The following is a 112,761-nucleotide window of genomic DNA, read 5'->3' on the forward strand; positions in this document are numbered from 1 at the left end:
GGTCCAGGGCCTTGGCCGCGGTCTTGCCGGGGACGTCCTTGTTCGTGAGGTCGATCAGCAGCAGGTGGTTGTCCGTGCCGCCCGAGACCAGGTCGAAGCCGCGGTCCGCCAGTTCCTCGCCCAGGGTGCGGGCGTTGGTCACCACGTCGTGGGCGTAGGTGCGGAAGTCCGGGGTGGCGGCTTCGTGGAGTGCTACGCCGATCGCCGCCGTGGTCTGGTTGTGCGGGCCGCCCTGGAGGCCCGGGAAGACGGCGCGGTCGAGGGCGCGGGCGTGCTCGGCCCGGCTCAGGAGCATCGCGCCGCGGGGGCCCCGCAGGGTCTTGTGGGTGGTGGTGGAGACCACGTCGGCGTGCGGCGCCGGCGAGGGGTGGGCGCCGCCTGCGATCAGGCCCGCGATGTGGGCGATGTCCGCGACCAGGATCGCGCCGACCTCGCGGGCGATCTCGGCGAAGCCCGCGAAGTCGATCTCGCGGGGAACGGCCGTACCGCCGCAGAAGATCAGCTTGGGGCGTTCGGCGCGGGCCAGGTCGCGCACCTCGTCCAGGTCGACGCGGCCCGTGTCGCGCCGCACCCCGTACTGGACGCCGTTGAACCAGGTGCCGGTGGCCGAGACGCCCCAGCCGTGGGTGAGGTGGCCGCCCATGGGGAGCGACATGCCGAGCACCGTGTCGCCGGGCTTGAGGAAGGCCAGGTAGACGGCGAGGTTGGCCGGCGAGCCGGAGTAGGGCTGGACGTTGGCGTGGTCCATGCCGAAGAGCGCCTTGGCCCGGTCGGCGGTGAGCGTCTCGACCTGGTCGATGATCTGCTGGCCCTCGTAGTACCGCTTGCCGGGGTAACCCTCGGAGTACTTGTTCTGGAGTACGGTGCCGGACGCTTCCAGCACGGCCGCGGAGACGTAGTTCTCGCTGGGGATCAGGCGGAGGGTGTCGGCCTGGAGCTGCTCCTCCGCGGCCACCAGTGCGGCGAGTTCCGGATCGGCTGCCGTCAGGGCGGGGTGGCGGGGGTGCGAGGGGGCGGATGCGGTCACGGGGTCCTCCCGGGTCGGCCGCGTCGCCGCGGCGTGGACCCGGATGCCCAGGCGGACGGCTCTCCGGAGATGACGCCCCGGGCGGGCCCGGGGTGTGCCGCTTCCTCGTGGTCGATTCCACTGAGCACCCCGGCAGGGGCGCGCGCCAGTCGCAGCGATGCGTACCTTACCGGGCGACGGGTGGGGGTGCCCGAACTTCGACTATTCGGTGCGAACTCTCCTGTATGCGAACACCCTTGGCCGATTCTTGGACATTGCATGCCCCTTACATGAGGTGTTCCTCGCCAGAGTGGCGCATTACATGTGCACATCATTCGGCGCATGCTCCACACGCGAGACCCACATCGCAGGGGGTTGTTTTGAGAATCAGCCGAGCCCGACGACGCGCCGCGCTGAGCATGGCGGCGACACTGCCGCTGCTCGCCGGTGCGCTCGCCCTCGGGATACCCGACGCCAGCGCCGACTCGACGCCGGGCGCCCGGGACGCGCTGCAGGGCACCAAGCCGGCCTGGGCCACCGCCACGGCCGACCAGGGCTCCACGGCCGACAGCGGAAAGGTCGCCGTCCGGGTCCACCTCGCCGGACGGGACGCGAAGGGGCTGGCCGCCTACGCGGCCGCGGTGTCCGACCCGCGGTCACCGGCATACGGGAAGTACCTGAGCTCCGCGCAGGCGCAGGCCCGCTTCGGGGCCACCCAGGACCAGATCGACCGGGTCAGCCAGTGGCTGGAGTCCAGCGGGCTGACCGTCACCGGCTCCAACCAGCACTACGTCTCGGCCACCGGCGAGGTGGCGCAGACCGAGAAGGCGTTCGGCACCCAGCTGCGTAACTACCGCAAGACGGGCCGCACTTACCGGGCCCCGGCCTCCACCGCCTCGGTGCCCGCCGCGCTCGGCGATGCCGTACTCGCCGTCTCCGGCCTCGACAACGCACCGCACAAGTCGAGTCACGACGAGGTGCTGCCGCCGCCGGACGCGGTCTTCCGCAACTCCGGGCCGTTCTCCTCGTACTTCGGGTCGAAGACCGCCTCCACCCTGCCGAGCGCGTACGGGGCCAAGGTGCCGTACGCCGTCAAGGGGTACACCGGCAAGCAGCTGCGCGCCGCGTACGGGGCCGGGAGCTACACCGGCAAGGGGGTGACCGTCGCGATCACCGACGCGTACGCCTCCCCCACCATCGCGAAGGACGCCGCCGAGTACGCCAGGCGCAACGGTGACGCACCGTACCGGCGTGGGCAGTTCAGCCAGGTGCTGCCGGACGACTACACGAAGACCGAGGAGTGCGGAGCCTCCGGCTGGTACGGCGAGGAGACCCTCGACGTCGAGGCCGTGCACGCCGTCGCGCCCGCCGCGGACATCGTCTACGTGGGCGGCGCGTCCTGCTACGACAACGACCTGCTGGACTCGCTGAACAAGGTCGTCGACCACCGGCTCGCGGACATCGTCTCCAACTCGTGGGGCGACATCGAGGCCAACCAGACGCCCGACCTGGCGCTCGCCTACGACCAGGTGTTCAAGATGGGCGCGGTCGAGGGCATCGGCTTCTATTTCTCCTCCGGTGACGACGGCGACAACGTCGCCTCCACCGGCACCAAGCAGATCGACGTCCCGTCCAACTCCGCCTGGGTGACCTCCGTCGGCGGTACGTCACTGGCCGTGGGCAAGCACGACACGTACAAGTGGGAGACCGGCTGGGGCACTCTGAACGCCCCCCTGGCGGCGGACGGCAAGAGCTGGACGGACTTCCCCGGCGCCTACACCTCGGGTGCGGGTGGCGGCACCAGCTCCACCGTGAAGCAGCCCTCCTACCAGCGCGGCATCGTGCCGGACTCGCTGGCGAAGGCGAACGGGAAGACCCGGATGCGTACGGCCCCGGACATCGCGGCCGTGGCCGACCCGAACACCGGCTTCCTGGTGGGCCAGACCCAGACGCTGCCGGACGGATCGCTGGGCTACGACGAGTACCGCATCGGCGGTACGTCGCTGGCCGCGCCGGTCATCGCCGGTGTCCAGGCCCTGGCGCAGCAGGCGCGGCACGGGCAGCCGATCGGATTCGCCAACCCGGCGATCTACGCCCGCTACCACTCGAAGGCGTACCACGACGTGACCGACCACCCGCTGGGCACCGGCCGTGATCTGGCGGTCGCCCGGGTGGACTTCGTCAACGGGTACGACGCCGCGGACGGTCTGCGGAGCTCGGTGCGCAGCCTGGGCAAGGACGCCTCGCTGTCGGCGGTGCGGGGATACGACGACGTGACGGGCGTCGGCACTCCGGCCTCCGGCTATGTGAGCTCGTACCGCAGGCGCTGAGCCTGCGGCACGGGACGGGGGGCAAGCAGCCGGCCGTCGCGGGGCATACAGCCCCGTGACGGCCGGCTCGTCACGCGGAGGCGCGTTTGCGCGAGGCGGCCTTGGTGCCGCTCTGCTTCTTGGCCGCCGCCGCCGTCGTCTTCTTCTTGGACGCGGCGCTCTTTGACGCAGCGGACTTGGACGCGGTCTTCTTCGCGCCGGACCGGCCGCCGGCCGCGCTCTTCTTCGCGGCCTGTTTGCCCGTGCCGCTCGCCGTGGACTTCTTCGCTCCCGAGGGCTTGGGCGAGGAGGACTTCCCGCTCCCGCCGCCGGATCCCGACCCGGTCGAGGTACGCGACACCGACTTGCCCGTGGGCGTCCTGCGGGTGGTGGAGCCCGACGACTTGCGGTCCGCGATCGAGGTGACGGACGCCTTCCCCTCATCCGCCCCGCGCCCCTCGCCCTCGTCGTCACCGCGGGCCTCCTTCGCCGCCCGTACGCTGTTCTCCAGGGCGGCGAGCAGGTCGATGACCTTCCCGTCACCGGAGCCGTCGGACTCGGGCGGTGCCAGGGTCTCGCCGGAGGCCTTGGCCGCGATGAGTTCCTCGACCGCCTCGCGGTAGTCGTCGTGCAGCGAGTCCATGTCGACCTCGCCGAGCGTGTTCATCAGGGCGTCCGCGAGGTCGAGTTCGGCGTCGCGGACCGACACGTCACCCTCCGGGGCGACCTCTTCGGGGGCCCGGATCTCGTCCGGCCAGAGCAGTCCGTGCATCGCGATCACGTCGTCGACCACGCGCAGCATCCCCAAGCGCTCCCGTCCGCGCAACGCGTACTTGGCGAGGGCGACCTTCTGGCTGCGCTTCAGTGCCTCGCGCAGCAGGGTGTACGGCTTGGCGGCCGGTACTCCGTTGGCGGAGAGGTAGTACGCCGCGTCCATCTGGAGCGGGTCGATGGTGTCGGCCGGCACGAAGGCGACGATCTCGATCGTCTTGGCGGTGGGCAGCGGAAGTGAGCTGAGGTCCTCGTCGGTGATCGGGATCATCGAGCCGTCCGCGTCCTCGTAGGCCTTGCCGATGTCGGCGGCGTCGACCTCCTCGCCGTCCAGTTCGCACACCTTGCGGTAGCGGATGCGGCCGCCGTCGGGGACGTGGACCTGACGGAAGGAGACCGCGTGGTTCTCGGTGGCGTTGACCAGCTTGATCGGGATGCTGACCAGCCCGAAGGAGATGGCGCCGTTCCAGATGGACCTCACCAGTCACCCCTTGCATCCGTCGTGCCCGTATAGATCCGCATTTCGTGTGATTCTTATCGTATGACGCCGATCACAGTGGTGGAGGGGCGGCGGGTGTCGCTCAGCAACCTGGACAAGGTGCTGTACCCGGCCACCGGCACCACCAAGGGCGAGGTGCTGCACTACTACGCGGCCACGGCGGCCGAGGTGCTGCTGGCGCATCTGCGGGACCGGCCCCTGTCCTTCCTGCGCTATCCGGACGGGCCGGACGGGCAGCTGTTCTTCACCAAGAGCCCCCCGCCCGGTACGCCGTCCTGGGTACACACGGCCCCGGTTCCGCACCACGAGAAGGAGCAGGCGAGGCAGGTCGTCGTCCAGGACCTCCCCTCCCTGATGTGGGCGGCCAATCTGGTGGTGGAGTTCCACACCCCCCAGTGGCGGGCCGAGACGCCGGGGGTGGCCGACCGGATGGTCTTCGACCTGGACCCGGGTGCGCCCGCGACCGCGGTGGAGTGCTGCACGGTGGCCCTGTGGCTGAGGGAGCGGCTGGCCGCGGACGGACTGGAGGCGTACGGGAAGACGTCCGGGTCGAAGGGGCTGCACCTGCTCGTACCGGTGGAGCCCACCGCCTCCGAACGGGTGTCGGCGTACGCGAAGGCGCTCGCCGTCCAGGCGGAGAAGGAACTGCCGGATCTGGTGGTGCACCGGATGAGGCGGGCGCTGCGGCCGGGCAAGGTGTTCGTCGACTTCAGCCAGAACGCGGCGGCGAAGACGACTGCCACGCCCTACACGCTGCGTGCGCGGGCCGAACCGACCGTCTCCGCACCGGTCACCTGGGACGAGATCGAGGCGTGCCGCGGGCCCGGGCAGCTCGTCTTCCTGGCCGGCGACATGGCGGGGCGGCTGGCGCGCCACGGCGATCTGCTCGCGCCGCTCACCGAGCCGGACCACGGGCGGCCGGTTCCGGACACCCCGTAGGGCCCCGTGGCCGGGACATACCGCATCCGCGGCGGTGTTGTCATGTTCAAGGGCAAAAGGCGGGATGGGGCGGGTGGATTGTCCGAGCGGTGGTGCACACTCTGCGCAGACACTGCTTCGTGGGAACCGTGGGGAGGCGATGGCGTGTTCGCGGGGATCGACGAGGTCGACTGGGCCTCGATGGAGCATGCCTACGGGCCTGCCGACGACGTGCCGGAGCTGCTTCGCGGCCTGGCGTCCGCCGACCCGTCGGAGCGCGAGGCCGCGCTGGACGGCATGTACGGGGCGGTCCACCACCAGGGTGACGTCTACGCCTGCACGCTCGCCTGCATCCCCTTCCTCTTCGAGCTGGTCGTCGATCCGGCGGTCCCGGACCGCGGAGGCGTCGTCGAGCTGCTGACCAGCATCGGCGGCATCGACATCGACGAGGAGGACATCGGAGAGGACGAGGACGACGCCGAGGGCGCGGCGAACTACGCGATGGCGGCGGCGGCCGTCAGCGCGGGCGCCGGGGTCTTCTTCGCGCTGATGGCCGACGACGACCCCGGGGTGCGGGTCTCCGCGCCGCTGGCGCTGGCCACGCTGCACGGCAGTCCGGCCCGGGTCCTGACGTTGCTCCGCGAGCGGCTGACGGTCGAACCGGACGACGAGGTGCGGCTCGCCCTGGTCGAGGCCGCGGGGCGGTTGGCGCTGCGCCACGACCCGCTGACCGGCCGGATCGCCGACTGGCTGAGCCGGCTGGCCGCCGAGGCGAATCCGCCGGGGCTGCGGCTGGCTGCCCTGGCCCAGCTGGCGCGGTGCGCGCCCGAGTCGTTGCCGGGCGACGTGGTGCGGGTGGTGGCGGGTCTGCTGCGGCAGCTGCGGTCGGCCCCCGGGGCGTCGAAGGTCCCGGAGGCGGGGTCCCGGGTCCTGGGGGCCCACCTCGATCCCGATCCCGCCTCCGCCGAGGCCGCACCGGTGACCCTGGTGGGGCAGCTGCGGGCGTTGTCGGCCGAGGACCGGGCCGGGCGTGCGGCGCCGTGGACGGCCGATCTGCTGCGCACGCTGCACGTCGGTCTCGACGACCGGGTCGCGGACCGGACGGCGCTGCTGACCGACCAGTTGTGCAGCCCCGACCCGGGGCAGCGCATCGACGCGGTCCGGATGAGCAGTGGGCTGATCCGCGCCTGGCGCGGTTCCTACGGGGAGCTGGTCCGGCTCGTGGGCGAGCAGCTCGTCTCGGACGAACCGAAAACGGCCGAGGCCGCCTCGCACCTCCTGGAGGAGCTCTTCGGTCTGGCCGCGCCCGCGGCGGACGCGCTGGCGGCCCGGGTCTCGGCCGACCCGGGCGGCTGGGTGAAGGAGTGGGCGAGCGGGCCGCCGGGGCTCGGCAGCGCGGTGAAGGCCCTGGCCCGGCTGGGCGACGCCCGCGTGGTGCCCGCGCTGACGGCTGCCCTGGAGCGCCCCGAGGTGCCGCACGACGTGGGGTTCGCCATCGGGCACCTGGGTCCTGCCGCCGCACCGTTGGCCGGGTTGCTGCGCCACCGGCTGAGCGAGGTCGGGCTGGACGAGGAGGCGTACGACCGGGCGAGCCCGCTGCTTGCCGGACTGACCGCCCTCCGGGCGGGCGAGGCGGCGCCGGAGGTGCTGCGGATCCTGCGCGGGGCACCGGAGTACCGGGGCGAGTGGCTGCGTACGGCGGCACTGCGGGCGCTCGGCTCGTTCGGGCCCGCGGCGCACTGCGCCGTGCCGGAGCTGCGCGCGCTGATCCGCCGCCCCGGGACGGCGGGGGCCACGGAGGCGGCCGAGGCGCTCTGGGCCGTCGACGGGGACGCGGGGGCGGTGCTGCCGGTCCTGATCGAGGGGCTCCAGGCGGAGCACGCGCGTGAGCGGAGGGCCGCGGCGAGCGCGCTGGGCCGGCTCGGTCCGCTCGCGGCGGTGACCGCCCCGCGGCTGCGGGCGCTGCTGCGGCACGAGGAGCTGTGGCTGCGGGTGGACGCGGCGATCGCACTGTGGGAGGTTTCCGGACGGGCCGAGGAGTCCGTGCCGGTGCTCCTCGCGGCCTGGGAGCAGAACCGCCATGTCAGGGTTCGGGTGGCCGAATGCCTGGCGCGGACGGGGGCTGCTGGTGCAGGGTCGGACGCGGCACACGTGCTGCACGCCGAACTCGCCTCCGTACGTCGCCACAACGCGATGGACGGCGGATACGGCAGCCACGACACTCACGAGGACGAAAAGCTGCTGGCGCTCTGCCGCCGGGCGCTCCTGGGGAATACGGGGAAAGGACCCACGACATGATCATTTTTGGTACGCGAGGCTATCTCTACCAACTCGCCATCCTGACGCTGGTCTGCGGCTGGTGCGGGAATCCGTCCGCGCACACCCTGCGCAAGCGGGTGACGAAGTTCACGCTGTTCTTCGTGCCGCTGTTCCCCTTCTCGACGAAGTACGCCACCCAGTGCACCTTCTGCGGTGGCGAGCAGAAGATCCCCAAGGAGCAGGCCGATCAACTGCTGGCCCAGCACGTGGCCTCGCAGGACGGGAACCCCTTCGGCCAGTCCCCGCAGCAGCCGGGCTACGCTCCGGGCGCACAGGGCCAGGGGCAGAACCCGTATCAGGGCTGAGGCAGCGGTGCCGCAGCGCCGGTGGCGAAGCACCGGCACCTGAGCGGCAGTACGAAATACGCATAAGAGATCTCCTTCCGAATAAGGTCTACGGAGCCGGGGCCGTGCGCGCGCACGTGCGATCCGGCCCGGCCGGCCCTCGGAAGGGGAGGAAGACATGCGTCCGCAGCACCGGACGGGGCGCCGGGCGGCTGCCGCCGTCGCGGCTCTCACGGGCGCCGTCCTGCTGGCCGGCTGCGGCACCGGCGGCGAGCTGAAGAGCGCCGGACCTGCGCCGGCCGCCATCGGGCCCGCCCGCCTCTGGCCGGAACTGCCGCCCGCCTCGGCCGCCCCGTACGACTACGGCGAGGGCGAGACCGCCCACATCCCCGGGATCACCGTCCCGGGCGGCGATGTGCGCCGGCTGGACCCGGTTGCGGTGGTGCAGGCAGGGCTGAACGCCCGCCCGGACCGGTCCAGCGGCACGGACGCGCTCCCGGCCGGGGCCGTACGGCAGATCAAGGCCTGCCGTACCGCGCCCGCCTCCTGCCCGGTACTGAAGCCCTACTACCGCGATCTGACGGGTGACGGCCGCGACGAGATGGTCCTCGCCGTCCGGCTGCCCGGCCGTCAGCTCTCCGTGCGCGTCTACATGCCGGAACCGAGCGGGCTGACCCGGATCATGTCGACCTCCGACGCCGTGATCAGCGTGGAACTGGCGGGCCGGGACCTGATCATGCGGGCTCCGTCGGCCATCACCGGGTACGAGTACCGCACGGCCTGGTCCTGGGACGACCGGCAGCGCGCCATGCTGCCGACACAGGACGAGATCCTGCGGATGACGCCGCGGGACGGGCCGGGCCGGCGCCGCACGCCGAGCGCCCGGCCCTCAGCCCGGCCTACCGCGGAGGCGACCGTGACGCCCGGCACCGCAGCGCCCTCCCCGGTGCCGTCCGCGGCGCCTTCCGCAGCCGTGACCGCGGAGCGCCGGTGAGATGCGCGCGGACGGGCGCGACCCGGGTCCGGCGCCCCCGGCGACGGCTGCGGCTGCCCGCCTGGACCGCGACGCTCACCTGGAAGTCGGCGGTCTTCATCACCGTGATGTGCTGCGTCCTCGCCGCCCTGCTGGGCGTGCTGGTGCACACCGCGGTCACCCGGCAGACGGTCGGCCACGCCCGGGAGAAGGCGCTGGCCCGGCTGGAGGCCGTCACCGCCGCCTACGAGACGGGCGGGGCGCTTCCGCCGCGCTCCGGTCTCGACCCGCCGGGGCTGCCCGCCTCGCTGCGCGCCCTGGCGGTGAGCGGGAAGCGCGGCACGATGGTCGCCGACCACCTCGGCCGCCCCACGATGTGGGCCGCCGCCCCGGCCGACGGGCGGGCGCTGGCCACGCGGATCGACTACAGCCAGAGCGCCCGCGCGATCAACGGCCTGGACGGGGCGATCGTGGGCTCCTCACTGCTGGCGATCGGCGCCACGCTGCTCATCGGCGCGTTCTCCGTCACCCGGGTGACCCGGCGGCTGCACCAGACCGCGCAGGTGGCCCGCCGGATCGGTGCGGGAGACCTGGACGCCCGCGTCGACGATCCCCGTACGGCCGAACCCTCGCGCCGGCAGGACGAGGTCGCGATCGTCGCCGGAGCACTGGACACCATGGCGTCGGCGCTCCAGCGCAAGCTCGTGGCCGAGCAGCGCTTCACCGCCGATGTGGCGCACGAGCTGCGCACTCCGCTGACCGGTCTGTCGGCCGCCGCCGAACTGCTGCCGCCGGGCCGCCCCTCGGAACTGGTGCAGGACCGCGTCCGGGCGATGCGCGCGCTGACGGAGGACCTGCTGGAGATCTCCCGGCTCGACGCCCGTACCGAACACGTCGACCTCGATGTGCACGAACTGGCGCCGCTCGCCGAGCGGGTGGCACGCGCCGCGGGTTCCGGCACGGAGGTGCGGGTCGGTGCGGACCGGCCGCCGGTGCGGGTCGAGACGGACAAGCGGCGCCTGGAGCGGGTGCTCGGCAATCTCATCGGCAACGCGCACCGGCACGGCCGGCCGCCGGTGGTGCTGACGGTCGACGGGCCGGTGGTGACCGTACGCGACCACGGCGACGGCTTCCCCGGCTATCTGATCGCGGGCGGTCCGCAGCGCTTCCGCACGGAGGGCGGCGCCAAGGGGCACGGCCTCGGCCTCACCATCGCCGTCGGGCAGGCGGAGGTGATGGGCGCCGAGCTGGCCTTCGAGAACGCGCCGGACGGCGGGGCGGTGGCCCGGCTGACGCTGCCGGAGTACGTACGACTGGACGACGGCGACGAGGCGCCGCCGAGCTCCTCCCCCGTCGCCTGACGTCCGGACCCCACACACCTCTCCATCCGGACATAAGGGAAATAAGACCCACCTCTTGCTACGTTGCGTGGCATGACCGCAACGACGGCGGACGCACCCCCGCCCGAGCTGCGCCTGCCCAAGCGGCGCGGCGTAGAACTCTCGCTCCTCATCGGGGCCGTCCTCATCTCCGTCTACGGCTACGCCGCCGTCGGTCTGGCCCACGACGACGCGGTCCCGCCCGACGTCGCCGGATACGGCGGCGGCCTCGGGCTGCTCGCCCTCCTCGCGCACCTCGCCGTCCGCTTCCGTGCCCCGTACGCCGATCCGCTGCTGCTGCCCATCGCCGTCCTGCTCAACGGCGTCGGCCTGGTGCTGATCTACCGGCTCGACCTGGAGACGCCGAGGGACCAGGCGGCGCCCACCCAGCTGATCTGGTCCACGCTCGGCGTCGCGTTCTTCATCGCGGTGGTGGTCTTCCTGCGCGACCACCGGATGCTCCAGCGGTACGCGTACCTCTCCGTCGCCGCCGCCCTCGTCCTGATGATCGTGCCGATCTTCTTCCCGGCGGTGAACGGCGCCAAGATCTGGATCAGGATCGGCGGGTTCTCCTTCCAGCCGGGCGAGTTCGCCAAGATCCTGCTCGCCGTGTTCTTCGCCGCCTACCTCGCGGCGAACCACAACGCCCTCGCGTACACCGGCCGCAGGATCTGGAAGCTCCAGCTCCCCACCGGCCGGGTGCTCGGCCCCATCGTGGCGATCTGGCTGATCAGTGTCGGGGTCCTGGTGCTGGAGCGCGATCTCGGCACCTCGCTGCTGTTCTTCGGCCTGTTCGTGATCCTGCTGTACGTGGCGACCGGCCGGACCGGCTGGATCGCGGTGGGGCTGGTGCTGGCCGCCGTCGGCGCGTTCGTCGTCGGCTCCTTCGAACCGCATGTGCACAGCCGGGTGCAGGACTGGCTCGACCCGTTCGCGTCCATCGACGCGGGCCGGGGCCCGGGCCAGCTCGCCCAGTCCCTGTTCGCCTTCGCCGCCGGCGGGATGCTCGGCACCGGGCTGGGGCTCGGCCACTCCATCCTCATCGGCTTCGCCGCCAAGTCCGACTTCATCCTCGCGACGGCAGGCGAGGAGCTCGGACTGACCGGGCTGACCGCGCTCTTCATGCTGTACGCCCTGCTGGTGGCGCGCGGCTACCGGGCCGGGCTCGCCCTGCGCGACGCGTTCGGGCGGCTGCTGTCGATCGGGCTCGCCTCGATCCTGGCGCTCCAGGTGTTCGTGATCGCGGGCGGGGTGATGGGGCTGATCCCCCTGACCGGCATGGCGATGCCGTTCCTCGCGCAGGGCGGTTCGTCGGTGGTCACCAACTGGATCATCGTGGCGCTCCTGATCCGGGTCAGCGACGTGGCCCGCAGACCTCACCCCGACGAGGTGGAGACCGGCGTCGTCGCACCGGCCCTGGAGGACGAACTGTGAACCCGCACCCGTCGGCCCGCCGGGAGGCCCGGACGTGATCCGCTACATCCGCCGCGCCGCCGCGTTCTGTCTGCTGCTGCTCGTGGCCCTGCTGGTCAACGCCGCCCGCGTCCAGGTCTTCGAGGCCGACGCCCTCGACGACAACCCCGCCAACCGCCGCACCACCATCGACCGTTACGACCAGCCGCGCGGCAACATCCTGGTCGGCGGCCGGCCCGTCACCGGCTCGAAGGACACCGGCGAGCAACTCGCCTACGAACGCACCTACCGCGACGGCCCCCTGTACGCGCCGGTGACGGGGTACGCCTCGCAGACGTACGGCACCACCCTGATCGAGAACGCCGAGGACGGGATCCTCTCCGGCACCGACCCCCTGCTCGCCCCGCTCCCCTTCTGGAACGAGATCACCCGTGCCCGGCAGCCGGGCGGTGACGTCGTCACCACGATCAAGGACTCCATGCAGCGCGCCGCCTACGAGGGGCTCGGCGGCCGCCGGGGCGCGGTCGCGGCCGTCGAGCCGACGACCGGCAAGATCCTGGCCCTGGTCTCGACCCCGTCGTACGACCCCGGGCGGCTCTCGGGCACCGGTTCGTCCGTCACCGACGCCTGGCGCGAACTCAACACGTCCACGAGCCAGCCGATGCTCAACCGGGCGATCCGGCAGACGTACCCGCCCGGCTCCACGTTCAAGATCGTGACGGCCGCGGCGGCGCTGGACGCCGAGGTCGTCACCGATCCGGACGCCGAGACCGACACCCCGTCCCCGTACGTCCTGCCGGGCACCTCGACCACGCTGCCCAACGAGGCCCGGGGCTGCGAGAAGGCGTCGCTGGCCGAGGCGATCCGGGTCTCGTGCAACACCGTGATGGCGCACCTCGGGGTGGAGGTCGGGCTGGAAGGCATGGTGGAGGCGGTCGGGAAGTTCGGCTTCAACGACTCCGGGCTGAAGATCCCTTCCGGGGTGGCGAAGAGCAACTTCGACACGGACATGAGCGACGACCAGCTGGCGCTGTCCTCGATCGGGCAGTTCGACACGACGGCGACCCCGCTCCAGATGGCGATGGTGGCCTCGGCCGTGGCCAACGGCGGCGAACTGATGTATCCGCATCTGGTGGACCGTACGACCACGCACGGCGGGTCCACCGTCCACACCACCGGGTCGCGTTCGTACCACCGGGCGATGAATCCGATGACGGCGATGCGGCTGCGGCAGATGATGATCGACGTGGTGCGGGACGGCACCGGAACCAACGCGGCCATCGACGGGGTGACGGTCGGCGGCAAGACCGGCACCGCCCAGCACGGCATCGACAACTCCGGTACGCCGTATGCCTGGTTCATCTCCTGGGCCCAGGCCGAGGACACCGGGCGGCCCGCCGTCGCCGTCGCCGTGGTCGTGGAGGACGCCTCCGCCGACCGGGCCGACATCAGCGGCGGGGGCAGCGCCGCGCCGATCGCCCGTTCCGTGATGGAGGAGGCGTTGGCGGACTGAGCCGGTGGGTCACGAGAAGCGGCCCTCGGGAGGCAGGTCCGGTGACGGGTCACGGGGAGGGCGCCCTGGGAGACTGGGCCGGTGACGAGTCCCAGGAAGGTCGCCGAGACGCTGGCCGCGATCGGGCGCGAAGACCCCCGGCTGTGCGCGTTCCTCGACGTGTGGCGCGAGGAGGCGCTCGCCCGGCTGCCGGCTGCGGCCCGACTCCCCCTCGCCGGACTGCCGTTCGCGGTGAAGGGATCCACCGGCATCCGTTCGTACGCCGCCCGGCGGCTGATCGCGGCCGGTGGAATCCCGGTGGGCTCGACGTCCGTGCCCGGTCCCGGTACGTACTGGAAGACCTGGGGGCTGGGCGCACACGGACGCACCGTCAATCCATGGCGGGCGGACCGGACGCCGGGCGGCTCTTCGGCGGGTTCGGCGGCGGCGGTCGCGGCGGGTCTCGTGGATCTGGCGACCGGCAGCGACGGGGCGGGTTCGGTACGCGTCCCGGCCGCCTGGTGCGGGGTGTTCGGGCTGAAGACGACCAACGGGCTGCTGCCCTCCCCCGACCGTTCCGGCCTCGCCTCCGCCGGGGTCCTGACCAGGACGGCCGCGCAGGCGGAGACCTATCTGCGCTGTGTTCTGGACGGCTACGAGCCGGCCGCGGCCGAGCTGCCGCTGTCCGCCGCCCACAGCCCGGACCTGGGGTTCGCCGACGTCGACCCGGACGTGGCGACGGTGGTGCGGGGCGCGGTGCGGCGGCTCGTCGCGGCGGGGGTGGTGCGGCTCGTGGACGGCGGCTGCGACCTGCTGGACCCGGGGGCGGCCTGGCAGTCCGTACGGAACGGGGAGGTGGAGCCGCACCTGGGTGAGCTCCGGCGCGAGAACGACCGCAGGCTGGACGCCGTCTTCGCGGGCACGCCCCTGCTGCTCACACCCGTCACCCCCAACCGGCCGCACGGCCATGACGGTCCGGGTGAGCGCTTCTCCACCTCACTGACCTGGGCTTTCAATCTGAGCGGGCATCCGGCGGCGAGTGTGCCCGCCGGATTCACCCCGGACGGCTGCCCGGTCGGGCTCCACCTCGTGGCGCGGCGCGGTGCGGACGCCGAACTGCTGGGTATGGCCCGCGCGGTGGAGCGGGTGCTGTGCCCCGTGCGGCCGTGACGGGCGGCGGCCCCGTCAGCCGGCCTGGGCCCCGGCGATCGGCTTGCGCGACTCGGCCCTGACCTTGGCGGTGTCGAGGGCGGCCTTTTCGAGGTCGACCTCCGCCGGGTCCTGGAGCGCCGTCTCGGCGGTGACGACGGCGACGAACGACGCGGTGTTGTCGTCACCCCAGGCGCACATGGGGAGGGTGCTGCTGACGCCGCCCTCCTCCGACCGGACGACCTGGCAGGACACGGTGATCCCGTAACCCTCGGGGGTGAACTCCCTGGCGGGCACGGCGATGGTCATGCCCTTGTTCTGCGTCGCCCCCTTCAGGATCGCGCCCCGGGTGAACTCGGGCGTCTTGATGCGGCCCCACAGCCCGGAGATGACCAGCGTGCCGCCGCTCTTCGAGGTGTACTGGGTCACGACGGCCTTCGCGTCACGGATGGTGGGGTCGTAGGTCTCCTCGACGTCCTTCCCGTCGGTCGACGAGGAGTCCTTGACCAGGGTGTACTCGCCGTCCAGCAGCTTCTTGGGCACGGTCAGCCGGTATTCGGCCTCCGGGAAGCTACCGACCGACGGGAGCCCGCCCTCGGCCGCCTCGTCCACCAGCCGCGAAACCCCGAACGCGACGCCTCCGGCCACCACCAGGGCGCCGACGACGATGCCGACGATCAGCCCGGTCCGGTTCTTCCTCGGCGGCGGCATTCCGGGGAACCCGGGCGCCCCGGGCCCCGGACCACCCCAGGGCTGGGGCTGGGGCGCCTGCGGATACCCGTAGGGCGGCTGCCCCGGGGCCGGCTGCTGGGCGTACGGATTCTGCTGGGGCTGCGGAGGCCCGTACGGGCCCTGCGGCGCTCCGTACGGGTCCTGCGGAGGCTGGGGCGGGGGCGTGGTCATGGCGCCCAAGTTACGTCATACACGAACATGGTTTCGATCCCGCCGCCTTGGGCGCCCCGCCCCGCGCACCCGGCCTCAGTTCAGGGGCTCGCGGCGTCGCAGCCACTCGGCCGGCACGCCTTCGACGCCGGTGACCGCGCCGACGATCCCGCCGGTGATGGCGCACGTGGTGTCGACGTCGCCGAGCCCCTCGGCGGTGGCCCAGAGCGCGGCCTCCAGGTCGTCGGGGTGCCGGGCCGCGGTCCATACGGCGAACGGCACGGTGTCGTCGGCGCGGATGCGCTGCCCGTTGCCGAGCAGGTCGGCGGCCTTCCACGGCTCGGTGTCGAACGGCACCTCCACGGCCCGGAGGAGACCGTCCCGCACCGCCCCCGAGGGGGTCCGCCCGGCGACCCGGGACAGCGTGAACTCCCCCCGTACCGCCAGCGCCGCCGCCACCGCGACGGCCACCGCACCCGCGATCCCCTCCGGGTGGGCGTGGGTGACCTCCGCCTGCAGCGCGGCCTGTGCGGCCGCGTGGTCCACGTCCCGGTGGAATCGCGCCCCGAGCGGGGCGACCCGCATCGCGGCGCCGTTACCGAGGCTGCCGCCCTCGAACAGCTCGGGGGCCAGCGTCCGCCAGTCGGCCGGCGACGTCAGCAGTTCCGGCAGCAGGATGTGCATGCCGTGGCCGTATCCACGCCCCGCATCTGCCTCGAAGGCGAGCGCGAAGAACAGCGCGAGCCGGTCCTGCTCGACGTGCCCGTGATCGTCGAGCACCCGTGCCAGCGCACGGGCCAGGGCCGTGTCGTCGGTCCAGTGCCAGACGGGCTCGTGCGGGGTGCGGCGCGCCCTGATCTCGCTGAACGCCTGTCGGGGCTTGCGGAAGAGGGGGAACCACCGCTCGCCGAACGCGTCCCCGAGCGCGAGGCCTTCGAGACTGCGGCGGGCGGCGGCGAGGTCCGGGGCGCTGTCGGCGGGAGGCATGACACCATCCTCCCGCCGCCGGTCCGGTCCGTACACCGAATTCCGGCCGTGCCGGGGGCTCGTCGCGACCGCGTGGAATCCTTGGACCATGAATGATGGACGCGGCTTCTCGGTCGTACAGCCTGCGGCGCACACGCTCTCCGCCGTGGACGGGCTGTCGGCCCTGCTCGTCGACTACCACCTGCGGACGGAGTCGGAGAAGGGCCGGCCGGTCGCGGACGCGGCCGCGCTGCCCGACCGGTACCGGCTGGAGACCGAGGATCCGGACCACGCGTTCGCCGATGCCCGCGTGCTCGTCGCGCTGGAGGACGGGGGCACCGCCGCCGGCTGTCTCGTGGTGACCGCCCCCGTGGACGGCCTGGTGGAGATCAAACGTCTCTGGACGGACCCCGCCTCCCGCGGCCGGGGCGTGGCCTCCGCCCTGCTCGACGCCGCGCTCGCCCATGCCGCGCGGAGCGGGGCCCACGCCGTGCGGCTGTCGGTGTGGCGGTGGCGCACAGGCGCCATCTCGCTCTACGAACGGTTCGGCTTCGCCGTCACCGAGTCATGGGACGAGCGTGCGGAACTGGTCTGCATGGAGTGGGCGGTGGCAGGCGGAAGCCGGCCCTCGCGACCGGACCGCCACGTCGGGGAGGGCTCATGACGACCGCACCGGAAGCCGGGAACGAGGCCGGGAGCGAGGCCGGGACGGAAGCCGGGACCACGGCCACCTCGACGCCGCACGCGAACTCCTCGACGGCCGGCGGTGGCTGGTCCTGACCCAGGGCGGCAGGCGAACCAACTGCCCCTAACTTCCTTGTCCGCCCTCCGCTATCGCCTCCGCGACCTCCGCCACCCGCGCCCGCTCCTCGGCCTCGAAGCGCTCCTGGTCCAGCTGCTCGGCGATCTCCTCGTCCTGGGCCATCAGCAGGTCCAGGTTCGAGTCGCCGAGGTCGAAGACGCCCATGTCGACGTACGCCTTCTGGAGGCGCTCGCCCCACAGGCCGATGTCCTTGACGCACGGGACGATGCGGCTGAACAGCAGTTTGCGGAAGAGCTGGAGGAACTCCGAGTGCTCGGAGAGGTCCTTCGCCTCCTGCTTGGCGATGCCGAAGTTCTCCAGCACCTCGACCCCGCTGAGCCGGTCGCGCATCAGGTAGCAGCCCTCGATGACGAACTCCTCGCGTTCACGCAGTTCGGCGTCGCTCAGCTGCTTGTAGTAGTCGCGCAGCGCCATCCGGCCGAAGGCGACGTGGCGTGCCTCGTCCTGCATGACGTACGCGAGTATCTGCTTGGGCAGCGGCTGGGTGGTGGTGTCGCGGATCATGCCGAACGCGGCGAGGGCCAGGCCCTCGATGAGGACCTGCATGCCGAGGTAGGGCATGTCCCAGCGGGAGTCGCGCAGGGTGTCGCCGAGCAGCCCCTGGAGGTTGTCGTTGATCGGGTAGAGCATCCCGACCTTCTCGTGCAGGAACCGGCCGTAGATCTCCGCGTGCCGGGCCTCGTCCATCGTCTGGGTCGCGGAGTAGAACTTGGCGTCCAGGTCGGGGACGGACTCGACGATCCGGGCGGCGCAGACCATGGCGCCCTGCTCGCCGTGGAGGAACTGGCTGAACTGCCAGGACGTGTAGTGCTTGCGCAGCTCGCCCCGGTCCTTCTCGGTCATCTTCGCCCAGTGCGGGGTGCCGTACAGGGTGAGGGCCTCGTCAGGAGTGCCGAGCGGGTCGGCGGGGTCGACCTCGATGCTCCAGTCGATGCGCTTGTTGCCGTCCCACTGCTTGTCCTTGCCCTTCTGGTAGAGGGCGAGGAGCCGCTCGCGGCCGTCGTCGTAGTCCCAGCTGAAGCGGGCGGAACCCGAGGCGGGCACCGTCCACAACGGCTGCTCGGGGGCGGTGGTGTAGAGGTCGTGTGTCGACACGGACGGCTCCTTCGCCTCTCAGGGCCTCGGTAAGTCACCTGACGCCCGGCTCAGTTGGCAGGTTCACACGTTGGTAGACGCCGGGTCAACAAGTCGTGCGCAAGGGATTGACGGCCTTGCTGACAGGCAGTCTCATAGTGGATGACCATCGGTAACCCCTGGGAGAGGTGCGCCAGCCATGACGACCGTGACCGAACGCGATGTGCAGGCACTCCGCGACGCACTCGGCCCGCTCCGCGACCGCGAGCAGATCGCCGAACGGCTCCTGGAGGCCTCCGCCAAGCACTCCTTCGACCCGGACAAGGAGCTCGACTGGGACGCCCCGGTCGAGGACGGCAAGTGGTTCTGGCCGCCGGAGCTGATCTCCCTCTACGACACCCCGATGTGGAAGAAGATGTCGCTGGAGCAGCGGCAGGACCTGGCCCGGCACGAAGCCGCCTCGCTCGCCTCGCTCGGCATCTGGTTCGAGATCATCCTCATGCAGTTGCTGGTCCGCCACATCTACGACAAGCCGGTCGTCAGCAACCACGTCCGCTACGCGCTGACCGAGATAGCCGACGAGTGCCGGCACTCGATGATGTTCGGCCGGATGATCACCTGGGGCGGCACACCCTGCTACCCCGTGCCGCGCAGGTATCACAACCTCGCCCGGGTCCTGAAGACCGTTTCCACCACGCCCGGTTCGTTCGCGGCGACGCTGCTCGGCGAGGAGATCCTCGACTGGATGCAGCGCCTCACCTTCCCCGACGAGCGCGTCCAGACCCTGGTGCGCGGAGTGACCCGCATCCATGTGGTCGAGGAGGCGCGGCACGTCCGGTACGCCCGCGAGGAACTGCGCCGCCAGATGGTGACCGCCCCGCGCTGGGAGCGCGAGCTCACCCGGGTGAGCTGCGGGGAGGCGGCCCGCGTCTTCTCCGTCTGCTTCGTCAACCCGCAGGTGTACGGACGCGTCGGCCTGGACCGCCAGGAGGCCGTCGCCCAGGTGAAGGCCAGCGGTCACCGGGCGGAGGTCATGCAGTCGGGAGCCAAGCGGCTGACGGACTTCTTCGACGACATCGGGGTCCTCAACGGAGTGGGGCGCAGGCTGTGGAAGAGCTCGGGCCTGCTGGCCTGACGGCCCCAGGTGGTTAGGCTGGCCGTCATGACCCCTGCCGCAGCAGCCGCGCCGCCCGGCCGTGCGTACCGAAGGCTCAGCGTCGAGGAACGCCGCGCCCAGCTCCTCGGCGCGGCGCTCACCCTCTTCGCGCACCGGGCCCCCGACGAGGTCTCGCTCGACGAGGTCGCGACGGTGGCGGGGGTGTCGCGCCCGCTGGTCTACCGCTACTTCCCCGGCGGGCGTCAGCAGTTGTACGAGGCGGCGCTCAGGTCCGCCGCGGATCAGCTGAAGCTCTGCTTCGCCGAACCGGCCGTGGGCCCGCCCACGGAACGGGTGACGCGCGTCCTCGACCGCTACCTCGCCTTCGTCGACGAGCACGACGCCGGTTTCAGCGCACTGCTGCGCGGTGGCAGCGTCGCCGAGACGTCCCGTACGGGCACGATCGTCGACGAGGTACGCAGGTCCGCGGCCGAGCAGATCCTCCTGCACCTGGGCCGGACCGAGGACAGCGAACCCGCGCCGCGGCTGCGGATGATGGTGCGCACCTGGATCGCCGCGGTCGAGGCCGCCTCGCTGATCTGGCTGGACGAGGGCAAGCAGCCGGCCGTGGCCGAGCTGCGCGACTGGCTCGTCGACCAGTTCATCGGGCTCCTCGCCGTCACCGCCGCCACGGACCCGCAGACCGCGTCCGCCGTGGCCGAGCTGCTGCCGCTGGAGACCGCCGCGGGCCCGGCCGGCCGGCTGGCGGACCGGCTGGCGCCGCTGATCGGCGCGGCGGCGCATCTGCTGCCGCCGGACTGATCGGTCAGACTGGGACGGTGAGAAGCGACAACGTCCCCTTCACCGGCGGCCCGCTGGACGGGCGCGCCCTGCCCGTCCTCCTCGGCCCGACCGGCCACCCGCCCAAGTGGTACGAGGTCCCGGTCCCGGCCCCCGACGGCGGGCCCGCCACCGTGTACGCGTACCGGAGGGTTCCGTCCGGTTACACCAAGCGGCTGGGGATCCAGCGGGGCTGGGTCTACGAGTACGCCCCGGACGGCCGTGAACGGCACCGCCCCAAGTGGCCCTGGTCGAAACCGGCGTGAGGCGTTCCGGCGGAACGGGGCCCCGGGGACCGCGCCCTCCGGCGGCCCGGCGCGCGAGGGAGTGCGGATCGGCGGGCAGGGCGTCGGGAGCCCGCTCGCCATCGTGCACCAGGTCGTAAGATCGACGTCTGGTCCGAGGGACGGCAACAGGGGGGTGCGCCATGGAGGCGCTGCGTCAGGACGATCCACGCCGCTTCGGCCCGTACACCGTGCTGGTGCGGTTCCGTGAGACGGCCGCCGCGGTCCAGTACCTCGCGCACGGCCCGGCCCCGGAGGACCTCGTCGTGGTCACCGCGGCCCGGCCCGCACTGGCCGTGCTGCCCGCGTTCCGGCGGCGGTTCCAGGCGGAGGCGTGCACCGCCGACCGGCTCGCGGGCGGCTGGGTGGAGGCGCGGCCGGACACCCCTGCCGGCGGGCCCGAGGACGACGACGCGCTGTGGACGGCCGCGCAGTACGTGCCGGCACTGACGCTCGCCGAGGCGGTCGACCTCGCCGGGCCGCTCCCCGAGCGCGCCGTGCGGATACTGGGCGCGGGCATCGCCGAGACGCTCTCCCGCGTCCACGCCACGGGGGCCGTGCTCCAGGGCCTCGCCCCCAGGACCGTGCTGCTGGCCGAGGACGGGCCGCGGCTCACCGCGTTCGGGCCGCTGGGCGCGGCGGCCGACGCCGAGGCGCGGCCGGGCGGCCAGCTCTCCGTACGGCTCGGGTATCTGACCCCGGAGCAGGTCGCGGGCCAGGAGGCCGGCCCCGCGTCCGACCTCTTCGTGCTGGGCCTGCTGCTCGCCTACGCGGCGACGGGAAGCACCCCGCTGGCGGACGGACCGGCCGCCGAGGCCGCCGAACGGATCGCCCACACCGATCCCCTGCTGGACGCCGTGCCGGACGCACTGCGGGAGCTGGTCGCCCGCTGCCTGGCGAAGGACCCGGCCGACCGCCCGACCGCGGGCACGGTAGCGGCGGAGCTGGCGCTGGAGGGTGCGGCCGGGCTCGCCAAGGGCGGCTGGCTGCCGGAGCCGCTGACGGCCGCCCTGGCCGAGCAGAGTGCCGGGGCGAGGAGGGCGGCGGCCGCGCCGCTCACCACCGCCGGCGAAGGCGCGGTGGCCGTGGCGGACTCCGCCGACGAAGACGCGGTGGCCGTGGCGGACTCCGACTCCGCCGACGTGCAGGATGCCGTCCCCGCCGCCTCCGCGGAGATGGCGCAGGGCTCCACGGCCCCGCCCGCCCCGCTCACGCCTCACCGCGACTCCCGGACCGCGCAGTTGGGGGTCATCGACCATCACGCCCCCCGGCCCGACCGGGTGACGACCCAGCTCGCCATGCCGCCCGAACTGCCCGGGCAGCCGGCCGGTATCCCCGCCGCGCCTCCCGCCCCGCGCCCGCTCCCCCAGGCACTGCCCGCGCCCGGCCCCGCGACGCCCCTCCCTTCCGCCGCCGGCCGCCGGACCCTGCTGATCGGGGCCGCCGCGGGAGTCGCCGGCCTCTTGGTCGGTGGCGGCGGCGTGCTCGCGCTCGGTTCCGGTGACGACGCCGAGCCCACGGTCGACGCCAAGCCCGCACCGGGCCCCAGCCGGCCGGTCGTCGCCGGGCTGCCTCCGCAGCCGCGCTGGATCTACACCCACCCGGCGTCCGAACCTGCCCCCCTCACCGCCGCTCTCTGGAACGAACGGCTGCTGGTACTGACCGGCGAGACCCATGCGTCCGCCGTCGATCTGAACACCGGGCGCCGGATCTGGGAGAGCCCGGACGCCGCCAAGGGCCAGGCGGCCCTGGCCGCCGGCAAGGAGTTCTGCTTCGTCGCCGGCCCGTCGGAGTTCCTGTGGCTGTCCGCGAAGGACGGCCGGGTGGCCCACCGGGTGGCGTACGCCGACGGGTTCGAGGGCGCCCCGCACCTCTCTGTGCGCACCCTCGTCGGATCGTCCGGCCCGAACCTCTGGTTCACGGGCTCCCACCAGGTCACCGTGAAGGCCCCGAAGCCCAAGAAGGGCAAGAAGCCCGGCAAGGACCGGCTGGTCGTCAAGTCGTATCTGTTCGGGTACGACATCGAGCAGCGCAAGGAGCTGTGGCGGACACCCGTGCCCACCGGCCGCGGCCCCATCGCACCCGTGTACCGCCTGGTGGCGATCCGCCCGGACGCCGTCGTCGTGCGCCAGGAACGGCTGACACTCACCCCCGCCGACGTGAAGGCGGCCAAGGGCAAGGCCCTCTTCCGCAGCTTCGACCGGGAGACCGGGAAGCAGCAGTGGGCCAAGGTCTTCGGCACGGTCACCCCCGACGCGGCGGCCGTGGGAGGCGCCGACGGTGTGCTGTACGCGGCGGTCGGCACCGGCCTGCGGGCCTTCGAGACCCCCGGCGGCCGGCCGAAGTGGACGCTGGACGGCACGCCGGGGTCGGTCTTCGGGACCTCGGTCGAGGCCGGTGCGCTGCTGCACACCACCAACCGCAACCAGGAAGTGGGCGTGGTCGACCGGGAGACCGGAAAGCTGCGCTGGCGACGGTCCACGGAGTCGGCGGCCAGGGGGTCGGCGCCCGCGGTCACGGTCAGCGGCTCGGGCGGCACCCTGCTCGCGGCGGACCCCGGCCAGGTCACCGCGTTCGCGGCGGACGACGGGCGGCGGCTCTGGAAGTTCCAGGACATCGGTGCCCAGGACCCCAGGGGCGCGACGGTCACCGCCCGGTACGAGGTGCTGGCCTACGGGAAGACCGCGGTGGTCCGGCGCGACCGCGTGGTCTACGCGTTCCCGGTCGCCTGACCACGGGCGGCCTGCCCGCCGCCTTCCGGGGGAATCGGCCCACCGCCGCGCCCGGGGGTTCTTGCATCACCTGACGGTGAGTGAGCGTATGGAGGAATTGCGCTCACTCACGGGGTAGTCGCACGATTCGCCCCGTTTCCGGAGGTGGTGTCGTGTCGGGCAAACTCCTGCGATCCGTCGGCACGGCGGCGCTGGCCGCCGTCGTCGTGACCTTGCCGGCCGCGGCCGTCGCGGCCCCCTCGCCGACTCCCTCATCCGGCACCTCCGAGCCCGCCGCCCCGGCCGCGGGCCCCGAGGCGGCGCCGGGCAGCGTCGCCGGACTGCTGAACGAACTCCAGCGGCTGTACCAGCAGACCGAGGAGGCCACCGAGACCTACAACGGGACGGCGGCCGAGCTGAAGAAGCGGACCGCGGAGGCGAAGAAGCTGGACTCCTCCCTCGCCACCGCCCGGCTCTCGCTGTCCCGCAGCCGCGACGCCGCGGGGCGGCTGGCCCGCGAGCAGTACCAGGGCCGGTCCGACCTCTCCGCGTATCTGCGGCTGCTGCTGATGCGCGATCCCGAGTACGCCCTGGACCAGGGTCAGGTCGTCCAGCGACTGGCCGCCGGCCGGGTGGCGACCATGAAGCGGCTGGGCGGCGCCGAGAAGCGTGCCGCCGACCTGGCGGAGGCGTCCCGCAAGGTCCTGGCCCGGCAACAGGTCCTGGCAGCACGGCAGAAGAAGGAACGCGACACGGTCCGGGCACGGCTGAAACAGGTCGAGGGGCTGCTCGCCACACTCTCCGCGGACCAGCTCGCCAAGCTCTCCCGCCTCGAACAGGACGGTACGGACAAGGCCCAGGACGCCCTCGTCGCCTCGGGCGCCCTGTCCTCGGCCCGGCCGGCGAGCGCCGAGGGCAGCGACGCGGTCCGGTACGCGATCAAGCAGATCGGCAAGCCGTACGTGTGGGGCGCGGAGGGGCCGGGCTCGTTCGACTGCTCCGGACTCACCTCGCAGGCCTGGGCGAGCGCCGGCCGCACCATCCCCCGCACCTCGCAGGAGCAGTGGCGGCAGCTGCGCAAGGTCCCGGTGAACGCCCTGCGTCCGGGCGATCTGGTGGTCTACTTCCCGAAGGCCACCCACGTGGCCCTGTACATCGGCAACGGCCTGGTGGTGCAGGCGCCGCGCCCCGGCTCCCGGGTCAAGGTCTCGCCCCTGGCCTCGAATCCGCTGCTGGGCGCGGTCCGGCCCGACCCGGAGAGCGCGCCGCTGACCACCTACAAGGCGCCGGAGCTTCCTGAAGCGGCCTCCGAGGGCTCCGACGAGGGGTACGGCGACACTTCGGCGCCCGGCGAGTAGCGCTCGCGCCGAACGCAACGGCCGGGCCGGGCCCACCGGAGGAACCGGCGGCGCCCGGCCCGGCCGGTGCGTTCAGGGGGTACGGGTCGCTCAGGCGGCCGGACCCGCGACCGAGGCGAGGTAGGCGTTCGTCTTCTCCGGCTCGTAGAAGAAGTTCTCGAAGTCCGCCGGGTTGTTGAAGCCGTTGGCGAAGCGGTCGGCGACCGGCTGGAGCTGGCCGGCGGCGCCGATCAGGTTGAGCACGTGCTCCGGCGGGACGCCGAGCATCGCGTTCGTCCACTTCGTGACGTGCTGGGCGGTCTCCCAGTAGCGGTCGAACGTGGCCTGCATCCACTCCGCGTCGAAGGCGCGGTCGCCGTGCTCGATGATCGAGTCCAGGTAGGCGTTCGCGCACTTGGACGCCGAGTTGGAGCCCTGGCCGGTGATCGGGTCGTTGGCGACGACCACATCCGCGACGCCGAGCACCAGGCCGCCGCCGGGGAGCCGGCCGATCGGCTTGCGGACGGTCGGGGCATAACGGCCCGCCAGGGTGCCGTTGGCGTCGGTCAGCTCGACCTTGGTGGCGCGCGCGTACTCCCACGGGGTGAACTTCTCCATGAGTTCCAGCGTCTTGGCCAGGTGTTCCGAGGGGTCCTTGATGCCCTGGAAGGCGTCGATCGGTCCGCCCGGGACGCCCTCCCAGAACAGGATGTCGGCGCGGCCCGACGTGGTCAGGGTCGGCATCACGAAGAGCTCGCCGACGCCCGGGACCAGGTTGCAGCGGACCGCGTCGAACTCGGGGTGCTCGGGGCGCGGGCCCATGCCGTGGACGTACGCGACGGCCAGGGCGCGCTGCGGGGCGTCGTAGGGCGAACGGGAGGCGTCCCGGCCGAACATGGAGACGAGTTCGCCCTTGCCGGCCGAGACCATCACCAGGTCGTAGGTGCGGGAGAAGTAGTCCAGGTCGGAGACGGCCGCTCCGTGGATGACGAGCTGTCCGCCGCGCTGGGCGAAGGTGTCCATCCAGCCGGCCATCTTCACGCGCTGGTCCACGGACTGGGCGAAGCCGTCCAGCTTGCCGACCCAGTCGATGGCGCGCGAGGAGTCGGGGGCGGCGACCGAGACGCCGAGGCCCTCGATGCGCGGGGCCTGGGACTCCCAGAAGTTGAGCTGGTAGTCCCGCTCGTGCTGGAGCGCGGTGTGGAACATGCACTGCGTCGACATGACCCGGCCGGAGCGGATCTCGTCGGCCGTGCGGTTGGACATGAGGGTGACTTCGTAGCCTCGGGACTGCAGTCCGAGGGCGAGCTGGAGCCCGGACTGACCGGCTCCGACTATGAGTATCTTCCGCATCGCGGTTCTCCGTTGTGTGTGGCGGTGACTGACGACCTGGTGCGCGACGGCGAGGGGGCCCCCTCGTTGTCGTGCACCGGGCCGTCAGGCCGGGGTGGCGTCGAGAGCGTGGCCGACGAGGGCCAGCAGCGACTCGACGACGGTGATCCTGTTACGCGCGTCCATGATCACCACAGGCACGTGCGGAGGAACGGTCAGGGCCTCCCGGACATCGTCGGTCTCGAAGCCGGGGGTTCCCTCGAAGTGGTTGACGGCCACGATGTACGGCAGTCCGCAGCTCTCGAAGTAGTCGAGGGCGGGGAAGCAGTCGGCGAGCCGACGGGTGTCGGCCATCACGACCGCGCCGATCGCGCCGCGCACGAGGTCGTCCCACATGAACCAGAAGCGCTGCTGGCCCGGTGTGCCGAAGACGTACAGCACGAGGTCGTCGTCGAGCGTGAGACGGCCGAAGTCCATCGCGACGGTCGTGGTGACCTTGTCGGGCGTCGCGCTGAGGTCGTCGGTCTCCTCGCTGGCCTGGGTCATCATCGCTTCGGTCTTCAGCGGGGTGATCTCGGAGACCGAGCCCACGAAGGTGGTCTTGCCGACCCCGAAGCCTCCCGCGACCACGATCTTCGTGGCGATCGGGGCCCGGGTGTGGTCGAGCTGCCAGGCCTGCAGCGATTCCTCGGCCTGGTCCTTCGGCCCCGGCTGGCGCGGGGCGAACAGCGGCGACTCAGAGACGACGGAGTCCATTGAGCACCCTTTCGAGCAGTGCGCGGTCGGGCTGGCCGGTGCCGTGACCGGTCCCGTACACGCGGATCTTTCCCTGGTCGGCCAAGTCGCTGAGCAGCACCCTGACCACACCCAGCGGCATCTTCAGCAGCGCCGAGATCTCCGCGACGGTACGCATCCGGCGGCAGATCTCGACGATGGCCTGGAGCTCCGGCATGACGCGCGAGGCCAGGTTTCCGTTGGTCAGTTCGCGGCGCTCGTCGGGGGCTTCGAGCGCGGCGACGAAGGTCTCGACGAGCAGGACGTGGCCGAAGCGGGTACGCCCGCCGGTGAGCGAGTACGGGCGCACCCGCGCGGGCCGTTTGTCGGCCCCGCGCACGGGGAGCCTCGGGGCGGGTTCGGCAGCGGCGTGGGTCACTGGGCGCTCTCCATCGATTTGCGCAGCTCACTGCGGAGTTCGGGGGTGAGTACGTGTCCGGCGCGGCCGACGAAGAGCGCCATGTGGTAGGCGATGACGCTCATGTCACAGTCGGGTGTGGCGTGCACACCGAGCAGCGAGCCGTCGCTGATCGACATGACGAAGACGCTGCCCTCGTCCATGGCGACCATGGTCTGCTTGACGCCGCCGCCGTCCATCAGCTTCGCGGCGCCGACGGTGAGGCTGCCGATGCCGGAGACGATGGTCGCCAGGTCGGCGCTGGAGCCCCGGGGACCGTCCTGCCTCCCTACGACCTGGGCGTTCTGGTGGCCGGGGTCGGAGGAGAGCAGCATGAGTCCGTCGGACGAGACGACGGTGACCGAGTGGACCCCTGGCACCTCCTCCACCAGATTGCTCAGCAACCAGTGAAGGTTCCGGGCTTCGGTGCTCAGCCCGAACGTGCTGGGCGCAGTCAACTGCGTGCCTCCTCGACTGTGTCCCCCGTCTCTCCGGTTCGGCCATCGGTACGGCCGGCCGGCTCCGTGTGTTCGGTACGTGTCGTGTCCGCGGCCGGGGCGGTGGCCTCGGCGATCTCCGCCTCGACGTCCCGGCGGCCGTTCTTCGCACCCTGGTGGAAGCCGCCGAGCCGGCGGCGCAGGGCCTCCTTGTCCACGCTGCCGGTGCGCTCGGGGGCAGGCGCCGACGCGGGCCTGACGACCTTGGGGGTGCGCTTGGGGAGTCCCTTGTCGGTGATCCGCTCGGGCAACGGCTGCGGCTCGGACTCCGGCTCCGGGTGGCGCGGGCCGGGCAGCGCGCCGGCCACGGCGGCCGGTGCCGGGGCGGGCAGCGGCTGAGCGCCCTCGTCGGCGGTGCGCTCGTGACGGTCGGGACCGATGGCGTACGGGCCGTCGGCGGCCGTGGGTTCCGGGCCGTCCCCGAAGACGGGGGCGTGCGTGAACTCGGGTACGTCCTCGAATTCGGGCACCCGGGGGAGCCGGACCTGCATCGTGGTCTCGGCCTCGGTCTCCGCGGGCCGTACGGGCTCGGGGGCCGGGCCGGGCTGCGTGGAGGCCGCGGGGGGCCGTGGTGAGGCCGGGCCGGGCTGCGTGGAGGCCGCGGGGGGCTCCGCCGGCTGGGCGTTCTCCGGCTCGGGCGCGACCGGAGGGGCGTGGTCGGGTACGACCGGGGTGTGGCCCTCGGCCCCCGCGTCCGGGCCGGGTGCGGGAACGGCTGTCGCACCGGTCTCGGCAGTGGCCGTCGGGCCGGCCCCGGCGATCGCCTGCTCGGCGGCCGCGATCAGCGGGTCACCCGGCAGGGCGAGGCTGCGGCGCGGCAGGGCGTTGGAGTTGGCCTCGGCGACCGATCCGGGCAGGTTCAGCGTGGGTGCGTCGCCGGGGGCCGTGACCGGCGGCGGGGTCGCGGCCGGGGGCGCCTTCGGGAGCAGGGCCTGGGGCAGGACGACGACAGCGGTCACCCCACTGCCCTGCTGCTCCCGCAGCTGGACCCGTACACCGTGGCGTGCGGCCAGCAGCGAGGTCACCTGGAGACCGAGACCCGCCCCGTCCGCGCTCTGCTCCCCCGCCTCGAAGAGCGCCGGGTCGCCGAGACGGGTGTTGAGCTCGCCCATGCGCACGGAGGACATGCCGATGCCCTCGTCCTGCACGGAGAGCATCACCTCACCGGTCTCCAGCAGCCAGCCGGAGAGCTGGACGTGGGAATCGGGCGGGGAGAACGAGGTGGCGTTCTCCAGGAGTTCGGCGACGAGGTGGCTGAGGTCGTCGGCGGCGAACCCGGCGATCTGGGCGTGCGGCGGCAGGGACTGGATGGTGACCCGCTCGTACCGCTCGATCTCGCTGACCGCGGCGCGCAACACGTCGACCAGCGGGATCGGCCCGGCGTGCCCGTGGCCGTGCTCGGCGCCCGCGAGGACCAGCATGTTCTCGCTGTGGCGGCGCATGACGGTGGCCATGTGGTCGAGCTTGAACAGCGTGCCGAGCCGTTCGGGGTCCTGCTCGCGCTCCTCCAGGGACTCGATGACGCCGAGCTGGCGCTCGACGAGGCCGAGGTTGCGCAGGGACAGGTTGACGAAGGTGTGGTGGACGGTGTTCTTCAGCTTCTCCAGCTGCGCCGCCAGCTCCGCGGTGTGGACCTGGAGTTCGGCGCGCTGGAGGGTGAGGGCCTCGCGGCCGGCGATCAGTTCGCCGCGCTCGCCCTCCAGCCTCTCGAACCGTCCGTTGAACTCCTGGAGCAGTCCGTGCAGCCTGCCGTGGAGGGCGTTGATGGAGCGGACGACCTGGGCGAACTCGTCGTTGCGGCCCGTGTAGCGGACCGGGTCGGCCGTCTCGGGCTCCGCGGCGAGGCGGCCGGCGCCGATCCGCAGGACGGCGAGCGGCTGGGTGAGGGTGCGGGCCACGGCGGTGGAGACGCCGACGGCGATGAGCAGACAGCCGCCGAGGAGCGCGATCCGCAGTTCGAGCGCGGTGACGTCGTCGTCGCGCAGCTCCCCGAGCCGCTGCACCTGGGCGGTGCCGAGGGCGGACTCGACGCCCCGCATCCGGTCGATCCGGGCGGAGAGCGCCGTCCGGAGCTTCTTCTCGCTGACCTTCTGGTCGGACTCGGAGAGCTCGGGGCGGTCGGTGAGCGAGGCGAGGTACTTCTCCGCGCTGTTGACCTCGGGCCCGGTCACGGTGGTGGACAGCTTGTCGCGGGCCCTCGTACCGGCGGCCTGGTCGAAGTCGGCGAGGGCGGAGAGCTCGCCGACCCGGGACTGCTGGGCGGCGCCGCTCAGCTCGTCGCGGGTGCGGTCGTCCTTGGTCTCGCCCTCGTCCTCCGTCTGGACGGGCAGGCCGGTGAACGGGTCGATCCGCGGGTCGGCCGGCTCCTCGCGCGGGACGGCGAGCGCGGCGAGCAGCAGTCCGCGGGTGGCGGAGGCCTGTTCGGTGGCCCGGCCGAGCGCGAGCGGGGCGCGGACCGCCTCGGCGGCGCGCGGCGGTGTGCTGTCCGCGAGTTCGTCGGCGAGGTCGTGGAGCTTGTTGATGACCTCGGTGTACGCCTGGTGGGCCGACAGCGCCGTGCCCTTGCCGCTGAGGGCGTCACGGCGCAGGGAGGGGAGGGTGGAGAGGTCGCGGCGCAGGGTGGCGGAGGCCGCGTCCCGGATCTCGTCCACCTGCTGGTCGACCCGGGCGCTGCGGCTTCCCGCCGCGCCGTTCGTCTCCCCGGGCTTGCCCTCCCGGCCGGCGGCGATGAAGGCGGTGACCTCGTCGCGCTCGTCGGCGAGGGAGTGCGCGAGCGCGATGGCCTGCTGGTTCAGCTCCGCGAGGGTGACCAGCCGCTGCGACTCGGTCAGGTCGGAGGAGGCGCTCAGGGCCGCCGGCGCCCCCGCGGCTATGACGGTGATCCCGACGACCGCGACGCCCGCGACGAGCCGGCTGCGGACGCGCACGGTGCGCCCGCTCTCAGCCGGCGCCGAAGGCGCCACCTCGGATCCGCTGTGCTCGCTGCCCTTGCTCCGAGGCCGCTTCTTCTGCACCGGTGCTCGCAATCTCGACTCGTCCGCCCTTGAAGCAGAGGTGACGCCCGGTCACGTGATCGAGCACCCCGACCCCTGGTACGGCTTCCGACCATTCCAGTGCTTTTGAGAGGGGGGCGCGCATCAACCGCTCCGCCACTCGAACGAGTGAACCGCACTCCGGAGTTGGCGAACAAGTCTCCCCATGGGTCCCCGACGGCACACCTGGACGCCCGGCTGGATCTTCGGAGCAGGCTTTGGCAGGATGCCCGCCCGCACACTTCCCGGAGTGATTCGTTCCGCCCCAGGGGCCCGCCTGACCTGCTGGTACGGGCCAACGCCGGTCCGTGCAGGCTCCGTGAAGGCATCGTGCAGACTGGCCGCATGCGCATCGAACTCGCGACCGCCGCCGGCCTTGCCGGGCGCCCGAACGAGGACTGGGCGGCCACCGTCCTGCCTGCCTCCGGCCAGGGTGGAGGGCTCGTCCTGCTCGACGGGGTCACCCCGCCGCGGGGTGACGACGGTTGTGCGCACTCCGTGCCGTGGTTCACGGCGCGCCTGGGCGGCGCCCTGGTCGAACTGTCTGGTTCGCGGCGGGATCTGACCCTGCGGGAGACCCTCGCCGAGTCCATCCGGCGCACCGCGGACGCCCACCGCTCCCTGTGTGACCTTTCTCACGTACGCACACCACAGGCAACGGTCGTCATGGTGCGTTGGGGCGAGGCGGAGATCGAGCACCTGGTGCTGTCCGACTCGGTGCTGCTGTTCGAGTCGCCGGACGGTGCCGTCCGCGCCCTGCTGGACGACCGGCTCGACCGGCTGCCGCCGGGGTCGCTCGCCTCCGAGGCCACCGCCGACGCGCTGCGGAACAAGGAGGGCGGCTTCTTCACCGCCGCCGCCGACCCGGCGGTGGCGGACCGGGCGATCACCGGGCGCACGCCGCGCACCGAGGTGCGGGCGGTGGCCGCGATGACGGACGGGGCGAGCCGCTGGACGGAGATGTTCGGCGAGGGTGACTGGGCGGCCTGCCTAGGAGTGCTCCACAAGGAAGGGCCCCAGTCGTTGATCGACCGGGTGCGGGGCCTGGAGGAAGCGGACGTGGAACGTACGTACCTGCGGCGGAGCAAGCGGCACGACGACGCGACGGCGGTCTACGCGCGGTTGTGACCGCCGGGGTGCGGCGACCCGCCCCGCACGACGGGGCCGCTGGACGTGCGACGACCGGCCCCGACCCCGTCTCAGCTCTCGGCGCGGTCGTTCAAGTGGTGCAGCAGCCGGGCCAGCTCCGCCACCTCGGCGCGGTCCCAGTCGGCGAGTTTGCGCACGTAGCGGTCGCGGCGCGCGTCCCGGACGCTGCGGAAGCGTGCGAGGCCCTCGTCCGTGAGGTGGACGAGGAAGGCCCGCCCGTCGGCGGGGTCGGGTTCACGCGCCACCAGCCCGAGGGCTTCCAGGGCGCGCAGTTGACGGCTCATGGTGGCCTTGCCGACGCCGAAGTACGAGGCGAGGTCGGTGGCCCGCTGGCGGCCGGCCGACTCCAGGCGTACGAAGAGGCCGTAGGCCGCCGCCTCCAGTTCGGGGTGCACCTCGCGCGCCATTTCGCCGGAGTTGGCTCGGGCGCGGCGCAGGAAGACGGCCAACTCCAGTTCCAGGGCGAGGAATTCGTGGTCCACACCATTTCCTCCGGTTGCGCCGGGTTCACTCCCGCTTTCGCTCCCGTGCACGTCAACACCCCTCATGAGCTTTCCCGCCACTGAAACTTTCTTTCACCGCCGCCCATCGCCGCAGCTCCGCCAGTATTTCGCAGGAGTAGACCAACGGCACCGCCCAGGCCCCCTTCCGCCACGCGGGTCTACGTGCGTAGCGTCATGCATGGCATGTTCACACCATGACATGCCGCCCGGGGCACGTCCCTCGCGCCCCGGGTCAGCTGGTCCCCCCACCAAGGCTTCGGAGGCACGTACATGCCCGTGCACAGATCCGGCTCCAAGACAGCCCGTCGCTCGCGCTTCGCCGCAGCGGGAACGCTGCTCGCAGCTCTCTCCCTCCTCGTCGCCCTGCCCGGCGCCGCCGGCGCGGCCTCCACCGCCGGGGACCCCACGAAACCCGCCCGGGGCACGGCCACCATGGGCATGGGCGTCGTCGCCCACGACGGCCAGGGCGGCCTGCCCACCAGCCGCGCGGCCCAGACCGAAGGCGTCGACGTGAGCGGCCACCAGAACGCCGTGGCCTGGTCGACGCTCTGGAACAGCGGTGTGAAGTGGGCCTACGTCAAGGCCTCCGAGGGCACGTACTACACGAACGAGGACTTCGCCCAGCAGTACAACGGCTCGTACAACGTGGGGATGATCCGCGGCTCGTACCACTTCGCCACGCCGGACACGACGAGCGGCGCCACCCAGGCCAACTACTTCGTGGACCACGGGGGCGGCTGGTCCAGGGACGGCAAGACGCTGCCCGGCGTCCTCGACATCGAGTGGAACCCGTACGGCGCGCAGTGCTACGGCAAGACCGCGGCCGGGATGGTCTCCTGGATCCGTGACTTCGTGAACACCTACAAGGCGCGCACCGGACGCGACGCGGTCATCTACACCGCGACCAGCTGGTGGCAGTCCTGCACGGGCAACAGCGCGAGCTTCGGCAGCACCAACCCGCTGTGGGTGGCCCGCTACAACACCACGGTCGGGACCCTGCCGGCCGGCTGGGGCTACTACACGATCTGGCAGTACACCTCGTCCGGCCCGACGGTGGGCGACCACAACCACTTCAACGGCGCCCTCGACCGCGTACAGGCACTGGCCAACGGCTGACCACCCGACCGCCCTGCCCCGACAGAGCCCGGTGACGCACCCCGTCGCCGGGCTCTGCGCCGTTCAGACCGTTCAGGCGTATCCGACCAGGCACGAAGGCACTCCATCGATCCCACGCCGCCCCCTATACACCGCGTGTATACGCCCTATGTATAGTCCTTGCATTCGCACGTAAGTGCGGCGTAAACGATGAGGGAGTGACCCGCCTTGCCCAGTAGGACGAAGTCGATCGGTACGGGGTTGGCCGTCGCTCTTGTGACGGCGCTCACGCTGACGCTGAGCGGGTGCTCGATGGAGACCACGGCGCCCGGATCCGCTCGCGGCGACGCGGGCTCGGACGCCAAGGGATCGTTCGGCCCGGTGGACTGCCGCAAGGCGAAGTGCATCGCCCTCACCTTCGACGCGGGACCGGCCGAGGAGACCCCCCACCTGCTGGACATCCTCAAGAAGGAGAAGGTCCACGCGACCTTCTTCCTGCTGGGCAAGAACCATGTGAAGAAGCACCCCGAGACGGTCCGGCGGATCGAGGCGGAGGGGCACGAGGTGGCCAACCACACCTGGTCGCACGAGATCCTGACGGACAAGAAGCCCGCGGAGATACGCGCCGAGCTGGAGAAGACGCAGGACGCGATCGAGGCGATCACCGGCAAGAAGCCGCGGCTGATGCGCCCCCCGCAGGGCCGCACCGACGACACGGTCTCCGGGATCAGCAAGGACCTCGGCCTCTCGCAGATCCTGTGGAGCGCCACCGCCAAGGACTACTCGACGAACGACTCCGCGCTGATCAAGAAGCGGATACTCGACCAGGCGAGCAAGGACGGCATCATCCTGCTGCACGACATCTACAAGGGCACGGTGCCCGCGGTGCCCGGCATCATCGAGGAGCTGAAGAAGCGCGGCTACACCTTCGTCACCGTCCCGGAGCTGATGGCGCCCGCCGTGCCCGTCCCGGGGACGATCTACCGCCCCTGACCCGGCCGTCACCGCTCACGCGGAACGGCCCGCCTCCCCGCGAGGGGAAGACGGGCCGCCCGTACCGGCCGTGTCCGCGGTGCCACGTCCGTCACGCCGTGACAGCTACGCCGCGGCCGGGATCCTCCGCTCCGCCGGGGCCGAGGCCGGGGCGAGGGCGATCTCCAGGACCTGGCGGACGTCGGTGACCGGGTGGACCTCCAGCTTGTCCAGCACCTCGGCGGGGACGTCGTCGAGGTCCGCCTCGTTGCGCTGGGGGATCACCACGGTGGTGATGCCCGCGCGGTGGGCGGCCAGCAGCTTCTGCTTCAGGCCGCCGATCGGCAGCACCCGTCCGGTCAGCGACACCTCGCCGGTCATCGCCACGTCCGTGCGGACGAGCCGTCCGGAGAGCAGCGAGGCCAGCGCGGTCGTCAGGGTGATGCCCGCGCTCGGACCGTCCTTGGGGACCGCGCCCGCCGGGAAGTGAATGTGCACGCCCCGGTCCTTGAGGTCGGCGACCGGCAGTTCCAGCTCCGCACCGTGCGAGCGCAGGAAGCTGAGCGCGATCTGCGCGGACTCCTTCATCACGTCGCCGAGCTGACCGGTGAGGGTAAGTCCGGACGCCCCGGTCTCCGGATCGGCGAGCGACGCCTCGACGAAGAGCACGTCACCGCCAGCCCCGGTCACCGCGAGTCCGGTGGCCACGCCCGGCACCGCGGTGCGGCGCTCGGCCGGGTCCTGGGCGGACTCGGGGACGTGGTGCGGCCGGCCGACGAGCCCGCGGAGGTCCGCCTCGGTCACCGTGAACGGCAGTTCGCGGTCGCCCAGTTCGTGCTGGGCCGCGACCTTGCGCAGCAGCCTCCCGACGGCCCGCTCCAGATTCCGGACGCCGGCCTCGCGGGTGTACTCGCCGGCCAGCTTCCGCAGCGCCGACTCGTCGAGGGTGACCTCTTCCGCCTCCAGACCTGCCCGCTCCAGCTGACGCGGAAGCAGGTGGTCACGGGCGATGACGACCTTCTCGTCCTCGGTGTAGCCGTCGAGCCTGACCAGTTCCATCCGGTCGAGCAGCGCCTCCGGGATGGCTTCGAGCACGTTGGCCGTGGCCAGGAAGACGACGTCGCTGAGGTCGAGTTCGACCTCCAGGTAGTGGTCGCGGAAGGTGTGGTTCTGGGCCGGGTCGAGCACTTCGAGGAGGGCCGCGGCGGGGTCGCCGCGGAAGTCGGAGCCGACCTTGTCGATCTCGTCGAGCAGGACGACCGGGTTCATCGAACCGGCCTCCTTGATGGCCCGGACGATGCGGCCGGGGAGCGCGCCGACGTACGTACGCCGGTGACCCCGGATCTCCGCCTCGTCCCGGACACCGCCGAGTGCGACGCGGACGAACTTGCGCCCCATGGCGTGCGCCACGGATTCACCGAGCGAGGTCTTGCCGACCCCGGGCGGCCCCACCAGGGCCAGCACGGCACCGCCGCGACGCCCGCCGACCACACCCAGTCCGCGGTCGGCGCGCCGCTTGCGGACCGCGAGGTACTCGGTGATGCGTTCCTTCACGTCCTGCAGGCCCGCGTGTTCGGCGTCGAGGACCTCCTGGGCGCCCTTGATGTCGTACGCGTCCTCGGTCCGCTCGGTCCACGGCAGTTCGAGGACGGTGTCGAGCCAGGTCCTGATCCAGGAGCCCTCGGGGCTCTGGTCCGAGGAGCGCTCCAGCTTGTCGACCTCCTTGAGCGCGGCCTCGCGGACGTGCTCGGGAAGTTCGGCGGCCTCGACGCGCGCCCGGTAGTCGTCGGACTCGTCCTCCGGGTCGCCGTTGAGCTCGGAGAGCTCCTTGCGTACGGCGTCGAGCTGGCGCCGCAGCAGGAATTCGCGCTGCTGCTTGTCGACGCCCTCCTGGACGTCCTTGGCGATGGACTCGGCGACGTCCTGCTCGGCGAGGTGTTCACCCAGCCACTGGACGGCGAGCTTCAGCCGGGCGACCGCGTCGGTCGTCTCCAGCAGCTGGACCTTCTGGGCAGTGGTGAGGAAGGGGGAGTATCCGGAGTTGTCCGCGAGCGCGGAGACGTCCTCGATCTGCTGGACCCGGTCCACGACCTGCCAGGCACCGCGCTTCTTCAGCCAGCTGGTGGCGAGCGCCTTGTACTCCTTGACCAGTTCGGCGACGGCTCCGGGAAGGGGTTCGGGGACGGAGTCGTCGGCCCGGGTTCCTTCCACCCAGAGCGCGGCACCGGGCCCGCTGGTCCCCGCGCCGATCCGCACCCGTCCACGACCGCGGATGAGGGCGCCCGGATCACCGTCCGAGAGCCGCCCGACCTGTTCGACGGTCCCCCTGACACCGATCCCGGTGTAGGTACCGTCGATGCGCGGAACGAGCAGCACCTCGGGCTTGCCGCCGCCCTCGCGGGCTGCGGCCTGTGCGGCCTCCACCGCGGCACGCACATCGCTGTCGGACAGGTCCAGAGGCACCACCATTCCGGGCAGCACGACCTCGTCGTCGAGCGGCAGCACAGGCAGGGTGAGCGGTGTGACCGCATTGGACTCAGTAGCCATGATCTCCCCTTCGGCAGTCAAGTTGAGCTATGTGGACTCAATGCTTGTGAGCCGCCCAGTGTTCCCGAAACCGCGTTCGCTGTGAGCGATCACGTACGACTGCCACGCCGTGCCCTCGGTGCAACGCGGGCGGCGAGCGTCGTAGTCCCCGCGCCCGCGCCCTTCCGCGTGGCCGCGAAATTCTGTGGAGGGCGGGGGCGCCGCCGGACAGGATGGCTCCATGACACGTTCCGCGCTTCCCGCCCAGGCCCTGCTCGTCGTGGACGTCCAGAAGGCAGGGGTGACGGGGGACAGGGCCGTTCCCGGCGCGGCCGGGCTGCTGGAGCGGACGGCGGACCTGCTCACCCGCGCACGCCGGAGCGGTGCGCTGGTCGTGCACCTGCAGAACGACGGCGCGCCCGGCACGGGCGACGAGCCGCACTCCCCCGGCTGGGCGCTCCACCTCCCCGTCGAGGCGGGCCCGACGGAGTGCGTGATCCGCAAGACCCGGGACGACGGCTTCGCGGGCACGCCCCTGGGGGCCCTGCTGGCCGGAGCCGGCGTGGAGTCGGTCGCCGTCTGCGGAGTGATGTCGGAGATGTGCGTCCAGGCGACGGCCCGCACGGCGCTGGCCCTGGGCTACCGGGTGGTCCTCCCCCACGACGCGCACGCGACCCAGGACATCCCGGCCGCCCCCGGGATCAGCGCGGCGGTCCCGGCCGCCGTGGTGTCGCGGGTCGCCGCCTGGGCGATCAGCGGGGATGCCGAAGTCACGGCGCGGGCCTCGGACGTGACGTTCGCGGCGCCGCGGCCCCGGGCGGTGGCGCCGCCACGGGGCAGAGTGTCCTCATGAACGACGACCGAGGACTGGACCGGGACGGCACGATCGCCCGGGAGGGCTCGCTCAGCCGGCTGCGGCCCGGGTTCGCGCCGGTCGTGGCCGCGGCCCGCTCCCGGATCGCCGAGGTCTTCGGTCCCGGCCGCCTGCACAGCGCCTACGTGTACGGCAGCATTCCGCGCGGCACGGCGACGCCCGGGGTCTCCGACCTGGACCTGCTGCTCGCCCTGCGCGAGGCGCCCACCGCGACGGACCGCGCCGACGCCGACGCCGTCGAGGCCGAACTGGACGCGTCGTACGAACAGATCGACGGGGCCGGCATCCTGCTGTTCGGCGCGGACACGCTGCTCGGCGCACTCGAACGCCATGACATGGGCTTCTTCGTCGCCTGCCTGTGCACGCCGCTGCTCGGGGACGACCTCGCCGCCCTGCTGCCGCGCTACCGGCCGACCTCGCTGCTCGCCCGCGAGACCAACGGGGACCTGTGCCTGGCGCTCCCGCGCTGGCGCGAGCGGGCCGCCGGGGCGACCACGGACGCCGAGCGCCGTGTCCTGAGCCGGGGGGTCGCCCGTCGGATCGTGCGTACGGGCTTCACCCTGGTCATGCCGCGGTGGGGCGGCTGGACCAGTGATCTGGCCGAGTCGGCCGAGCTCTTCGCCCGCTACCACCCGCACCTCCCCGAACGGGCCGAGCAGATGCGGCTGGCCGCCCGCACCGGCCGCGCTCCGAGCGCCGACCCGGCCGTCCTGGCCATGCTCGTCGGCGACCTCGCTCCCTGGCTCGCGGCCGAACACGTCGCGGTGCACGGCGAGAAGGCGCCACGCCCCTGACCGCGTCCGGACGCACCGCGCGTGAACCGACCGGCGTCCGGCCTCCGATAGAGGGGGTGTGAGCCACTTGCACCCCTCGGGGGACGACCGGAGCGACGAGGCGCTGCTGCGTGCCGTCGCTCAGGGGGAACCGGCCGCCCTGGCCGCGCTCTACGACCGGCACGCCGGCTGGCTGCTGGCCCGGCTGAACCGGAGGTGCGCGGACGCCGAGACCGTACGGGAAGTGCTGCAGGACACCTTCGTCACGGCCTGGCGTTCCGCCGGTTCGCACCGCGGTGCCGAGGCCGGCGGCTGGCTCTGGGTGATCGCCGCCCGCCGGCTGGTCGACGCGCGGCGGAGCCGGGCCAGGACCGAGCGCGTGGCACGGGCGGAGCACGCGGACGGTGAGCGGTGGACGGCCGCCGTGCCGTCCGCCGAGGACCGGGTCCTGGCCGGTCTGGAGTACGGCGACGTCGGTGCCGCGCTCGACCGGATCTCGCCGGAGCTCCGGGAGGTCCTGCGGGCGACGGTCATCGACGGGCTGACGACCCGGGAAGCCGCCCGGCTGCTCGGCATACCGGAGGGGACGGTCAAGACCCGGGCGTCGCGGGCCCGGCGCGAGCTGCGGGCCGCGCTGGACCGGCTGGTTGTGGAGAACGGTCCGCTGGGAGGCACGGCATGACGGCCTGGCACGTGGGAGACGAACTGGCGGGGCGGTACGCGGCGGGGACCGCCGCCGAGACCGACGCCTGGTCGCTGGAGAAGCACGTCGAGTCGTGCGAACGCTGCGCGGACCGGGTGTCGGCGGCGGTACGCGGCCGGGGGGCCGCGGCACCGCTGCTGGCGGAGATCCGCACCGCGGTGCTCGCCACCGCGGAGGCGGAGCCCGTGCGGGGAGCCCCGCGGCTGCCGGGGGCCGCCTCGCGGCTCGGGCGGGCGCTGTGGGCCGCCGGCCCGGCCCTGCGGGGGGCGTGGGCGGGGGCGCTGCTGCTCGTGGCGCTGGGGGCCGTCGCCCTGGCGTACGTGGGCGGGCTGGGGGGCACGGTCCGCCCCCTGCTCCTCGTCGTCGCGCCGGTCCTCCCGCTCGCCGGGGTCGGCGTCTCGTACGGGCGCTCCGCCGACCCCATGCACGAGATCATCGCCGCGGCTCCGGGCGGTGGGCTGCGGCTGCTGCTGATCAGGACGGCGGCAGTCCTCGGGGCGGTCGTCCCGGTGATCACGCTCGCCGGGGCGGTCCTGCCCCCGTCGGCGGGCCAGCCGGGCGTCCTGGCCTGGCTGCTGCCCGGACTCGCCATGACGCTGGGGGCGCTGGCGCTCGGCTCGTACGTCGGCTGCCGCACGGGCGCCTCGTCCGTGGCCGGGTGCTGGGCCGCCGCCGTGATCCTGCCGGCCTTCGGCGCGTCGCCGACCCGGCTCCTCGACGCGACCGAGCCGGCCGCCATGTACTTCGCGGGGTCCGCCGCACAGGGCGGCTGGGCGGTGGCGGCGGTGCTCTGCGCCGGGCTGCTGGCCCTGCGCCGCCGATCATTCGACCATCTGGAGAAGTCATGAGCGTGATCGATGAGCGCGATCGCACCAACAGCACCGTCATCGTCTCGGGGCTGACGGTCCGGCATCGCCGTACGACCGCCCTGGACGGCGTCGATCTGGACTTCGCCCCCGGCGTGCACGGGCTGCTGGGGCCCAACGGGGCGGGCAAGACGTCCCTGATCAGGGTGGTGTCCACGGCCGCCGCGCCCACTTCCGGGCGGATCGAGCTGCTGGGCAGCGAGGTGGGTGCGGCGGGAGACCACCGCAGCCGCGCGGCGGTCCGGCGCAGGCTGGGCTACCTGCCGCAGGAGTTCGGCTACTACCCGGGCTTCACCGTCCGCGAGTTCGTCGCCTATGTGGCGTGGCTCAAGGAGATGGAGGGTGCCCTGATCCCCGCAGCCGTGGAGAGGGCCGTGGCCCGGGTGGGCCTGAAGGACCGGATCGACGCCCGGATGAAGACCCTGTCCGGCGGCATGGTGCGGCGCGTCGGCATCGCCCAGGCGATCGTCAACGAACCGGACCTGTTGCTGCTCGACGAGCCGACCGCGGGCCTGGACCCGGAACAGCGGGTGGAGTTCCGCACCCTGATGCGGGAGCTCGGCGAGGAGGCCACGGTGATCCTCTCCACGCACCTGGTCGAGGACGTGGCCACGGCCTGCGCCGATGTGACGCTGGTCGAGGCGGGCCGGATCGCGTACCGGGGAACGACGGCCGAACTGGCGGCCCTCGGCAGCGAGGGGGACGCGCTCGACGGAAGCCCCGTCGAGCGCGGCTACACCGCCGCCCTGCACACCCACCGTGCGAAGGCGGGGGTCCGATGACGACGACGTCCGACGACCGCGTCACCCCACTCCGCCCCACCCGCTCGCCGGCCGCTCAGCGTTCGACGCTCCTCGCGCTGCGGACCGAGCTGCGCCGCGGCATCGCGCCGTGGACCGGCGCCTGCACGGCGCTCATGCTCGCCGTCACCATGGCGGCCAAGGCCGATACCTGGCAGGGGAGCTGGGGCGAGACCCAGGGGCTGCTCCATTCCGGCGCGACCCTGCTCGCCGGTCCGCTGGTGGCAGCCGCCTCCTGCTGGCAGGGCGCCCGCGACCACCGGCGATCGACCACCGAACTCTGGAGCTCCACCCCGCGCGCCCGGTCGGCGCGGGTGCTGGTGGCCGCCCTGCCGCTCGCGCTGTGGGCGGTCGCCGGATATCTCGCCGCGCTGGCCGCCGCGCTGCTCGCCACTTGGCCGTACGCGGGGGGCGGGAGTCCGTTCCTGTCGTTCGCCGTGGTGGACAGCGCCTTCCTGATGGCTGTCGGCCTGGTGGGGTTCGTCGTCGGTCAGCGGTGCCGGTGGCGGCTGACCGCGCCCGCGCTCGCCGTGGTGCTGTACGTCGTTCTCGGGGTACCGCTCTACTCCGAACTGCCGGAGCGGTATCTCAACCCCGCCGAGCAGTACATGCTCGACGGAATGCTGCCCGTGTGGTGGTTCGCCCCGGCCATGGTGGTGTGGACCTGCGGTCTCGCCCTGGCCGCAGTGACGGCCCACGCGGCCCGGCGCCGGATCCTCGCCCTCGTACCGCTCGCCGTCGCGGCGGCGGTCGCGCCGCTCATCGTGCACACGGGCCCCGACCTGCTCCGCGCCGATCCGGCCCGTGACCGTGTGGTCTGCTCGGATGACCTACCGCAGGTGTGCCTCAGGGAAGTCGACGAGGCACTACTGCCCCAGGCGAGCGACGCGTTGTCAGGACTGTTCACACGGCTGGACGGGGTGCCGGGAGCGCCGCTGCGTTATGTGGACGACGATGTTCCGAAGGGGTCCGATGAGGGCCGGCTGCCGACGCTCACCCGCGGCTGGAGCTTCGTACGTGACCAGCTCATCCAGCCCGAGGACTATGCCTGGCAGGTGAGCGAGCACCTTTCGCACCGGGACTGCCCGGAGCCCGCGGCCAAGGAGGAACGAGCCGGCTTCGAGCGGCTCGCCTCCACCGACATGGCCGTCACGGACTGGCTCGCGGGCCCCTACGCCGCACCGTTCGCCGACGGCTCCCCGCAACTCCGCCGCCTCGAAGCGATGCCGGCCCCCGAGCGCCGGGCCTGGCTCGGCCGCTTCCTCGCCACACGCACGAGCTGCGTCCCGTCCGAGGTGCCCGGCCTGTGAACCGCGTGACCGTAGCCATTCCCGTCCCTTATCTCCGCACCCGCGCCGTCCCCCGGACCTTCGCCTCGCTGGCCTGCGTCGTTCTGCTCGCCGCCTGGGCCGCCGACCGGCTGGAGGCACACTTCGACCACAGCGCCCGCGTCCCGGTCCTCGTGCTGGCCCCGATGCTGGTGTCCGCCGCCATCGGGACCAGCCTGTACGCGGCCGCCGACGAGCTCGACCGCACGGCCGTGCGCCGCTGGTGGCCGCGGCGGCTGCTGCATCTGCTCGCGCTCACCGTCCCGGCCGCGGCGGCCCTCGCGCTGGCCGTTCCCGGGCATCCCGAGTCGTTCGGCGCATCCGGCATGATCCGCAACGTGCTCGGGGCGACCGGGGTGGCGGCCGCCTCCGCCGCCCTGATCGGTGCCCGGCTGAGCTGGCTGCCGATGACGGTCTACGGCGGGGCGGTGTACCTGGCGGCCCCGCGCACTCCGGGCGGCGCCGCCTCCGTGTGGGCCTGGCTGATGCAGCCGGGGCCACAGAGCGGGGCGTGGGTGGTGGCCTCGGTGGCGTACGTGGCGGGGGCGGCACTGTTCGCCGTACGCGGGCCGCGCCGCGAACGCGGTTGACGGTTCGGGGAAACCGCTGGCCCGGCCACTGCGGCAGGCGACAGGATGGCGGGGACATCGGCCGCCATCCACCGGAGACCAGCGCCATGCCCCATACGTTCGGCCCCGACGTTCTCGCCCCCGTCATCCTGGACCGCCGCGAGGGACCGTACGGGGAGGTCGTCCTGCGCAGGCGGGGCGACGACTTCGAGATCATCGCCAACGGGTGCTTCCTGATGGACACCTCGGACGGGCGCTCCGAGCGGCTGCTGATCGACGCCGCGCTCGACGCACTGCCCGCCGGCCGCCCCGAACCGGCGGTGCTCATCGGCGGGCTCGGCGTCGGATTCTCGCTCGCCCGGGCCGCCGACGGGCCGAGGTGGGGGCGGATCGCCGTGGTCGAGCGGGAGCGGGCCATCGTCGACTGGCACCTGGACGGGCCGCTGGCCGGGATCTCCGGGGCGGCGCTCGCCGATCCGCGGACCGTGGTCCTGACGACGGACCTCGTCGCGCACCTCCGTACGACTACGGACCGTTACGACGCACTGTGTCTGGACATCGACAACGGGCCGGACTGGACCGTGACCGAGGACAACGGGAATCTGTACTCCCCCGCCGGCCTCGCCGACTGCCTCGCCCGGCTCACCCCGGGCGGAGTGCTCGCCGTGTGGTCCGCGCAGCCGTCCGCGGAGTTCGAACAGGCCTTGCGGAATGCCGGATTCCGTGGGGTTAGGACCGAAGAAGTAGGCGTTGTCCGAGGTGTGCCCGACGTGGTCCATCTCGCAATTCGAGCAGCCCGATAACCCCCCGCCGGGTATGCGGGCCCCGGGACGCGCGGGGGCCAAGCCCCACAAGCGCGACACTCCGCCTCCGCTGTTCCCCCGCCTCACCCCCGCAGCCTTGCACCCTGCGTAGCCGGGAGCCCTCCGCTGCCTTTACGCTGCTGACCGATAGCGGGATCACCCACGAAATTCACGAGCGAAAACCGTACGTCCGGGGGAATGACCTCCGTGAGAACGGGCAGGGGCGGGGCGATGGAACAGACACACACCACCCACACAGGTGTCGCGGCCACCCCGGGCGCGCAGCGCCGCGTGCTGGTGGTCGAGGACGACGCCACAATCGTCGATGCCATTGCCGCCCGGCTGCGGGCCGAGGGCTTCCTGGTGCAGACCGCGCTCGACGGCCCCGCGGCCGTGGACGCGGCCGAGGCCTGGCAGCCGGATCTGATGGTGCTCGACATCATGCTTCCGGGCTTCGACGGCCTGGAGGTCTGCCGTCGCGTGCAGGCCCAGCGCCCGGTGCCGGTGCTGATGCTGACCGCCCGCGACGACGAGACCGACATGCTGGTCGGACTCGGGGTCGGCGCGGACGACTACATGACCAAGCCGTTCTCCATGCGTGAGCTGGCGGCCCGGGTCCATGTGCTGCTGCGCCGGGTGGAGCGGGCCGCACTGGCCGCCGTGACGCCCCGCAGCGGGATACTGCGCCTCGGCGAGCTGGAGATCGACCACGCACAGCGCCGGGTGCGGGTCCGTGCGGATGACGTGCACCTGACGCCGACCGAGTTCGACCTGCTGGTCTGCCTGGCCAACACCCCGCGCGCGGTGCTCTCCCGTGAGCAGCTGCTGGCGGAGGTGTGGGACTGGGCGGACGCTTCGGGCACCCGTACCGTCGACAGCCACATCAAGGCGCTGCGCCGGAAGATCGGCGCGGAGCGGATCCGTACCGTGCACGGTGTCGGGTACGCGTTGGAGACCCCCGCGCCATGACCTCGCCCGGGCAGGGGCTCCGGCCGTTCTCCATCAAGGCCAAGCTGGGCACGCTCGTCGTGGTGTCGGTGTTCATCACGACCGGGCTGATCATGGTCGCCATGCGCACGCGCACCGAGCTGCGGTTCATCACGGTGTTCTCCGTGATCGCGCCCCTGCTGATCACCCAGTTCGTGGCGCACGGCCTGACCGCGCCGCTGGACGAGATGAGAGCCGTGGCCCGGTCGATCTCGCACGGCGACTACACCAGACGGGTGAGCGGCGCCGACCGGCGCGACGAGCTCGGCGACCTGGCGCAGACGATCAACCTGATGGCGGACGATCTGGCCGCGGTGGACCGGCACCGCAAGGAGCTGGTGGCGAACGTCTCGCATGAGCTGCGTACTCCCATCGCGGCGCTGAGAGCCGTACTGGAGAACGTGGTGGACGGGGTGTCATCGGCCGATCCGGAGACGATGCGGACGGCCCTGAAACAGACGGAGCGGCTCGGCCGGCTGGTGGAGACGCTCCTGGACCTGTCCCGGCTGGACAACGGCGTGGTCACGCTGAAGGCCGGCCGCTTCGAGGTGTGGCCGTATCTGTCGGGGGTCCTCAAGGAGGCGAACCTCGCCGCCGCGCACCGCCGGCTGTCCTCCGGCTCCGGCAATCACTCCCGCACGGACGTCCATCTGCACCTGGACGTGTCCCCGCCGGAGCTGACCGCGCACGCGGACGCCGAGCGGCTGCACCAGGTGGTGGCCAATCTGATCGACAACGCGGTGAAGCACAGCCCGCCGCACGGCCGGGTCACCGTGCTGGCGCGTCGCGGCCCGCAGCCCGAGTCGCTGCATCTGGAGGTCCTGGACGAGGGCCCCGGCATCCCCGAGTCCGAACGGCACCGGGTCTTCGAGCGTTTCAACCGGGGTGAGGTGGCGTCCCCGCACGGTCCGGGCAGCGACGGCGGTACGGGACTGGGCCTGGCGATCGCCCGCTGGGCGGTGGATCTGCACGGCGGGCGGATCGGTGTGGCCGAATCGGCTCGCGGCTGCCGCATACGTGTCACTCTTCCGGGCACCCGACAGCCGCGAGGTTGACATAGGGTTCGAACCGGAAGGGCACGTTCTACGTGTTCTGTTCAAGGGGTACGGTCGAAGGGGCCGTAACTACGGTCTCGCGTACCCGGAGTGAAGCGGAACCAAGCTTGTTTCCCGCCATTTCCTGCCCCGAAACCCGACTTTCGATGTGACTTGCACGACGAAGACCGGCCCGGCCTGCATGGAACGGCCGGGGAGGCGTAGCCTTGATTTCCGCTGTCCATCACCTTGTGAAGCGGAAGAGGGCGGTTGCCGCCGTGTCGTCTCAGTCCCCCAGTAACTCGAGCATCTCGACCGACCAAGCAAGCCCGGGTACCAACCCGGCTGCTGCTTTTGGCCCCAATGAGTGGCTCGTCGACGAGATCTACCAGCAGTACCTCCAGGATCCCAGCTCGGTCGATCGCGCCTGGTGGGACTTCTTCGCCGACTACAAGCCGGGTACGTCCGGCACGGCGGACAAGCCCGTTCCCGGCGCCGCAGCCGCGGGGGCTGCGGTGCCACAGGCCCCGGCCGCCACCGCACCGGCCCCCACCGCCCCGGCCGCACCCGCGGCCAAGGCTCCGGCCGCACCCGCTGCGCCCGCACCCGCCAAGCCCGCACCCGCCGCCCCGGCGGCCCCGGTGAAGGCCGCACCGGCGAAGGCCGCACCGGCTCCGGCCGCGAAGGCCCCCGCCGCTCCGGCCACCGAGGCCCCGGCCGGCCCCGAGTACGTGACGCTGCGCGGTCCGTCCGCCGCGGTCGCGAAGAACATGAACGCCTCGCTGGAACTGCCGACGGCCACGTCCGTGCGCGCCGTCCCGGTGAAGCTGCTCTTCGACAACCGCATCGTCATCAACAACCACCTCAAGCGGGCCCGGGGCGGGAAGATCTCCTTCACGCACCTCATCGGGTACGCGATGGTGCAGGCCCTCAAGGCCATGCCGGCGATGAACTACTCCTTCGCCCAGAAGGACGGCAAGCCGACCCTGGTGAAGCCGGAGCACGTCAACCTCGGCCTCGCCATCGACCTGGTGAAGCCGAACGGCGACCGCCAGCTGGTCGTCGCGGCCATCAAGAAGGCCGAGACGCTCAACTTCTTCGAGTTCTGGCAGGCCTATGAGGACATCGTCCGCCGGGCCCGCAACGGCAAGCTCGGCATGGACGACTTCACCGGCGTCACCGCCTCGCTGACCAACCCCGGCGGCATCGGCACCGTTCACTCGGTGCCCCGCCTGATGCCCGGACAGGGCCTCATCATGGGCGTCGGCGCGATGGACTACCCGGCCGAGTTCCAGGGCACGTCGCAGGACACCCTGAACAAGCTGGGCATCTCCAAGGTCATGACGCTGACCTCGACGTACGACCACCGGGTCATCCAGGGCGCCGCCTCCGGCGAGTTCCTGCGGATCCTGGCCCAGCTGCTGCTCGGCGAGAACGAGTTCTACGACGAGATCTTCAAGGCGCTGCGCATCCCCTACGAGCCGGTCCGCTGGCTCAAGGACATCGACGCCTCGCACGACGACGACGTCACCAAGGCCGCGCGGGTCTTCGAGCTGATCCACTCCTACCGGGTCCGCGGCCACGTCATGGCCGACACCGACCCGCTGGAGTACCACCAGCGCAAGCACCCCGACCTGGACATCACCGAGCACGGCCTCACCCTGTGGGACCTGGAGCGGGACTTCGCGGTCGGCGGTTTCGCCGGCAAGACGATGATGAAGCTCCGCGACATCCTCGGTGTGCTGCGTGAGTCGTACTGCCGCACCACCGGCATCGAGTTCATGCACATCCAGGACCCGAAGCAGCGCAAGTGGCTCCAGGACCGGGTGGAGCGTCCGCGCCCCAAGCCCGAGCGCGAGGAGCAGCTGCGCATCCTGCGCCGGCTGAACGCCGCCGAGGCGTTCGAGACGTTCCTGCAGACGAAGTACGTCGGCCAGAAGCGATTCTCGCTGGAGGGCGGCGAGTCCGTCATCCCGCTGCTCGACGCGGTCATCGACTCCGCCGCCGAGGCCCGCCTCGACGAGGTCGTCATCGGCATGGCCCACCGCGGCCGGCTGAACGTGCTGGCGAACATCGTCGGCAAGTCGTACGCGCAGATCTTCCGGGAGTTCGAGGGCAACCTCGACCCGAAGTCGATGCACGGCTCCGGCGACGTCAAGTACCACCTGGGCGCCGAGGGCACCTTCACCGGTCTGGACGGCGAGCAGATCAAGGTCTCGCTGGCCGCCAACCCCTCGCACCTGGAGGCGGTCGACCCGGTCCTGGAGGGCATCGCCCGCGCCAAGCAGGACATCATCAACAAGGGCGGCACGGACTTCACCGTCCTGCCCGTCGCGCTCCACGGCGACGCGGCCTTCGCGGGCCAGGGCGTCGTCGCCGAGACGCTGAACATGTCGCAGCTGCGCGGCTACCGCACCGGCGGCACCGTGCACGTGGTGATCAACAACCAGGTCGGCTTCACCGCCGCCCCGGAATCCTCGCGCTCCTCGATGTACGCCACCGACGTGGCGCGCATGATCGAGGCGCCGATCATCCACGTCAACGGTGACGACCCCGAGGCCGTCGTGCGCGTCGCGCGGCTCGCCTTCGAGTTCCGTCAGGCGTTCAACAAGGACGTCGTGATCGACCTCATCTGCTACCGCCGCCGCGGTCACAACGAGGGCGACAACCCGCAGTTCACCAACCCGCAGATGTACACCCTGATCGACAAGAAGCGCTCGGTGCGCAAGCTGTACACCGAGTCCCTCATCGGTCGCGGTGACATCACGCTGGAAGAGGCGGAGCAGGCGCTCCAGGACTTCCAGGGCCAGCTGGAGAAGGTGTTCGCGGAGGTCCGTGAGGCCACCTCGCACCCGGCGCAGCCGCACGTGTCGGACCCCCAGGCCGAGTTCCCGGTGGCCGTGACCACCGCGATCTCCCAGGAGGTCGTGAAGCGGATCGCCGAGTCGCAGGTCAACATCCCGGACCACATCACCGTCCACCCGCGCCTGATGCCGCAGATGCAGCGGCGTGCGGCGTCGGTGGAGGACGGCACGATCGACTGGGGCATGGGCGAGACCCTGGCCATCGGTTCGCTGCTGATGGAGGGCACCCCGGTCCGGCTCGCCGGCCAGGACACCCGCCGCGGCACGTTCGGCCAGCGCCACGCGGTGCTGGTCGACCAGGTGACCGGCGAGGACTACACCCCGCTGCTCTACCTCACCGACGAGCAGGCCCGTTACAACGTCTACGACTCGCTGCTCAGCGAGTACGCGGCGATGGGCTTCGAATACGGCTACTCGCTGGCCCGTCCCGAGTCGCTCGTCATCTGGGAGGCCCAGTTCGGTGACTTCGTCAACGGCGCGCAGACCGTCGTCGACGAGTTCATCTCCTCGGCCGAGCAGAAGTGGGGCCAGACCTCCGGCGTCACGCTGCTGCTGCCGCACGGCTACGAGGGCCAGGGCCCGGACCACTCGTCCGCCCGCCCGGAGCGCTTCCTCCAGATGTGCGCGCAGGACAACATGACGGTCGCGATGCCGACCCTGCCGTCGAACTACTTCCACCTCCTGCGGTGGCAGGTCCACAACCCGCACCACAAGCCGCTGATCGTCTTCACCCCGAAGTCGATGCTCCGCCTCAAGGCGGCGGCGTCGAAGGCGGAGGAGTTCACCACCGGCGGCTTCCGCCCGGTGATCGGCGACGAGTCGGTCGAGCCGAGTGCGGTCCGCAAGGTCGTCTTCTGCACCGGCAAGGTCTACTACGACCTGGACGCCGAGCGTCAGAAGCGTGGCGACACGGAGACCGCGATCATCCGCCTGGAGCGCCTGTACCCGCTGCCGGGTGCGGAGATCCAGGCCGAGATCGCCAAGTACCCGAACGCGGCGAAGTACCTGTGGGCCCAGGAGGAGCCGGCCAACCAGGGTGCCTGGCCGTTCATCGCCCTGAACCTGATCGACCACCTGGACCTGGCCGTCGGCGCCGACGTCCCGCACGGTGAGCGCCTGCGCCGCATCTCGCGGCCGCGCGGCTCGTCCCCGGCGGTCGGCTCGGCCAAGCGCCACCAGGCCGAGCAGGCGCAGCTGGTCGCGGAGGTCTTCGAGGCCTGACCGGTCGTTGTACACGTACGAAAGGGGCCCGGCTCCGCGAGATGATCGCGGGGCCGGGCCCTCGTCGTGGGTGCGGGGGCGTCCTCAGGTGATGAGCGGTTCGAAGGGCCAGAACTCCGGGTCACCGTCCGCGGGCCTGGTGGCGATCGCCGCGTAGCAGGCCACCGACAGTGGATGGCGTGACGTCAATGCGGCGTTGGCGCGCTCGCAGCTGATCCTCCCCAGCTCGCGCGCGGCGCCGAGCTGTCCCGTCCGGGCCCTCATCACCACGGCGTTCACCGCGCAACCGATCGTCCAGGGATGCTCCTCGCCGACCGCGCCCGCCATGGCGCTACGGGTCCGCTCGACCTGCTGGAAACCCAGGTCGCGGTCGCCGCGCGACCAGTGCATCAGCCCCAGGTTGCCCTCGGCGCCGATCGTGTACGGATGCCGGTCGCCCAGCATCCGCCGGTAGCCGGCCACCACCTGTTCGTGCAGTTCCAGGGCCTGCCGGGGTTCACCGGCCTCCCTCTCCGCCGTGGCGACCGCCACGGTGATCAGGAGGGTGAGGGGGTCGTGCTCGCCGAGGAGCCTCAGCGCGCTCTGTCTGGTCGCGACGAGCGCGGGAAGGGCGGATACGGCCCCCTCCAGCGCGTACTGGCAGAGCGTCAGGTGGTATTGGGCGCGCAACGTCTGCGGGTTGTTGCCGCCCATCCCCCGCAGATGACGCGCCACCGTCTCCCGCAGGGCGAGTTCCGCCTCCCGGTGCCGGCCGAGGAGCCGCAGGTCCATGGCGAGGTTGATCTCCGAGTACAGGGTCGGCGGCGCGTTCGGCGCAAGGACGGACCGGCGCAGCCGCAGGGTGCGTTCGTCCTGTTGCCGCGCCTGTTCGTACTGCCCGAGCAGGCGCAGTGATACGGCGAGGTTGTTCTCCGCGTTGAGCGTGCGGGGGTCCTCGGGGCCGAGCAGCCGTCGGTCGCGTTCCAGGATCGAGGCGGAGAGGTCCAGCGCCTCCCGGTAGCGGCCGAGGCCGCGCAGGTCGGCGGCGAGACCGCCGGCCGCCCGAAGGTGGTCCAGGTCCAGCTCACCTCGTTCGGCGGCCAGGAAGTCGGCGGTGACGCGTTCGACGCTCTCACTGCCGCGGTAGTCGCCGAGGGCCCGCAGCAGGTTGGCGTAGTGGTGGCGCAGCGCCAGGACCCGCTCGTCCGCCGGTCCGAGCAGCCCCGCCCAGGAGTCCATCGCCGGGTTGGCGAACCGGACGCCACTGCCGTACTCGCCGGAAAGGTACATGTAGCGCAGGCAGTTGAGGACCAGTCGGTGTACCTGCGGAGCGGCGCTGTCCAGCACCTCCGCCCATCTGAGGTGGGGCGTGAGGCCGGCATAGGCGGGCCAGTGGGCGATGTTCGACGGGTCGCCCGGATCGGCGGCGGCCAGGACGCGGCAGGCGACGTCGGCGCATGCCCGCCGGTCGCTGTCCGGCATGTCCTTGCGGACGATCCGGTGGACCATGCGGTGCAGATAGACCGACTCACCCGAGGACGCGTCGCCGTCGACGGGCTCCGTGTGCTCCATGCGGACCACGGAGTACTGGCGCAACTGGCCGATCGCCCTGTCCCAGAGCAGCGGATCGGTCATCAGGGCCGCGAACGGTCCGGGCAGTTCATCGGGCGGGACCGCCTTGAGCAGCCGTACGGGGAGGGAGCCGGGTGCGAGGTAGCTGCACAGGCGCAGCAGGTCGACGGACTCGGGGACGGTGTCCCGGAGTTTGTTCAGCAGTATCGACCAGGCGGTCTGGAAGGCCAGCGGGAAGTCGGCGGAGACCTTGACGACGTCCTGGTCGATGCCGCCGGCGAGGAGGTCGATGTACTCCTCGACCGACATGTCGGAGTCGTTCAGCCAGCCGGCGGTCTGGTCGAGGAGCAGCGGCAGGTCTTCGAGTGCGTCGGCCAGTTGGCCGGCCTCGGTGTGGGTGAGGCGCGGGGCGCGGCGGCGGATGAAGGCGACCGATTCCTCGCGTGCGTAGACCGGTACCTCGACGAGGTTGCTGTTGTGCTCGCTCCACTCCGGATTGCGGGAGGTGATCAGGACGTGTCCGGGGCCGGTCGGCACCAGGTCCCAGATCTGGTCGGGCTCGTCCGCGCCGTCCAGGATCAGCAGCCAGTGGGCGTACGGGTTGCCGCGGCGCAGTGAGTCGCGGACCGCGCGGAGGCGTTCGCCGTACTCGGCTCCGGTGGACAGGCCGAGCGCGGGGGCGAGTTCGGCGAGCTTCTGGCGGTAGAGCGCGCGCCGGTCGGCGGGCACCCACCACACCACGTCGTACTCCGAACCGAAGCGGTAGACGTACTCGGCGGCCAGTTGTGTCTTCCCGACGCCTGACAGGCCGTGCAGCGTGACCACTCCGGCGCCGGCCCCGGCATGGTGCAGCGTCTCGTACACCGCGGGCAGCAGTTCCTCACGACCGGTGAAGCGGGTGTTGCGGCGCGGGACCCCTCCCCACACCTCCGGGGTGTCGGCCGGGAAACGGGGGCCGGTCCGAGCGGCCCCTTCGGGCATCGCGTCGGCAGGCAGCCCCAGGCGCTCCAGCAGCCGTCGTTCCGCCTCGTCCGCACCGATGTGGGCGAGGGCCGCCGCATCGAGCACCGACGTGACGTCCGGCGGCACCGACGTGGTGAGGGAGACCGCGGCGAACCGGTCCGGATCGGGGGTGACGACCTCCCGCAGGGCCCGGCCCCACTCCTCACGGCTCCACGGACCCAGCTGGAAGTACCAGTCACTGAACAGGATCAGGATCCGGCCCGGAGAGAGCGCGAGATCGCCGATGGCCTCCGCCGGCGGCTGCTCGGCCGGAGGGCCCCAGCGCTGGAGGATCACGGTCACTCCGCGCCGCTCCAGCCGGTCCGCGATCCACGCCGCCCAGGCCCGGTCGTACCCGGCGAAGCTGACGGTGACGCTCGATGCGAGATGGCCTGGAGCCCTGGATCCGCCGGGCGCGGTGTCATGCGCCCTCGGAGCGGGAACGGACGTACGGGGCCGGAGCCCCCCTCCTCCCCCGCTCCCTCCGCCGAGGCCCCCGGGGACGTCACCGGCCCGGCCACCCGGAATGCTGCGGGTGGCGGGCGGTCTCCCTCCCGACTCGGCCGGCTCCGTGATGACGCAGGGCAGTTCGGCCTTGCGGACCGACGCACCCCACTGGTTGAAGATGGTCAGCCGCAACACGGCGTCGCCTGCGGAGGGCCCCGCGGTGACGAGGAACGTCGCCGGTCCGTACGTACCGCCGAAGCGGTGCAGCACGAGTCCCGGGTCGTCGAGCGCCTCGCAGACGAAGTAGGGGGAACCGTCGAGCGAGACGCTGAAGGCCAGTTCCTCCTCGTCGTACGGCCACGCGTCGCCGTCCCCCTCTCCCCGGTCGTCGAGCGGCCCTCGCAGGTCGACGCTGACGCACTGGACGAGGCCGGGTTCCACCTCGGGCAGCCAGCCCACCAAGGGTTCGATCAGCAGCGGGCGCTCGTCGTGGGTCATGGCGCACCCGCCTCCACCCGGTCCTGGCCGCCCTGGTGGCGGCCGGTGAGCCGCACGGTGCTGAGCGGATGCCCGTAGTACTGGAACATCAGGCTGTACAGCAGCCGCAGCACGTTCCGTTGTCTTTCCGCGTCGAACGAACCGTCGTCCCTGACCATCATGGGGACGCCGCCTCCGGCGAGGAACGTCTCGTGGACCCCGGCGCGAAAGGCCCGCAGCGCGCGGGCCACCGGCCGCTCGGGGTCCTCGGTCACGGTGTCGACGATCCGGCCGATCATGACGCGGGCCTCGGTGTCGCCGACCTCACCGGCCGAGACGATGCAGCCACCCGCGCCGTTGCGGAGGAAGATCTGGGTGAAACCCCGCAGGTACTGCCTGCCGTCTCCGTTGTAGTCGAGGAAGCGGCCGGAGTGACAGGCGTTGAGACAGACGAGCGCGGCGTCGCGGTCCAGGAGGCGCATGTCGAGGTCGTGGTAGTCGGCCCACGTCCCGCCCGCGAGCGTGAGTTTGCTGAGGTGGTGGTCGAAGGTGCCGTGGCAGCCCATGTAGACGAGACCGGTCCGCTGCGCGGTGACGTCGTCGAGGCCTTTGAGGAAGGTCTCGATCCCGAGGTGCGGCCGGTGCTCGTAGCGGTGGAAGAACTCCTGGTCACGGGTCATGTCGGAGTGGAAGAAGCCCAGGACCTCACCGTTCGGCGTGACCGCCCTGTCAGGGAAGTCGTCGAGCCAGCGCGCCAGGTCGACGAGCGCGCCGAGCGGCCCGTCGGGAAGCCCTGCCTCGGGCACCGCGGGCAGGAGGAGCGCTTCCCACGGCAGGTCGAAGCCGGTCTGGTCGAGTACGACGATCTGCAGCGCGTCGCCGTGGGCCTGCCGGCACCGGTTGATCCATCCGGTCAGCCGGTGCTGGTACGTCGACCAGCGCCTGATGGAGCGGAACAGTTCGGACGGCGCGGCCCCGCCCCGGCGCGCGTGCCCCAGGCCGATGTCGCCGGGGCGCAGCTGATCACCGCCGGTGGTGTACGGAAGGTCGTCCACGCCGTCGCACCACGCCTCGATCCCGAAGGCCTCCGGGGCGCCGGTCTCCGTGTGGTGGCGCCCGACCCGGACGCGTGCGTACGTCGTGTCCGGTGCCCGGCCGGCGTGCGCGGGGGCGGCGCCCAGCCCCATCGGCTCCGCCGTACGCACCCCTTCCGGCACCGGCGTCCGCTGCCCGGGCAGCGCGTGAGCGGCCGATGTGACCAGGTTCCGGATCAGGCGCAGGCGGTCCTCACCCATGGCTCGCCGCCCGCAGGTCCCGCGCCGTCCGGTCCGTGCGCCCCGCGACGACTCCGCAGCCGAGGGCCTCGGCCAGCGTGGCCGGCAGGTGGGTGTACGGGTGCCGGCCCGGGTCGACGACCACACTGTGCACGCGGCTGCGGCCCAGCGCGCTGATGCCCCGGGCCACGGCCAACGCGTCGTCGACGCCGCCCCTTCGCACCGGGGCCCGCCCGGGCAGGCCGGCGCGGCTCACGGCCAGCGGCACGTTGCCCCGGCCGTCGGTGACCACGACCAGCAACGCTTCGACGAGCCCGGCCCGGTGATGCCGCAACGCGCGCCGCAGGGCGTGTGCGGCCCGGTCGAGCCCGTGCGCGAGCGGGGTGGCGCGGCCGGGCCGCCGGGTCAGCGCCGCGGCGATCCGGGGGTCGCGCGTGGACCGGACGGTGAACGAACCGGCCCGCAGCTCGTTCGCCGCTCCCTCCCCGCCCACCTCGACGACCTGGACGGACGCCCGGGTGACGTAGGCCCAGTGCAGGAACGGTTCGAGCGTCACGGACCAGTCCCAGTCCCCGCGGCAGGAGTGATCGAGTACGAGGGTGAGCATCCGGACCGGTTCGGGCGCCCGGACATAGCCCCGCAGATCCTGCGGGTGGATCGCCAGTGGGCCCTCGCCGCCTCGCACCGCCCGGTACTTCGCCGCTTCCATCGCGGTGCGGACCGGGGCCAGGTCCCACAGGTCGCGGGCCCGCCGCACGCCGACGACGGGGCCTCGCGAGGCGCGGACACCGGCCGTGCGGCGGGCGGGTGTGCGGAGGGTGGCCCCCTCCGGCCCCGGGCCGGCCGTGTCCTCCGGATACGGGGAACCGGCGGTCGGCCTCTCCCCCGCGACCGGGGCGAGGCCGAGCGGAACCGCGGAGTCCGGGTCATGCACCGGGATGCCCGGCCCCGAGCCAGGTTCCGCACTCCGCCGGGGCGCGGGACCGGGCAGGGTCCGGCCGGGATCGGGAAGCACGGGGGCTTCGTGGTCCGGCGCGGGTTCCGACGGGGTTTCCGTGCGGTGGGCGGTACGGAGACGGATCAGCCGGGCCGCCCGGTCGACGTGCCCCGATGTGACCTGGGGCGGGACGCCCCGGGCTGAGCCGTCGGTGTCCGCCGGCCGTTCGGCTTCGTCCAGGCGGGTCAGGGCGCGGGCGATGCGGGCGAGCGCCAGCGCGCGCCGGTGGCCACCGCTCTCCTGGTCCTCCAGGTGCTCGAGCACCGCTGACGCGGCGTCGTCGGTGAGGACGGGGCGGGGGTGCGGGCCAGCCGGGTCGAGGGCCGCCGCCCAGCCGACGGGGAGCACGCCGAGGGGGTCGGGGCCGGGCCTCGGCCGCAGTCCCGGGGTGGCGAGGCGGACGGAGAAGCGGTCCAGCAGGTGCGGCGATATGAGCTCGGCGTCCTCGGCCCGGCAGCAGGCCAGCCACCGGGTGCGCGGCCACCACCGGTTGCGGACGCCGGAGTGTCCGAGCATCGCGGTGTCCGCCCCGAGGAGCTGCACGGCGGCCCGCATGCCCGGGACGCTCAGCCGGGCCAGGTCGGGCACGACGACGAGCCGGGGGCCCGTCCCCGTCTCGGCCAGCGGCCCGGGCCCGAGGGTGAACCCGATGCCTTCCGGGCCGCGGTGCACCCGGGGCCGCACCCACAGGTCCTCGTCGACCGTGGCCGCGTCGAGCACCGTCCTCGGCACCGCGAGGCCCGGGGGATGCCCACCGGCCCGGCCGAGCACCTCGGCGAACACCCCGGCGACGGCGGGCAGCTGCCGGGGCGGGAGGTCGAAGAGCAGGACGCCCGTCAGGGACGGTTCCAGGGCGGAGCAGACGAGCGCGGTCAACAGGCGGCCGCCGACATCGTCCGGCTCCCCCGACTGCTGGACCTCCCCCGGTTCGCGGGTCTCCTCCGGTTCCTGGGTTCCCTCCGGCCGGGCGGACATCCGCGACTCAGCCGAACAGCTCGTCGAGGGCGGCCTCGTCGTCCTGCCCCCAGGTCAGCTCCGAACCGTGCACCGAGTCGGGCCTGCGGTGGCGCAGCGCGAGCGGGAGTACCCGGCGCACGTGCCGGGGCTTCACCCGCCGCGCCCCGTCCCTGGCAGCCAGTGCCCGGGCGGCTTTGGCGACCAGCAGGTCGCCGCGCTGACCGATGGCCCCGGTACGGGCGGCGGCTGCGGCACAGAGCCTGCTGATGTCGGCCTCCAGCCGGACCGTCGTCAGCCGCTCCCTGGCGGCGAGCAGACCGTCGCGCAGCTGCTGGTTCTCCTCCTCGGCCGCCCGCATCCAGGCGGAATCGGGGACGTCCCGCTCCTCCTCGAAGGTGAGAACGGTGGTGATCATCCGGTGGCGTTCCTCGATGTCCAGCTCGGCCGCGGTCACCATCAGTCCGAACCGGTCGAGCAGTTGGGCCCGCAGGCTGCCCTCCTCGGGGTTCATCGTGCCGACGAGCCCGAACGACACATGGGTCTGCGTGTCGATGCCCTCGCGCTGCACGGAGAGGACGCCCGTGGACACCACGTCGAGGATGATGTTGACGATGTGGTCGTCGAGGAGGTTGACCTCGTCGACGTACAGCAGCCCCTTGTCGTGCGCCTCTTCGATCAGTCCGGCCTGCCGCTTCGGCTCACCGCGCATCAGCGCGTCCAGCTCCCAGCCGCCGAGCACGCGGTCGTCCGTCGCGTTGATCGGCAGGGTGACGGGCAGCCGGCCTCCGGTCATCAGCGCGAAGGCGCGCACCACGGTGGACTTCGCCGTGCCGCGCTGCCCCGCGATGAGGACACCACCGATGCCGGGAGCGATGAAGTTCAGCTCCAGGGCCAGCTTCAGCTCCTCCTGCCCGACGACACGGCTGTACGGGAGGATCGGAACCGGCGGCAGCCCGGGAGCCGTACCGCTCACGACGGTGCCACCACCGCGGTCGCCTGCTCCTCGCGTCCCGGCTGCCAGCGGAAGGTGACCTGGATCTGCGCCTCCGCACCGGCCTTCACCACGGCGGCCATGCCCGCCTCGAAGGTGATGCCGACCTGGAGCTCGATCTCGTCGGGCCGCAGCCCGTTCCCGAGGTCGCCCAGTCTGCGCATGGCCTGGGAGGCGCAGCGCCGGGCCAGGTCGAGGCCGTCCCCGTACAGATCGCCCGCCGCCCCCATCGCGCGCCGGGCCGCCCCTGCGCCGTCCCGGGTGTCCACGCTCCCGTACAGCGAGTCCGCGTCGCTGACCGGCGCCTGGGCCGTGGTGTACGCCTCGGCGTCCACCACGACCGGGATCGGGCCGTCCTCCCCGGGTGCCACCGAACCAACAACGACAGCCATACGCCCCCCTGGGTGCACAATTAGCTTGCCGCACAACAGTACTGACACAGCATCAGTGACACCACGCGATCAGATCATCTGGGGCTCGAAGTCCCAGTAGGGCCGCACGCGGGACCGTGCCGACACGGTATGGACGTGTTGTGCACCCAGTGTCTTCGCCAGGTCGTCCATCGCCTCCGACTCGATCTTGTCCGCGTGCTGCTGGTCGCGGAGGCCGCGCAGGTCCGCCGCGTGTGCGATGCGGGCGGACAGCGTGAGCGGGTGGGTCCGGCCGAGCACCTCGATGGCCCGGGTGCTGATCGCGTCCGTCAGCGCGGCAGCGGACTCCGGGTCGCCCACCAGGTTGCGCAGCGCAGAGGCGTTGACCGCGCAGCCCAGCGTCCAGGGATGGTTCTCGCCGACGGCCCGGCCCATGTCGGTAAGGGCCTCCTCCAGCAGGTGGTGAGCGTGGTCCCGCTCCCCGACGTTGCGCAGGATCAGGGCATGGTTGGCACGGGTGCCCACGACGTACGGATGCTCCTCGCCGAGCATGTCGACATAGCCGGCCATGACCTTCTCGCTTATGGCCCGGGCCTGGTCGATGTCGGCGTGCTCCCGGGCGAAGAGGCTCTGGCTGGCCGCGAACATCATGGTGAGCGGGTCGTTCTCTCCCAGGACCCGCTCGCCTCGCTCCAGTACCCGGATGAACAGCTCCGCGGCCTTGCTCCGCTCGCCGGAACGGTACAGACAGAGCGCGAGGTTGTGCTCGGCGCGCAGGGTCTGCGGGTTGTCCTGGCCCATCACGATGCGATGCACCCGGACGCTCTGCGCCTGGAGTGATTCGGCCTCGTTGTACCGGCCCAGCAGACGCAGGTCGGTGGCGTAGTTGATCTCCGAGTAGAGGGTCCAGCTGTGGCGCGGGCGCAGCAGCTGGCGGCGGGAGTCCAGCGTGCGCTGGTTGAGCGCCAGCGCCTCCTTGTACCGGCCGAGGAGACGCAGGGAGGTGCCAAGGTTGTTCTGGGCGTTGAGCGTGCGCGAGTCCTGGTCGCCCAGCAGCTCGCGGTAGGCGCCGAGGATCCACTCGGACATCTCATGGGCCTCTTCGTACCGCCCCAGCCCCCGCAGGTCGGCCGCGAGGCCGCCTGCCGCGCGCAGGTGTTCCAGGTCCTGTGCGCCCCGCTCGGCCCGCAGATGGTCGACGGCGGCCCGTTCGATCGCCTCGGTTCCGGCGTAGTCGCCGACGGCCCGCAGCAGGTTGGCGTAGTTGTAGCTGAGGTCCCAGAGGCGCGGGTGGTTCTCGCCGAGCAGTTCGCCCCAGGCGGTCATGGCGCGGGAGCCCAGCTTGATGCCGGCCCGGTACTCGCCCGACAGGTACATGTAGCGCAGGCAGTTGAGCACCAGGCTCTGCACCGCGGGGTCCGTGCTGCGCAGGACGTCGGCCCACTTCAGGTGCGGAGTGATCTCCGCGTACACGGGCCACGACCGGGTGTCCGTGGGGCGGCCGGGGTCGGCGGCGGCCAGGGCCCGGCGTACGACGTCGATGAATTCCCGGCGGTCCTGGTCGGGCATGTCCTTGCGGACGATCTGGTGGACCATGCGGTGCAGGTAGATCGACTCGCCGGAGGACGCGTCGTCGATGATCGAGTCATGGGACTCCAGGCGGACCACGGAGTACTGGCGGAGCTGACCGATCGCCTTGTTCCACAGCAGCGGGTCGTTCATCAGGCCCGAGAGCTGTTCGGGCAGTTCCCCGGACGGCATTTCCTTCAGCAGCCGTACGGGGATGGAGCCGGGTGCGAAGAAGCTGCACAGGCGCAGCAGGTCGACGGACTCGGGGACGGTGTCCCGGAGCTTGTTCAGCAGTATCGACCAGGCGGTCTGGAAGGCCAGCGGGAAGTCGGCGGAGACCTTGACGACGTCCTGGTCGATGCCGCCGGCGAGGAGGTCGATGTACTCCTCGACCGACATGTCGGAGTCGTTCAGCCAGCCGGCGGTCTGGTCGAGGAGCAGCGGCAGGTCCTCCAGCGCCTCGGCGAGCCGGCCGGCCTCGGTGTGGGTGAGGCGCGGGGCGCGGCGGCGGATGAAGGCGACCGACTCGTCCCGGTCGTAGACCGGCACCTCGACGAGGTTGCTGTTGTGCTCGCTCCACTCCGGATTGCGGGAGGTGATGAGCACGTGCCCGGGGCCGGTCGGCACCAGGTCCCAGATCTGGTCGGGCTCGTCCGCGCCGTCCAGGATCAGCAGCCAGTGGGCGTGCGGATCGCCCCGGCGCAGTGAGTCGCGGACCGCGCGGAGGCGTTCGCCGTACTCGGCTCCGGTGGACAGGCCGAGCGCGGGGGCGAGTTCGGCGAGCTTCTGGCGGTAGAGCGCACGCCGGTCGGCGGGCACCCACCACACCACGTCGTACTCCGAACCGAAGCGGTAGACGTACTCGGCGGCCAGTTGTGTCTTGCCGACGCCGGACATGCCGTGCAGCGTGACCACGCCGGCGCCGGCCCCGGCGTCCTGGAGCGCCTGGTAGGCCTTGCTGAGCAGTTCCTCCCGGCCGGTGAACCGGGTGTTGCGGCGCGGGACCCCGCCCCACACCTCCGGGGTGTCGAACGGGAAGCGGGGGCCGGAGCGGGTGTCGGTGCCCTCGGGCGGCGGGCTCGTGGGCAGGCCCAGGCGTACGAGGAGCCGGCGCTCCGCCTCGTCCGCGCCGACGTTGGTGAGGTCGGCGGCGCCGAACACCGAGGTGGCACCGGGCAGCGCCGAGGTCGTGATGGAGACCGCGGCGAACCGGTCCGGATCGGGGGCGACGACCTCGCGCAGGGCCCGGTTCCACTCCTCGTGGCTCCGCGGGCCCAGCTGGAAGTACCAGTCACTGAGCAGGACCAGGACCCGTCCGCGGGAGAGCGTCAGATCACGCAGGGCGTTCTCCAGCGGGACCTCCACCTGAGGGTCCCACCGCTGCTGGACGACCGTCACTCCACGCCGCTCCAGGCGGTCCGCGATCCACGCCGCCCAGGCCCGGTTGAACCCGGCGAAACTGAGGGTGACGGTCTGCGCCCCGATTGCTCCAACTTGCTTACGCGTAGCGGGCATTCAACCGTCTCCCTGACATCGTTGCGAGCCTTTTCACGATACACCGGGGCGTGGTCGCTCCGGCCTGAATCACCTGGCTGCTCATGCCCTGGGCGATCCGTTCCTCTGCTGCCATATCACCCTGGTGGTGTTCACGTACGCGTCCGCGCGCGCCAGGTGACCCGTGGGTGGCGGTGAATCCTCCAGACGGTGGTAGAGCGTGATCATCTCGTTGACGAGGACGCGCCCCTCCACGGTCAGCAGGGCCGATCCGGCCAGAACGGGCAGTACGGCACCCACCTGTTGACGGCAGCGGGCGTGCTCGGCCCAGGCCAGGTCGCGAGGGGTGACGCGCCGCGAGCCGAGCGCGAAGCGCTGCCAGTAGTCGGCGAGCGCGAGGTGCGAGTAGGCGCCCTGGAGGAGTCCGTCGAAGGGCCTGGGGTCGGTGCGCCAGGGGGCGAAGTGGCGGGGTGTGGCGTCCTCGTGGTGCAGCGGCACGAGTGCGCCGAGCGCGGCGAGCTTGGTGTGCTGGAGCTCGTGGACGAGTGTGGAGGCGAAGTAGGCGGGGGTGGCGGGTTTACTGCTGAGGACCGCGCCGAACGCCTCGCGACGGGTGCCGCTGCAGTGGGCCGCGGCCTCGCCGGTGGGGCCCGAGCCGGGCGGCGGGCCGAGCGGGACGAGACAGCGCAGCAGCACGGCCGCTTCGGTGAGCCGGTGCTCGCCGCCGATGCGGAGCAAGGGCTCGACTCCGGCCCACGACGCGATCCACGCCTTGCGTTCCTGGTCGTCGATGTGGGTGGCCGCGCTCAGCCCGTGCCGCTCCAGGCCGGTGCCGCGGGTGCGGTACGGGTCGACGTCGTCCAGGGGCACGGGGCCGGTGCCGGGCAGGACGGGCGGCAGCGTGAGCACGGGGAGCCAGCGGGGGTCGGCCGAGGTCATGGTGCCGTCCGGCTGGGTCCGTACGGTCAGGGGAGGCCCGTCGGCCGGCCGCACCGTCATCTCTCCGTCGGCGAAGGCGAGTTCGGCAGGTCCGTCCTCGGCGCGTACCGCCCCCAGCGTGGGAAGGGAGAGCTGTCCGTCCCGGGCGGCGAGCCGGGCGGTCATGGGCAGCCCGGCCCGGATCGTGGCCGCCGCCGCGAGTGCGGTCACATGGGCGAGGTCGGCGAGGAGGCCCGGACCGGGCGTGACCGTCGTGGTGAGGCCGGCCAGGAGCCGCTGCGCCCAGGGGCCCGTCATGGGGTGGAACAGCACGGCGCGCACCGCGGCCCGGTCGGTGCGCTCGGCGACTTCCAGCAGCGCCCAGTCGGCGCGCAGCCGGTCGAGCAGTGGGGGCGGGCACACGGTCGCGGGCGCGGCGGCAGCCGCGTCGAGCAGGGCCCGCAGGAGGACGAGACGGCGGGTGTCCTGGTCGCGTACGAGCAGGCCCAGCGTGGCGGCGGTGCCTTCGGTGCGGCCGAGTTCGCGCAGGGCGCGATCGGGGACGGCGGAACTCATGGGGGGTCTCCTGCGGTTGCGTCGGCGAGCCGGTCCGCCACGTGACGGACCAGCCGGTCGAGGTCGGCGCAGTAGACGGACGGATTGATGAAGCCGTTCTCTGCGCGATACCGGTGGGCGTAGTGGCCGCCGCCGCAGACGGTCAGCAGCGGGCAGGCACGGCAGAGGGCGGCGAGTGCGCCGGCTCCTGCCTGTCGGGCGACGACGCCGGGGTGGCGCAGGGCGTCGTCGAAGGTGTGGTGGAAGATGTCGAGTCCGGTGGCGGCGGCGGTGTCGTAGGCGGACTTGAGGGAGTCGACCTGTTCGATCGATCCGTCCGTCTCGATCACGACCGCGTTGATCGGGTCGAGCCCGAGGGACTCGGTGGCGGCGGGCAGCCCGAGGAGCAGCGCGACGCACTCCTCGAAGAGCCTGATCCGCGTCTCCCGCCGGGCGGCCGGCCACCAGCGGTCGAAGACGGTGCACAGCCAGTCGCCGTACGGGGTGGGGCGGCCCGGTCCCGGGCCCGTGGGGACTCCGGCCGGGTCCGGCAGGCCGGGCGGTGGCCTGGTCCAGTTGCCGTGCGGCAGGAGCAGGTCCAGGGCCGGGGGGCGCAGGGCGAGCAGCGACTCGTACATCTCCAGGGGGTCCGTGCGCGGGTCGACGACGGTGAGGATGCCCGCGTACGCCTCGGGGTGGCGGTCGGCGAGCAGCCGGGCGCCGCGCGAGGCGGCGGGCCAGGAGGGGCGGCCCGCGTGGTCGGTGCGCAGGGTGTTGTGTGCGGCCAGGCCGCCGTCCAGGCTGATGCCGATGCGGATGCCGTGCCGGGCGAGGGTGGTGACGCGGGCGTCGGTGAGCAGGGTGGCGTTGGTCTGCACGGTGGCGTGGACGGTGCAGTCGGCGGGGACCCGCTCGCGGAGCCGGTCGGCGAGGGCGGCCAGCCGTGCCGGGCCCGCGAGGAGGGGTTCGCCTCCGTGCAGGACCAGGGCGACGTGGCGGAGCCGGTGGGTGGCCGCGTGTTCGGCGATCCGGTCCGCGGTGCGGTCGAGGACGGCGGGCGAGGCGGCGGCGGGGCGGGCCCGCCAGGTCGTGTCGGGGCCCTCGTACAGGTAGCAGTAACGGCACGCCAGATTGCAGCGGCCGTGCACCTTCACGATGAACTGCCCGAAGGGCACGGGGGCCACCGCCGGGAAGTACGGCACCGCGTCCGGACGTGCCCGCCCCTCCGCGCGCCGCGGCGTCGTCCGTCGGGCCACTGGGGCACCCCCGTGCTGTACGTCTGCCGGGACGGAGCCCGGAACCGGACGCCCGGACCGGAGGGCCCCGGCGCCGTACGGCGAGGGCCCGGCGGCCCCGGGCGATGATGTCGTGGTCGTGGGCGCCCCGGTACCGCGCCGGGCGGCCCCGGACCGTGCGGGTGCGAACCCCGCGGGTGCGAACCGGGCAGCCCCGGGCCGTGCGGGTGCGGACCGGGCGGGTGCGGGGCCCACCGCCTCAGAAGGCCCCACCGCCTCAGAAGGCGTTGTTGAAGCCCCAGAGCATCTCCCGCGGCTGCTCGACGCGGCCGCGCAGATCCGCCACGACCTCGGCCAGCACGGGGTGGTCCATGGTCCGCAGGGACTCCAGATCGAGGCCCAGCAGATCCGGCAGCTCACCGGCGGCACCGGACGCACCGGTCGCCCCCGCCCCGTCCTCACGTGTCGACTCGCTCATCACGCCTCCCCGTAGTACAGCACCGGGACCGCCGCGCCGCGCTCGCCGTCGAGCGCCCGCCGGTCCCGTCTCCCTGACCTGCTTCGAGCCTTGCGTCCGGATCGCGCCGGCCGCCACCTGTCGCGGCGCCCCGTGCTCGTCGTTGAGCACTCAGCGCTCCAGCTCGGCCAGCCGCTCGGCGGTCGACTCCCCCGCCGCGCCGCCGCCGTCCGGCAGTTTGCGCCACTCCTGACGGGCCGCCCGGTACGCGTCCCGCGCGGCCCGGGGGCGCCCCGCACTCTCATAGGTCATACCCCGCCAGTGGTTGGCTGTAGCACCCAACTCCACAGCCTCTTGGAGCTGTTGTGGATTCTCCAGCTCCGCTTCAGCCTCGGCGGCGGACTCGGCGGCCGACCGGAAGGCCTCCGCGGCGTCGTCGCGCCGGGCCGGCCTGGCCAGTACGTCGGCGGCCTCCAGACAGGCCCGGCCCAGCTCCAGCCAGCACCGGGCCGCCGTCAGCGGGGCCGCAGCCTCCTGCGCCGCGAGCCTGAGGAGGTGTTCGGCCTCCCGCAGATCGACCCGGTCGGCGGCGGCCCGGTGCCGCAGCATCAGGGCCCGCCCGAGCATCAGCAGCCGTTCCGACTGGTGCGCGCCGCCCGCGGGCGTCTCGGACCGGCAGTCGCGGAGCACCCGCACGGCCGCGCCGACGTACGCGCCGCCGTCCGGGAGTTCGGCGCGGCGCAGCAGCGTGGCGCCCCACTCCGCGAGCAGGTCGGTGTGGGCCCGGGAGTCGCGCGGCGTTCCGCGGGCGGCGCGGGCGAACCACTCGGCGGCGGTCACGAGTTCGGCCGGGTCGCCGGTGTGCTCGTAACGGGCCGCCCGGATGCGTCCGGCCCTGGTCTGCAACTGGGCGCGCCGGCGCCCTTCGCGTACGGTCTCCAGCGCCTGGCCGGTCAGAACCGCGGCCTCGTCCGGCTCCTCGCCCGAGGCGAGCAGGGCGTCCACCAGGTCCAGCACGATGCGGTTCTCGGTGCCCGTCGTGTGCCCGCCGCCCTGGGCGAACGCGGTGCGCAGTGACCGCGCCGACTGCCGGGCGTACTCCCGGGACTGCTCCGTGTCCTCGGTGGCACCGGCCAGTTTCAGCAGCGTCCTGCCGTGCTGCAGCGGCAGCGCGGCCGGGCGGTTCTCCTGGTCGGGCCAGGAGTCGGCGAAGGCCTCCAGCATCCCGCAGGCGCTCTGCAGCAGGGAGGTGTCGCCGTCGAGCCGCCACTGCGCCTCCAAGGCCCGCACCCGCTCCAGGGTCAGGCGGAGAGCCTCTGCCGGTTCCATGCCGGGCGCCGCGCAGGCGAGGATGTACTCGCGTTCGGCGCGCCGCAGGAGGTCCAGGGCGCCGCGCCGGTCCCCGCGCCGCCGCGCGTGGTCGGCCGCCGCGTGCAGCACCTGGGCCAGCACCGCCCGTTCGCGTACGGCGCCGGGGTACGCCGCGGCCCGTTCGGCGGCGGTCCTGGCCTCGCCGAGCAGATCGTCGCCGCCGCCCCGTACCTCCCAGAGCCTCAGCGCACACCGCGCGTACTCGGCCCAGAGTCCGGGGCCGACGGCGGACGGCGGACTGTTCTCGGCGGCGCCCCTCAGCAGTTGTACGGCGTCGATCAGGCGCTGCACCATCGTGTCGGCCTCGAACTGCCGCACGAGAGCGCGCGCCTGTTCCACGGCGGGGCTGGTGCCGGAACCCGGGCGATCCGCACCTTCGAAGGACGCCGGGGGCACGAAACCGGGGGGCACGGGCATGAAGCGCTCCAGCACGCGGGCGGCGACCTCGGCGAAGGCGTGGGGGACGCCCCGGCCGTCGCCCGGCATCTGCCCCGCTGCCTCGATCCCGTCCTTCTCGTCCCCGTCCCCGTTCTCCTCACTCGCCCAGGCATCCTCCGCGTCATCACCCGGCCGGGCACGGGTGCCGGGCCACACTTCGGCTTCGGCGCGCCGTGCGTCGCTCATCGTCCCGTCCCCCAGCTGGGCGAAGGCCAGGGCGGGGAAATTGGGCCCGCCCTTGCCGAACCGCTGCTCGATGTACTGCGAACAGTGCTTGAGCACGAGCAGGGCCTCGTCACGGCCGAGCGGGCCGAGCAGCGCGTCCTGGACGCCGGGTTCGAAGGCGTACCACTGCCCGCGGCCGCCCCCGCCGTCAGCGCGGGTGAGGAGCCCGCTGAGCAGCACCTCGGCCAGTTCCGAGGGGCCCGAGTGGGGCAGCATCGTGCGCTGCACGAGTTGCATCACCGGGAGGTAGAGAGGGGCGGCCGCCAGGTGGACCGCCAGTTGCCCGGCATCGGGTGAGGCCACCGACCGGAAGCGGCTGACGAGTTGCAGCGAGGAGAGCGCTCCGCCGGACCGCTGGGCGGCGGCCGCCGGCTGGTCGGCCCGCACCCAGCCGACCGCTCCGGCGATCCGGGCCGCGCCGGTGCCGGAGAGCAGTCTGGCCCAGGCCCCGAGCGCGTCCGCCGTGGGCGGGAGGACCGGGACCGCGAGGGCTCCGGGGTGCACGGCGGGGCCGGTCCCGGCGTCCTCCGCGACCTTGAGCAGCGCCGCTCCGCCGGGTCCGTCGCCCCGCGAGAGGGAGCCGAAGGTGACGGGCAGCCTGGTCCGGTTCCACATGCGCTGCGGCAGCGGTTGCAGGACGGCGACCGGGGACTGGCCGGCCAGCTGGTACAGCAGCCGGTGGGCGCGTCCGCTGTGCCAGAGCGGGCCGGCGCAGTCGCTGATCACGACGGTGACCCGGCGCCCGGTCGGATCGCTGAGGCGGTCCGCGGAGTGCAGGGGGCCCGCCTCGGCGTCGGGGCTGCGGCTGACCGCGCATCCGCCGTCCGGCCCCTGGTGCAGATAGCGCACCTGGACATCGCGAAAGGCGCCCAACTGGGCGAATATGCGCTGGAGTTCATGGAACATCCGGTCCCACACCAGCATGGAGGAGGAGGCGTCCATGACGCACTGGAGAATGGCGTCACCCCTGCGGATGCCGCGGAACACCGGCATGATCATGCCGCCGGCGCGGGCGCTGAGTTCAGCGGTCGCCGTCTCGTCGAGGGCGCGCCGCAGGGGCGCGGAGGCCGGGTGGTAGCGCTGCAACGGGCGTAACGCGCGGCTGAGTTCGAGTGGGTCGGGGAGCACGGGGGCGGCAGGCACGCCGAAGGTGAGCGCGGCGCCGGGGGCGTCCACGGAGGGCCGCAGACCGGAGCCGGAGTCGCCGTCGCGGGGCGCACGCGCCTGGCCCGGGAGGGGGTAGAGGGAGATCTTTCCGTCCCCTCCCGGCCCGCGCGCCGCCTCGGGCGGGGCGTCCTCTCCAGTGGGCGGGGCGTCCCTCTCCGGTGCGGCCTCCGCTTCGGTACGGGCGGGTGGCTCCGTCTCCTCGGCCGGCGGTACGGGCGCGAGCGCGCCGCCACGGCCGTCCTCGGCCCGGGGCGTCGCGGATCCGTCGTCGCCGCGGGTCCACCGGGCCAGCCAGAGCGCGTCGCACAACTGCTCCACGTCGGGGTCGAGCCCCGCTCCGCGCAGCCGGGCGACGAGCGTCGCCAACTGCCCCGGGCCGGGTGCTCCCTCACGCGCATCCGCACGGGGCAGCGGGTCCGGCGCCCCGCCCGGCTCCGGGCCCTCCGGGGCTCCTGGCGTTCCGTCCGCCCCACGCATCAGCCCGTCACCTCGGCCGGTCGAGTCGCTGGATGAGCAGGTCGGCAAGCCGGTCACGGCCGGTGGGCGCCGCTGCCTGGGTGAGGTAGATCGCGTTCAACAACTGGTCGGTGGCGAGGAGTTCGCTGCGTGAGCGCTCCAGGAAGAGGGTGATGAGATCCTCGCTGGAACGGGCGGCCTCCTCACCCAGGTGCGCCTTGACGAACGCCGCCAGTCGCTTGTGGTCGGGCCGCCCCAGCTCCAGATGGATGCACCGGCGCATCAGCGGGGCGGGGAAGTCCCGCTCCCCGTTGCTGGTGAGCACCACGAAGGGGAAGGCCCGGCACTGCACCCGGCCGCCCTTGATCCGCACCTTGTTGCCGTCGTGGTCGAGCACGTCCGCCTCGCCGTCGGGCAGCCGGTCCGCGATCCGCTCCAGCTCGGGGATCGCGAACTCGCCCTCCTCCAGCACGTTGAGCAAGTCGTTCGGCAGGTCGATGTCGCTCTTGTCGAGCTCGTCGATGAGCAGCACCCGCGGCCGGTCCGAGGGCAGCAGGGCGGTGCCCAGCGGCCCGAGCCGGATGTAACTGCCGACGCTCTGGGCCGAGTCGGCCGCGGCTCCCCCGCCCACCGACGCGTGCGAGGCGATCTGCACGTCCTGCAGCCGCGCGATCGCGTCGTAGTGGTAGAGGCCGTCGAGCAGCGTGGTGCGGCTGACCACGGGCCAGCGCAACACCTTGCCGAACTCCAGCTCCCGGGCGACGGAGTGGGCCAGCGTGCTCTTGCCGGCGCCCGGGTCCCCGGTGACCAGCAGCGGGCGCCGGAGGTACAGCGCGGCGTTGATCATTTCGAGTTCTTCGGCACCGGGGCGGTGCTCCTCGGCGACGCGCCCCGGAATGCCGAGCCGACGGTCGGCCGACTCCCCGCCGTCCGCCCCTCCGGACGCGGCGGCGAAATCGCGCCAGGGCGGAGGGGGCGGCAGCTGCGCCACCTCGTCGTGCGGTTCGCCGATACCTCGGTAGATGAGCCACTCGCTGGGTTCACTCATAGCGTGTTCCTCGTCGTCACTCGCCTGCGGGCGGCCGCCCTCGCACGTGCCTTACGGTATCGATCCGGAGTAACCCCCGTAAGGGGAAGGCTCGTTCGGCCCCCCGGCCCCGTGGGGAAACCACACGTCACGGCGCCTCCAGGAACTGGCCGGAATCCGGCAGCGCACGGTCCGGATCCGCGTAGTAGAGGGCGATCGAGTCGGACCAGAACATTTCCGTACGCCCCTCCCCCACACCCCTCCTCAGCTCATGGATCTTCCACGGCAGCCGGTCCGGGGTGCGGGCGTCCGACACGGCCTCGGTCACGCGGCGGTGGAATTCCCGGCAGACCGTGTCCGCCTCCGCGGGCCGCCGCTGCAGCAGGGCGGCCTCGAAGCCGGCGTCGATCAGTCGCACCACCCCGGCCGCGGTGTCGGAGTCCGGCCGGCCGCCGTAGCGGCAGAGGACCGGCACGGTGTCGTGCACCAGGGTGCGCAACCGCGTCACATCCGGTACACGTACCCGCAAATCGTCCTCGCAGTCGACGACTTCGGCGTGGAGCCCCGCCCTCGGCCCTCCCCCGGCGTCCCGGCGCACCGGCTGCTCGTCGGCCGGCTCCCGGTAGGAGCTGCGCAGGACCACCGGGCGTACGGCCCCGAGCCGCAGCCCGTTCGAGGGGAGCACCCATTCGTCCACCGGCAGCCCGAACAGCTTGGGCGCCACGACCACGTGGAGCATCGCGGGGCTGCCCGGCTCGTCGCACCGCCGGAAGGCCTCGGCGAGCGCGGCGGCGAGCCGGTCGGGAACGGTGCCGAGCGGGGCGCCGCGGCCGTCCATGTCGATGGGTTCCGCCCCGGAGGCCTGCCGGTCGACGGTGACCCGCCAGTCGTACTGCTCCGGGGCCCATCCCTGGAGTTCCACGTGCAGCACGACGCTGTCGCGATCCCCGTGCAGGACGGGCTCGCTCACGGGCGTGCGGTCGGCCTGCTGACGGTTCTGCTCGAGGCGCAGGCGAATGCCCGCCCACTCCATGTCGAGCTGCCGGCGCAGGCCCCGGGGCAGCTCGACGTCGGCGATCTGCTTCACCCATCCCCACAGCTCCTTGGCGTTCGTGACGGAGAGCTGACCGCAGGGCCGGTCCGCGGTGAGGACGCCCATGCAGTAGCGCACGATCACTTCGAACCGGGCCTGCCGGTCGCGGACGCCGGTCTCGTACAGCACCCCCAGGCCGTCACGCCAGCCGCGCGGGGCCGAACGGTGGTACCGGGAGTAGACACCGGGCAGGCCGTCGAGGAGGGCGAGCAGGCTGCGGGTGCTGGCCGGCGGCGGGAGCTCGGCGAGCCGCCCGAGCAGGGCCGCGCGCAGTCTGGGGCCGAGGACGCCGCCGGGGGGTACCGGCCGTTCGCTCTGTACGTCGGTCCAGGTCCGCTCGGTGCCGACCGCGCTGTTGTGCCGGTCCGCGTGGTAGCGGTCATGGGCGTGGAACACGGACTGGTAGATGTCGTCGGTCTCGGTCTCGATGGGCGTGGAGGGCACCTCCAGGGTGCGCAGCCGCTCGATCCCCACGGCCGTACCGCCCTGCTGCCCGTCCAGGCGCGACTTGACGACGCCGACGACCTCGCCCCGGGCGAAGTCGATCACGGGCCCGCCGGACATGCCCGGCTGCACCCAGCCGTTGTCGAGGAGGACGACCTGGTCCACGTCGTCCGCGGCGCCGTAGGAGCCGTTCGCCCCGTAGGTGCCGTTGAACAGTTTCAGGCCGCCGCCGGGCGATTCGACCCATCCCACGCAGCGGATGTCGGTGCGGTTGAGCAGGGCCCCGGAGCGCTCGGCGACGTACACACAGGCGTGCTCGGCGGGCCGGCGGAGCTGGATGAGCGCGAGGTCGGGGGCGGGCCAGCCGGACGTCCCCGGCGGCCTGGTGCCGGGCAACGCGACGACGACCTTGCCGGGGACCTCGGTGAGCGCGTCGCTGTACCGGTCACCTCTGAACATCACGTTCACCACGCCCCCCTCCCCCCGCATGGCCACATGGGCGCACGTCAGGATCCAGCTCGGAGCGATGAAGAACCCGCTCCCCAGGAACTCGCCCGGCTCCCCTGCCGGGGCCTTCCCGCCCGGTTCGTCAGGGGCATACCCGGGCGCCGGTCGATGGATGCGTACGGTGGCGTCCTCCACGAGGCCCAGGAGAGCGGCGTCCGACCCTCCGTGTCCGCCCTCTGCGCCCCCGTCGCCGTCCGAGGTCATACCCCGCCACCACCGGCGCCGTCCGCGCCGTCCGGATGTGACGGTGCGCCGGGGGCTGCCCCGGCGGGCGGAGACGGGGGTGCGGGCGCCGGTGGCGCCGGGGGCGCGTACGGAAACGGAACCGGAGGTACGGGGAGCCCGGGCGCAGGCGCCTGAGCGGGTACGGGCACCGGTGCCGGCGGGGGCGGATCGACCGGCGGTCCGCCGCCGCTCCAGGTGAGCGTGACCTTGATCGCGCCCTTGGCCTCGCCGTCCGCCAGCAGTCCGACGACCTTGCCCGACTTGGCAGTGAGCTCGATTCCGAACTCGACGCTGACCTCGTCCGGCCGCACGGCACGCAGCGGGACGGCGAGCGAGCGCGCGACACTGGTCACGACCGAGTGCAGGCTCTCGACCCGGGCCTGCACCTGGTCGGTGAGGTTTCCGAAACCGGTGTCCGTGAACGTCAGACCACCGGGCTCCGGCCGGTCCAGTTCCTCGGCTCCGGAGATCCGTGCCCAGACCGGTGTGCCGTCCGGCATCTCGATCCGCGTGATACGGGCCCCACTGTCGTCCATAACGCCCCCCGTTTCCCCAACTGCCCGCAGGTTAACGGCCGTAGACGGCCGATGCGAGGTACGTGGACCATGACGCGGGGCGGTGGCTGCCCGGTTCTCGGCGCGTACGCCCGTAAATGCCGGACCCTCTAAACTTGTGCCATGTACTTCACCGACCGCGGTATCGAGGAGCTGGCGAAGCGGCGAGGCGAGGAAGAGGTCACTTTCGAGTGGCTCGCCGAGCAGCTGCGCACCTTCGTCGATCTCCATCCCGACTTCGAGGTGCCGGTCGAGCGCCTCGCCACCTGGCTGGCCCGGCTGGACGACGAGGACGACGAGGACTGAGTTCAGGGACCGCCGGGCCCCTCGCCCGGCTCCTCGTCCCTGATCCGGTCGTACGCGAGACCGAGGGCACCGTGCACCATCAGCAGCGCCCCGGCGAAGACCCATCCGCCCCGGCGCCGGCCCGCGCCCCACAGGGTGATCGGGAGCCCCGCCGCCAGTTGCGCGCCCGCCAGGGCGCGGGCCCTGGGGCCGCGCATCCAGGGCCCCAGAGGGCTGCTCTCGACCGCCTCCAGTTCGACCTTGACCGCGTCGCGCCAGCCGGTCCACGCGATGCGCTCGGCCTCCGGCCACCGGCCGGCCCCCGCGGTCAGCCGGGAGGAGGGTTCGCCGGGGTCCACGCCGGGCGGGAGCTCCAGCCCGACGCGGGTGAGCACGGCGAGCAGCCCGCGGAGCCGGGCCCGGGCGTCCGTCTCCGGATCGGGGCGGGTCAGGGCTTCGAGGGCCTGGACGTCCAGCACCGGATCGAGGCCGAGCCGCTCGGCGAACGTGCGCATCGCCTCGTCCTCACCGGCCGGGGTTCCGTCGGCGAGCCAGACGTAGCCGACCGGGCGGCGGAAGCCCGCGGCGAGGGTGTATCCGGCCCGGTCGCCGTCCCACCACAGCGCCAGGACCGGCCAGGTGGAGCCGACCGCGAGCGCGGTGGCCCAGCCGCCGGCGACCCGGTCGACGGGCTCGGCCACCTCACCCGCCGCCAGCTGCCCGGCCGGCGCGCCCTGCCAGGGCGTGCCCTCAGGTACGAGGACGCTCCAGCTCTCCCCGCAGGGCGCGAGCAGCATCCGCTCACGCAGCAGATGGGCGACCGGCCGCACCGTGTCCGGTTCGGTCCGGCACAGCAGCAGCGCTCCCACGGGTGATGTCGCGTTCATGCCCCACACGGTAGGTCAGATCACCCGGTTTTGATGCGATTTGCCCCACCAGTCAGCCCACCCCTCCTCCCTGACGCGCCTTGACTTCCGCGATCCGCGATATATCGTGTTCTGCAAGAGACGCGATATGTTGCGTCATCCGCGCTCCCCAGGAGGTCAGATCCATGCCTGTGTCGACGTGGGCCATCGCCGAGCCTCGCAAGCTGACCTTCGACGAACCCGTGACGGCGCTCAGCGTCCGCATCGTCAACGGGACGGTCAACGTCGTCGGCACCGACGAGCCGACCGCCAGGCTGGAGGTCTCCGACATCGAGGGACCACCCCTGATCGTCACGCAGCACGACGGCGTCCTCACCGTCGCGTACGAGGACCTGGCCTGGCAGAACCTGCTCAAGTGGCTGGACAGCAAGGGCTGGCAGCGCCGCGCGGTGGTCTCCCTCGCGGTCCCGGCCGGGTCGGCGGTGGAGGTCGGCGTGGTCGGCGCCGGCGCCTTCGTCTCCGGGGTCCGCGGTCGCACGGAGGTACGCGGCGTCACCGGTGACACCACGCTCGTCGGGCTCGCCGGACCGGTCGGCGCGGAGACGGTGTCCGGCAACGTGGAGGCGCAGGCCGTCACCGGTGAGCTGCGCTTCCACTCGGTCTCCGGCGACCTGACCGTCGTCGAGGGCGCCGGCGCCCGGGTGACGGCGGAGTCGGTCAGCGGCAACATGGTGCTCGACCTGGACCCGACCGCCAAGCCCACCGACGTCCGGCTGGCCACGATCTCCGGCGAGCTCGCCATCCGCCTGCCACACCCGGCCGACGCCAGGGTCGAGGCGAACACCGCGAGCGGCTCCGTCTCCAACGGCTTCGAGGACCTCCGGGTCAGCGGCCAGTGGGGCGCGAAGAAGATCACCGGCACGCTGGGTTCCGGAACCGGGAAACTGAGGGCGACGACGGTCTCGGGATCGATCGCCCTGCTCCGCCGCCCACCGGCCGAGGACGATCAACACGACGCCGAGCCGACCGGAAAGGTGCTCTGACATGCCCCCCGTTTTCGCCCATGGCCGCCTGCGCCTCTACCTGCTCAAGCTGCTCGACGAGGCCCCCCGCCACGGCTACGAGGTGATCAGGCTCCTCGAGGAGCGTTTCCAGGGTCTGTACGCCCCTTCCGCCGGCACCGTCTACCCGCGCCTGGCCAAGCTGGAGGCGGAGGGCCTGGTCACGCACGCCACCGAGGGCGGTCGCAAGGTCTACTCGATCACCGACGCCGGCCGCGCCGAACTGGCGGGCCGCACCGGCGAACTCGCCGATCTGGAGCTGGAGATCAGGGAGTCGGTCTCCGAACTGGCCGCCGAGATGCGCGACGACGTCCGGGGCGCGGCGGGCAAGCTGCGCAGCGAGATGCGCGCCGCGGCCGACGAGTCGCGGCACGCGGGCTCCCCCCGGCCGGAAGGCAGGGCGGGCAAGTCCTCCCCCTTCGGCGGCTTCGGCGATCTGGGCAACTTCGGGGACTTCGGCGACCTCGGTGACAAGGAGGCCTGGCGCACCGCGAAGGAGGAGCTGCGCAAGGCGAAGCAGGAGTGGAAGGAGCAGGCGCGCCGGGCGAAGGACGAGTCCCGTCGCGCCCGCGAGGAGGCGCAGCAGGCCCGCCGCCAGGCCAAGGAGGCCCAGGACCGGGCGCGCGAGCAGATGCAGAACGCCGCCCGCCAGGTCCAGGACCACTTCGCCCGGGGTGACTGGCCGGCGGGCGTACGGGAGGGGCTGGCCGAGATCACCGGGCAGCTGGGCGCCTTCGCCCGTACCGGCAACTGGCCGCCGGACGTGAAGCCGGACGTGAAGCCGGATGCCGCCGCCGCAGACCCCGGGGCGGACCCGGACTGGGGCAAGGACACGGGCGGCACCGGCGACCCCGCGCGCGACCTGGACCGGCTGCTCGACCGGTTCCGCGACGACATCCGGGACACGGCCAGGGACCGGGGGGTGACGGAGGACCAGCTCGGCCAGGCCCGCCGCCATCTGTCGACGGCGGCCGCCCACATCGGCGCGCTGCTGCGGAAGGACACCGGCGGCACCCACGGCACCGGCAGCGCCGACGGCTCCGCGAAGTAGGAAGCAGGACCCGAGAGGGACGGGGTGCGGCGGCCCGGGGCGGGGCAACAGCCCCCGGTCCGCCGCCCCGCGTTCAGCCCGCCCTGCGGCCCTGGCCCGCCCCGCCGTCCCCGTACAGCGCCCGGTTGACCGTCTCGTACGTCGCACCGTGCTCGGCGAGCACGTCGGCGACGACTCCGGGGGACGCGGTGAGGGCCAGCAGGAGGTGCTCCTCGCCGATGAAGCGGTCACCGCGGCCAAGTGCGACCCGCAGCGACTTCTCCAGGATCTTCTTGGCCTCCTTGCTGAACGCACGGCTGCCCGACCACCAGCGCCGGTCCGTGCGGTCACCCCTCAGGGCCCCCTCGCCGTGCGCCTCCTCGATGCGGGAGACGATCGCCGTGAGGTCGATACCGATGTCCGCGAGGGCGTCGGCGTCGGCCCTGGTCATGCCGCCGCGCCTGCGCGCGTCGGCGAGCGCGGCCTCCACCGAGGCCCTGCGGTCGGTGAGTCCCAGCGCGGCGACGGCGAACGCCGCCCGGCTGCCCTCCTGGTCCAGCAGGGCGAGCAGCAGATGTTCCTCGGTGACGGAACCGGCATCGGCCCGTTCGGCGTGGGTCACGGCGCCGGTCACCGTGGCGCGGGCGCCCTTGGTGAATCGCTCGAACATCAATGCCTCCCGTACTTCTTGTGGACGGCCTGCCGGCTGACGCCCAGTTCGGCCGCGATCTCCTGCCACGACCAGCCCTGGACCCGGGCGCTTCTGACTTGTACGGCTTCGAGCTGCTCCAGCAGCCGCCGCAGTGCGGCGACCGACCGCAGGCCCACCCGGGGGTCGCGGTCGCCGGCGCGTTCGGCGAGATCCGTTGCTTCGGTCATGGTGTCAACTTACGTTGACATCAGGACCGATGTCAACCCTAGTTGACAGTCAGCACGATCTTTCCGAACTGGTCACCCGAGGCGAGGCGCTCGAATCCCTCGCGCGCACGGTCCAGCGGCAGCACCTCGTCGATGACGGGACGCACCCCCGTGGTCGCGCAGAAGGCGAGGAGGTCCTCCAACTCGTCCTTGGACCCCATGGTCGAACCGACGACCTTCAGCTCCAGGAAGAAGATGCGGGTCAGTTCGGCGTGGGAGGGGCGGTCGCCGCTGGTGGCCCCGGAGATGACCAGCGTGCCGCCGGGGCGCAGGGACTTGACGGAGTGGGACCAGGTCGCGGCACCGACGGTCTCGATGACGGCGTCCACCCGATGGGGCAGCCGCGCGCCGGGCTCGTACGCCTCGATCGCGCCGAGTTCGACGGCCCGCTGACGCTTGGCCTCGTCACGGCTGGTGGCGTAGATCCGCAGCCCGGCGGCCCGGCCGAGGACGATCGCGGCGGTCGCGACACCGCCGCCGGCTCCCTGGACGAGGACGGAGTCACCGGGCCGCACCCCGGCGTTGGTGAAGAGCATGCGGTACGCGGTCAGCCAGGCGGTGGGCAGGCAGGCGGCCTGCTCGAAGGTCAGCTCCTTCGGCTTGGGCAGCACGTTCCAGCTGGGGACGGTCACCTGCTCGGCGAACGTGCCCTGGTAGCGCTCGGTGAGGATGGAGCGGGGCTCGTCGGGGCCGACCCCGTGCCCGGTCTGGCCGATGACGGAGTGCAGGACGACCTCGTTGCCGTCCTGGTCGGTACCGGCGGCGTCGCAGCCGAGGATCATCGGCAGCTTGTCCTCGGCGAGGCCGACGCCGCGCAGGGACCAGAGGTCGTGGTGGTTGAGGGAGGCGGCCCGGACGTTGACGGTGGTCCACCCGGGACGCGCCTCGGGAGCCGGGCGTTCGCCCAGCTCAAGGCCGTTGAGGGGGTGGTCGCGGTCGAGGCGGGATGCGTAGGCGGCGAACATGGGCCCGACGATAGGCGGGGCCGTGTTCGGGCGTAACCGGCTGCGGGTGTGACACGCGCCGCGCGATTCCGAGCCCCACCGGCGATCGAGGAGCGGGGGCCCGGGGACGGCGCCCGCGAAAAGGCACCACCCCCGAACCCCCGCCCACTCACCTCAACGCCGGGCGACACCCTCCGCCCGAGCCGCGGCGGCCACCGCGGCCGTGACCGCCGGGGCGACCCGCTCGTCGAACGGCGACGGGATCACGTAGTCGGCGGCCAGCTCGTCGCCCACCACGTCCGCCAGCGCGTTCGCCGCGGCGATCTTCATGCCCTCGGTGATCCGGGACGCCCGCACCTGGAGCGCGCCCGCGAAGATGCCGGGGAACGCCAGCACGTTGTTGATCTGGTTCGGGTAGTCCGAACGCCCGGTCGCCACGACCGCCGCGTACTTGTGCGCGACGTCGGGGTGCACCTCGGGGTTCGGGTTCGCCATGGCGAAGACGAAGGCGCCGGGCGCCATCGAGGCGACGGCCGGCTCCGGGACCGTACCGCCCGAGACGCCGATGAAGAGGTCCGCGCCCGCGAGCGCGTCCGCCAGGGACCCCGCGATCCCCGCCTTGTTGGTGAGCTCGGCCAGCTCCCGCTTGACGTCGGTCAGGTCCTCGCGGTCCCTGCTGACGATGCCCTTGCGGTCGGCAACGGCGACATCGCCCAGACCCGCGGCCAGCAGGAACTTGGCGATGGCCACCCCGGCCGCACCCGCGCCCGAGATGACGCCGCGCAGCTCGCCCAGGCCGCGCCCCGACAGCTTCGCCGCGTTGCGCAGGGCCGCGAGGGTGACGACGGCCGTGCCGTGCTGGTCGTCGTGGAAGACGGGGATGTCGAGCCGTTCCTGGAGCTTGCGCTCGATCTCGAAACAGCGCGGCGCCGAGATGTCCTCCAGGTTCACGCCGCCGAAGGACGGGGCGAGCCGGACGACGGTCTCCACGATCTCGTCCGCGTCGGTGGTCGCGAGCGCGATCGGCACCGCGTCGACGCCGCCGAACTGCTTGAACAGGATCGCCTTGCCCTCCATCACGGGGAGGGAGGCCTCGGGGCCGATGTCGCCGAGACCGAGCACGGCGGTGCCGTCCGTCACGACGGCGACGACCTGCGACTTCCAGGTGTAGTCGTGAACGAGTTCGGGATTCTCCGCGATCGCGCTGCACACCTTCGCCACACCGGGCGTGTACGCGAGGGACAGGTCATCCTTGTCCCGGATCGGAACGGTGGCCTGCACGGCCATCTTCCCGCCCCGGTGGAGTGCGAAGGCCGGATCGAACGGCTCGTCGGTGATGCCGCTTGTCGTGCTGTCCGTGTTGCTGTCGCTGCGAGGATTGACGATCTCCGCTGCCATGGTGTTGACCCCTTAAGTCTTCATCGTTTGAGGGTGGCCACTCCTGGTTGAGGAGGGGTGGGTGGGCACCGCGTACGTTCCCCGCGCTGGGCGATTGGTCCGCCTCGGCAGGGAGGGATTCATACGCGCGGGCGCGCCGCACACGCGCCCTGAGCCCCGGATGAGGGGTGTAAACGTCCTTCTTACCGGACAGGCCGCACCGCAGACGAGTCCGTATCCCCACGGTGACGTGTCTCATAGTGGGACATACACACAAGTCGGCCAGTCGACATGAAAACCGCCCAGAGCAGGTCCGGGGCGGGGGATCTTCCGGCAGGAAGAAGCGATTCCAGGGAAAGGTCCGGCCTTGATGTGCCGGCCCGCTGGGTTCGGGGGTGTCCCGTTACCCGATTTTGACATGCGCTGCCCCCTGATTGGGCTAGTCCGAATGGCAAGATGCCGTAATCACACAAGGCGGCGACACTCGACGCCGTGTGCCATACCGCCTGGCTACACCCCCTTCACCTGCCGGAGGAACCCCTCATGACCGCACGTACTACTCGTCGTACGACCGCGAAGTCCCGGATTGCCGCGGTCGGCGCCATCGCGGTCGCCGGCACCATGCTGCTGACCGCCTGTGGCGACCAGACGAAGAACAACTCCGGGGACTCCGCCTCGGCCAAGGCCAGCGACGGCGCGTCCTCCGCCTCCTCCCCCGCCGACCTGCTCCCCGCGGACATCAAGTCCAAGGGCGTCATCAAGGTCGGTTCGGACATCGCGTACCCGCCGGTCGAGTTCAAGGACGGGTCCGGCAAGACGGTCGGCATCGACCCCGACATCGGCGCCGCGCTGGGCAAGGTCCTGGGCGTGGAGTTCCAGTTCGAGAACGGCACCTTCGACACCCTGGTCACCGGTCTGCGCGCCAAGCGCTACGACCTGGCGATGTCGGCGATGACCGACACCAAGGACCGCCAGAACGGCGTCGACCCCGAGACGAAGAAGAAGGTCGGCGAAGGGGTCGACTTCATCGACTACTTCACCGCCGGTGTCTCGATCTACACCAAGAAGGGTGACGACCAGGGCATCAAGACCTGGGCCGACCTCTGCGGCAAGAAGATCGCCGTCCAGCGCAACACCGTCTCCAACGACCTGGCCAAGGCCGAGTCCAAGAAGTGCACCGGTGGCAAGAAGATCGCCATCGAGTCGTACGACAACGACCTTCAGGCCCAGACCCGGCTGCGTTCCGGTGGCGCCGACGCCGGCTCCTCCGACTTCCCGGTGGCCGCGTACGCGGTGAAGACCTCCGGCGGCGGCAAGGACTTCCAGATCGTCGGCGATCAGGTCGAGGCGGCCCCGTACGGCATCGCCGTCGCCAAGGGCAACGACCAGCTCACCAAGGCCATCCAGGCGGCGCTGGACACGATCATCAAGAACGGCGAGTACGAGAAGATCATCGCCAAGTGGGGCGTCCAGGCCGGCGCGGTCACCGAGGCCAAGCTGAACGGCGGATCCTGACCGGATCCGGCCCTGAAAGGCATCTGCCGTGACTGACATCGAGAAGACGGACCCGGCCCACGCGCCGTCCGCACCCCCCACACCGCCGGCCGGACCGGAAGCGATCAAGGCCATCCCGGTCCGGCACTACGGCCGGTACGTCTCGGCGGTCGTCGCCATCGCCGCGCTCGTCGCGATCATCTACGCCTTCAGCCAGGGGAAGATCAACTGGGGCGCCGTCCCGGACTACTTCTTCGATCACCGGATCCTGAAGGGCGTCGGCCAGACGCTACTGCTGACCAGCCTGTCCATGGTGATCGGCGTGGTCGGCGGCATCCTGCTGGCCGTCATGCGCCTGTCGAAGAACCCGGTGACCTCGTCGATCGCGTGGTCCTACATCTGGTTCTTCCGCGGCACACCGGTCCTGGTCCAGCTGTTCGTCTGGTTCAACCTGGGTCTGGTCTTCGAGTACATCAACCTCGGGCCGATCTACAAGGACTACTGGTCGAGCTTCATGACGCCGCTGCTGACGGCGCTGCTCGGCCTCGGCCTCAACGAGGCCGCGTACATGGCGGAGATCTGCCGGGCCGGTCTGCTGTCGGTCGACGAGGGCCAGACGGAGGCCTCGCACGCGCTCGGCATGAGCCACGGCAAGACCTTGCGCCGGGTCGTGATCCCGCAGGCCATGCGGGTGATCGTGCCCCCCACGGGCAACGAGGTCATCAACATGCTGAAGACCACGTCGCTGGTGGCCGCCGTGCAGTTCTACGAACTCTTCAAATACGCCCAGGACATCGGGCAGGCGTCCGGGGCCCCGGTGGAGATGTACTTCCTCGCCGCGGCCTGGTACCTGATCATGACCTCGGTGCTGAGCGTCGGCCAGTACTACCTGGAGCGGTACTACGCCCGCGGCTCCAGCCGTAGCCTGCCACCCACCCCGATGCAGAAGATCAAGACCAACCTGCTGTCACTGGGCCGCCCGAAGGGAGGCATGGCATGACCGCCATGGTGAAGGCCGAGGGCGTCCACAAGTCCTTCGGCGCCGCACACATCCTCAAGGGCATCGACCTGGAGGTCGCCCCGCGCGAGGTCTTCTGTCTGATCGGCCCGTCCGGTTCCGGCAAGTCGACGTTCCTGCGGTGCATCAACCACCTGGAGCAGATCAGCGCCGGCCGGCTGTCCGTCGACGGCGAGCTGGTGGGCTACCGCCAGAAGGGCGACAAGCTCTACGAGCTCAAGGACAGCGAAGTCGCGCTGAAGCGCCGGGACATCGGCATGGTCTTCCAGCGCTTCAACCTGTTCCCCCACATGACGGCGATCGAGAACGTCATGGAGGCCCCCGTCCAGGTCAAGGGCGAGTCCAGGGCGGTCGCCCGGGCCCGCGCCGAACGCCTCCTGGACCGCGTCGGCCTGTCCGACAAGGCGAAGAACTACCCCTCGCAGCTCTCCGGCGGTCAGCAGCAGCGGGTGGCCATCGCCCGGGCGCTGGCCATGGAGCCGAAGCTGATGCTCTTCGACGAGCCCACGTCGGCGCTCGACCCGGAGCTGGTGGGCGACGTGCTCGACGTCATGCGCGGCCTCGCCGAGGACGGCATGACGATGATCGTGGTCACCCACGAGATGGGCTTCGCCCGCGAGGTCGGCGACGCGCTGGTCTTCATGGACGACGGCGTGGTGGTCGAGTCGGGCCACCCGCGCGACGTCCTGACCAACCCGCAGCACGACCGGACGAAGTCGTTCCTGTCGAAGGTGCTGTAGCCGCGAGCCCACGCGCGGGGGCGGTCCGGACCGACGGGTCCGCACCGCCCCCGCGCGCGTCTACTTCACCGGCAGCAACTCCTGCCTGAGCATCAGCGCCCGAAACTGCGCCCGCGTGAGGGGCGGGGTCTTCAGCAGCGGCCCCGGCACGGCGTCGCCCTCGAACCCGGTGCTGTTCCGCACGACCAGTTGCCCACCGTCCTTGAACGTGAGCCGGGCCGTCAGTTCCGGGCCCGGCTGCCTGCTGGTGTTGTGGATGAGGGTCATCGGGTCGTACCAGATGGTGAGCACCCGCCCGCCGGGCAACTCCTCCCGGACGCAGTCCGTACGCTCCAGCGCTCCCGCCCCTGCGCACCCGTTCGTGACTCCGGGGGCACCCGCGGGAACCATCGCCCCTATTTCGAGGTAGCCGACGCCGCCGCCCCGGCGGACCGCGTAGAGCCCGCCGAGCGGCCCGCCCGGAGTCTCCACGATGTGCTCAGGCTCCGCGTCCCCCTGGGAGATGTCCTCCGGGAACACCTGCTCGACCGATCCGACGCCCGGAGGCAGCAGCTTGATCAGTTTCCGTGCCCGCTCGGTGTTGCCTGCGTGCTTGCCGTGGGCCGCGACCGAGGACGCCCGCGGCGCCTGTTCCCGCCCTGCCGAGAGCCCAGGCACCACGAACGCACCCGCCACCACCGCGCACACCGCCGCGGCCGACACCGCGACCCGGCGGCGCCTGCGCACCCGGGCGGCCCTCGCGTAGACCACCTCGGCGCTGACGGCCGGCTGGCCCGCCTCCTCGGCTGCCCGCTCCAGCAGCTCGCGCACGTCGTTCATACCAATTCCCCCTTCATCTCCGCGCGCAGTGCCGCCAGCCCCCGAGCGGCATGGCTCTTGACCGTGTTCTCCCGCATCCCGAGCAGCCCGGCCGTGGCCTCGACGCTCATGTCCTCCCAGTAGCGCAGCACCAGCACGGCGCGTTGCCTGGGCGTGAGCAGGGCGAGTGCCGCCCGTAGCGCGAGGCCGGTGTCCGTGTCGGGTGCGTGGGCCGCCCGTTCGGGCAGTTCGCCGTACGACTGCTCGCGCCGCCAGAAGCGGCGGCGGGCCGCGATAAAGGTGTTGACCAGGGTCTTGCGCGCGTACGCCTCGATGTTGTCGAGCCGCCCGTGCCGCCGTCCGCCGAGCACCACCTTGACCAACGTCGCCTGGACCAGGTCCTCGGCCTCGTGCCGGTCGCCGCAGAGCAGATACGCGCTGCGGAACAGCGCGGTACGTCTGTTCTCGACGAAGGCGTGCAGCGCGGCGTCGTCATCGCTCCGCATCGTCACCGTCCCTCCCCCGGTCCGCGGGCGCGGACCGTCTCACCCTTCCCGTGCGCCGGGGCGCGGGGCGGGTTGCGGCAGTGGGCCACAAAAAGTTGGCGGGGCGGCCCGGACCGTCGTCCGTACCGCCCCGCCCCGCATGGTGCCGCTACTTGACCGCGAGCACCAGACTGTCCGAGGGCGAGGACCAGACGGGCCGGGCCTCGGCGAACCCGGCGGCGCGCAGGGTGTTGGCGTGCCAGGCGGCGGAGGGCACGTCGCCGTCGGCGTGCTCGCCGTAGATCGCGAACCGCTCGGCGGTCGGCCCGGCGAGTACGGGGTCCTTCGCGGCCAGCGCCCACCACTGCGCCCAGTCCAGGACACCGTCGGCCCTGGCCCGGTCCATGCCGGCGTGCCGGTGGGCACGTTCGGCGGCGTTGATCCGGGGGGTGTCCGCCTCGATCATGCGGTCGGCGTTCATGAACACACCGCCGTCCCGGACGAGACCCCCGATCTGCCCGTAGAGGGTGGTGAGCGGCCCGCTGTGCAGCCAGTGCAGGGCGGTGGCGGTGAGGACGGCGTCGTACGAGTCGTGGGGCAGCCGCTCCGTCCACCGCGGGTCCTTGAGGTCGGCGGTCACGAAGGTGACCCGCTCGTCGCCGGCGAAGGTGCCGCGGGCGATGGCGAGCAGCGCGGGGTCGAGGTCGACGCCGGTGCTGGTGGCGTTCGGGAACCGCCGCAGCAGCCTGTCCGTAATACTTCCCGTACCGCACGCGAGGTCGAGTACCCGCGGTTCCGGGCCCGTGAAGGCCTCGACCATGTCGAGCATGACCCGGAAGCGTTCCTCGCGGTCGGGCAGGTACCACTCCTGCTGCCGGTCCCAGCTGCTCTGCCAAGCCTGCCAGTCGGTGCCCGTAGCTGTCTCCGTCATCCGAAACTCTCCCATGTAATACCCTGGAACCATGTAAGACCATTACTTCATCGCCGCATCGACCTTAGACCGACGCCGTAAGGACTACAAGTGGAACTGGCCTATTACTCGGACTACGCCGTGCGCCTGGTCAACACCGAGGAGCCGGCCCGCAACAAGGACGCCCTCACCTCGGTCGACGCGGTGCGCGAACTCTTCGGCGCCAACGGCCAGGCGGCACGGCGGGCGACCGACTCGGACGTGACCCGGTTCCGGTCCGTTCGGGCCCGGCTGCGCGCGGTCTTCGAGGCGGCCGACGGCGGCGACGAGACGCTCGCGGTCGACCTGCTCAACTCACTGCTGCTGGAGTTCCCGGTCAGCCCGCAGATCTCCGGGCACGACTTCCGGGACGCGGACGGCAAGCCGGACTGGCACATGCACCTGGCCGACCACCCGTCCAACGCCACGGCGGGCTACACGGCGATCGCGGCGATGGGCCTCGCCTTCCACCTCACCTCGTACGGCGTGGACCGGCTCGGCCTGTGCGAGGCGGCGCCGTGCCGCAACGCCTACCTCGACACCTCGACCAACCGTTCCCGCCGCTACTGTTCGGACCGCTGCGCGACCCGCGCCAACGTGGCCGCCTACCGGGCCCGGAAGCGCCTGGAGACGGAACGGGCGGCGGAGACCGGCCGCAGCGCGGAGACGGCCCAGCCCACCACACCACTCACCGAACGCTGATCCTTCGTCAGCGGCCGGTATCGGGCCCGCACCCTGGCCAGTACGAGCTCCTCGGGCACGGTCCCGTAGTCCGTGCTGTCGCCGCCCGCGAAGCTGTTGTCACCCAGCACCCACCAGCCACCGGCCCGCCGCTCCACGGCCCGCTTGACCACCAGCAGGTCCTGCTGGAAGGGGTGCCGCAGAATCACCACGTCACCGGGGCGCACCTGCGCCCCGTACTGCACGAGCAGCCAGTCCCCATGGTGGAGGGTGGGCACCATCGAGGGCCCCGTCACCTCCACCACCTGGAACGGGACTCTCGCCGCCAGCCCCCTCCGGGGCTGGTCATCGGTCAGTTCCGGCACCTCCGGCACCTCCCGCATCTCTCCGGCACCTCCCCTGTCCGTCCGGTACACCGTCCCCCACAGGGTTCCGTACATTCGGCCACTGGTCCCATCCTGACCCTGGACTTTTGGACTAAGCCCATGGGGGCACCCGCAAAAACAGGCTTCTCACGGAGTAATGTCCCACCTGAGAAGACGATCACGAGGAAGGACAGCCCCATGCTTTCCCGCCTGTTTGCCCCCAAGGTGAAGGTCAGCGCCCACTGCGACCTCCCCTGCGGCGTGTACGACCCGGCCCAGGCCCGCATCGAGGCGGAGTCCGTCAAGGCCGTCCAGGAGAAGTACCAGGCCAACGAGGACCCGCACTTCCGGGCCCGCGCGGTGGTCATCAAGGAGCAGCGCGCCGAGCTCGCCAAGCACCACGTCTCGGTGCTGTGGAGCGACTACTTCAAGCCGCCGCACTTCGAGAAGTACCCGGAGCTGCACCAGCTGGTCAACGACGCCCTGAAGGCGCTGTCGGCCGCGAAGGGCTCCACGGACCCGGCCACGGGCCAGAAGGCGCTCGACCTGATCGCCGAGATCGACAAGATCTTCTGGGAGACCAAGAAGGCTTGATCGACCCTACGTCCGGCCCGGAGCTGGACGGCAGGTGAGTGCAGGTACGAGAGAGGCCCGGCCGCTTCGAGCGGTCGGGCCTCTCCGTCGTTCGTGGACCACGCGGGAGGCGTTCGGGAGGCGGTACCGTGCGGCCGCCCACGAGCGGAATCCGGCCTCCATGCCGGTCCCACAGGCCCTGAGGCGTCGCCGGTCCGAGGGTTCCGCGCCGCTCGATCGCCGGACGGCGCCGGCAGGTCAGCGGCCCCTCCCTCCCGGCCGGTTTCCCGGAACAGTTCTTGATGGGTTCTTCAACGGTTCTTCAAAGGAAGAAGCCAGGCTCCCGCCTCATGAAGACAAGAGCACGCATGGGGTTCGGCGCGGCTTCGCTGGTGCTGGCCCTGACCGGTTGTGGCGGGGGCGGGGGCGCGGACGGCGGCGAGGTCGCGTCCGTCGGGAAGGGCAGGGAGGGCGGCAACTCGTCGGCCGCTCCGGGGGCGTCGAGCGAGATGGCCGAGTACGTCGAGGCCAAGCGGAAGTGGGTGGTCTGCCTGCGGGAGAACGGGCTCGACGCGCCCGACCCGGACGCCAAGGGGAACGTCGACTTCGGTGACGCCCGCAAAGCGAAGCAGGATCCGAAGTTCTCCGAGGCACAGGAGAAGTGTCGGGACCTCGTGGTGACGGTTCCGGACAGTCTGGAGCGCGCGATGCAGCCGGAGCTCTCCGCGGAGGAGATCGACCGGAAGAAGCGCTATGCGACGTGCATGCAGGAGAACGGCGCCCCTGATTTCCCGGACACGGACGACAAGGGCTTTTCCGAGGAGGTCGCCTGGGACTCCACCTCTGCCGGGGCGAAGCGGGCCCAGCGCGCCTGCGGTGAGATCGTCGGCATTCCGGACGACGGCTCCAAGGCCAAGGGCTGAGGCTCGGCATGGACGACGGACGGACCACTCCCGTGACGCGGCGTCGGCCGCGCGGGCGCACCCCCCTCTGGGTCGGGGCCGCCATCGTGCTGGTCGCAGGGGCCGGCACGGCCGGCGCTCTGGGGCTCGGTGGCGACGGCGGGACCGGATCGGATGCGAAGGTTCCCCGCACGGACCGGACGGTCCAGGTGGCGCGGGGCACCCTGACGGAGCAGAAGGAGATCGACGGCACACTCGGCCACGGCCCCGAAGTGCCCTTCCACGTACGGGCCGAGGGGACCGTCACCTGGCTGCCGGAGACCGGGGCGCGGGTCACGCGCGGCAAAGCGGTGCTACGGGTCGACGACCGGCCGGTCACCCTGCTCTACGGGAGCCTGCCGATGTACCGCGACCTGGCGGTGCGGCAGCGGGCCGCCGAGCCACAGACGGACGCGGACGGCGGGGCGAAGGCCACGGATGACCCGGCGCCCACCCCCGCACCGCAACCGTCGTCGAGCGTGGTCCCGTTGCGCGGCATGGACGTCAAGCAGTTCGAAAGCAACCTCAGCGCCCTGGGGTACACGGGTTTCACCGTGGACGAGGAGTACACCGGCCTGACGGCCACCGCGGTCAAGCGCTGGCAGCGCGACCTCGGCCTCCCGCAGACCGGAAGGGTCGCCATCGGTGACATCGTCTACGCCCCCGGAGCGGTCCGGGTCGCCCGTGCGGACGCGCAGGTGGGCGCCGAGGCCACCGGAAACCCGGTGACCTACAGCAGTACGTCGCGGATGGTCAGCCTGGAGGCACCGGCCGCCGACCTGGGCTGGGCACAGCGCGGCACCGAGGTCACGGTGGAGCTCCCCGACGGCCGCCCCGCCAAGGCCGAGGTCGCCCGGGTGGGCAAGGACGCCGCCGCTGTGAGCGGCGTCGGCGGAGGAGGGGCCGAGGGCGGGAACACCGACGGGTCCACGGGCGGAGAGGCCACTGTCCCGGTGGTCGTGGCCTTCGACGACCAGAAGGCCGTCGGCCGGCTGGAGAGCGGTCCCGTCACCGTCCGCTATGTGGTGAAGGAGGACAGGAACGTCCTCAAGGTGCCTGTAGCGGCGCTGGTCGCGCTGGCCGAGGGCGGGTACGCCCTCGAGCCCGCAGGAACGGCCGGCACCTTCGTCCCGGTCAGGACCGGTCTGTTCGCGGACGGGATGGTCGCGGTGAGCGGCCCCGGAGTCCGCGGGGGCCTGAAGGTGAGGATCCCCGAATGACGTCCGCCTCCCCCGCTCCGGTCGTGCTGTTCGAAGGTGTGACGAAGAGCTACCCCGGCGGTGTCACCGCTGTCGACGGGGTCGACCTGTCCATCGGCTACGGCGAACTGACCTGCGTGGTCGGCCAGTCCGGCTCCGGAAAGTCGACCGTGCTCCATCTCATGGGCACCCTGGACCGGCCGTCCGCCGGCCGGGTCTCCGTCGACGGGTACCCGGTGGCCGGACTCTCCGACCGGGAGCTGTCCGCCCTCCGGGCCCAGCGCATCGGCTTCATCTTCCAGCAGTTCCATCTCGCCGTGGGAGTCCCCGTGCTGGACACCGTCGCCGACGGCCTCCTCTATGCGGGCGTCCCGCTGCGCGAGCGCCGACGCCGGGCGGCCACCGCCCTCGAACGAGTCGGTCTCGGGCACCGTACCGACCACCTTCCGCACCAGCTCTCCGGTGGCGAACGCCAGCGCGCGGCGGTCGCCCGCGCGGTGATCGGCGAACCGGCCCTGCTGCTGGCCGACGAACCCACCGGCAACCTCGACTCGGCTTCCGGCGCCGCGGTCCTCGCCCTCCTGCGCGAACTGCACTCCGTCGGCACCACGGTCGTGGTGATCACCCATGACCGGGAGATGGCCGAGGTCTTCGACCGCAGGGTCGAGATGCGGGACGGACGGATCATCGCGGATGCCGCCCGGGCGGGGGCGCCGCGATGAGCGGAACGCCCCCGAGTCCGTCGTCCGGGCCTCTCCGGCCTGCCCGACTGCGCCCCGCCGACCTGGTCCGGCTCGGTTCCACCGGGCTGCGCACCCGCCCGCTGCGGGTGTTCCTGTCCGCCCTCGGCATCGCGATCGGGGTGGCCGCCATGGTGTCCGTCGTCGGGATCTCCAGCTCCAGCCGGGCCGAGGTGGACCGCCGGCTCGACAGCCTGGGCACCAACCTGCTGCGGGTCGCCCCCGGCAAGGACACCGAGGGGCAGCGGGTGCGGCTGCCCGAGAAGGCCGTGCCCATGATCGGGCGGATCGGCCCGGTGGCGGACGTGGCCTCCACCGGCACGGTTCCCGACGCCGCGGTCTACCGCAACGCGCACATCCCCGTGGGCCGCACGGGCAGTGTGGAGGTCGCCGCCGCGGACAGCGGACTGCTGCCCGCGGTCGGCGGGACAGTACGCAGCGGCCGCTGGCTGTCGGCGGCCACCGAGGAATACCCCGCGGTGGTGCTGGGCGCGAAGGCCGCCCAGCGACTCGACGTGTACAAGCCCGGCACCCGGCTGTGGCTGGGCGGCGCCTGGTTCTCGCTGGTCGGCGTCCTCGACCCGGTGCCGCTGGCGCCCGAACTCGACAGCTCCGCGCTGGTCGGCCACCGGGCGGCCCGCCAATACCTCCACTACGACGGGCGTCCGACGACGGTCTACGTCCGGGCGAGGGAGGACCGGGTCTCCGCCGTCCGCGACGTCCTCGCGGCCACGGCCAATCCGCGACAGCCCAGCGGCGTACTGGTCTCCCGGCCGTCGGACGCGCTGGCCGCCCGGGAGGCGACGCAGTCCGCGCTGACCGGGCTCCTGCTCGGCCTGGGCGGGGTGGCCCTCCTGGTGGGCGGGGTCGGCGTCGGCAACACCATGGTCATCTCGGTCCTGGAACGGCGTCCCGAGATCGGGCTGAGGCGCTCACTCGGAGCCACCAGCGGGCAGATCCGCGGTCAGTTCGTCGCCGAGTCACTGCTGCTCTCTGCGCTCGGAGGGCTGGCGGGCACCGTCCTCGGCACCGCGATCACCGCCGCCTACGCCGCCGTCCGGCACTGGCCCACTGAAGTGCCGGTCTGGGCGACGGCCGCCGGGATCGCCACCACGCTGGTGATCGGAGCGCTGGCAGGCCTGTACCCAGCGGTCCGGGCCGGCCGGCTCGCTCCGACGGAGGCACTGGCCGGGACTTGAACCCGGGGCGGCCGGGTGCGAGCGGACAGGTGGCGCGCATCCGGCCGGCCGCGAGCGGACGACTACCGCACATCCGCCCGGGTACGAGCAGTCGAGTACCGCACATCCGCCCGGGCGCGAACGGACCACCGCCGTGCATCCGGCCCACCCGCACGGGACACCGCATGGCGGCCCGCTCAGTCCCCCGGCGCGAGCGGCAGCCGCACGGTGAACACCGTACCGACGCCCACCGCGCTCTCCACCTCCACCGAACCGCCGTGATCGGTGACGATCTGCCGCACGATGGCCAGGCCGAGCCCGCTTCCACCGGTCTGCCGGCCGCGGGCCGCGTCCGCCCGCCAGAACCGGTCGAAGACGTACGGCAGTTCCTCGGCGGCGATGCCCGAACCGCTGTCCCGCACCTCGATCACCGCGGCGTGCTCCCGGCGTTCCGTGCGGATCCGCACCGTTCCCCCGCTCCCGGTCGCCCGCACGGCGTTGGAGACCAGGTTGCCCACCACCTGGCGCAGCCGGTGCGCGTCGCCCTCCACCGGTACCCGGTCCTCGACGTGAGCCGTCAGCCGCACCCCTGCCTCCTCCGCACGGGCGTGATGGGCCGTGCGGCAGGCACGGAGCACGTCTCCGAGTTCGATCCGGGTCCGGTGGTAGGTGAGGGCCCCGGCCTCGGCCAACGCCAGGTCCTGCAGGTCGTCCACGATGCGCTGCTGCAGCATGGCCTCCTCGTGGAGGGAGGCGAGGAGTTCCGGCGTGGCTTCGACGAGCCCGTCCTGCAGCGCCTCCAGGTATCCGCGGAGGTTGGCCAAGGGGGTGCGCAGTTCGTGCGCGATGTCGCCGGTGAGACGGCGCTGCCGCTTCTCCGCGTCCTGGAGGGAGCCTGCCATGCGGTTGAAGCTCCGGCCCAGCTCAGCGATCTCGTCGCGCCCGGCCACGGGCACGCGGTGCGCCAGGTCCCCTCCGCCGAGGCCACGGGCGGCCGAGGTCAGAGCCCTGATCGGTCGCAGCACGGTTCTGCCCAGCAGCAGTGCACCGGCTACGACGACCAGCACCACGCCGCCGCCCACGAGAGCCACCGGCATGACGTCGAACGTGGGCGGCTCCTCGTCCCCGGTGCCCAGCCGCACCTGCAGTTCGTCGGGCGCCACCGCGGCCGTCCGGGTGGCGAACGCCCGCCGCAGGCAGGACTCCAGCCGCTGCCGGCCCTTTTCCTCTTCCAGGCACCGCACGGCCGCGTCCTGATCGGGGGCCGGGAGCGTGTCCGGGTTGCCGGCCGGCTCGTCGCACCGCCGGACCTTACGGTCCGCGACCACCCGGGGAAGCCCCATGCCGTCGCTCGTCGCCGTCACCGTCGCTCCCACTCCTGTCAGGCACGCGGCCCGGGCCGCCGCGATCCGGTAACGCCCCATCGCCGTCACGGTCTGTTTCACCAGGGCGAGGTCCGGCGCGTCCCTTACCGAAAAGCGCAGTGCGGGCTGCGCGCTGACGAGGACGGGGGGCTGATCGCTCACAGCGCCCGGCTTCCGCCCGGCCAGCACGTCCGAGTCGACGAGCAGCACGCCGTTCCCGGTGACGGCCTGAATGCGCTGGCCCGTTCCCTCCGCCAGGCGGCGCACCACGTCCTGAACACCGGCCCATGTCCCGTGGGAGAAGCCGTAGTCGTGCAACTCGTCGGTGATCCTGGCCGTCTCGATACGGCTCGCGGACGCCGACTCCCGCACCTGTCCGGTCGCCAGCCGGAGCGTCAACCATGCCGTCGCCACCGTCGCCACCACCGCGACGAGCAACAGCAGCCCCAGAGCCCTGAGCCGGAACGTCATTCTGCGGCTCCCCGCCGGCCCGCGGCGCGGTCGGAGATCCGGTAGCCCCTGCCGTAGACGGTCTCGACGTACTGCGTCCCGGCCCCCTCCCGGGCCTGCTCCAGTTTCCGCCGCAGATTCATCACGTGCGCGTCGACGGTCCGCTCCAGCACGTTCCGGTCGAACCCGAAGACGCGGTCGATGATCTGTGCGCGCGTGAACACCCTCCCCGGCTCCCCCACGAGCATCCGCAGCACCTCGAACTCCTTCCCGGTGAGTGCCACCGGCTCCCCCGCCACCCGCACCTCGAACCGGGCGGTGTCCATCACCAGGTCCCCCACCGACAGCGCCTCGCCCTCAGCGGTCCGCCTCTGTGCGCCCGACCGCCGCAGCAACGCCCGTACGCGGGCGGCGAGCTCTCTGGGGCTGTAAGGCTTCGTCAGGTAGTCGTCCGCCCCGAGGTCGAGGCCGAGCAGCAGGTCCTCCTCCGTGCTGCGCGCCGTGAGCAACAGGATGGGCACCTGGGACTCGGACCGCAGGATCCGGCACACGTCGAGCCCGTCGACCCCCGGCATCATCACATCGAGCACCACGAGATCCGGCCGCCCGCTCCGCGCCCGGTCGAGGGCCGCCCGTCCGTCCCCGACCACCTGGACCTCGTTGCCCTCGCGTTCCAGATACAGCCGCACCAGCCAGGCCTGTTTGGCGTCGTCCTCCGCCACCAGAATGCGCGCCCCCACGGCGTCCCCCCTCTTCTCCCCTGCGACCGATCCAGCGCCAAGGTACGCGGCCGTTGCCGCCTCCGACGACGCCGGTGAAGGTGATCATGGCGGCGTCGGACGGCCCGGCTCGGTGTGCGCGGCACGCGCCCGTGCACGGAACCGCCGGCGCTCAGGAGGAACGCCGGACGGAACGCCACCGCGGGGCCTCGTCATCGGGAACGTCCGGGGAGGCGAAGTGGAACGGCACCCCGAGGTGGTGGGCCAGGGCTCGTCCCGCCTCGGCGGCGGCGGTGGCCGGCGGGGGCGCGTCACGGCGGTGGTGGACGGTCGCCAAGTGGCCTTCTCCGGAGGGCGCGTCCAGGACGACGACCAAGCGGACGAACCAGTCATGGACGGTGTCGCCGTCCCAGAGAGCCTCGACCGCGGCCACCCGGCCCGGGTGGCCGGCCGCACGGGCCGTAAGCGCGGTGACGTCCAGCGGATCGGGCGGGGTGCGCCGCACCCGATCGCCCAGGGCCGCGTAGCGCGCGAGGACCACCTTCTCCGCGTCGTGCAGGCCAAGTCCCAGCGGGCGCAAAGCCTCCCGCACGACCTGGAGTGCGGCGATGTGGCGGTCGCGCAGCACCTGCGCGTCGACCTCCTGGCGGGTCCGCTCCTCCAGGTAGCGCCACCAGCCGCTCACCGGTCCGCCCGGTGGGCCGTCTTCTGCCAGGCGTCGTAGCCCTCGGCGGACATGGGGACCGCGGAACCGGCCCTGGAGGAGATTCGCCGGACGGTGTGGTCGTTGTTCACCACTTCGATCAGACGGAACAGGCGTTGCCGGGCCTCGCTCGCGCTGCTGGTCATCGGGCACCTCTCCCCACTTGAGTCGTACGGTCCAGCGATATCACTCACGCCCCCAGGCTGTACCCGGAAGGGCGTCCCGGACGACCCGGCAGCCCGGCGGGTCAGCGCAGATGAGTCAGGGCCGTGAGAGCCAACACGGCATGGACGAGGAGAGGCACGATCGCCGTCGCCTGGAAGATGGCGAGCGTTCCGCTGCGGCGCTGCCCGGCCCCCGACGAGCCGCCCTTGACGGCGAACCAGATCCCGGTCACCGCGGGCACCGCCGAAGCTACGGCCAACGGGTCCGGACCGGCCTGAAGCAGGAAGGCCGGCACGAGCAGAAGGTAGGCCAGGCGCAGTTGCTGCCCCCGTCTGCGGCTCTCCGACCGCGGCATCGGCGGGGCGGGTGCGGTGTCATGGGCCGGCGTCCGGGGCGGGGCCGGGACATCCGGCGCCCATGGTTGCCTGTCCTGCGGCACCGCCGCCAGTTCATCGTCGGGCCGCCACGCCGGCGCGGTGTCCGGGGCCGGGTGCGCGTCCATGGTCAGCAGTGCGGGGAACCCGAGCGGCGGCGTGTCGGCGGGGTCGGGCGGGCCGTCCGCGCGTCGCACGCCGTCCGGTCGGGTCGGCGGGTGAGGGGCGGCCCGGCGTACCTCCTCGATCGCGGCGCGCATCTCCCGCGCGTCCTGGAACCGGTCCGCCGGGGCTTTCTCCAGGGCGCGGGCCACCAGTGCCTCGACCGCGTCCGACACCCGCGCACCCGCCGACGCCAGCGTGGGCGCCGCCATGGTGGCGTGGCGGTATCCGATGGAGACGGCGGAGCCGCCGTCGAACGGCAGTCGCCCAGTGATCAGTTGGAAGAGGACGACGCCCACCGCGTACAGATCGGACCTGCCGTCGATCGCCCCGGCGCCTTCGAACTGCTCGGGCGACATGTACTGCGGCGTGCCGGGTGTGCTGCCGGTGGCGGTCAGGGCGGTCCGCCCCGGGCCCGATGTGTCCAGCGAGCGTGCGATGCCGAAGTCCATCACCTTGACCGCTCCCGCATCGGACACCATCACGTTGGAGGGTTTGATGTCGCGGTGCACGATTCCGGCGGCATGACTGACCGCCAGTGCGGAGAGCACGTCGGCCGCCCATGCCAGCGCGCGGTCCTGTGGGAGTCCGCCGCCGGCGCCCGCCTCCCGGCGCAGGAGTTCGCTCAGCGTCTCGCCGCGGACGAACTCCATGACGAGATACGGAACCACCGGTCCGTCGCCGAACCGCTCCTCCCCCGTGTCGTGCACGGCGACCACACACGGGTGGCTGAGCCGGGCCGCGGCCTGTGCCTCGCGGCGGAACCGTGTCCGCAGGTGCTCGTCGTGGGACAGGCCCGCCAGCATGGACTTGACCGCCACCATGCGGTCCAGAGCCGTGTCGTGTGCCTGGTGAACGACGGCCATCCCCCCCTCGCCGAGCTTCTGCCCGACGCGGTAGCGCCCGCCACCCAGCGTCACACCCGTCCGGATCGGTCCGGTCGCACCCGTCACGCCACCCCTCCCCCGTTCGGCAGCGCTCCACCACCGGGAGGCAGGGAACGGTCGGGGGCCCACGCTACCGGGCTGCCGTCCGGGCGGGCCGAGTTGGGGCGGCGCGTGGTCCGCGCACGGCGTACGGGTCGCAACCGAGCGGGGACGCGGGGCCGCTGCGGCCCCGCGTCCCCGACCTCACGGGTCAGTACAGCTACCGCGCCCCACGCCGTGGCCCCAGGAACGCTCCGGCCAGCAGGGCGCCCGCCAGGACGAGGGCGGAGTTGACCAGGATCGCGAGCGAGACCCCGGACAGGACGGCCTGCGGACCGTCGTCGCCGAGTGCGGACATCCGGGCCGTCGCGATGGCGCTCATGATCGGGATGCCCATGGTGATGCCGACCTGCTGGGTCATCGTGGCGAGGCCCGTGGCCAGGCCCTGTTCGTCGTCGGGGAGGCCGGAGGTCGCGGTGACCATGAAGCCGACGATCATCAGCATGTTGCCGATGCCGCCGATGAACGTGGCGGCCAGCAGGAGCCAGATCCAGGCCCCGGAGGTACCGAGCGCCACCAGGGAGAGCGTGGCGACGGCCTGGACGATGCCGCCGGCCACGATCGTCGTCCGGTTACCGAAGCGGCCGACTGCCCGGCCGCCGAGCGTGCCGCCGATCACCGTGCCGATGCCGAGGACGCCGAAGGCGAGGCCCGTCGCGAGCGGCGAGTAGCCGAGGACTTCCTGGAGGTAGAGCGTCAGCAGGAAGACCAGCGAGGTCTCGGTGACGAAGGCGATCAGACCGGTGGCGTTGCCCCAGATGACACTGCGGCGCTTGAGGATGCGTACGGGGACGAGCGGCGCCGTGGCCTTCTTCTCGACGAACCAGAAGGCGATGAGCAGCGCGGCGCCGGCGAGCAGGGCGGTCAGGGTGGTGGGCGCGGTCCAGCCGGTCGCGCCCGCCCGGGTCAGACCGTAGACCAGGAGCAGCAGTCCGCCGGTGACGGTCGCGGCGCCCGGGATGTCGAGGCGGGGGCGGCCGGCGGGGCGGGAGTCGCTGATGACGGACGGGGCGAGCGCGACGACGAGGGCGGCGACGGGAACGTTGACGAAGAAGGCCCACCGCCAGGAGAGCAGATCGGTGAGGAGCCCGCCGAGGATCGCGCCCGCCGTGAAGCCGGCGGACATCAGGGCGCCGTTGAGACCGAGGGCGCGTTCGCGCAGCGGGCCCTCCTTGAACGCGGTGGTCAGCAGGGCGAGTCCGGCCGGGGTGACAGCCGCCGTGGCGAGGCCCTGGAGGACCCGGGCGGTGAGCAGGACCTCGGGGGTGGTCGCCAGTCCGCCGAGCGCGGAGGAGAGGCCGAGGACGACCATGCCGCCCACGAAGAGGCGCTTGCGGCCCACCAGGTCGGCGATGCGGCCGAACAGGAGGGTGAATCCGGCGGCGGCCAGGGCGAAGGAGGTGGCGATCCACTGGAGGTTCGGGAGGGAGAAGCCGAGCCCTTCGCCGACGACGGGCAGCGCGACGTTCAGGATCGAGAAGTCCACGGCGATCATGAACTGGGCGCCGAGGAGGAGAGTGAGGACGAGCTTCTGCCGTCCGGTCATGCGCGGAGTCGTCGGCTGGGCAGCGGCGGGGGCGGTCGCGCCGCGTTGCGGGGTCTGGCTGGGTGCGGACATGGTCGTCCTTCCTCGGACGGAAGTTTTAACGGGTCTATGGTTCCGTTAAGATGGGATGACCGTAGCAGAGGAACCCTCGTTAATGGAACTGGAGACCCGTTATGACGTCCGAGAGTGCGGAGAACGTGGAACCCGGCACCGTCCGGCCCGGCGGGCGCACCGCCCGGGTCCGCGAATCCGTTCTGCGCGCGGCAGGTGACGCGCTGGCCGAGCAGGGCTTCGACCGGCTCGACCTCGCCGACGTCGCCCGCCGCGCGGAGGTCGGCAAGACGACCGTCTACCGGCGCTGGTCCACCCCCACCGGCCTGATCGCCGACCTGCTCGACGACATGGCGGAACAGTCCTCGCCGCGGGCCCGGACCGGCTCACTGGCCGAGGACCTGAGGGCCAACGCCCGGCTCGTGCTGTCGACGCTCACCGACCCGCGCCAGGGCGCCCTGTTCCGCTCCGTGATCGCCGCCGCGACCTGTGACCCGCGCACGGCCCAGGCCCTGCACCGCTTCTACGCGGTCCGCATCGAGGAGTGGTCGGGCTGCGTCACCGAGGCCGTCGAACGCGGCGAACTCCCCGCGGGAACCGACCCGGACGAGGTGATCCGCGCCGTTTCGGCCCCCCTCTACTACCGCCTGCTGGCCAGCGGCGACCCGCTCGACGCGGCGGCCGCCGACCGCGCCGCCGAGGCCGCGGTCGCGGCGGCCGAGGCCGGTGCGTACGTGAGCTGAGCCCGGGGGGCTCCGGACTCAGCCCGCCCGCAGCCGGGCCGCCCAGGGGTGGTCCGCGCCCTCGGCCAGGGTGAGCGTCTCCGTCAGCCAGGCGCGGCGGTCCTCGTCGAGAAGGGGCAGCACGGCCTCGAAGTCCTGCTCGTCCTTGGGCCGCCGGGACCTGGCCTTGTGGAGGAGCTGGACCTCGGGCGCGAGGTAGGGGACGCCGTCCCCGGAGACCCTGCCGAGCCGTTCCAGCGGGAGGCGGATCCTCGGGTCGCGGCGGAACACCCAGTCCCCGTCCTCCGCGTCGTCGAGCATGAACTGCACCCGCCACGGCTCACCCACGCCCGGCCGGCACCAGATGTCGTGGACCCGCGGCGGCAGGATCTCAGCGGGCAGCCACGGTCGCAGGGTGCCGGGTGGATCGGCGGCCCACCACTGCCCGTCCGGCAGGAGCCGCTGGACGGCGAGCTGGTCGCGCCGCAGCAGGAGCACGTCGATGTCGCCGTGGTCCCGGTAGACGCGGCCCACCGCCAGTTCGACCGCGTACCCGCCCGCGATCCACCACGGCGTGCGCAGCGGGGCGAGCAGGCGCACGGCGTCGTCGAGGGACATCGGGTCCCAGGGGCCCCAGGGGGTTTCCGTGCGCACGGGGCCGTCAGCCCTGTGCGAGCAGGTGGCGGTAGCTGTCCGGGTGCTCGCGGAGGTACGTGGCCAGGCTCATGGGCGGCCTGCCCGTGAGGGCGGCCACGGCGTCCGAGACGGCTGCCATCTCCCCGGCCGCGATGGCCTCGTACGACGTCACCCAGCCGGCCACCTCCCAGTCCTGCGCGCCGTATCCGGCCCGCGAGGCGTAAGCCTCCTCCCGGCTCTCCGGGACGTAGGTGATCGTCCGGCCGGTGACACGGCTCAGCTCCTCGGCCGCCTCGGCGAGGGTGAACGCCTCGGGCCCCGTCAGGTCGTACGTCCGCCCGTCGTGCGTCGGCCCGGTGGGATCGGCGCCGGCCAGCAGGACCGCGGTCGCCGCGTCGGCGATGTCCTCGTGGGCCACCGCCGCCACCCTGCCGTCGCCGGCCGGTCCGCGCAGCACGCCGTCGGTGCCGGTCATCGCCGGGAGGCCGGCCAGGTACCAGCTGTCGCGCAGGAAGGTGTGCCGGACGCCGGAGACCCGGATGTGGGCCTCGGTGGCCCAGTGGTCCCTGGCGAAGGTGAACGTCGCGTCGGGTGCGGCGCCGAGGAAGGAGACGTACACGATCCGTTCGACGCCCGCCGCGACCGCGGCGTCCACGGCCGTCATGTGCTCGTCCACCCGGCCCGGGCTCTCGTGCGCCGATACGAGGAACAGGGTGTGCGCCCCGGCCAGGGCGCGGCGCATCGCCTCCCCGTCCCCGTACGGCGCGGCAGGTGCGGTGTCGGCGCCCGGCAGCTCGGGCAGCCGGGAGGGGTCCCGGCCGAGGAGGCGTACGGGGACGCCCGCCCGGGTCAGCCGCTTCGCGACCCGGCCGCCGAGCGCGCCGCTCGCTCCGGTGACGGCGGTGAGGGGGCCGGAAGCGCCGCCCTCGGCACCATCTGTGGGGCCTGTGGGGCCTGTGGGGTTCATGCGAGGTCGCCTTCCTTGTCCGGCCAGGGGAGCACCCCCACGACCGCTTCGACCGGGATCGGTCCGTAGATGTGCGGGAACTCCTCGCCGCCGGGCCGCAGCGACTCGTACCGCACGGGGGCGGGCAGCCGTTCGGTGTCGATGACGAGCACCACCAGGTCCTGGTCACCGGCTTCGGCCCGGCCCCCGGCGCCGTACAGCAGCTCGGCCACGGCGGGGAGCTGATGGGGCAGCGAGCAGTGGATGAAGCCCTCTTCGTGCAGGGTGCGGCCGCGGGTGGACATCTCGTACGTCCCGGTCCCGCGGGCCGCGTCCCACAACGGGCGTTCGGTCAGGTGCAGCAGTTCGGTCATGCGCCCAAGCTAGCCGCGCCGGCGCGACCTGCGGGCGATGAGCGTGGCCGCCGATCCGGCGAGCAGCAACCCGGCCGCGATCCCGCCGATCACCCATTCACCGCCGCGCGCACCCGTATCCGGGAGCTGACCCCCGGGGTGGGGCGGCCCGGGCGGCCAACTGTGCGTCGGGGTGGGGTGCGGGGCCGGTGTCGACTCCGAGGAGGACGGGGACGGAGAAGGGGCCGGAGATTCGTCCGTCGGCGAGGGCGTCGGGGTCGGCGACTCGTCCGTCGGCGAGGGCGTCGGGGTCGGGGACTCGTCCGTCGGCGAAGGGGTCGGGGTCGGGGAGGGTTCCTCGCCGCAGTCCGGCAGATCCCCGTCGAACGGATAGGCGTGCAGCTCCTGGCCGCCCGACTCGCCCTCCGAGGTGTGGGTGAGCGACCCGGCGCTGTAGAAACGGCCGTTGGTGCCGCTCATCGCGAGCGTCGCCACACTGGACTGCTGTCCGATCAGCACACTGCCCTGGAACTGGCCGGTGCCCTTCAGCCCGATCGTGGTCGCGTCCGGGAAGTTCCACATCAGGTGCTCGCGGAGCCCCGACTGGGGCAGTGAACCCATGTACGTACTGATGTCGCGCGTGCTGCCGTAGACGTTGACCAGCACGGTCGCGCCGTCCGGAACGCCGTTGAAGACGATTCCCTGCTGGCTGCCGGAAGCCGTGGTCAGATCGGCGTCCACCACGAAGACCTGGAGGGCGGAGGTGCCGTCGCCGGTGAAAACGGTCTCGGAGCCGCTGTTCCGCACCGTGCCGGTCGCCGGGCGGCGGTGGTCCTCGTTGTCGTCGTACGCGTAGCAGTGGCTTGCCGCCGTCAACTCGTCGCGCAGCGCGGTGTACGGATCGGTGGCGTCGGCGTCGTGCACCGGGTCGGGGATCACCGTCCCGGTGAGGTTCTGGGCGTATCGCACCACACCGTTGTTGGGCCCCTCCTCGGCGAGGAGCCGCTTGCCGCTCTGGATGGTGACGTCACCCCCCACCGTCAGGTAGTCGGAGCCGTTCGGCGGCGGCACCCGCGATCCCCCGCCCGCGACGCCGACGTTGTAGATCTGGGAGGCACCTTCCCGCTTCGTCATGTCGAACTTCCCGAGGGTGACGATCTTCCCCTCGGCCTCCGCGGCGGCCTCCCTGACCAGGTAGTCGCCACCGACGAAGATGTTGATGTTGCTGTCGTGGTAGATGACGTCGTCACTGTTCGGATCCGGCCATGTGGCGGGGCAGTCGTCCCCCAGGCACGGGCCGAGGCCCCCGGGCAGAGAGGCGGCGGCGGCCGTGGGGGCGAGGGCCCCCACCATGGCTGCCGCTGCCGCCACCGTCACCGCCACGCGGCGTCTTTTATCGGTTCTGCATTCTTTTGCTCCCATACAGCGCAATATGCAGCTTTTTCGACTGCGCATCGGACAAGCCACGCCGGGCGGGCAGTCCCGATCCGCCGACTGCCGCCGGCCGGAGACCACCCGCCCGGCGCAGCCGCCCTCAGCCCGCCAGCAGCTTCGCCTCGGCCGCCGGGTCGATGCCCGTCAACGGCCGGTCGGCGCGCTGCGGCGCGCTACCGCCGAGCCCGCACAGCCAGGCCCAGGTGTCGCTGACCGTCTCCTCGACCGGGCGGCAGCGCAGGCCCGTGGCGTACGCCTTGCCGACATCGCCCTGGTGGAGGGTGTCGTACAGCTCCCCCGGCGGCAGCCAGACCGGCAGGTCCGTCCAGGGCTCGACGCCCGCCGCGAGGATCCGGTCGGTGTCGGTCCAGCGCAGCTCGGCATCGGAACCGGTGGCACGCACGCAGGCGGTCAGCAGTTCACCCATCGTGGTGTGCCCGGGACGGCTGACCAGGTTGTACGGGCCGTGCAGTCCCTTCCCGCAGGCGTCCAGCAGCCATGTGGCGAGGTCGCGGACGTCGATGTACTGGAGGGCCAGATCCGGTGTGCCGGGCGCGAGCACGGGGCCGCCGCGGGCGATCCGGGTCAGCCACCACGGCAGCCGGCCGACGTTCTCCCAGGGGCCGATGATCAGCCCCGCCCGGGCCAGCAGTGCCCGGTCCCCGAAGGCGTCCAGCGCGGCCAGTTCACCGCCGAGCTTCGCCCGGGCGTACGGGACGTCGCCGCCGGCGTCCGGCGAGGCCCCCTCCACCAGCGGGCCGTCCTCGGTCAGGCCCGCCGGTGCCGGGTAGTCGTACACCGACCGGCTGGAGACGTACGTGTACCGCGCGGCGCGGCCGGACAGCAGCCGGGCCGCGTCCCGGACCGCCGAGGGCGCACCGCTCCACGTGTCGACGACGAGGTCCCAGGTGTACGTCCCGTCGTCCGGCTCCGCGACCCCGGCGAGCGCGGCGAGGCCGCCCTCCACCGTGCGGTCGCCGAGCAGTTCGGCCACTTGGGGCGGAGGCGCGTGACGGCCGCGGTGGAACACCGTGACCTCCCAGCCGCGCGCGAGCGCGGCCTCGGTGACGGCCCTGCCGACGAATTCCGTACCACCCAGGATCAGAAGCCTCATGCCCCGACTCTGCCCGTCCGCGCCCCGGTCCGGGACGGTCCTCGCTCTCGGCGGAATCGCTCTCGGCGGAATCGTTCCGGGCCGGCACGGAACGCCGACCCCCTCCCCGCCTCGGCCGGTCACGGGGGCCGCGTGCTCAGGACAGGGCGAGCGGGCTGCGGTGGCGCAGCAGCCACTGGTGGTATCCGGCCGCTCTCCGGGCCGCCTCCCGGTAGGCGGCCTCCAGTTCCCCGTACACCACCGTCATGTCGGCGCCCGGCCGGGAGACCAGGAGCAGCCGGACGGCGAGCGGGTCGTCGCGCAGCGGGCGGATCGCCATGTCGTCGCGCGGGCCGGAGGTGGGCTGGCACGGCGCCACCGCCTCGCCGAGGACGACGAGCGACGCGGCGGTGAGGTAGTCGCCGTGCAACACGGTCGGCGCGACACCGGCGGCGCCGAACACCCGGCGCAGGCCGTCCCATTCACCGTCCACCGTGGGGTCGACCATCCACCGGTCGGTGGCCAGGTCGGCGAGGTCGACGACGGGCAGGGCGGCCGCCGGATGGTCGCGGGACATGGAGATGAACTGCGGTTCCCGTTCCAGCAGGACGCGCTGCTCCAGCCCCTCGGGCACGGAGAGCGGGCAGCCCTCCACCTCGTGCACGAACGCGACGTCGAGCCTGCCCGCGCTGACCGCCCGCAGCAGCGCGCGGGCCGACACGTCGACCCTCAGCGAGATGTCCGTACCGGGCAGCCTGATCCGCAGTCCGCGCAGCCAGCCGCCGATGACCCGGCTCGCGGTGCAGCCGATGCGCAGTCGCGGACCGCCGGCCCGGGCCGCGTCCACTTCCGCCTTCGCGTCGGCGACCAGTGCGCTCATGCCGTCGACGAGGGGCCGGGCCCGGCCGATGACCGCGCGGCCCAGCAGTGTGGGGTGGCAGCCGGTGCGCTCACGGCTGAACAGTTCGGCCCCCAGCGCGTTCTCGATCCGGCGCAGCTGGGTGGTGAGCGAGGGCTGGCTGACGCCCAGCCTGCGGGCCGCCCCGTGCAGACTGCCGGTGTCGGCGATGGCGCACAGCGCCCTGAGGTGCCTCACCTCAAGCTCCATGCAGCCGAGAGTAGGGCGGCCACGTCGTACCGCACCAGACGCCGCAACCCCATCAAACAACGGCAATTCAGCAGCTGTTGGTGTGATCGGCATCGGGTGGGCATCCGCGGGGCCCCGACGGGCGATAGGGCGGCGCTATCGCCGGTTGGCATCATCCGCACGGCGCCGGGTTTCCCCGACACTCGCTGCGTACCGCCCCCGTTCGCGTCCGTTGACCGGACGGGTCCCCCTGGCAGGTAACCCGTAGGAGAACCCCCCATGAGACACCCCAGGACCGTCATGTCCGCCGTGATCGGCCTCGGCTTCGGCCTCGCCGCCGCGCTGGGAACCGCCCCCGCGATCGCCTCCGCCGCCCCGGCGCCCGCCGCTCCGCCCACGTCCGCCTCCGCCGGCCACGCCGCGTACACCTCCCACTCCGGTTCGCACGAGAGCGCCGCCGCCAACAAGGCGTTCTTCGAGGCAGTGGCGAAGTCGGTGGCCGAGAAGCGCGCCGCGCAACCGGGCGTCCAGGCCGTCACCATCGTCTACAGCTCGGCCAACGCCCCGAGCTTCCGTTCGGCGATAGCCAACAGCGCGCGGATCTGGAACAGCTCCGTCTCCAACGTCCGGCTCCAGGAGGGTTCCAACGCCGACTTCGCCTACTACGAGGGCAACGACCCGAGCGGTTCGTACGCGAGCACGGACGGCCACGGCAACGGGTACATCTTCCTCGACTACGCGCAGAACCAGCAGTACGACTCCACCCGTGTGACGACCCACGAGACCGGACACGTCCTCGGCCTGCCGGACCACTACTCGGGCCCGTGCAGCGAGCTGATGTCGGGCGGGGGCCCCGGGCCGTCGTGCACCAACCCGTATCCGAACTCCAATGAGCGCGGCCGGGTGAACTACCTCTGGCAGTACGGCTTCGCGGCCGCGCTCGCACGCAGCGGTTCCTGACCCACCCCGCCACGAAGGGCCACCTCGCAGGACGGGGTGGCCCTTCGCGCGGGCCGGGCGGCCCGTGCACGGGGGACGGGGTGGCCCGCTCACTCAGGACGGGGCGGCTTCAGCGGGGCAGCCACGGGAAGCCGATGCGCTGCGGCCATGCGCTGCGGCGGCTGTCATCCGGCGGCGAGTTCGCTCCGGATCAGGGTCAGCAGTTCGTCCTCAGTCATCCCGAGCCGGCGAGCGTCGCCGACCACCTCGCGCACGCGCTCCAGCAGTCTGGCGCGGTGCGGGGAGGCGCCGTCGGCCACGACCGCGCCTCGGCCGCGGCGCAGTTCGATCAGCCCCTCCTCGCGCAGTCTCTGGTAGCCGCGCAGGGCCGTGTGCACGTTTACGCCCAGTGATTCCGCGAGCGCCCGGGCGGCGGGCAGCCGTTCGCCGGGCGCCACCGCCCCGTCGGCGACGGCGCGACGGACACAGGCCGCGATCTGGTCGCCGAGCGGCACGGTGGAGGTGGGGTCGACCCGGAAGAGCATGGTCAGTGTTCCGTTCGGCGCTGGTCGATCAGGGTGTTGAGGAGTGCGGCGGCGGTCGCCGAGTCGTCCACCGTCACCGCGAAGTCCCGGCCGTCGGCCAACCGTGCCACGATCCCCTCGCCGGAGCGGATCATGACACCCGTGCGTCCCGGCCGGATCCGGTAGCCCCAGCCCCCGTACTCGGTGAGGGGGTTGATGTCCCGGCTGACCGCCGTCTCGATCCGGTCGAGCGGAACCCGCACGCGCGGCCACGGCAGTATCCCGGCGACCGTGATCCCGCGCCGGTCCACGGTGACGTTCGGACGGGCGAAGGCCACGAGGAGCAGCCCGACCAGCAGGACCGGAACCGCGGCGACCCAGCCCGCGGTGTACAGCAACGCGCCCCCTCCCGCGCAGGTCAGGGCAGCCGTCGGGGGCAGCCACCGGCTCCTGGCACTGCGCGCCCACCCCGCGACCTCCCCGGCAGCGAGCGCGATCCGTTCCCCGCCCCCGGCCGGAGCGGCAGCCGACGGCTCGTCCGGTACGGGAAGGAGTGCGGCGAGCAGCAGCCCGAGCCCGAAGGCGAGCGCGGCGACCCCCGGCGCGACGGCCAGGTGCCACATCGGGAACGAGACTCCCTGGGCGCGGCCCCGCGCGTCCTCGGCGGCGTCCACGTTGACGAGCAGCACCACCGCCATGAGGTAGCCCAGGAACCCGGCGATGGCGTAGCCGCAGGCGACCGTCCTGTTGTACGCCCGGCCGTGGAGCCCTCCCATGCCGGTCATCAGGACCCACAGCGCGCCCACTCCGACGAGCAGCACCGTGGTGACGACGACGTACGAGGTGCGGCCCGCGTAGTCGTCCGCCCGGCCGTTGCCCACGAAATGGCTGGCCAGCTGCGCGGGCAGGCGGTCGCGGCGGGTGGCGAACAGGAGCAGGTCGACGGCGAGGGCAAGCAGGAACGGCAGAGCGGCGAGAGCCGCGCGGCCGGCGTTCTTCCGGTTCATCAAAACCTCCATTGTTTGCATGCTAGTAGAACAATGAAGGTGCGGCAACGCAGCACCTCGGCAATGTGGCGGCGCACGGTGCGGCGGTGACACGTCCAGCAGGCCCAACGAGTAGGCCCGACGGCGGTGAGCCGTCGGGCCGGTTGAGGGGGTGTCAGGTGGCGGTCGAGGGGACGTCAGGCGGGGCGCAACGCCCACCCGCCCGGTGCGGTCAGGCCGTTTCGAGCGGGAACGCGCCGCGGTGGCCGGTGCCCGCGCCCGCCTCCGGGCGGAGTTCGAACTCGCCGCAGTTCCAGACCTCCTGGACGAATCCGCTGCGGCGGTCCCACAGATCGAGGACGTCGTCCTCGCCGGCCGCCCCGCGGTACGCCTCCTTGGCACCCCGGAAGCACGCGAGGCCACCGGAGAGCCCGCGGCCGGGGGCCGGGAAGTAGTCCGAGAAGGCGCACGCTATGCACGTCCGGAGCCGGATACCGGGCGGGAGGGCCCGCTGAATGGTGGCGAGTGCGGCCCCGAAGTCGCTCTCGGCTCGATGGGACCGGAAGGCCGCCCCGCCGTACCGCAGCTCCAGATAGAGATACGGGTCGGGTTTGCGCAGCGACAACAGGCAGCTCAACGTGGCCTGATGGACCGCGCCGTCAACCGTGACGGGGAACGGCAGGTCCCATTCCAGGACGCAGTCGTTGAGCATCCCGTCGGCGAGGGCGAACATGCCGCTCTCCGGCGGCATGCCCGCCACCGGGCACAGGGCGTCGAAGCTCTCACCCTCGAAATCGACGCCCCGGACGCGAAGGCGGAGCTGCTGTCCGTCGGTGGTGAGGATGACGGCATCGGAGCCCTGTCGGTCCCGGTACCACCCTGCCCACGACTCATCTGTCATGGGCACGGACTGTAGCCCGTGGCTCGGACACTCCCCGTGCCGCCCTCCACTTCGGCGCCCGACCCCTGTGACCTCGGCCGATCCGCGTTTACGCCGCCGCCTCTTCCCGACCCTCCCCTCACGGCCTTCGCTTTCGGATGGTGCGGAGCCCTCGGTGCCTCCGTTCAGTGCGTCCGGCGGGTGACGAACTCGGCCAGGGCCAGGAGATCGCCCGCCGCCGACAGATCGGGCACGGCCCGGGACAGGTGGTGCACCGCGCGTGCCATCCGGTCCGCGGCGCAGACCTGCGCCCAGTCGCGGCCGCCCGCCCGGTCCACGGCGTCGACTGCCCGGCTCACCTCGCCGGGCGTGTTCATGGGGCCCCGGTAGAGCGCGGCGAGCTCCGCCGCCGCCGGGGTGCCCGAGGTCAGCGCGGCCACCACGGGCAGCGACTTCTTGTGGGCGGCGAGATCGGCGCCCACCGGCTTCCCGGTCTGGGCGGGGTCGCCCCAGATGCCGATCAGGTCGTCGATGAGCTGGAAGGCGAGCCCGGCCTCGCGGCCGAAGCCGTCCATCGCTCCGACGGCACGCTCCTCCACGCCCGCGTAGAGCGCGCCCATCGCGCAGGCGCAGCCGAGCAGCGCTCCCGTCTTCGCCGTCGCCATGGAGAGGCACTCGTCCAACGAGACCTCGTCCGGCCCGCGTTCCTCGAAGGCGCAGTCCGCCTGCTGGCCGGCGCACAGCTCGATGACGCAGGTGGAGAGCCGGGCCGAGGCACGGGCCGAGACCGCGTGCGCGTCCTCGGCGAGGAGCCGCTGGGCGAGGGCGAGCATGGCGTCGCCCGCGATGACGGCGTCCGGGATGCCGAAGACCGTCCAGGCCGTGGCCCGGTGACGGCGGGTCCGGTCCTCGTCGATGACGTCGTCGTGCAGCAGGGTGAAATTGTGGGCCAGTTCCACGGCGACGGCCGCGCGCACGGCGTCGCCCGGGTCACCGCCGAGCGCCCGGGTGGCGGCGAGGACGAGCGCGGGTCTGATCGCTTTGCCGGCGCCACCCGCGGCGGGGCTGCCGTCGGCGTGCTCCCAGCCGAAGTGGTACATCGCGACGCGCCGGATCGATCCCGGCAGTGAGGAGACCGCGGCCCGCAGATGCGGATCGACGAGGGTCCGGGTGTACTCCAGGAGCGCCGCGGCCTCGTTGCCCTCGGTGGCGGCGGCGTCGGTACGGGTCATGGTCAATCGGTCACCCCGGTCGTTGCCGTCCCCGGCCCCCGGCGGCTGTCGCGCCGGGGGCCGGGTACGTGGGTGGTTGCTGTGGGTGTGCCGGCTGCGGCCGACGGGGCCCCGGACCCGGTGGGACCGGGACCCCGTGGACTCACCGCCAGCGGCTGACCTCGACGTTCTCCAGGACACCGAGGGCGTCCGGGACCAGCACGGCCGCGGAGTAGTAGGCCGTCACGAGGTAGGAGATGAGCGCCTGCTCGTCGATCCCCATGAAGCGGACCGACAGGCTCGGCTCGATCTCGTCCGGAATGCCCGTCTGCTGGAGGCCGATGACGCCCTGTTCGGCCTCGCCGGTCCTCATGCAGATGATCGACGTGGTGCGGGCGTCCGTGACGGGGATCTTGTTGGACGGGAAGATCGGGACCCCGCGCCAGGCCGGCACGTGGTGCCCGCCGATGTCCACGCTCTCCGGCACCAGACCGCGCTTGTTGCACTCGCGGCCGAAGGCCGCGATGGCACGGGGGTGGGCGAGGAAGAGCTTCGAACCGCGGCGGCGTGACAGCAGTTCGTCCATGTCGTCGGGGCCGGGCGCGCCGTCATGGGGCTGGATCCGCTGCCCGTAGTCGCAGTTGTTGAGCAGGCCGAACTCCCGGTTGTTGATCAGCTCGTGCTCCTGGCGCTCGCGCAGCGCCTCGACCGTGAGCCGCAACTGCTGCTCGGTCTGGTTCATCGGCTGGTTGTAGAGGTCGGCGACCCTGCTGTGCACCTTCAGGACGGTCTGCGCGACGCTCAGTTCGTACTCGCGGGGCGCGGCGTCGTAGTCCACGAACGTGTGCGGGACGAGGGCCTCGCCGCTGTGGCCCGCGGAGAGGTCGATCTCCGCCTCGCCGTACTTGTTGGTGCGCTGGTGCGGGATGGCGAGCAGTCCGGCGAGGTGGGTGCGCAGCGAGTCGGCGCGCTCGGCGAGGTTGAGCACGTCGGCCCGCCTCAGTGTCAGGACGGTGCACGCCGTGACGGCGCGGGCCGTGTACTCCCAGAGAGCGTCGCCCTCGATCAGGGAGTGGTCCCCGAAGTAGGCCCCGTCCGCATGGACGCCGAGCACCGTCTCGTCCCCGTAGGGCCCGGTGCCGACCTTCTCGACCTTTCCGTGTGCCAGCAGGAAGACCCGGTCCGCCGCCTCACCCGCCGAGGCCAGGAGCTGTCCGGCGGGAACGTCGCGCTGCTCGCACCGCCTGGCCAGTTCGGCGAGGACCTCCTCGTCCCCGAAGTCCCTCAGGGCCGGAAGCTCACCGAGCTCGGCGGGGATGACCGACACCCGGTCCCCGGTCTGTACGAAGGTCACCCGGCCGTCCCCGACCGAGTAGCTCAGCCGGCGGTTGACCCGGTATGTGCCGCCCTGCACCTGGACCCACGGCAGCATCTTCAGCAGCCACCGTGAGGTGATCTCCTGCATCTGCGGAGCGGACTTGGTGGTCGTCGCGAGGTTCCGCGCGGCTGCCGTGCCAAGACTCTGCTGCGGCGGCACCTGCGCGTTCTGAACCTCTTCACCAACGGACATCTGTAGTCCTCTCGATTCATCAGCTGACCTGCGAGAAGAACCTTTCAGCATGCGGACTCGCCACGCCATTACACAAAAGAGTGTGACTAATCGGGCTTTGGGCTGGGCACCACGCTGCGCGATACCTGTGGGCCCGGGTAATTTGCATACGGAATGCAAGTTCACTTACCGTGACCGCCATGCGGCTGACGAGATTCACCGATGTGGCGTTGCGCGTGCTGATGCGCCTCGCCGTGGTGGAGAACGAGGATCCGCCGACCACCCGGGAGGTGGCGGCGACCATGCAGGTGCCGTACTCCCACGCCGCGAAGGTCGTGGCCCGCCTCCAGCACCTCGGCCTGGTCGAGGCGCGGCGGGGCCGCGGCGGCGGGCTCGCCCTCACCGCGGCCGGCCGCTCCGCCTCCATCGGCGGGCTCGTTCGCGAGCTGGAGGGCCCCGGCGACGTCGTCGAGTGCGAGGGCACCACTCCGTGCCCGCTGCGGTCGGACTGCCGGCTGCGCAACGCCCTGCGGGCGGCTTCGGAGGCTTTCCATGCCTCGCTCGACCCGCTCACCGTGGCCGAACTGATCTCCTCGCCGACCGGCCCCCTGCTGATCGGCATCAGCAGCAGGCCGCCGACGGACGGCTGAACGACCCCCCTCCACACCGGGCCCACGGCCCGGTTCCTACACTGAGCTTAAATACGCATCTGAGATGCCAATTCTGATCCGAGGAGTTAACGATGCTCTCCGAGCCGTCGACCGCCACCGTCCGCGCCACCCTTCCCGCCGTCGGCGCGGCCATCGGAGACATCGCCGATCTCTTCTACCGCAAGCTGTTCAACGCCCACCCCGAGCTGCTGCGCGACCTGTTCAACCGCGGCAACCAGGCCTCCGGTGCCCAGCGCCAGGCCCTCGCAGGCTCCATCGCCGCCTTCGCGACCCAGCTCGTCGAGCACCCGGACACCCGTCCCGACGTGATGCTCGGCCGCATCGCGCACAAGCACGCCTCGCTCGGCGTCACGGCCGCCCAGTACGACGTCGTCCACACACACCTGTTCGCGGCCATCGCCGAGGTCCTGGGCGACGCGGTGACACCCGAGGTCGCGGCCGCCTGGGACGAGGTCTACTGGCTGATGGCCAACGCGCTGATCGCCATCGAGGACCGGCTGTACGCACAGCAGGGCGTCGTCGCCGGCGACGTCTGGCGCGACTGGGAGGTCGTCTCCCGCACCGAGGAGACCGCGGACGTCGCCACGTTCCAGATCCGCCCGGCGGACGGCGCCCCCGCCCCCGCCTTCCACCCGGGTCAGTACGTGTCCGTGCAGGTGGAACTCCCCGACGGCGCCCATCAGATACGCCAGTACAGCCTCTCCAGCGCCCCGGGCTCGGCGCTCCGCTCGTTCACCGTCAAGTGGGTGCACGGTGAGGGCGCCCCCGACGGCGAGGTCTCACGGCAGCTGCACACCCGGGTCCGGGCCGGTGACCGGCTGCGGGTCTCCGCCCCGTACGGCGACCTCGTACTGAAGTCCACCGACGCCCCGCTCCTGCTCGCCTCGGCGGGCATCGGCTGCACCCCGATGCTGTCGATGCTGGAGCACCTCGCGGACTCCGGCCACCGCGCGCCGGTGACCGTGGTGCACGGCGACCGCTCCCCCGCCGACCACGCGCTGCGCGCCGACCACACCCTGTTCACCACCAAGCTCCCCGACGCGGCGGCCCACTTCTGGTACGAGAACCCGGAGCCGGGACACCCGGCGGACCGCACCGGCCTGGTCGACCTGACCGGCGTGGTCATCCCCTCCGGCACGCACGCCTACCTCTGCGGGCCGCTGCCCTTCATGCGGGCCGTGCGCACCCAACTGCTCGCCAAGGGGGTCGCGGCGGCCGACATCCACTACGAGGTGTTCGGCCCCGACCTGTGGCTCGCCCAGGGCTGAACCGCGGACGGTGCTCGTGGAATTGACCGGATTCGCTCGCACACCGACCGAACACGGTCCGCAATCTCCCCGTAATTGGTCCGGGACCCCGTCCGTCGGGTAGAAGCCCCGTACGGACACACTCCCCCACGCACGAAGGAGCCGGCCATGTCCTCACCCATGTCCGCGAGCACCTTTCTCGACGCCCTCAAGGACGAAGGGCTCACCGTCGTCCAGGTCGGCGACTGGCGCACGCACAACCGCAACCACAAGGGCCCCTGGGGGCCGGTCAACGGCGTGATGATCCATCACACGGTCACCAAGGGCACCGCCGCGACCGTCCGGATCTGCCGCGACGGCTACGCGAGCCTGCCGGGGCCGCTGTGCCACGGCGTCATCGCCAAGGACGGCCGGGTCCACCTGGTCGGCTACGGGCGGGCCAACCACGCCGGGCTCGGCGACGACGACGTGCTGCGCGCCGTCATCGCCGAGAGGGGCCTGCCCTCGGACAACGAGGCCAACACCGATGGGAACCGGCACTTCTACGGCTTCGAGTGCGAGAACCTCGGCAACGGCAAGGACCCCTGGCCCGCCGCCCAGCTCGAAGCCATCGAGAAGGCGGCGGCCGCGGTCTGCCGCCACCACGACTGGACCTCCCGGTCGGTCATCGGCCACCGGGAGTGGCAGCCCGGCAAGGTCGACCCGCGCGGCTTCTCGATGACCGCGATGCGGGCGCGGATCCACGACCGCCTGAAGTAGTCCGGGCCCGCTCCGGCCCGGCGCGGCCACAATGGGGATATGCCCTCCACGCCGCGCGAAGCGCCAGGTCCCGTCCCGAGTTCCCCGCCGTCCGCGCCGATCGCGGGCGCGGGGAACTCCGGACAGGACCTGGGCCTCTCCCGGCTGCGACCGGTCCTCCCGTCACCCCTGCTGCCGGTCGAGGACGAGCGCTTCGCGCGGCACGGGGTGACGCTGCTGCTCAAGCGCGACGATCTGATCCACGCGGACCTGCCGGGCAACAAATGGCGCAAACTCGCGCCGAACCTCCGCGCGGCAGCCGGCCGTCCGGTGCTGACCTTCGGCGGCGCGTACTCCAACCACCTGCGGGCCACCGCCGTCGCGGGCCGGCTCCTGGGCTTCCGCACCGTCGGGGTCGTCCGCGGCGACGAACTCGCGCACCGGCCGCTCAACCCCTCGCTCGCCCGGTGCGCGGCCGACGGCATGCGACTGCACTTCGTGGACCGCGGGACGTACCGCGACAAGGCCGATCCGCGGGTCCTGGCGGGCCTGCTGAGCGCCTACGGGGAGTGCGAGGTCATCCCCGAGGGCGGCAGCAACGCCCTGGCCGCACAGGGCTGCACAGAGCTCGGCCGCGAGCTGCGCGGGGTCGCCGACGTCGCGGCGGTGGCCTGCGGCACCGGGGGCACCCTCGCCGGACTCGCCGCGGGACTGGCACCGCGACAGCGCGCGCTCGGCGTCCCGGTCCTGCGCGGCGGCTTCCTCGGGGACGCGGTACGGGACCTGCAGCGCGAGGCGTTCGGCGGACCGGCCGGAGCGTGGTCCCTGGACGACCGCTTCCACTTCGGCGGGTACGCCCGCACCACACCCGCGCTGCACGCGTTCGCCGACGACTTCGAGGACCGCCACGGGCTGCCGGTCGAGCGCCTCTATGTGGCCAAACTCCTGTACGCGCTCACCGAGCTGGCCGGGGAGGGCGCGTTCCCCGCGGGGACCGCCGTCGCCGCCGTCATCACGGGGCGCCCGGACGGGTCCGGCGGGACTCAGTCGTCCGACTCCTCCCGGTAGGCCGCGGCCTCCTCCAGGTCGAGGCGTCTGAGCAGGGTCCGCATCATCTCGTCGTCGATGGCGCGCTCGTCCCGCAGCCGTACGAAGACCTCGCGTTCGGCCTCGATCATCTCGCCGGCCAGCCGCCGGTAGGTGTCGTCCGCCGACTCCCCCGTCACCGGATTCGCGGCGCCGAGCCGTTCCCAGACGGCGTTGCGGCGGCGCTCCAGGACGGTGCGCAGCCGGTCGGTGAGCGGCTGCGGCAGGCAGTTGCGCTCATCGGTGAGCAGTTCCTCCAGGCGCGCCTCGGCGGCCGTGGACGCCTCGCTCTGGGCCTGTGCCTCGGCGAGCGTCTCGGCCTGCCGGTCGCGGCCCGGAAGCTTCAGGACCTTCACCATGACCGGCAGGGTGAGCCCCTGGACGACCAGGGTGCCGATGACCGTGGTGAACGTCAGGAACAGCACCAGGTTGCGTGCCGGGAACGCCTCGCCGTCGCTCGTGACCAGCGGGATGGAGAAGGCGATGGCGAGCGAGACGACTCCGCGCATCCCGGCCCAGCCGACGATGAGCGGCGAGGTCCAGTTGGTCTCGGGCTCCCGCTCCCGGATGCGTTTGAACAGCAGACGCGGCACATAGGTAGCCGGGTAGACCCAGATGAAGCGGACCACGACGACGGCCAGGAACACCGCCACCGCGTACCAGAGGGCCTCGCCGACGGCGTACGTACCGAGCCCCTTCAGTACGAAGGGCAACTGGAGGCCGATCAGGGCGAAGACCGCGGACTCCAGGATGAACGCGACCATCTTCCAGACGGCGGCCTCCTGGAGCCTCGTGGCGAAGTCGACCTGCCACGAGCGGTGGCCCAGGTAGAGCGCGACGACGACCACGGCGAGCACTCCGGAGGCGTGCACGCGCTCGGCGGCGGCGTACGCCACGAACGGGATCAGGAGCGACAGGGTGTTCTGGAGCAGCGGCTCCCTGAGGTGCGTGCGCAGCCAGTGCAGCGGGACCATGAGCACCAGTCCGACCCCGACACCGCCCACCGACGCCAGCAGGAACTCGCCGATCCCGCCGCCCCAGCTCATGCCCTCGCCCACGGCCGCGGCGAGC

General features: G+C 72.3%; 99 protein-coding genes (2 of these 99 cut by a window edge). 47 read left to right on the forward strand and 52 right to left on the reverse strand.

The features are described from left to right. On the reverse strand, positions 1-1,027 hold the 5' portion of the coding sequence (gene glyA, locus ACFYPA_RS09440) for a serine hydroxymethyltransferase (protein ID WP_389130804.1). The gene continues 257 nt to the left of window position 1, outside the view; only the first 1,027 of its 1,284 coding nucleotides appear in the window; the start codon lies at positions 1,025-1,027; the stop codon falls past the left edge of the window. A 398-nt stretch (positions 1,028-1,425) separates the two neighbouring features. Between glyA and ACFYPA_RS09445 the strand changes: the two genes are divergently transcribed. Further along, positions 1,426-3,336, forward strand: a complete 1,911-nt coding sequence (locus ACFYPA_RS09445) for a protease pro-enzyme activation domain-containing protein (RefSeq protein ID WP_389131073.1) — start codon at positions 1,426-1,428, stop codon at positions 3,334-3,336. A 70-nt stretch (positions 3,337-3,406) separates the two neighbouring features. Here ACFYPA_RS09445 and ACFYPA_RS09450 read toward each other — a convergent pair whose 3' ends face one another. After that, positions 3,407-4,567: a Ku protein gene (locus tag ACFYPA_RS09450; RefSeq protein WP_389130807.1), complete on the reverse strand. Its 1,161-nt coding sequence runs from the start codon at positions 4,565-4,567 to the stop codon at positions 3,407-3,409. 60 nt (positions 4,568-4,627) lie between these two features. On the opposite strand from ACFYPA_RS09450, the gene ligD reads away from it, so the two are divergent. From ligD to ACFYPA_RS09490, 8 genes are all read left to right on the forward strand, one after another. Beyond that, complete coding sequence (ligD, locus tag ACFYPA_RS09455; RefSeq protein ID WP_389130810.1) at positions 4,628-5,524, forward strand: non-homologous end-joining DNA ligase; 897 nt, start codon at positions 4,628-4,630, stop codon at positions 5,522-5,524. Positions 5,525-5,668: 144 nt separating this feature from the next. Then, positions 5,669-7,801, forward strand: a complete 2,133-nt coding sequence (locus ACFYPA_RS09460) for a HEAT repeat domain-containing protein (protein ID WP_389130813.1) — start codon at positions 5,669-5,671, stop codon at positions 7,799-7,801. Continuing rightward, positions 7,798-8,127 (forward strand): zinc-ribbon domain-containing protein, encoded by a 330-nt coding sequence (locus ACFYPA_RS09465; protein ID WP_359077159.1) that lies wholly within the window; start codon positions 7,798-7,800, stop codon positions 8,125-8,127. The genes ACFYPA_RS09460 and ACFYPA_RS09465 overlap by 4 nt, the downstream gene beginning before the upstream one ends. A gap of 157 nt (positions 8,128-8,284) precedes the next feature. Then, positions 8,285-9,100: a hypothetical protein gene (locus ACFYPA_RS09470; RefSeq protein WP_389130816.1), complete on the forward strand. Its 816-nt coding sequence runs from the start codon at positions 8,285-8,287 to the stop codon at positions 9,098-9,100. Continuing rightward, positions 9,097-10,440 (forward strand): ATP-binding protein, encoded by a 1,344-nt coding sequence (locus ACFYPA_RS09475; RefSeq protein ID WP_389130819.1) that lies wholly within the window; start codon positions 9,097-9,099, stop codon positions 10,438-10,440. The genes ACFYPA_RS09470 and ACFYPA_RS09475 overlap by 4 nt, the downstream gene beginning before the upstream one ends. A 72-nt stretch (positions 10,441-10,512) precedes the next feature. Next, complete coding sequence (locus ACFYPA_RS09480; protein WP_389130822.1) at positions 10,513-11,892, forward strand: FtsW/RodA/SpoVE family cell cycle protein; 1,380 nt, start codon at positions 10,513-10,515, stop codon at positions 11,890-11,892. 34 nt (positions 11,893-11,926) lie between these two features. Continuing rightward, on the forward strand, positions 11,927-13,384 hold the full coding sequence (locus tag ACFYPA_RS09485) for a penicillin-binding transpeptidase domain-containing protein (RefSeq protein ID WP_359077154.1): 1,458 nt from the start codon (positions 11,927-11,929) through the stop codon (positions 13,382-13,384). An 81-nt stretch (positions 13,385-13,465) separates the two neighbouring features. Then, positions 13,466-14,533, forward strand: coding sequence for an amidase family protein (locus ACFYPA_RS09490; protein ID WP_389130825.1), 1,068 nt, complete (start codon positions 13,466-13,468; stop codon positions 14,531-14,533). A 15-nt stretch (positions 14,534-14,548) separates the two neighbouring features. Here ACFYPA_RS09490 and ACFYPA_RS09495 read toward each other — a convergent pair whose 3' ends face one another. After that, positions 14,549-15,415 (reverse strand): hypothetical protein, encoded by an 867-nt coding sequence (locus ACFYPA_RS09495; RefSeq protein ID WP_389130828.1) that lies wholly within the window; start codon positions 15,413-15,415, stop codon positions 14,549-14,551. Positions 15,416-15,490: 75 nt separating this feature from the next. Further along, positions 15,491-16,381 carry an ADP-ribosylglycohydrolase family protein gene (locus ACFYPA_RS09500; RefSeq protein ID WP_359349010.1) on the reverse strand — a complete coding sequence of 297 codons (891 nt, stop codon included), beginning with the start codon at positions 16,379-16,381 and terminating at the stop codon, positions 15,491-15,493. Positions 16,382-16,469: 88 nt separating this feature from the next. Here ACFYPA_RS09500 and ACFYPA_RS09505 point away from each other — a divergent pair, with 88 nt between their 5' ends. Then, on the forward strand, positions 16,470-17,024 hold the full coding sequence (locus tag ACFYPA_RS09505; RefSeq protein WP_389130830.1) for a GNAT family N-acetyltransferase: 555 nt from the start codon (positions 16,470-16,472) through the stop codon (positions 17,022-17,024). 144 nt (positions 17,025-17,168) lie between these two features. Here ACFYPA_RS09505 and ACFYPA_RS09510 read toward each other — a convergent pair whose 3' ends face one another. Beyond that, on the reverse strand, positions 17,169-18,278 hold the full coding sequence (locus ACFYPA_RS09510) for a ferritin-like domain-containing protein (protein ID WP_359314261.1): 1,110 nt from the start codon (positions 18,276-18,278) through the stop codon (positions 17,169-17,171). Between the two features lie 178 nt (positions 18,279-18,456). Here ACFYPA_RS09510 and ACFYPA_RS09515 point away from each other — a divergent pair, with 178 nt between their 5' ends. The 5 genes from ACFYPA_RS09515 (at position 18,457) to ACFYPA_RS09535 (ending at position 24,546) form a co-directional block, all read left to right on the forward strand. Continuing rightward, positions 18,457-19,392, forward strand: a complete 936-nt coding sequence (locus ACFYPA_RS09515; protein ID WP_359077143.1) for a diiron oxygenase — start codon at positions 18,457-18,459, stop codon at positions 19,390-19,392. A gap of 27 nt (positions 19,393-19,419) precedes the next feature. Then, on the forward strand, positions 19,420-20,175 hold the full coding sequence (locus ACFYPA_RS09520; protein ID WP_359077141.1) for a TetR/AcrR family transcriptional regulator: 756 nt from the start codon (positions 19,420-19,422) through the stop codon (positions 20,173-20,175). A gap of 17 nt (positions 20,176-20,192) precedes the next feature. Then, positions 20,193-20,459 (forward strand): hypothetical protein, encoded by a 267-nt coding sequence (locus ACFYPA_RS09525; RefSeq protein ID WP_359314264.1) that lies wholly within the window; start codon positions 20,193-20,195, stop codon positions 20,457-20,459. Positions 20,460-20,620: 161 nt separating this feature from the next. Continuing rightward, positions 20,621-23,209: a PQQ-binding-like beta-propeller repeat protein gene (locus tag ACFYPA_RS09530; protein ID WP_389130835.1), complete on the forward strand. Its 2,589-nt coding sequence runs from the start codon at positions 20,621-20,623 to the stop codon at positions 23,207-23,209. Positions 23,210-23,361: 152 nt separating this feature from the next. Then, on the forward strand, positions 23,362-24,546 hold the full coding sequence (locus ACFYPA_RS09535; protein WP_389130837.1) for an NlpC/P60 family protein: 1,185 nt from the start codon (positions 23,362-23,364) through the stop codon (positions 24,544-24,546). Positions 24,547-24,636: 90 nt separating this feature from the next. Here ACFYPA_RS09535 and ACFYPA_RS09540 read toward each other — a convergent pair whose 3' ends face one another. The 5 genes from ACFYPA_RS09540 to ACFYPA_RS09560 all read right to left on the reverse strand — a co-directional run bounded on the left by ACFYPA_RS09540 (position 24,637) and on the right by ACFYPA_RS09560 (position 30,539). Next, the gene (locus tag ACFYPA_RS09540; protein WP_359077133.1) at positions 24,637-25,878 is read right to left on the reverse strand and encodes a styrene monooxygenase/indole monooxygenase family protein; all 1,242 of its coding nucleotides are present in this window, start codon (positions 25,876-25,878) and stop codon (positions 24,637-24,639) included. An 84-nt stretch (positions 25,879-25,962) separates the two neighbouring features. After that, positions 25,963-26,613, reverse strand: a complete 651-nt coding sequence (locus ACFYPA_RS09545) for an ATP/GTP-binding protein (protein WP_359077131.1) — start codon at positions 26,611-26,613, stop codon at positions 25,963-25,965. Further along, positions 26,594-27,010 (reverse strand): DUF742 domain-containing protein, encoded by a 417-nt coding sequence (locus tag ACFYPA_RS09550; protein ID WP_359077129.1) that lies wholly within the window; start codon positions 27,008-27,010, stop codon positions 26,594-26,596. The genes ACFYPA_RS09545 and ACFYPA_RS09550 overlap by 20 nt, the downstream gene beginning before the upstream one ends. Further along, complete coding sequence (locus ACFYPA_RS09555; RefSeq protein ID WP_359077127.1) at positions 27,007-27,486, reverse strand: roadblock/LC7 domain-containing protein; 480 nt, start codon at positions 27,484-27,486, stop codon at positions 27,007-27,009. Before ACFYPA_RS09555 ends, ACFYPA_RS09550 begins: the two co-directional genes overlap by 4 nt. Then, positions 27,483-30,539, reverse strand: coding sequence for a nitrate- and nitrite sensing domain-containing protein (locus ACFYPA_RS09560; RefSeq protein ID WP_389130841.1), 3,057 nt, complete (start codon positions 30,537-30,539; stop codon positions 27,483-27,485). The genes ACFYPA_RS09555 and ACFYPA_RS09560 overlap by 4 nt, the downstream gene beginning before the upstream one ends. Positions 30,540-30,902: 363 nt before the next feature. On the opposite strand from ACFYPA_RS09560, the gene ACFYPA_RS09565 reads away from it, so the two are divergent. Then, positions 30,903-31,685, forward strand: coding sequence for a protein phosphatase 2C domain-containing protein (locus ACFYPA_RS09565; RefSeq protein ID WP_359314272.1), 783 nt, complete (start codon positions 30,903-30,905; stop codon positions 31,683-31,685). A gap of 71 nt (positions 31,686-31,756) precedes the next feature. Here the strand turns inward: ACFYPA_RS09565 and ACFYPA_RS09570 are convergent, their stop codons facing one another. Then, entirely contained in the window at positions 31,757-32,254 is a 498-nt protein-coding gene (locus tag ACFYPA_RS09570; RefSeq protein ID WP_389130845.1) for a MarR family winged helix-turn-helix transcriptional regulator, read from the reverse strand. Positions 32,255-32,479: 225 nt separating this feature from the next. On the opposite strand from ACFYPA_RS09570, the gene ACFYPA_RS09575 reads away from it, so the two are divergent. Both ACFYPA_RS09575 and ACFYPA_RS09580 read left to right on the forward strand, forming a co-directional pair. Next, positions 32,480-33,325: a lysozyme gene (locus ACFYPA_RS09575; protein ID WP_359077119.1), complete on the forward strand. Its 846-nt coding sequence runs from the start codon at positions 32,480-32,482 to the stop codon at positions 33,323-33,325. A 291-nt stretch (positions 33,326-33,616) separates the two neighbouring features. Beyond that, positions 33,617-34,297, forward strand: coding sequence for a polysaccharide deacetylase family protein (locus ACFYPA_RS09580; RefSeq protein ID WP_359077791.1), 681 nt, complete (start codon positions 33,617-33,619; stop codon positions 34,295-34,297). Positions 34,298-34,402: 105 nt separating this feature from the next. On the opposite strand, the gene lon is transcribed toward ACFYPA_RS09580, so the two are convergent. Continuing rightward, complete coding sequence (gene lon / locus ACFYPA_RS09585) at positions 34,403-36,823, reverse strand: endopeptidase La (RefSeq protein WP_359077117.1); 2,421 nt, start codon at positions 36,821-36,823, stop codon at positions 34,403-34,405. A 220-nt stretch (positions 36,824-37,043) separates the two neighbouring features. On the opposite strand from lon, the gene ACFYPA_RS09590 reads away from it, so the two are divergent. The 11 genes from ACFYPA_RS09590 to ACFYPA_RS09640 all read left to right on the forward strand — a co-directional run bounded on the left by ACFYPA_RS09590 (position 37,044) and on the right by ACFYPA_RS09640 (position 49,624). Beyond that, entirely contained in the window at positions 37,044-37,655 is a 612-nt protein-coding gene (locus ACFYPA_RS09590) for a cysteine hydrolase family protein (RefSeq protein ID WP_389130848.1), read from the forward strand. Next, entirely contained in the window at positions 37,652-38,470 is an 819-nt protein-coding gene (locus tag ACFYPA_RS09595) for a nucleotidyltransferase domain-containing protein (RefSeq protein ID WP_359314277.1), read from the forward strand. The genes ACFYPA_RS09590 and ACFYPA_RS09595 overlap by 4 nt, the downstream gene beginning before the upstream one ends. Positions 38,471-38,528: 58 nt before the next feature. Next, on the forward strand, positions 38,529-39,131 hold the full coding sequence (locus tag ACFYPA_RS09600) for an RNA polymerase sigma factor (RefSeq protein ID WP_359077111.1): 603 nt from the start codon (positions 38,529-38,531) through the stop codon (positions 39,129-39,131). Beyond that, a complete protein-coding gene (locus tag ACFYPA_RS09605) occupies positions 39,128-40,000 on the forward strand; it encodes a hypothetical protein (RefSeq protein WP_359077110.1) in 873 nt (290 codons plus the stop codon). Before ACFYPA_RS09600 ends, ACFYPA_RS09605 begins: the two co-directional genes overlap by 4 nt. Next, on the forward strand, positions 39,997-40,800 hold the full coding sequence (locus tag ACFYPA_RS09610) for an ABC transporter ATP-binding protein (RefSeq protein WP_359314279.1): 804 nt from the start codon (positions 39,997-39,999) through the stop codon (positions 40,798-40,800). The genes ACFYPA_RS09605 and ACFYPA_RS09610 overlap by 4 nt, the downstream gene beginning before the upstream one ends. Next, positions 40,797-42,128 (forward strand): hypothetical protein, encoded by a 1,332-nt coding sequence (locus tag ACFYPA_RS09615; RefSeq protein WP_389130852.1) that lies wholly within the window; start codon positions 40,797-40,799, stop codon positions 42,126-42,128. The genes ACFYPA_RS09610 and ACFYPA_RS09615 overlap by 4 nt, the downstream gene beginning before the upstream one ends. Before the next feature lie 5 nt (positions 42,129-42,133). Further along, entirely contained in the window at positions 42,134-42,736 is a 603-nt protein-coding gene (locus tag ACFYPA_RS09620; RefSeq protein ID WP_359077789.1) for a hypothetical protein, read from the forward strand. 86 nt (positions 42,737-42,822) lie between these two features. Then, positions 42,823-43,518, forward strand: coding sequence for a spermidine synthase (locus ACFYPA_RS09625; RefSeq protein ID WP_389130855.1), 696 nt, complete (start codon positions 42,823-42,825; stop codon positions 43,516-43,518). 231 nt (positions 43,519-43,749) lie between these two features. Continuing rightward, positions 43,750-44,487, forward strand: a complete 738-nt coding sequence (locus tag ACFYPA_RS09630; protein WP_148020697.1) for a response regulator transcription factor — start codon at positions 43,750-43,752, stop codon at positions 44,485-44,487. Next, positions 44,484-45,560 carry an ATP-binding protein gene (locus ACFYPA_RS09635; RefSeq protein WP_389130858.1) on the forward strand — a complete coding sequence of 359 codons (1,077 nt, stop codon included), beginning with the start codon at positions 44,484-44,486 and terminating at the stop codon, positions 45,558-45,560. Before ACFYPA_RS09630 ends, ACFYPA_RS09635 begins: the two co-directional genes overlap by 4 nt. 257 nt (positions 45,561-45,817) lie before the next feature. Then, positions 45,818-49,624, forward strand: a complete 3,807-nt coding sequence (locus tag ACFYPA_RS09640) for a multifunctional oxoglutarate decarboxylase/oxoglutarate dehydrogenase thiamine pyrophosphate-binding subunit/dihydrolipoyllysine-residue succinyltransferase subunit (RefSeq protein ID WP_389130860.1) — start codon at positions 45,818-45,820, stop codon at positions 49,622-49,624. 84 nt (positions 49,625-49,708) lie between these two features. Here ACFYPA_RS09640 and fxsT (ACFYPA_RS09645) read toward each other — a convergent pair whose 3' ends face one another. The 13 genes from fxsT (ACFYPA_RS09645) to ACFYPA_RS09705 form a co-directional block, all read right to left on the reverse strand. After that, on the reverse strand, positions 49,709-53,122 hold the full coding sequence (gene fxsT / locus ACFYPA_RS09645; protein WP_389130862.1) for an FxSxx-COOH system tetratricopeptide repeat protein: 3,414 nt from the start codon (positions 53,120-53,122) through the stop codon (positions 49,709-49,711). Then, entirely contained in the window at positions 53,119-54,396 is a 1,278-nt protein-coding gene (locus ACFYPA_RS09650; protein WP_359314293.1) for a CHAT domain-containing protein, read from the reverse strand. Before ACFYPA_RS09650 ends, fxsT (ACFYPA_RS09645) begins: the two co-directional genes overlap by 4 nt. Continuing rightward, on the reverse strand, positions 54,389-56,347 hold the full coding sequence (locus ACFYPA_RS09655) for a hypothetical protein (protein ID WP_389130865.1): 1,959 nt from the start codon (positions 56,345-56,347) through the stop codon (positions 54,389-54,391). Before ACFYPA_RS09655 ends, ACFYPA_RS09650 begins: the two co-directional genes overlap by 8 nt. A 7-nt stretch (positions 56,348-56,354) precedes the next feature. After that, a complete protein-coding gene (locus ACFYPA_RS09660) occupies positions 56,355-57,302 on the reverse strand; it encodes an AAA family ATPase (protein WP_389130868.1) in 948 nt (315 codons plus the stop codon). Next, positions 57,299-57,712, reverse strand: a complete 414-nt coding sequence (locus tag ACFYPA_RS09665) for a CU044_2847 family protein (RefSeq protein ID WP_389130870.1) — start codon at positions 57,710-57,712, stop codon at positions 57,299-57,301. Before ACFYPA_RS09665 ends, ACFYPA_RS09660 begins: the two co-directional genes overlap by 4 nt. Before the next feature lie 69 nt (positions 57,713-57,781). Next, positions 57,782-60,775, reverse strand: coding sequence for an FxSxx-COOH system tetratricopeptide repeat protein (fxsT, locus tag ACFYPA_RS09670; protein ID WP_389130873.1), 2,994 nt, complete (start codon positions 60,773-60,775; stop codon positions 57,782-57,784). 81 nt (positions 60,776-60,856) lie between these two features. Further along, positions 60,857-62,248 (reverse strand): aKG-HExxH-type peptide beta-hydroxylase, encoded by a 1,392-nt coding sequence (locus tag ACFYPA_RS09675; RefSeq protein ID WP_389130875.1) that lies wholly within the window; start codon positions 62,246-62,248, stop codon positions 60,857-60,859. Further along, positions 62,245-63,411, reverse strand: a complete 1,167-nt coding sequence (locus tag ACFYPA_RS09680; RefSeq protein ID WP_359349207.1) for an FxsB family cyclophane-forming radical SAM/SPASM peptide maturase — start codon at positions 63,409-63,411, stop codon at positions 62,245-62,247. Before ACFYPA_RS09680 ends, ACFYPA_RS09675 begins: the two co-directional genes overlap by 4 nt. Positions 63,412-63,739: 328 nt before the next feature. After that, the gene (gene fxsA, locus ACFYPA_RS09685; RefSeq protein WP_359077082.1) at positions 63,740-63,940 is read right to left on the reverse strand and encodes an FxSxx-COOH cyclophane-containing RiPP peptide; all 201 of its coding nucleotides are present in this window, start codon (positions 63,938-63,940) and stop codon (positions 63,740-63,742) included. A 150-nt stretch (positions 63,941-64,090) separates the two neighbouring features. Continuing rightward, positions 64,091-67,597 carry an SAV_2336 N-terminal domain-related protein gene (locus ACFYPA_RS09690; protein ID WP_389130877.1) on the reverse strand — a complete coding sequence of 1,169 codons (3,507 nt, stop codon included), beginning with the start codon at positions 67,595-67,597 and terminating at the stop codon, positions 64,091-64,093. Positions 67,598-67,604: 7 nt separating this feature from the next. After that, on the reverse strand, positions 67,605-68,624 hold the full coding sequence (locus ACFYPA_RS09695; protein WP_389130879.1) for an AAA family ATPase: 1,020 nt from the start codon (positions 68,622-68,624) through the stop codon (positions 67,605-67,607). 127 nt (positions 68,625-68,751) lie between these two features. Then, positions 68,752-70,851 carry a trypsin-like peptidase domain-containing protein gene (locus tag ACFYPA_RS09700; protein ID WP_389130880.1) on the reverse strand — a complete coding sequence of 700 codons (2,100 nt, stop codon included), beginning with the start codon at positions 70,849-70,851 and terminating at the stop codon, positions 68,752-68,754. Then, complete coding sequence (locus tag ACFYPA_RS09705) at positions 70,848-71,408, reverse strand: CU044_2847 family protein (protein WP_389130883.1); 561 nt, start codon at positions 71,406-71,408, stop codon at positions 70,848-70,850. Before ACFYPA_RS09705 ends, ACFYPA_RS09700 begins: the two co-directional genes overlap by 4 nt. A gap of 141 nt (positions 71,409-71,549) precedes the next feature. Here ACFYPA_RS09705 and ACFYPA_RS09710 point away from each other — a divergent pair, with 141 nt between their 5' ends. Then, positions 71,550-71,732, forward strand: a complete 183-nt coding sequence (locus tag ACFYPA_RS09710) for a DUF6104 family protein (protein ID WP_359077073.1) — start codon at positions 71,550-71,552, stop codon at positions 71,730-71,732. Positions 71,733-71,734: 2 nt separating this feature from the next. On the opposite strand, the gene ACFYPA_RS09715 is transcribed toward ACFYPA_RS09710, so the two are convergent. Next, entirely contained in the window at positions 71,735-72,598 is an 864-nt protein-coding gene (locus ACFYPA_RS09715) for a hypothetical protein (protein ID WP_389130886.1), read from the reverse strand. A gap of 164 nt (positions 72,599-72,762) precedes the next feature. On the opposite strand from ACFYPA_RS09715, the gene ACFYPA_RS09720 reads away from it, so the two are divergent. Further along, positions 72,763-73,620, forward strand: coding sequence for a DUF4097 family beta strand repeat-containing protein (locus ACFYPA_RS09720; protein ID WP_359077069.1), 858 nt, complete (start codon positions 72,763-72,765; stop codon positions 73,618-73,620). A 1-nt stretch (position 73,621) separates the two neighbouring features. Then, positions 73,622-74,689, forward strand: a complete 1,068-nt coding sequence (locus ACFYPA_RS09725; protein WP_389130888.1) for a helix-turn-helix transcriptional regulator — start codon at positions 73,622-73,624, stop codon at positions 74,687-74,689. Between the two features lie 73 nt (positions 74,690-74,762). Here the strand turns inward: ACFYPA_RS09725 and ACFYPA_RS09730 are convergent, their stop codons facing one another. The 4 genes from ACFYPA_RS09730 to ACFYPA_RS09745 all read right to left on the reverse strand — a co-directional run bounded on the left by ACFYPA_RS09730 (position 74,763) and on the right by ACFYPA_RS09745 (position 77,928). After that, positions 74,763-75,338, reverse strand: coding sequence for a Clp protease N-terminal domain-containing protein (locus ACFYPA_RS09730; RefSeq protein ID WP_359077065.1), 576 nt, complete (start codon positions 75,336-75,338; stop codon positions 74,763-74,765). Beyond that, positions 75,338-75,547: a sigma factor-like helix-turn-helix DNA-binding protein gene (locus ACFYPA_RS09735; protein ID WP_266782775.1), complete on the reverse strand. Its 210-nt coding sequence runs from the start codon at positions 75,545-75,547 to the stop codon at positions 75,338-75,340. The genes ACFYPA_RS09730 and ACFYPA_RS09735 overlap by 1 nt, the downstream gene beginning before the upstream one ends. Before the next feature lie 38 nt (positions 75,548-75,585). Then, entirely contained in the window at positions 75,586-76,551 is a 966-nt protein-coding gene (locus tag ACFYPA_RS09740; protein WP_359077062.1) for a zinc-binding dehydrogenase, read from the reverse strand. A gap of 153 nt (positions 76,552-76,704) precedes the next feature. Next, positions 76,705-77,928 carry an NADP-dependent malic enzyme gene (locus tag ACFYPA_RS09745; RefSeq protein ID WP_389130892.1) on the reverse strand — a complete coding sequence of 408 codons (1,224 nt, stop codon included), beginning with the start codon at positions 77,926-77,928 and terminating at the stop codon, positions 76,705-76,707. A gap of 522 nt (positions 77,929-78,450) precedes the next feature. Between ACFYPA_RS09745 and ACFYPA_RS09750 the strand changes: the two genes are divergently transcribed. From ACFYPA_RS09750 to ACFYPA_RS09760, 3 genes are read left to right on the forward strand one after another with little or no spacing between them, the layout of a single operon-like run. Continuing rightward, the gene (locus ACFYPA_RS09750) at positions 78,451-79,422 is read left to right on the forward strand and encodes an ABC transporter substrate-binding protein (protein ID WP_359077058.1); all 972 of its coding nucleotides are present in this window, start codon (positions 78,451-78,453) and stop codon (positions 79,420-79,422) included. Positions 79,423-79,450: 28 nt separating this feature from the next. Continuing rightward, the gene (locus ACFYPA_RS09755) at positions 79,451-80,401 is read left to right on the forward strand and encodes an amino acid ABC transporter permease (protein ID WP_359077056.1); all 951 of its coding nucleotides are present in this window, start codon (positions 79,451-79,453) and stop codon (positions 80,399-80,401) included. Continuing rightward, the gene (locus ACFYPA_RS09760) at positions 80,398-81,159 is read left to right on the forward strand and encodes an amino acid ABC transporter ATP-binding protein (protein WP_306071637.1); all 762 of its coding nucleotides are present in this window, start codon (positions 80,398-80,400) and stop codon (positions 81,157-81,159) included. Before ACFYPA_RS09755 ends, ACFYPA_RS09760 begins: the two co-directional genes overlap by 4 nt. Positions 81,160-81,219: 60 nt before the next feature. Here the strand turns inward: ACFYPA_RS09760 and ACFYPA_RS09765 are convergent, their stop codons facing one another. The 3 genes from ACFYPA_RS09765 to ACFYPA_RS09775 all read right to left on the reverse strand — a co-directional run bounded on the left by ACFYPA_RS09765 (position 81,220) and on the right by ACFYPA_RS09775 (position 83,373). Then, positions 81,220-81,978 carry a hypothetical protein gene (locus ACFYPA_RS09765; protein WP_359077053.1) on the reverse strand — a complete coding sequence of 253 codons (759 nt, stop codon included), beginning with the start codon at positions 81,976-81,978 and terminating at the stop codon, positions 81,220-81,222. Next, complete coding sequence (locus tag ACFYPA_RS09770; RefSeq protein WP_359077051.1) at positions 81,975-82,463, reverse strand: SigE family RNA polymerase sigma factor; 489 nt, start codon at positions 82,461-82,463, stop codon at positions 81,975-81,977. Before ACFYPA_RS09770 ends, ACFYPA_RS09765 begins: the two co-directional genes overlap by 4 nt. 148 nt (positions 82,464-82,611) lie before the next feature. Further along, positions 82,612-83,373, reverse strand: a complete 762-nt coding sequence (locus ACFYPA_RS09775; protein ID WP_359077049.1) for a class I SAM-dependent methyltransferase — start codon at positions 83,371-83,373, stop codon at positions 82,612-82,614. A gap of 90 nt (positions 83,374-83,463) precedes the next feature. Here ACFYPA_RS09775 and ACFYPA_RS09780 point away from each other — a divergent pair, with 90 nt between their 5' ends. Then, on the forward strand, positions 83,464-84,093 hold the full coding sequence (locus tag ACFYPA_RS09780) for a CGNR zinc finger domain-containing protein (RefSeq protein WP_359077047.1): 630 nt from the start codon (positions 83,464-83,466) through the stop codon (positions 84,091-84,093). Here ACFYPA_RS09780 and sodX read toward each other — a convergent pair. Then, complete coding sequence (gene sodX / locus ACFYPA_RS09785) at positions 83,997-84,455, reverse strand: nickel-type superoxide dismutase maturation protease (protein ID WP_359077045.1); 459 nt, start codon at positions 84,453-84,455, stop codon at positions 83,997-83,999. The genes ACFYPA_RS09780 and sodX overlap by 97 nt on opposite strands. Before the next feature lie 180 nt (positions 84,456-84,635). Between sodX and sodN the strand changes: the two genes are divergently transcribed. From sodN to ACFYPA_RS09810, 5 genes are all read left to right on the forward strand, one after another. Then, complete coding sequence (sodN, locus tag ACFYPA_RS09790) at positions 84,636-85,031, forward strand: superoxide dismutase, Ni (protein ID WP_219567071.1); 396 nt, start codon at positions 84,636-84,638, stop codon at positions 85,029-85,031. A 329-nt stretch (positions 85,032-85,360) separates the two neighbouring features. Continuing rightward, complete coding sequence (locus ACFYPA_RS09795) at positions 85,361-85,933, forward strand: hypothetical protein (protein ID WP_359077043.1); 573 nt, start codon at positions 85,361-85,363, stop codon at positions 85,931-85,933. A gap of 8 nt (positions 85,934-85,941) precedes the next feature. Next, complete coding sequence (locus ACFYPA_RS09800) at positions 85,942-87,171, forward strand: peptidoglycan-binding protein (RefSeq protein WP_359077041.1); 1,230 nt, start codon at positions 85,942-85,944, stop codon at positions 87,169-87,171. Continuing rightward, the gene (locus ACFYPA_RS09805) at positions 87,168-87,872 is read left to right on the forward strand and encodes an ABC transporter ATP-binding protein (protein WP_359077039.1); all 705 of its coding nucleotides are present in this window, start codon (positions 87,168-87,170) and stop codon (positions 87,870-87,872) included. The genes ACFYPA_RS09800 and ACFYPA_RS09805 overlap by 4 nt, the downstream gene beginning before the upstream one ends. Beyond that, entirely contained in the window at positions 87,869-89,089 is a 1,221-nt protein-coding gene (locus tag ACFYPA_RS09810; RefSeq protein WP_359077037.1) for an ABC transporter permease, read from the forward strand. The genes ACFYPA_RS09805 and ACFYPA_RS09810 overlap by 4 nt, the downstream gene beginning before the upstream one ends. Before the next feature lie 176 nt (positions 89,090-89,265). Here ACFYPA_RS09810 and ACFYPA_RS09815 read toward each other — a convergent pair whose 3' ends face one another. The 6 genes from ACFYPA_RS09815 to ACFYPA_RS09840 all read right to left on the reverse strand — a co-directional run bounded on the left by ACFYPA_RS09815 (position 89,266) and on the right by ACFYPA_RS09840 (position 95,609). Then, positions 89,266-90,903: an ATP-binding protein gene (locus ACFYPA_RS09815; protein ID WP_359077035.1), complete on the reverse strand. Its 1,638-nt coding sequence runs from the start codon at positions 90,901-90,903 to the stop codon at positions 89,266-89,268. Beyond that, complete coding sequence (locus ACFYPA_RS09820) at positions 90,900-91,622, reverse strand: response regulator transcription factor (protein ID WP_359077033.1); 723 nt, start codon at positions 91,620-91,622, stop codon at positions 90,900-90,902. The genes ACFYPA_RS09815 and ACFYPA_RS09820 overlap by 4 nt, the downstream gene beginning before the upstream one ends. Before the next feature lie 151 nt (positions 91,623-91,773). Further along, positions 91,774-92,286 (reverse strand): hypothetical protein, encoded by a 513-nt coding sequence (locus ACFYPA_RS09825; protein ID WP_359077031.1) that lies wholly within the window; start codon positions 92,284-92,286, stop codon positions 91,774-91,776. Then, the gene (locus ACFYPA_RS09830; protein WP_359077030.1) at positions 92,283-92,450 is read right to left on the reverse strand and encodes a type II toxin-antitoxin system prevent-host-death family antitoxin; all 168 of its coding nucleotides are present in this window, start codon (positions 92,448-92,450) and stop codon (positions 92,283-92,285) included. The genes ACFYPA_RS09825 and ACFYPA_RS09830 overlap by 4 nt, the downstream gene beginning before the upstream one ends. A 101-nt stretch (positions 92,451-92,551) precedes the next feature. Next, positions 92,552-93,958, reverse strand: a complete 1,407-nt coding sequence (locus ACFYPA_RS09835; RefSeq protein ID WP_359077028.1) for a protein kinase — start codon at positions 93,956-93,958, stop codon at positions 92,552-92,554. A 193-nt stretch (positions 93,959-94,151) separates the two neighbouring features. Further along, positions 94,152-95,609: an MFS transporter gene (locus ACFYPA_RS09840; RefSeq protein WP_359077026.1), complete on the reverse strand. Its 1,458-nt coding sequence runs from the start codon at positions 95,607-95,609 to the stop codon at positions 94,152-94,154. Between the two features lie 101 nt (positions 95,610-95,710). Between ACFYPA_RS09840 and ACFYPA_RS09845 the strand changes: the two genes are divergently transcribed. Further along, positions 95,711-96,331: a TetR/AcrR family transcriptional regulator gene (locus ACFYPA_RS09845; RefSeq protein ID WP_359077024.1), complete on the forward strand. Its 621-nt coding sequence runs from the start codon at positions 95,711-95,713 to the stop codon at positions 96,329-96,331. An 18-nt stretch (positions 96,332-96,349) separates the two neighbouring features. Here the strand turns inward: ACFYPA_RS09845 and ACFYPA_RS09850 are convergent, their stop codons facing one another. The 6 genes from ACFYPA_RS09850 to ACFYPA_RS09875 form a co-directional block, all read right to left on the reverse strand. Next, entirely contained in the window at positions 96,350-96,964 is a 615-nt protein-coding gene (locus tag ACFYPA_RS09850; RefSeq protein WP_359077022.1) for a nucleotidyltransferase domain-containing protein, read from the reverse strand. Positions 96,965-96,971: 7 nt separating this feature from the next. Further along, positions 96,972-97,913, reverse strand: coding sequence for an SDR family oxidoreductase (locus tag ACFYPA_RS09855; protein WP_359077020.1), 942 nt, complete (start codon positions 97,911-97,913; stop codon positions 96,972-96,974). Further along, a complete protein-coding gene (locus ACFYPA_RS09860; protein WP_359077018.1) occupies positions 97,910-98,266 on the reverse strand; it encodes a DUF952 domain-containing protein in 357 nt (118 codons plus the stop codon). The genes ACFYPA_RS09855 and ACFYPA_RS09860 overlap by 4 nt, the downstream gene beginning before the upstream one ends. A gap of 9 nt (positions 98,267-98,275) precedes the next feature. Next, complete coding sequence (locus ACFYPA_RS09865; RefSeq protein ID WP_359077016.1) at positions 98,276-99,628, reverse strand: choice-of-anchor A family protein; 1,353 nt, start codon at positions 99,626-99,628, stop codon at positions 98,276-98,278. A gap of 151 nt (positions 99,629-99,779) precedes the next feature. Continuing rightward, positions 99,780-100,793: an NAD-dependent epimerase/dehydratase family protein gene (locus ACFYPA_RS09870; protein WP_389130904.1), complete on the reverse strand. Its 1,014-nt coding sequence runs from the start codon at positions 100,791-100,793 to the stop codon at positions 99,780-99,782. A gap of 136 nt (positions 100,794-100,929) precedes the next feature. Further along, positions 100,930-101,880 carry a LysR family transcriptional regulator gene (locus tag ACFYPA_RS09875; RefSeq protein ID WP_389130907.1) on the reverse strand — a complete coding sequence of 317 codons (951 nt, stop codon included), beginning with the start codon at positions 101,878-101,880 and terminating at the stop codon, positions 100,930-100,932. 258 nt (positions 101,881-102,138) lie between these two features. Between ACFYPA_RS09875 and snpA the strand changes: the two genes are divergently transcribed. Further along, a complete protein-coding gene (gene snpA / locus ACFYPA_RS09880; protein ID WP_359314347.1) occupies positions 102,139-102,819 on the forward strand; it encodes a snapalysin in 681 nt (226 codons plus the stop codon). A 164-nt stretch (positions 102,820-102,983) separates the two neighbouring features. Here the strand turns inward: snpA and ACFYPA_RS09885 are convergent, their stop codons facing one another. The 5 genes from ACFYPA_RS09885 to ACFYPA_RS09905 form a co-directional block, all read right to left on the reverse strand. Next, positions 102,984-103,343: a GntR family transcriptional regulator gene (locus ACFYPA_RS09885; protein ID WP_359314350.1), complete on the reverse strand. Its 360-nt coding sequence runs from the start codon at positions 103,341-103,343 to the stop codon at positions 102,984-102,986. Between the two features lie 2 nt (positions 103,344-103,345). Beyond that, entirely contained in the window at positions 103,346-104,329 is a 984-nt protein-coding gene (locus ACFYPA_RS09890) for a DUF1648 domain-containing protein (RefSeq protein WP_359077006.1), read from the reverse strand. A 211-nt stretch (positions 104,330-104,540) separates the two neighbouring features. Then, the gene (locus tag ACFYPA_RS09895; protein ID WP_359077005.1) at positions 104,541-105,209 is read right to left on the reverse strand and encodes a DUF6304 family protein; all 669 of its coding nucleotides are present in this window, start codon (positions 105,207-105,209) and stop codon (positions 104,541-104,543) included. Between the two features lie 164 nt (positions 105,210-105,373). Then, complete coding sequence (locus ACFYPA_RS09900) at positions 105,374-106,420, reverse strand: family 2 encapsulin nanocompartment cargo protein polyprenyl transferase (protein ID WP_389130910.1); 1,047 nt, start codon at positions 106,418-106,420, stop codon at positions 105,374-105,376. Positions 106,421-106,562: 142 nt separating this feature from the next. After that, the gene (locus tag ACFYPA_RS09905; protein WP_359077001.1) at positions 106,563-107,969 is read right to left on the reverse strand and encodes a family 2B encapsulin nanocompartment shell protein; all 1,407 of its coding nucleotides are present in this window, start codon (positions 107,967-107,969) and stop codon (positions 106,563-106,565) included. Between the two features lie 179 nt (positions 107,970-108,148). Here ACFYPA_RS09905 and ACFYPA_RS09910 point away from each other — a divergent pair, with 179 nt between their 5' ends. The 4 genes from ACFYPA_RS09910 to ACFYPA_RS09925 all read left to right on the forward strand — a co-directional run bounded on the left by ACFYPA_RS09910 (position 108,149) and on the right by ACFYPA_RS09925 (position 111,672). After that, positions 108,149-108,598 carry an Rrf2 family transcriptional regulator gene (locus ACFYPA_RS09910; protein WP_359076999.1) on the forward strand — a complete coding sequence of 150 codons (450 nt, stop codon included), beginning with the start codon at positions 108,149-108,151 and terminating at the stop codon, positions 108,596-108,598. 92 nt (positions 108,599-108,690) lie between these two features. Beyond that, positions 108,691-109,887: a globin domain-containing protein gene (locus ACFYPA_RS09915; RefSeq protein ID WP_359076997.1), complete on the forward strand. Its 1,197-nt coding sequence runs from the start codon at positions 108,691-108,693 to the stop codon at positions 109,885-109,887. Positions 109,888-110,034: 147 nt separating this feature from the next. Further along, complete coding sequence (locus ACFYPA_RS09920; protein ID WP_359076995.1) at positions 110,035-110,625, forward strand: N-acetylmuramoyl-L-alanine amidase; 591 nt, start codon at positions 110,035-110,037, stop codon at positions 110,623-110,625. A gap of 39 nt (positions 110,626-110,664) precedes the next feature. Then, positions 110,665-111,672, forward strand: a complete 1,008-nt coding sequence (locus ACFYPA_RS09925; RefSeq protein WP_389130915.1) for a 1-aminocyclopropane-1-carboxylate deaminase/D-cysteine desulfhydrase — start codon at positions 110,665-110,667, stop codon at positions 111,670-111,672. Here ACFYPA_RS09925 and ACFYPA_RS09930 read toward each other — a convergent pair. Next, on the reverse strand, positions 111,648-112,761 hold the 3' portion of the coding sequence (locus ACFYPA_RS09930; RefSeq protein WP_389130918.1) for a Na+/H+ antiporter. 488 nt of this gene lie beyond the right edge of the window; the window shows 1,114 of its 1,602 coding nt (coding positions 489-1,602); its start codon lies off the right edge, out of view; it ends in the stop codon at positions 111,648-111,650. The two genes, ACFYPA_RS09925 and ACFYPA_RS09930, sit on opposite strands and share 25 nt — an antisense overlap.

The sequence above is a fragment of the Streptomyces sp. NPDC005775 genome, from assembly GCF_042871565.1.
GTDB lineage: Bacteria > Actinomycetota > Actinomycetes > Streptomycetales > Streptomycetaceae > Streptomyces.

Bases quoted from the DNA above. Each gene is read 5' to 3' on its own strand.
- ACFYPA_RS09750 (WP_359077058.1), top strand. From the start codon at position 78,451: ATGACCGCACGTACTACTCGTCGTACGACCGCGAAGTCCCGGATTGCC.
- ACFYPA_RS09860 (WP_359077018.1), bottom strand. From the start codon at position 98,266: ATGACCGAACTGCTGCACCTGACCGAACGCCCGTTGTGGGACGCGGCC.
- ACFYPA_RS09885 (WP_359314350.1), bottom strand. From the start codon at position 103,343: ATGCTCTTCCGGGTCGACCCCACCTCCACCGTGCCGCTCGGCGACCAG.
- ACFYPA_RS09725 (WP_389130888.1), top strand. From the start codon at position 73,622: ATGCCCCCCGTTTTCGCCCATGGCCGCCTGCGCCTCTACCTGCTCAAG.
- lon (WP_359077117.1), bottom strand. From the start codon at position 36,823: ATGGCTACTGAGTCCAATGCGGTCACACCGCTCACCCTGCCTGTGCTG.
- ACFYPA_RS09920 (WP_359076995.1), top strand. From the start codon at position 110,035: ATGTCCTCACCCATGTCCGCGAGCACCTTTCTCGACGCCCTCAAGGAC.
- ACFYPA_RS09565 (WP_359314272.1), top strand. From the start codon at position 30,903: ATGCGCATCGAACTCGCGACCGCCGCCGGCCTTGCCGGGCGCCCGAAC.
- ACFYPA_RS09615 (WP_389130852.1), top strand. From the start codon at position 40,797: ATGACGACGACGTCCGACGACCGCGTCACCCCACTCCGCCCCACCCGC.
- ACFYPA_RS09925 (WP_389130915.1), top strand. From the start codon at position 110,665: ATGCCCTCCACGCCGCGCGAAGCGCCAGGTCCCGTCCCGAGTTCCCCG.
- ACFYPA_RS09905 (WP_359077001.1), bottom strand. From the start codon at position 107,969: ATGTCCGTTGGTGAAGAGGTTCAGAACGCGCAGGTGCCGCCGCAGCAG.
- ACFYPA_RS09495 (WP_389130828.1), bottom strand. From the start codon at position 15,415: ATGACCACGCCCCCGCCCCAGCCTCCGCAGGACCCGTACGGAGCGCCG.
- ACFYPA_RS09735 (WP_266782775.1), bottom strand. From the start codon at position 75,547: ATGACCGAAGCAACGGATCTCGCCGAACGCGCCGGCGACCGCGACCCC.
- ACFYPA_RS09875 (WP_389130907.1), bottom strand. From the start codon at position 101,880: ATGGAGCTTGAGGTGAGGCACCTCAGGGCGCTGTGCGCCATCGCCGAC.
- sodX (WP_359077045.1), bottom strand. From the start codon at position 84,455: ATGCGGGAGGTGCCGGAGGTGCCGGAACTGACCGATGACCAGCCCCGG.
- ACFYPA_RS09720 (WP_359077069.1), top strand. From the start codon at position 72,763: ATGCCTGTGTCGACGTGGGCCATCGCCGAGCCTCGCAAGCTGACCTTC.
- ACFYPA_RS09705 (WP_389130883.1), bottom strand. From the start codon at position 71,408: ATGGACGACAGTGGGGCCCGTATCACGCGGATCGAGATGCCGGACGGC.
- ACFYPA_RS09530 (WP_389130835.1), top strand. From the start codon at position 20,621: ATGGAGGCGCTGCGTCAGGACGATCCACGCCGCTTCGGCCCGTACACC.
- sodN (WP_219567071.1), top strand. From the start codon at position 84,636: ATGCTTTCCCGCCTGTTTGCCCCCAAGGTGAAGGTCAGCGCCCACTGC.
- ACFYPA_RS09605 (WP_359077110.1), top strand. From the start codon at position 39,128: ATGACGGCCTGGCACGTGGGAGACGAACTGGCGGGGCGGTACGCGGCG.
- ACFYPA_RS09695 (WP_389130879.1), bottom strand. From the start codon at position 68,624: ATGAGTGAACCCAGCGAGTGGCTCATCTACCGAGGTATCGGCGAACCG.
- ACFYPA_RS09595 (WP_359314277.1), top strand. From the start codon at position 37,652: ATGAACGACGACCGAGGACTGGACCGGGACGGCACGATCGCCCGGGAG.
- ACFYPA_RS09515 (WP_359077143.1), top strand. From the start codon at position 18,457: ATGACGACCGTGACCGAACGCGATGTGCAGGCACTCCGCGACGCACTC.
- ACFYPA_RS09715 (WP_389130886.1), bottom strand. From the start codon at position 72,598: ATGAACGCGACATCACCCGTGGGAGCGCTGCTGCTGTGCCGGACCGAA.
- ACFYPA_RS09540 (WP_359077133.1), bottom strand. From the start codon at position 25,878: ATGCGGAAGATACTCATAGTCGGAGCCGGTCAGTCCGGGCTCCAGCTC.
- snpA (WP_359314347.1), top strand. From the start codon at position 102,139: ATGAGACACCCCAGGACCGTCATGTCCGCCGTGATCGGCCTCGGCTTC.
- ACFYPA_RS09915 (WP_359076997.1), top strand. From the start codon at position 108,691: ATGCTCTCCGAGCCGTCGACCGCCACCGTCCGCGCCACCCTTCCCGCC.
- ACFYPA_RS09675 (WP_389130875.1), bottom strand. From the start codon at position 62,248: ATGAGTTCCGCCGTCCCCGATCGCGCCCTGCGCGAACTCGGCCGCACC.
- ACFYPA_RS09590 (WP_389130848.1), top strand. From the start codon at position 37,044: ATGACACGTTCCGCGCTTCCCGCCCAGGCCCTGCTCGTCGTGGACGTC.
- ACFYPA_RS09830 (WP_359077030.1), bottom strand. From the start codon at position 92,450: ATGACCAGCAGCGCGAGCGAGGCCCGGCAACGCCTGTTCCGTCTGATC.
- ACFYPA_RS09545 (WP_359077131.1), bottom strand. From the start codon at position 26,613: ATGGACTCCGTCGTCTCTGAGTCGCCGCTGTTCGCCCCGCGCCAGCCG.
- ACFYPA_RS09800 (WP_359077041.1), top strand. From the start codon at position 85,942: ATGGACGACGGACGGACCACTCCCGTGACGCGGCGTCGGCCGCGCGGG.
- ACFYPA_RS09700 (WP_389130880.1), bottom strand. From the start codon at position 70,851: ATGACCTCGGACGGCGACGGGGGCGCAGAGGGCGGACACGGAGGGTCG.
- ACFYPA_RS09445 (WP_389131073.1), top strand. From the start codon at position 1,426: ATGGCGGCGACACTGCCGCTGCTCGCCGGTGCGCTCGCCCTCGGGATA.
- ACFYPA_RS09845 (WP_359077024.1), top strand. From the start codon at position 95,711: ATGACGTCCGAGAGTGCGGAGAACGTGGAACCCGGCACCGTCCGGCCC.
- ACFYPA_RS09570 (WP_389130845.1), bottom strand. From the start codon at position 32,254: ATGAGGGGTGTTGACGTGCACGGGAGCGAAAGCGGGAGTGAACCCGGC.
- fxsA (WP_359077082.1), bottom strand. From the start codon at position 63,940: ATGAGCGAGTCGACACGTGAGGACGGGGCGGGGGCGACCGGTGCGTCC.
- ACFYPA_RS09575 (WP_359077119.1), top strand. From the start codon at position 32,480: ATGCCCGTGCACAGATCCGGCTCCAAGACAGCCCGTCGCTCGCGCTTC.
- ACFYPA_RS09655 (WP_389130865.1), bottom strand. From the start codon at position 56,347: ATGTCCGCCCGGCCGGAGGGAACCCAGGAACCGGAGGAGACCCGCGAA.
- ACFYPA_RS09900 (WP_389130910.1), bottom strand. From the start codon at position 106,420: ATGACCCGTACCGACGCCGCCGCCACCGAGGGCAACGAGGCCGCGGCG.
- ACFYPA_RS09870 (WP_389130904.1), bottom strand. From the start codon at position 100,793: ATGAGGCTTCTGATCCTGGGTGGTACGGAATTCGTCGGCAGGGCCGTC.
- ACFYPA_RS09625 (WP_389130855.1), top strand. From the start codon at position 42,823: ATGCCCCATACGTTCGGCCCCGACGTTCTCGCCCCCGTCATCCTGGAC.
- ACFYPA_RS09635 (WP_389130858.1), top strand. From the start codon at position 44,484: ATGACCTCGCCCGGGCAGGGGCTCCGGCCGTTCTCCATCAAGGCCAAG.
- ACFYPA_RS09765 (WP_359077053.1), bottom strand. From the start codon at position 81,978: ATGAACGACGTGCGCGAGCTGCTGGAGCGGGCAGCCGAGGAGGCGGGC.
- ACFYPA_RS09630 (WP_148020697.1), top strand. From the start codon at position 43,750: ATGGAACAGACACACACCACCCACACAGGTGTCGCGGCCACCCCGGGC.
- ACFYPA_RS09895 (WP_359077005.1), bottom strand. From the start codon at position 105,209: ATGACAGATGAGTCGTGGGCAGGGTGGTACCGGGACCGACAGGGCTCC.
- ACFYPA_RS09805 (WP_359077039.1), top strand. From the start codon at position 87,168: ATGACGTCCGCCTCCCCCGCTCCGGTCGTGCTGTTCGAAGGTGTGACG.
- ACFYPA_RS09890 (WP_359077006.1), bottom strand. From the start codon at position 104,329: ATGAACCGGAAGAACGCCGGCCGCGCGGCTCTCGCCGCTCTGCCGTTC.
- ACFYPA_RS09480 (WP_389130822.1), top strand. From the start codon at position 10,513: ATGACCGCAACGACGGCGGACGCACCCCCGCCCGAGCTGCGCCTGCCC.
- fxsT (WP_389130873.1), bottom strand. From the start codon at position 60,775: ATGCCCGCTACGCGTAAGCAAGTTGGAGCAATCGGGGCGCAGACCGTC.
- ACFYPA_RS09795 (WP_359077043.1), top strand. From the start codon at position 85,361: ATGAAGACAAGAGCACGCATGGGGTTCGGCGCGGCTTCGCTGGTGCTG.
- fxsT (WP_389130862.1), bottom strand. From the start codon at position 53,122: ATGACCCACGACGAGCGCCCGCTGCTGATCGAACCCTTGGTGGGCTGG.
- ACFYPA_RS09505 (WP_389130830.1), top strand. From the start codon at position 16,470: ATGAATGATGGACGCGGCTTCTCGGTCGTACAGCCTGCGGCGCACACG.
- ACFYPA_RS09770 (WP_359077051.1), bottom strand. From the start codon at position 82,463: ATGCGGAGCGATGACGACGCCGCGCTGCACGCCTTCGTCGAGAACAGA.
- ACFYPA_RS09690 (WP_389130877.1), bottom strand. From the start codon at position 67,597: ATGCGTGGGGCGGACGGAACGCCAGGAGCCCCGGAGGGCCCGGAGCCG.
- ACFYPA_RS09465 (WP_359077159.1), top strand. From the start codon at position 7,798: ATGATCATTTTTGGTACGCGAGGCTATCTCTACCAACTCGCCATCCTG.
- ACFYPA_RS09810 (WP_359077037.1), top strand. From the start codon at position 87,869: ATGAGCGGAACGCCCCCGAGTCCGTCGTCCGGGCCTCTCCGGCCTGCC.
- ACFYPA_RS09775 (WP_359077049.1), bottom strand. From the start codon at position 83,373: ATGACGGAGACAGCTACGGGCACCGACTGGCAGGCTTGGCAGAGCAGC.
- ACFYPA_RS09520 (WP_359077141.1), top strand. From the start codon at position 19,420: ATGACCCCTGCCGCAGCAGCCGCGCCGCCCGGCCGTGCGTACCGAAGG.
- ACFYPA_RS09665 (WP_389130870.1), bottom strand. From the start codon at position 57,712: ATGGCTGTCGTTGTTGGTTCGGTGGCACCCGGGGAGGACGGCCCGATC.
- ACFYPA_RS09730 (WP_359077065.1), bottom strand. From the start codon at position 75,338: ATGTTCGAGCGATTCACCAAGGGCGCCCGCGCCACGGTGACCGGCGCC.
- ACFYPA_RS09650 (WP_359314293.1), bottom strand. From the start codon at position 54,396: ATGGGTGAGGACCGCCTGCGCCTGATCCGGAACCTGGTCACATCGGCC.
- ACFYPA_RS09855 (WP_359077020.1), bottom strand. From the start codon at position 97,913: ATGAACCCCACAGGCCCCACAGGCCCCACAGATGGTGCCGAGGGCGGC.
- ACFYPA_RS09610 (WP_359314279.1), top strand. From the start codon at position 39,997: ATGAGCGTGATCGATGAGCGCGATCGCACCAACAGCACCGTCATCGTC.
- ACFYPA_RS09910 (WP_359076999.1), top strand. From the start codon at position 108,149: ATGCGGCTGACGAGATTCACCGATGTGGCGTTGCGCGTGCTGATGCGC.
- ACFYPA_RS09760 (WP_306071637.1), top strand. From the start codon at position 80,398: ATGACCGCCATGGTGAAGGCCGAGGGCGTCCACAAGTCCTTCGGCGCC.
- ACFYPA_RS09710 (WP_359077073.1), top strand. From the start codon at position 71,550: ATGTACTTCACCGACCGCGGTATCGAGGAGCTGGCGAAGCGGCGAGGC.
- ACFYPA_RS09815 (WP_359077035.1), bottom strand. From the start codon at position 90,903: ATGACGTTCCGGCTCAGGGCTCTGGGGCTGCTGTTGCTCGTCGCGGTG.
- ACFYPA_RS09840 (WP_359077026.1), bottom strand. From the start codon at position 95,609: ATGTCCGCACCCAGCCAGACCCCGCAACGCGGCGCGACCGCCCCCGCC.
- ACFYPA_RS09740 (WP_359077062.1), bottom strand. From the start codon at position 76,551: ATGTTCGCCGCCTACGCATCCCGCCTCGACCGCGACCACCCCCTCAAC.
- ACFYPA_RS09500 (WP_359349010.1), bottom strand. From the start codon at position 16,381: ATGCCTCCCGCCGACAGCGCCCCGGACCTCGCCGCCGCCCGCCGCAGT.
- ACFYPA_RS09745 (WP_389130892.1), bottom strand. From the start codon at position 77,928: ATGGCAGCGGAGATCGTCAATCCTCGCAGCGACAGCAACACGGACAGC.
- ACFYPA_RS09470 (WP_389130816.1), top strand. From the start codon at position 8,285: ATGCGTCCGCAGCACCGGACGGGGCGCCGGGCGGCTGCCGCCGTCGCG.
- ACFYPA_RS09580 (WP_359077791.1), top strand. From the start codon at position 33,617: ATGGAGACCACGGCGCCCGGATCCGCTCGCGGCGACGCGGGCTCGGAC.
- ligD (WP_389130810.1), top strand. From the start codon at position 4,628: ATGACGCCGATCACAGTGGTGGAGGGGCGGCGGGTGTCGCTCAGCAAC.